Origin of the sequence: Nocardia sp. NPDC056952, from assembly GCF_042674185.1 — a bacterium.
Taxonomy (GTDB): domain Bacteria; phylum Actinomycetota; class Actinomycetes; order Mycobacteriales; family Mycobacteriaceae; genus Nocardia.
On the sequence record NZ_JBHURA010000001.1, the window covers coordinates 228,020 to 343,362 of the forward strand.

Genomic DNA, 115,343 nt, shown 5'->3' on the forward strand with positions numbered 1-115,343 from the left:
GGCGTCGTTCACCGAGGCCGGGTTGAACTCGCGATACGGCTTGCCGGTGTATTTGAGCGACATCTCGTCCGGCAGCGCCCGCTCGGGATCCGGTGTGGTGGTGGCGGTTCCGCGTACCTCGGCGTACAGGAACGGCCGCTCCGGCGGGTTCACCATCACGGTGATCCGCGGGTCACGCACCAGGTTCTTGGCCTGCTGTCGTGAGACGGTGGTGGAGAACAGCAGTTCGTCACCCTCGCGTTTGATCCAGACCACGGTCAGATGCGGATGCCCGTTGGGCCCGACGGTGGCGACGGTCGCGTAGACCTTCTCCTCGTCGAGGTACGACTTCAGTTCATCGGAAAGCACTGCGGTATCGGTCACGCTCTTGGACAACGCGCTGCCCGGCCGGGTCATTCCGGCCAGGATTCGAGGTGTGGACAGGCGTTGCCCGAGCGCGTCGATCAGTCGCGCAGCGCGGAAAACGCAGCCACCGGGCGCGGTGTCGGTGTGTCCACACGGCGGCGTGGTAGACGTTGCGGCCATGAGTCGCACGCTGGTGTGGGTACTGGAGCTCGGGCTGACCGTCCTCGGTGTGGTCTGGTTGTCGCTCTTCTCGTGGACAACCGGCGGGATCGGCCTGTTGCTGGTCTGGAATCTCCTGGCCGTCGCCTACGTCGCGACAGGCTGGCTGCTGTTGCGCCGCGACCTGCCCGACGACTCCATCGACTGGATCGGTCCACGCTGGTACACCACCACTTTCGCGGTGGTGGCCAGTGGCGCCGGGCTGGCGGCCGGGATGATCATGATCGGTGCCCGCGACAGCGAGGCCGACAACGCCGTCGCGGCGGCGACGGTGCTGATGTCGTGGTTGCTCCTGCACACCGCGTTCGCGCAGATCTACGCGCGGGCCCAGTTCGCCGACGGGGGACTGCGTTTCCCGGAGTGCCCGGTGCCGCAGCTGTCGGAGTTCGTGTACTTCTCGTTCACCATCGGCACCTCGTTCGCGGTATCGGATGTGAAGGTGGTGCAGCGGTCGATGCGCCGGCGCGTCACCGCCCACAGCGTGCTGAGCTTCTTCTTCAACGCCGCCGTCGTCGCCATCGCGATCGACTGGATCAAGGGGTAGCGACGGTGTGCGCGTCGGCGACGGTGAGGGCTTGGTCGAGGATGGCGAGCCCCTCCTTGGCCTCGGCCTCGGTGATCACACACGGCGGGACCACGTGCAAGCGGTTGAAATTGACGAACGGCAGCATCCCGCCGGTGCGGCAGGCGGCCACCAGTTCGGTCATCGCGGGGCTGGTGCCGCCGTAGGGGGCCAACGGCTCGCGGGTGGCCCGGTTCCGGACCAGCTCGACGGCCCAGAAGACACCGAGCCCGCGGACTTCGCCGATGCTCGGATGCCGTTGCGCCAGTTCACGAAGGCCGGGCCCGATGACCTTCGCGCCGATGGCGGCGGCATTCTCGACAATGCCTTCCTCGGCCATCGCGGTGATCGTCGCGACGGCAGCGGCGGTCGCCAGCGGATGACCGGAATAGGTGAGCCCGCCGGGATACGGGCGGTGGGCGAAGGTCGCCGCGACGGCCGCGTTGATCGCCACGCCACCGAGCGGGACATACCCGGAGTTCACGCCCTTGGCGAAGGTGATCAGATCGGGTACGACATCGAAATTGTCGATGGCGAACCACTTTCCGGTCCGGCCGAAGCCGGCCATCACCTCGTCGGCGATGAAGACGATGCCGTGCTTGTCGCACAGTGCGCGCACTCCACGCATGTACTCCGTGGTCGGCACCATGATGCCCGCGGTGCCCGGGACCGACTCCAGGACGATCGCGGCGATGGTGGCCGGACCCTCCATCTCGATGGTGCGTTCGAGATGGGCCAGCGCGCGTTCGGTTTCCTGCGCCTCGTCGGTGGCGTGGAACTCCGAGCGATACAGGAACGGGCCGAAGAAGTGCACGGTGCCGGTGTTGCCGTGGTCGTTGGGCCAGCGGCGCGGGTCGCCGGTGAGGTTCACCGCGGTCTCGGTGCCGCCGTGGTAGGAGCGGTAGCGCGAGAGCACCTTGTAGCGGCCGGTGTGCAGTCGTGCCATCCGGACGGCGTGCTCGACGGCGTCGGCGCCGCCGTTGGTGAAGAAGATCGTGTCGAGGTCACCGGGCGTGCGTTCGCTGATCAGGCGGGCCGCTTCCGAGCGGGCGTCGTTGGCGAACGACGGCGCGACAGTGCAGAGTTTCGCCGCCTGCTCCTGGATCGCGGCGACGACCTTCGGATGCTGGTGGCCGATATTGGTGTTCACCATCATCGAGGAGAAGTCGAGCAGGCGGTTGCCCTCGCCGTCCCACACGTAGCACCCCTCGGCGGCGGTGAGCACCATCGGCGTGAGAGTCGCTTGCGCGGACCAGGAATGGAAGACGTGGCGGCGGTCGAGCTCGTAGGCGCGAGCGGCCTCTTCGGAAAGCGTCATGGCGAAGTCTCCTGAAGTCACTTGTTCTGTGGGAAACCGAGTTCCAGCCCACCGTGGCTCGGGTCGAGCCAGCGGGTGGTGACCGCTTTGGTGCGGGTGAAGAAGTGCACGCCGTCGGTGCCGTGCGCGTGCGAGTCACCGAACAGGGAATTCTTCCAGCCGCCGAAGCTGAAATAGGCCATCGGCACCGGGATCGGGACGTTGATGCCGACCATACCCACCTCCACCTCGTGCTGGAACCGTCGTCCCGCGCCGCCGTCGTTGGTGAAGATGGCGGTGCCGTTGCCGTAGCGGTTCGCGTTGATCAGCGCCACCGCCTCCTCGTAGGTGCCGACCCGCACGACCGACAGCACCGGGCCGAAGATCTCGTCGGTGTAGACGCTCATGGTCGGGGTGACCTCGTCGAGAATCGTGGGGCCCAGCCAGAATCCGTCCGGTGCGCCGTCGACGGTGAGGTTGCGTCCGTCGAGCACCACCCGGGCACCGGACGTCTCGCCCGCGTCGATGTACTCGGCCACCCGGTCGCGGTGCGCCCGGGTGATCAGCGGGCCCATCTCGGCGCCGCCGGTGCCGTCACCGGTGACGATGTCCGCGGCTCGTGCACTGATCTTGGTGACCAGTTCGTCGGCCACCCCGCCGACGGCGACGACCACGCTGATCGCCATGCACCGCTCACCCGCCGACCCGAAACCGGCGTTCACGGCGGCATCGGCGGCCAGGTCCAGATCGGCGTCGGGCAGGACCACCATGTGGTTCTTCGCGCCGCCGAGCGCCTGCACCCGCTTGCCCGCCGCGGTGCCGCGCTGGTACACGTACTTGGCGATCGGGGTCGAGCCGACGAACGAGACGGCCTTGACGGCCGGGTTGTCCAGGAGCTCGTCTACCGCGACCTTGTCGCCCTGCACGACATTGAACACACCGTCGGGCAGGCCTGCCTCCTGCCACAGCCGCGCCAGCCACAGCGCCGCCGACGGGTCCTTCTCGCTCGGCTTGAGCACCACCGTGTTGCCCGCGCCGATCGCCAGCGGGAAGAACCACATCGGCACCATGGCGGGGAAGTTGAACGGCGCGATGATCGCGACCGGACCCAGCGGCTGCCGGATCGAGTAGATGTCGACGTCGGTCGAGGCGTTCTCGGTGAAGCCGCCCTTGAGCAGATGCGGGACACCACAGGCGAATTCGACGACTTCGAGCCCTCGGGTCACCTCGCCGAGCGCATCGGCGGCCACCTTGCCGTGTTCGGCGGTGATCACCGCGGCCAGTTCGGTCTTCCGCTCGGACAGGAGCTCGCGGAAGCGGAACAGCACCTGGGTGCGGCGGGTGAGTGAGGCATCACGCCAGGAGGCGAAGGCCACCGTCGCGGCGTCGATCGCGGCGCGGGTGTCGGCCACATTGGCCAGCGCGAGCTCCCCGGTGACGGCGCCGGTGGCGGGATTGGTCACCGGCGCGGTGGTCTCGCTGCTGCCGCTGACCGATTTGCCGTCGATCCAATGCCCGATGGACTGCATGAATGCCTCGTTTCGCCGGTGGTGTGGTGCTTCCACCCTGGTCCATCCGGAGCCTCCGGTGGGCCGACGATATGTACACAATCGTGGCATTCGTATTACGATTTGTCAGTGCTGTTGACGGTGGCCGATGTCCTCGCGACGCCGGTGATGCAGGCCGGGCAACCCGAGGTCATCTGTGCCGCGAACCTGGACCGGCCGGTGCGCTGGGTGCATGTCAGCGACCAGGCCGAGGTGGCCGACCTCCTGGTCGGCTCGGAGCTGATCCTGACCACCGGGCAGGCGCTCGCCGCGCCCGAGCAGGCGCGGATCGTCTACCTGAGATCGCTGTCGGCCGCCGGCGTCGCGGGACTGGTCGTGGAACTGGGCAGCTATGTGAGCGAGCTCGGGCCCGTGGTCGCCGCCACGGCCGCCGAACTCGGGTTGCCGGTGATCGTGCTGCACCGGGTGACCCGCTTCGTGGAGATCACCGAAGCCGTCCATCGGGCGATCGTCGCCGACCAGTACGCCGAACTCGAATTCGCGCGCACCGTGCACGAGACCTTCACCGAGCTGAGCGTGCGCCGCGCCGCGCTGGCCGAGATCGTGCAAACTGCCGCGAGCATGCTCGACGCGTCGGTGGTGCTGGAAGACCTGTCGCATCGGGTGCTGGCGGCCACCGCCCGCCACACCAGTTCGGCCGCGCTGCTCGATGATTGGGAATCGGTGTCGCGGATGCTGCCCGACGGGTCCGGTGTGGTCGGGGTCGGACCGCACACGCAGCGATGGGGCAGGCTGATCCTGCGCACCGAGCGGGCCCACACCGCACGGGTGGGCATGGTCCTCGAACGCGCCGCGCAGACCATCACCCTGCACCGGATGATCGACAAGGACCGTTTCGGCCTGCACCGGCAGGCCCAGACCGGCCTGATCGCCGATTTGGTGGAGGGCCGGGTGACCGACGAGCGCGACGCGCAGGCGCGCGCGGCCGCCCTCGGCCTGCACCGCCGGGCCCGTTATGTGCCGCTGGCGATCGAGATCGACACCGAGCCGGCGCCGGATCCGGTGGCGGCGCAACGACGGAGCGAGGCCATCGTCGAAGCGGTGACGCATGCGCTCGGCCTGGTCGACGCGTCGGCGCTCAGTGCGGCGGAACACCGGCGAACGCGCGGTGGCGCCGATGGGGAGCAGGTCACCGTGATCCTCGCGGTGACGCGGGGCGGCGACGTCGACGGCAGGCTGGCGACGGTGTGTTCGGCGGTGCTGGCCGAGGTCCGCCGGGTCGACGGCGTGCGTCGTGCGGTCGTCGGCGTCGGCGCCGACTCCGATTCCCTCCTCGACACCGCGGGCAGGCTCGCGCATGCCGCGGGCGTCGCCGAGGTGGCCCTGTCGATGACCGCGGCGACGAATCGAATGTTCTTCCGCAGCGCGGATATTCGCCTGCGAGGTCTGCTGTCGCTGATCCGCGACGAGCCCGGCGTGCAGAGTTTCGCCGAGGCCGAACTCGGGGCACTGCTGCGCTACGACATCCGCCACACCGCCGACCTCACCGGCACGCTGCGCCGCTTCCTCGACCTGGCGGGCAACAAGACCGAGCTCGCCAAGGCGCTCGCGATCAGCCGGCCCACCCTCTACGACCGCCTCGCCCGCATCGAACGCGTCCTCGCCGTCGACCTCGACGACGGTGAATCGCGCACCTCCCTGCACGCCGCGCTGCTCGTGCGCGACCTCACCGCGGGTGGCCAGAAGCTCTAGGCCGTAGGGGTCAGCGGGGGAGGACTCCGCTCGACTCGACGGCGGCGACGATCAGGTCCGCGACGCCCCGCTGGCCCGCGAGGGTGGGGTGATAGGGGAGCAGGGTCCGATCGGCGAGAATCGGATCGAACCAGCGGACGCCAGGGTCGGCGCACATCCCGAATTCGCGGGAGGCGGTGACGGTATCGATGTACACGGCGCCGTGGTCGGCGGCCGCCCGCGCGACGACGGTGTTGAGGCGTTCGAACTTGGACTGGATGTAGGCGGCGTCGGCGGGGAGCAGGCCGAGCATGGCCGGGCAGCTGGTGTTCGTGAGATAGGTGGGCCAGCCGTCGACGAAGACGGTCGCCTCGGGAGCGCGCCGGGTGATATCGGCCAGCGCAGCGGCGTAGGCGGGCGCGATCGCGTCTATCTTGGTGTCCCACTCCGGATCTGCCTCGGCGGCACAACCACCGCTGAGTGCTCCGGCGTGACAGTGGCCGAGGATGAACTCGGTCATGCCCGCGTCGTTGGCGCCCATGTGCAGGGTGACGATCTGGGTGGCGGGACCGAGTGCGTCGAACTGGGGGTCGATCCCGGCGCCTTGCGACCCGTACAGATCCGGGATCTTCGCCGAGCTGCAGGTCCGGTCGTCCAGCGCCAGCCCGAGTCTTCCGGCGACCAGCTTCGGCGCGTTGGAGGTGGATCGCACGCAGCGCAGCGGAGCCGTCAGGTCGAGATCGACCGCACCCGTGGTGGCTGCCCCGGAATCACCGAGCGCGACGTAGGTGGCGCCCGGGCGCACCTCGGCCTGCGCCACCGCGTGCGTCGACACCGAGACCATCAGCGCCACAGCGCCGGTGAGCAGCAAGCTCTTCATCGAACATCCTGATGGTTGTAGTTCAGTCTTTGCGGCCGGTGAGAGCAAGTGAGGTGCCGAGCCCGATCATCACCAGGCCACCGGTACCGCCGATGGCGGCGAGCCGACGGGGCGACCGCGCGAACCAGGACCGTGCCGACCCGGCCGCGAACGCCCAGAGCGAGTCGAAGATCAGGCCGAACACGGGGATGCAGAGCCCGAGGATCAACATCTGCTGAGGGACCGCACCGCGCGAGGTATCCACGAACTGTGGCAGCAGCGCCGCCAGGAAGACGATGGTCTTAGGGTTGGCGGCTCCGACGATCACGCCGTCGCGTAGCGCCGCCATCGGACTGTGCGCGGCCACGTCCTGCTCGGCGTGAAAGGCGGTCCGTAGCGCGTCACGATGGCGGATCGCCTGCACGCCGAGATAGACCAGATAGGCGGCGCCGACCAGTTTGATCGCGGTGAACACCGCCGCCGACGCCGCCACCACCGCGCCCAACCCGAACGCGACCGCCACGACTTGGCCGTACACCCCGACCGCATTGCCCACCACGGTCATCAGCGCCGATCGCCGCCCGACGGTGAGTGCCCGGCCGATCGTGAACAGGACGCTGGGTCCGGGCACGATCACCAGCAGAAACGCCAAACCCGCGAACGAGACCAGATGAGCCGAGGACACCATCGCCTCACGCTATCCGGCGGTGGGAGCGGTGACAACGGCCGCAGTGCGAGGGAACAACGATGCGGTGGCGGAGGTTGTGCTGCGCATGACGACACTCGGATTGATCGGTAGCGGACATATCGGATCCACCGTCGCGCGGCTGGCGGTGGACGCGGGCTATGACGTGGTGCTGAGCAACTCACGCGGACCGCAGACCCTGGCGGAGCTGGTCGCCGAGCTGGGTCCGCGGGCACGGGCGGCTACCCCGGCCGAGGCGGCCGAAGCAGGCGACTATGTGGTGGTCACGGTGCCGTTGAAGGCGTATCGGGACGTACCGGTCGCACCGCTCGCGGGCAAGGTCGTGTTCGACACCAACAACTACTATCCCGACCGCGATGGCGCCTTCCCCGAACTCGACGCCGACCAGACCACCACCAGCGAACTGCTGCAACGCCACCTGCCGGAATCGAAGGTGGTCAAGGCGTTCAACAACATCGCCTACGCCAACCTCGCCGAACTCGCCCGCCCGGCCGGTGCCACGGACCGGTCTGCCCTGCCCGTGTTCGGCGACGACCCCGCCGCCAAGAAGCTCGCCACCGACCTCATCGACGCCATCGGCTATGACGTGGTCGACGGTGGTTCCCTGGCCGAAAGCCGCCGCTCCCAACGGGATACCCCCGTTTACGTGCGCCCCTACGCCGCCGACGACAACTGGCCTCCCGCCTCGAAGCCCGCCGGCGCCGAGGAGGTGCGTGCGGCGCTCGCTGCCGCCGAGGTCTGAGCGCTGAGCGTCGTCCGGGTGGTATCGGGGGGTTGTGGGTGTCGGTACCGACGACGAAACTTGTTGTATGAGTGCGTTGTCACAGAACCTGATGGACCGGTGGATCGCATTGGCCGGGATCGAGGCCGAACAGATCGGTGCCGGAGTGGTGGGGCGCTACAGCGAACCGCACCGCCGCTACCACACCGGCACGCACCTGGCGGTGATGCTCGCGGCCATCGACGAATTGGCCGATGCCGCAGCCGATATCGACGCCGTGCGCTACGCGGCGTTCTTCCACGACGCGATCTACGCCGTCGCCCGGGCCGACAACGAGGAGCGCAGCGCCGACCTGGGTCGTGACATCCTCGAATCGCTCGGTGCCGCACCGGAATTGGTCGAGGAGGTGGTGCGGCTCGTGGTGCTGACCCGCGGGCACCGTCCGCAGCCGGGCGATGCGAACGGTGCGGTGCTCTGTGATGCCGACCTCGTTGTCCTCGGCGGTACTCCGGAGGAATACGCCGCCTACACCACCGCGATCCGCGCCGAATACGCCCACGTGCCCGATGATCTGTTCCGGGCCGGGCGCGCCTCGGTGCTCCGCAATCTGGCCGACCAGCCCCGCCTTTTCCGCACCGACCTCGCCCACGACCGGTACGAGGCGATCGCCCGCGCCAACCTCGCCGCGGAACTGGCCGAACTCACCGCGGAGATCGGCTGACGGACCAGCTGCCCCGTTCTCGTCGTCAGAGAGCGGTGAGCATTTCGGCGGCCAGCGGGCCCGCGGAGGCGGGGTTCTGGCCGGTGTAGAGATTGCGGTCCACCTCGATGTGCGGGGCCCACGGGTCGCCTTCGCGGTAGTCGGCACCGAGTGCGACCAGGCGATCCTGGAGCAGCCACTTCGCCTTGTCGGCGAAGCCCGCCTGGGTTTCCTCGGCATTGCTGAACGCGGTGAGGCGGTAGCCCGCGAAGGGGGAGCTGCCCGACTCCGCGGTGGCGAGGAGCGCGGCGGGGGCGTGGCAGACGATGCCGAGCGGTTTGCCGGAGGCAAGGGCGTGGTCGAGGAGAGCGCCCGAGACCGGGTCGACGGCGAGATCTTGCATCGGGCCGTGACCGCCGGGGTAGAAGACGGCGTCGTAGTCGGCGAGGTCGACCTTGTCGAGAGCGAGCGGATTCCGCAATGCGTCGGCGCCGGACAGGATGTCGGCGACCGCCGCCGCACCGTCGGCGCCACCGTTGACCTCGGGGGCCAGGCTGGCCTGGTCGACCGTCGCGACAACGCCGTCCGGGGTCGCCACCGTGACGGTGTTGCCCGCCGCGGTGAAGGCCGTATAGGGCGCCGTGAATTCCTCGGCCCAGTAGCCGGTGGGATGTTCGGTGCCGTCGGCCAGTGTCCAATGATCAGTGCCGGTGAGAACGAACAGGATGTGTGCCATGGGAACAACGCTAGGGTTGACGGAATCTCCTGACCAATAGGATCATCTATATGAGACATAGGTCAGCCGATGGGTCGATGGATCTGGTGCAGCTGCGGACCTTCCTCGCCGTGTTCCGCACCGGCTCGCTCACCGCGGGCGCTGCCCAGGTCGGGCTGTCCCAGCCGACCGTGACCACGCAGATCCAGGCGCTCGAACGGCACCTCGGCAGGCCGCTGTTCGAACGCCTGCCGCGCGGGGTGACGCCGACCGCCGCCGGTCACGAGCTCGCGGCGCGGGTCGGCGGTCCCCTCGAGGAGCTGGAGGCGGTCGTCAGCGGTGCGGCGACCGCTCGGGCTGCCCCGCCCGAGCCGCCGGTGCTGCTCGGCGGACCGGCGGAGATGCTCGCCGCCAAGATCGTGCCCGCGTTGTCGCCGTTGGTCGCCGACGGTGTGCGGCTCACGGTCAGCACCGGTATGACCGACGAGTTGCTCGCTCGATTGCATTCGGGGGCACTGGACCTGGTCTTCGCCACCACCCGCCCGCGCGGCCGGACCGTGCTGGCGGAACCGCTCGTCGACGAGGAATTCCTTCTCGTCGCAGCCCCGTCGATCGCCGACCGGATCGACGCCGACCGTCTGCGGGCCGAGGGGCCGATCGCGCTCGACGGCATCCCGCTCGTCAGCTACGCCGCCGATCTGCCGATCCTGCGTCGTTACTGGCGCCACGTCTTCGAGACCCGTCTGGAAGCCGAGCCCGCCCTGATCGTCGGCGATCTGCGCGCGGTACTGGCCGCTGTCACCTCGGGGGCGGGGATCAGCGTGCTTCCGCACTACCTGTGCGGTCGGGAACGGGCCGACGGAACGCTGGTCACGCTGCTCGATCCCGCCGACCCGCCGATCAACACCGGCTTCCTGGCCCGCCGGATCGGCGCACCGTCGCGACCACACGTCGACTTGGTTCGCGCCCGGTTGGTGGAGGCGGCCCGAGGTTGGCGGGCGGGGTGCGGCACATGACAGGCAAGCGAACGCTTGCACTTGACAGGCAAGTGCGCACTTGCCTATGGTTCGAGGGGAGTGAACGGAGCGTGCAGTGACCGATATCTTCACCGCCTTGGCGGATTCGACACGCCGCGCGCTTCTCGACGAACTGGCTGATCGCGACGGGCAAACCCTGTTCGAATTGTGCGCCCGGATCGTGAACAAGCACGGCATCAGCTCGTCACGTCAGGCGATCACCCAGCACCTGGGCGTACTCGAGGAAGCCGGTCTCGTCCATACCCGTCGGCAAGGCCGATACAAGTTCCATCACGCCGATTTCACGCCGCTACAGGCGATTTCGGTGCGTTGGCCCATCCCCCAGGAGGACACATGATCCGCATCGGAGTGACCAGCGTTTTCGTCGACGACCAGGCCAAGGCCGAGGCCTTCTACACCGACGTGCTCGGCTTCCAGGTCAAGGACAAGGTCTCGCTCGGCGAATTCGACTGGCTCACCCTCGTCTCGCCCGCCGATGTCGACGGTATCCAGTTGCTGCTCGAGCCCGACCAGCATCCGGCCGCCAAGGCCTACAAAACGGCACTGAGCGCCGAAGGTATCCCCGTCATCGTCTTCACCGTCGACAATCTCGACGCCGAATACCGCCGCCTGCTCGACCGCGATGTCTTCTTCACGCAGGCCCCCGCCCCGATGGGCGCGTTCAGCACCGCGGTGTTCGACGATACCTGCGGCAACCTCATCCAGCTGATGGCGCCCGTCACCGAGTGATGATCAGAAGTTCGGTGGGGGAGGCGACTTCGGCACGCAGGCCTGCCTTGGTGGCTACCCGGGCAACGGCGCGGATGTCGGTGGGGTCGGCGCGGGTGAGCACCAGCGCGCGGGCGAGCAGACCCTTGTGATGTTTGTTGAAGTGGCTGACCACCGTGCGTGAGCCGTCCGGGTGCTCGGTGAGCACATTGGCGGTGACGGCGTCGGGAACTCGGCCGAGTTGCTGGTAGGTACCCGACCGCAGGTCGATGACGAGCTCGCCCGCGGCCTCCGCGTAGAGAGCGTCGGGCAGCACGTCGCGCCAGAGGGCCGAAAGTGTCGGCAGCCCTGGCAGTTTGGTGCCGCCGGAGAGGCGGTAGGCGGGGATGGGGTCGGCCGCGCGAACCGCGCCGAACAGGGCCGATCCGATCCCCAGGCGGGCATATGCCTTGGCCCGCTGCACCGTGGTGAACGACTTCGCGTCCAGGGCGTCGTAGAGGACCCCGGTGTAGCGCTCCAGGGCGGGGCGGGTCGCCGACGTGCGCAGGCTCGCGTTGCGGGCGATCTCCGCGTCGGCGCCTTTACCCAGCCCGAGCACCGCGGCCGAGGCCGCGGGGTCGGCCGCCAGCTGGACGACCTCGGTGATCAACTTGTCGCGAACCGCGCTGAGCTGCGGCATCGCGAGATCGGCGAGGTCCAGCGGCGCGCCCGATCCGCCGTCGGACTTGGTTTCGGAGGGAGGCAGCAGCACCAGCACGATCGACAACGGTAATCGTCGCCGAAACCGGCACCGCGCCCCGCCCCGCCGCGGACCGGTCGTCCGTGGTCAGCGGCGGGGCCGGACCGCCCCGATCCGCTGTCCGCGTGGTTCAGCGCACGGCCTCGAGGAACTTGCGCGTCCGCTCGTTGGCCGGTGCTTCGAAGATCTGCTCCGGCGGGCCCTGCTCGACGATGCGACCGGAGTCGAACATCAGTACCCGATCCGACACCTCGCGCGCGAAACGCATCTCATGGGTGACGATCAGCATGGTGATGTCGGTGGTTTCGGCGATGGTGCGCAGCACGTCGAGGACGTCGCCGACCAGCTCCGGATCCAAGGCCGACGTCACCTCGTCGAGCAGCATGACCTTCGGATCCATCGCACAGCACCGCGCGATCGCGACCCGCTGTTGCTGCCCACCCGACAGCTGCGAGGGATGCGCGTCGGCCTTGTCCGACAGGCCGACGACGTCGAGCAGATGGCGAGCACGTTCGCGCGCTTCATCTTTCGACTTGCCGAGCACGTGGATCGGCGCCTCGGTGATGTTCTCCAGCACCGTCATGTTCGGGAACAGGTTGAACTGCTGGAACACCATGCCGATCTTGGTCCGCACCGCGCGCAGGTGTTTCTCCTTGGCGGGCACCAGCTTTCCGCCGCGCTCGGTGTGGGTGAGTGGTGCACCGTCGACCCAGATCACGCCGTCGCTGATCGTCTCCAGGGTCATCAGCAGCCGCAGAATGGTGGTCTTGCCCGACCCCGACGGCCCGATCAGGGTGACCTTCTCCCCGCGGCGCACGCTGAAATCGAGGTGATCGAGCACGGTGAGGTCGCCGAAGCGCTTGACCACCTGATCGAATCGGATCATCTCGTCAGTAGTAGGCAAGTCGCTTCTCCAGTCTTCTGATCAGCACAGACGTCGGGTAGCTGGCGACGAGGAAGAACACCCCGGCCATCGTGATCGACTCCAGGTACGCGAAATTGCGGGCCCCGAATTGCTGTGCGGCGGTCACCAATTCGACGACCGAGATGGCGAACAGGAACGGTGTGTCCTTGAACATCGAGACGGCGTTGGTGCCGAGCGCGGGCAGGCTCGCCCGGATCGCCTGCGGCAGGACCACCGCACCCCAGGTGCGGGCAGGCGGCAACGACAGTGCGCGCGCTGCCTCCCACTGTCCCTTCGGCACCGCCTCGATCCCGGCTCGATACACCTCGGCCAGGTAACTCGAATAGTGGATGCCCAGCACCACGATGCCGATCTGCAACGCCGAGAACTGCGTGAACAGGGTGTAGGCGAACAGCAGTTGCACGACCAGCGGGGTGAGCCGGACGAACTCGCTCACCGCGTGCACCGGCGCGGCGATCGGGCGCGGCATCGTGCGACGGATGATCGCGATCGCCAGCCCGAGCGCCGCGGCCAGCGCGAAGCCGAGCACCGTGGCCAGCAGCGTGATCTGGAATCCCTCCCACAGCACCGGCAGTGCCTCGCGGGCGCGCTCCCAACTCCATTCCGCACTCATGGCGCCACCTTCGTCTCGTCGGGCGCCAGGCTGAGGACCTCTTTGAGCGATGCCCCACGACCCAGCTTGGTCTTGGCGCGGGTTTCGAGCAGGTTCATGCCCAGGGTGAGCAGGTAGCCGAGGACGAAGTAGATGACCAGGCCGACACCGAAGGAGAACAGCGTGTCGCTGGTGGTCTTGCGCAGGTCACCGATCTCGTAGGTCAGGTCGTGCAGGGTGATGTAAGACGCTACGGCGGTGCCTTTGAGCAGGTGGACCAGCAGATTGGTCAGCGAGGGCAGCATCAGCGCCCACGCTTGCGGGAACAGCACCCTGCGCATCCGCTGCCACGGACTGAAGTTCAGCGCGACCGCCGCTTCGAACTGCGCGCGCGGCACCGCGTTGAGCGCGCCGCGCACCACCTCGGCGCCGTAGGCACCGTAGTTGAGGCCGAGCGCCAGGATGCCGCAGAACAGCGGGTCGAGTTTGTAGCCGAGCAACGGCAGTACATAGAACAGCCAGAAGATCTGCACCAGCAGGGAGGTACCGCGGAAGAATTCGATCATGACCCTGGCACTGCCGCGTGCCGCGAGATTGCGCACGCGGGCGGTGGTGCCGAGGGCGAGGGCGAGGACGAACGCGAGCAGCGCGCCGCCGATGGTCAGCTCCAGCGTGACCGCGATGCCCTGCCACAACGAGGGCAGGGCATCGCGGACCGCATCGAAATTGCTCATGCCTGGATCAGATTTCGCCCTTGCACAGCTTGGCCGTCGTGTACTTCGGATCGGGCAGCTCGCGCTCGGTGAACCCGAATTTCCCGACGATCGACAAGTACTTGTCCTTGTCGCCGGTGATCTTGGCCAGCTCGGCGTTGTAGGCGGCGAGCAGATCGGGATCGGTGGTGCGGAACACGGTGCCACCGGCGCCGACCTGCGGCTTGCCGTCGATGACGGCCACGAACGACGGTGTCACGTCGACCGCGGCGTTGGGGGTGTGACTCTTGAGCCAGTTCAGCGAGATCGCGGTGAGCGCGAATACGTCGGCGCGCCCGGAGGTGACCGCGTCCATGCCGTCCTGCGGGGTGCCGACCTGGGTGGCGTCGATGCCCAGCGAGCTGGCGTAATCGGATTCGATGGCGCCGGTCATCGCGGCCATCTTCGCGCCACTGGCCTTGATCGACTGCATATCCGTCAAATTCATCGGATTACCGGGTTTCACCATCAGTGCGGTGGTGTACATGAATTCCGGTTCGCTGAAAGATGCCTGTTCACAGCGTTTCGGCAAGATCGACATACCGGCGCTGACCGCGTCGAATCGATTGGCCTGCAGACCGGGGATCAGTGCGCCGAACTCGGTTTGCACACCGTCGACGGTCTTGATGCCGAGGTTGGCGAAGATCTCCTTGTGCAGGGCCACCGTGGCACCGGTGAGCTGGCCTCCCTCTTCGAACGAATAGGGCGCCTCACCGGCGAAACCCACGGTGATCGTGCCCTTGTCCTTCAGTGACTGCAGGAGCTGACCGCTCTCGGTGGTCTCGGTCTTGGTGCATCCGGCGAGGGCCGCGGCCACCAACGCGGCTCCGGTGAACACCGCTGTACAGCGCTTCGACATGGATTTCGTCTCAGCCATTGTGACCTCTCGCAAGGGTGGCGTCGCCGCCACCAATTTTCTGTTGTAAGTGCGTAATTGACGTATAGAGAAAATCTAGTCACGTAAGAATTGCCAGATGCGGTTACGTTATCAGGTTGTTATCTGATGATTGAAATAGATTTGTAATGGGTAACCTGATATGCGGTCTTTTGTCGGAACCGGTTTTCGGCGGCTGGCGGGCGCCCAGGTGGTATTCGGCTGTCGTCCTGCCCGGACCAGGGACTACCCTGTGCATCCGTGATCACCCGCCTCTCCCGCCTGTTCCTGCGCACCCTGCGAGACGATCCCGCCGACGCCGAGGTGCCCAGCCACAAACTGCTCGTTCGCGCCGGCTACGTCCGCCGGGTCGCCCCCGGTGTGTACTCGTGGCTGCCGCTCGGTCTGCGCACGCTGCGCAAGATCGAGGACGTGGTGCGCCAGGAGATGGACGCCACCGGCGCCCAGGAGATCTCGCTGCCGGCGCTGCTGCCGCGCGAGCCCTACGAGACCACCAACCGGTGGACCGAGTACGGGCCGGGCCTGTTCCGGCTCAAGGACCGCAAGGGCGGTGACTACCTGCTCGGGCCCACCCACGAGGAGCTGTTCGCGCTCACGGTCAAGGGTGAGTACAACTCCTACAAGGATCTGCCGGTCACGCTCTACCAGATCCAGACCAAGTACCGCGACGAGGAACGTCCCCGCGCGGGCATCCTGCGCGGCCGCGAGTTCGTGATGAAGGACTCCTACTCCTTCGACATCGACGACGACGGTCTCACCAACAGCTACGCCACCCACCGCAAGGCCTATCAGGCCATCTTCGAACGGCTCGATGTCGAGTACGTGATCGTGGCCGCCACCTCCGGCGCCATGGGCGGCAGCGCGTCCGAGGAGTTCCTCGCCGCCAGCCCCGTCGGTGAGGACACCTACGTGCGCTGCGTCGAGTCCGGCTACGCGGCGAACGTGGAAGCCGTGGTCACGCCCGCGCCCGCGCCGCTGCCCATCGAGGGTCAGGCCGCCGCGGTCGAATACGACACCCCGAACACCCCCACCATCGCGACGCTGGTCGACTGGGCCAACGAGGCGAAGGTCCTCGACCGCACGGTGACCGCCGCCGACACGTTGAAGAACGTGATGGTGAAGCTGCGCCACCCCGACGGCAAGACCGAGATCCTCGGCATCGGCGTCCCCGGTGACCGCGAGGTCGACGACAAGCGTCTGGGCGCCGCCGTCGAACCCGCCGAGGTGGAACTGCTCACCGAGGCCGACTTCGCCGCCAACCCGTTCCTGGTGAAGGGCTACATCGGCCCGAAGGGCCTGGCCGCCAACGGTGTTCGCTACCTCGTCGATCCCCGCGTCGTCGACGGCACCGCCTGGATCACCGGCGCCGACGCGGCGGGCAAGCACGTTGTCGGCCTGGTCGCCGGCCGCGACTTCACCCCCGACGGCACCATCGAGGCCGCCGAGGTCCGCGACGGCGATCCCTCGCCCGACGGCGCGGGCCCGCTGGTGTCCGCCCGTGGCATCGAGATCGGCCACATCTTCCAGCTCGGCCGCAAGTACACCGACGCCTTCGACGTCGACGTGCTCGGCGAGAACGGCAAGCCGGTCCGCCTCACCATGGGTTCCTACGGCATCGGCATCTCCCGCATGGTCGCGGTGATCGCCGAACAGCAGCACGACGAGAAGGGCCTGCGCTGGCCCGCCGAAGTCGCCCCGTTCGACGTGCACGTCGTCATCGCCAACAAGGACGCCGCCGCCCGTGACGGCGCCGAACACGTCGTCGCGGGCCTGGACGCCGAAGGCCTCGAGGTCCTCTTCGACGACCGCACCGCCTCGCCCGGCGTGAAGTTCAAGGACGCCGAACTGCTCGGCATGCCCTGGATCCTGGTCATCGGCCGCGGCTGGGCCGAAGGCAAGGTCGAACTGCGCAACCGCTTCACCGGCGAAGCCGAGGAGATCCCGGCCGAAGACGCCGTCAGCGCGGTCACCGCTAAAATCCGCGGCTGACTTCCGATCCAGCTAGGCGCCTCTGCTGCTACGGCGGCTAGCTGGATTGGGTGGACCCCCAAATCGCTGACCGTTGCGGAGTGACGATCGCCTGAATCCGATATCGGTCGGGGATGCGGAAATGCGTTGTGGCCGGTGGCGGAATCCGGTCGAGCTCCTCGGGATGGATCCGAAAGGTTTGTGACCACCCGACTTCCGTCGCCGCGTCGCTTAGGCGTCCTGCCTGGTTCGGGTCCGGGCAGGACTCATGCTCTCACCGAGCGAAGGTAGGCTGTCGGTGGGTTACATCGGGGGGCTGCCTTGCCAACGCGTGACAATTCCGAATTTGTCGTGTTCGCTGTCGTATCCGCTGCCGCGTTGCTCTCCGCCGGATATCTGGGTAAGAAGTTGCTCCCTGGCGCGCAGCTCGGTGATGTCGATCCCGCCTCGCTGGTCGGCGCGCTGGTCTCGTTGGCGGTCGCGGTCATCTCGGCGTGGTTCGGTCGGCGAGCTCTGGTGGTCACCGAGTTGGCCCAGGCGTGGAATGACGCCGATGCTGCGGGAGTTGCCGACCGACTTGCTCCTGAGGTGCGTGCGGTGGAAATCGCGGCCCGCGCGGCGCTGGTGGGCTTGGGCAAGCGAATCAACGTCACGTTTCGGGTGCAGCTCGCGCATAGCGCTGCCTTGCCTGGGTCAGTGGGAGCGCTCGCAACTGTGGGGGACTACTACCGTGGCGTCCGGCCTGGCCGGCTGATCATCAGTGGGGTCGGCGGTGCCGGGAAAACCGTGCTTGCACTAGAACTGATGCTCGACCTGTTGAAGTCACGTAGCGACGGCGAACCAGTCCCGGTGCGAGTCACAGCCGCGACCTGGCCGACTGGGTTCAGCGTCGAGGAATGGCTGGTTCGACACCTCGTCGATACCTATGCACTGCGGCACGCTGCAGCGCGATCGCTGCTCAATGCCGGGCTCGTGCTTCCGGTGGTGGATGGGCTGGACGAGATGGCCGACGACGCACCTGAACTGGACTCGCGTCCAGCCGCGCTCCTCCGGGCCCTCGATGAATTTCATGATTCCGAGGGACTCGCGCCGCTTGTCCTCACCTGCCGTACTGAGCAACTAGGCTCGCTTGCCGACATTGGTGTGCGGCTGCGTGATTCGGCGACGATTGAGATCGTCGGACTCTCGGCTGCCGAAGCGCAGTTGTATCTCCAAACAAGTGTCGACGACCCGGCACGCTGGCAGCCAGTGTTGGCAAAGCTGCTTTTCGAGCCAACCGGGCTCCTGTCGACTGCGCTGGGCACCCCGTGGCGCCTCTCTTTGGTGCGCCAGGTCTATGAGCGTGACACCCAGGGCGGGTATCAGCATGATCCACTTGAACTCGTCAATACCACATGGTCTGGACCCGACCACCTGCGTGATCATCTACTTTCTCTACTGATCCCCATCGCGACCGGCGATGCGGAGACCGCCCGGTATCATCCTGATCAGGTGCACCGTTGGCTTACCACTCTCGCTCGCGACTATCTGGGTCGTCATGGCGGGACTCAGGTAGGTGGTGTAGCAATCTCGGGGACCGATCTCGTCCCCCACCAGCTATGGCCCCTCGCCGGAGTGCGTTTCGTCCGGGGCGTCACGGTTGCGCTCGCGTGGCTTCTCCTGTCCGGCGCTCTGTGTGTCGAATTGCTGCGCGAAACGCCGAGACAGTCACCGACTTACATCGTCACGGTTGCTGGAGGTGCGGGCTTCTTGTTGGCACTGCTGATGTTGTTGGCAGCACTGACCAAGGCAGAGCCCAACAGATTTGTATGGACGTTTGCGACAAAGGTAGTGGGCAGGACGAAGCTCCGAAGGCTGAAGGTAGCGTCGCTGACCCTCTTTGCGGGAGTGTCCACGTTGGGATACATGTTGGTGGTTCTCGCGGATCGCAGCACAGCTGGGTGGCTACTCTGGGCAATTCCCCTGTGCAGCGTTGCGTTCGTGACAATCACGTTCGCCCGGGATGACGCGTCCATCAACGCGCGGAACCCGCGAGAGCTCCTCGGCGCGGACGCTCGTTTCATGGTGCTGCTCGCCATGGTGACGGGTGTGCTCATGGCTGTCCTGACCCAAGTTGCCCCCGCGCCACCTGTGTCGGTTGACGACTTCGGGCTGTTCATTGGTGCCGCGATCGGGGTGGTCATAGCCTGGACTATCGCCCCGGCATCGATCTACTACTTGGCTATGTTGCTGGGCACCCGGCGCTGGTCACGTCATCCGCTTCCTTGGGAGCTCGGGGACTTCCTCGAATGGAGCTGCGACCGCGGGCTGCTGCGGTCTGCTGGAGTCGCGTACCAGTTTCGGCACCGCGAGATTCAAGATTTTCTCGCCAGTCGGGGCAACCCGAACGTCGCGTGAAGGTCAGGCGAAGACACCGCGACAGCAGTATCCATTCAGGACTGTAGGAACCTACGCTTACGTAGGGGAAACATGCTGGTAGGCGGCCCGAGCCCGCGCCCGGCGCTGATAAGTTAACGGCATGACGAGTTCGCCCAGCCTGCTGTTCAACCCGGCCACCTACGACCCCCAGCATTTCGACGCGGAGACGCGGCGGCTGTTGAAGGCCACCATCGAGTGGTTCGAGTCCAAGGGCAAGGCGCAGCTGCTGGTCGAGGACCGCGACGCGGTATGGACGTCGGAGTTCCTCGAGTTCGTCGGCAAGGAAAAACTGTTCGCGACCTTCCTGACCCCGGCCGCCTACGCCGACGGCGACCCGAACAAGCGCTGGGACGCGGCCCGCAACGCGGCACTGGCGGAGATCTTCGGGTTCTACGGGCTGGCGTACTGGTACGCCGAGCAGGTCACCATCCTGGGTCTGGGCCCGATCTGGCAGAGCGACAACGAGATCGCCAAGCGCAAGGCCGCCGCCGACCTCGACGACGGTCAGGTGATGGCGTTCGCGCTGTCCGAGCGTGACCACGGCGCCGATATCTACAACACCGATCTGATCCTCACCCCGAGCGAGCCGGGCAGCGCCGACGCCGAGGCGGGCATCCTGTTCCGGGCGAGCGGCGAGAAGTACTACATCGGCAACGGCAACGTCGCCTCGATGGTGTCGGTGTTCTCGCGCCGCGCCGACGTCGAGGGTCCGGTGGGCTACATCTGGTTCGCCGCCGACAGCCGCCACGACGACTACCACCTGATCGAGAGCGTCATCCACGGTCAGATGTATGTCAGCCACTTCCGGCTGGAGAACTACCCGGTGACCGCCGCCGACCTGCTGCACGAGGGGCCGGAGGCCTTCTCGGCCGCGCTCAACACCGTCAACGTCGGCAAGTTCAATCTCTGCCACGGCGGCATCGGCATGGTCGAGCACTCGTTCTTCGAGGCCATCACCCACGCCAACAACCGCATCCTCTACGGCAACCCCGTCACCGACTTCGCCCATGTGCGTGGCAATTTCGTCGACGCCTACGCGCGGTTGATCGCGATGAAGCTGTTCAGCGACCGTGCCGTCGACTACTTCCGCAGCGCCTCGCTCGAGGACCGCCGGTACCTGCTGTTCAACCCGATGACCAAGTCCAAGGTCACCTCCGAGGCCGAGGTCGCGATGACCCTGCTGCTGGATGTGCTGGCGGCCAAGGGATTCGAGAAGGCCACCTACTTCGCGCAGGCCTCGCGCTACATCAACCACCTGCCGCGCCTCGAGGGCACCGTGCACGTGAACGTGGGCCAGATCCTGAAGTTCATGCCGAACTACCTGCTCAACCCGAAGGAATACCCGGCGATCGGCACCGATCTCGCCCCCGGCGACCAGCCGTTCTTCTGGCAGCAGGGTCCGGCGCGCGGCGCGGGCAAGGTGCAGTTCGCCGACTGGACTCCCGCCTACGAGCAGGCATCCGAGGTCCCGAACGTCGGCCGGTTCTACGAGCAGGCCCAGGCGCTGCGCAGCCTGCTGCTCACCGCGGCTCCCGATGCGGACCAGCAGAAGGACCTGGATTTCATGCTGACCATCGGCCACCTGTTCTCCACGGTGGTCTACGGGCAGCTGATTCTCGAGCAGGCCGAGCTCACGGGGCTCGACCGCGATGTGCTCGATCAGATCTTCGACTTCCAGATCCGCGACTTCAACGCCCAGGCGGCGGCGCTGCTCGGCAAGCCGTCGGTCACCGAAGCCCAGCGTGCCTGGGCGATCGGGGCCCTGCGCAGCCCGGTTGCCGACGCCGAGCGCTTCGGCCGGGTGTGGCAGCAGGTCGAGGCCTACGACGGCGCGTACGCGATGCGCCCGTAGTCGGGCCCTCGGTTCCGGGTAGATCGCCCGATCTGCCCGGAACCGCCGACTCGGTTCGCTACGCCCGTCCCGGGAAGGTGACGGTGACCGGGACCGAACCCAGAATCGTCTGCCAGCGAGCGCGGCGAACGGCGGCCTCGGTGAGAGCTTCCGTCGCGGTGGCGCGCACCACTTCGTCGGTCGCGTTCTCCACGACCGTGTACCACGCTGCCGCGCAATCGGTTTCGACGCTCACCGCGAGATGCGCCGCGGGGATCGGATCGTCGACCGGGGCGGGCGGGGTGTAGGCGGCACGGGGAGCGTCGGGTGCGGTGCCCTCCGCTTCGAGCAGTTCGACCGTGCTGTCCCGACGTGCTCGATGCGCGGCGCTGAACTCGGCGACCAGACGGGACCGGTCGGCATTGGCGTACGCGGCGATCAGGCCGTAGGAGTAGACGGCCGCGTACTCGGCATCGAGTGCGCTCTGCAAGGCCGTTCGCTGTTCGGTCATGTCAGCAGGACTCCTGCCTGGGTGGCGCAGGCCGCGCTGATCGACGCGAGAAGACCTGCGCGATAGCCGGATTCGGTGCGGGCCAGGGCGGCGGCGGACTGTTGCGAGCGGACCAGCTGATCACGCACTTGCGCGACGGTGGCCGGCTGCGCGGACGCGGTCTCGACCTCCGAGGCCGGGACCGGCGATCCGCCGGGGCCGGGCACGGTCACGGCGCCCGTGCGATGAACGGGCGTGGTGCCGTCGCCGTACACGCCGATCACCCGGTCGATTTCGGTGCGGAGCGCGTCGGCGTGCGCGGTGCGCTCGGTGGCGATCGTGCTCAGCGCGGCATTCGACTGGGGCGCCAGCGCGATCGCCGCGGTCGCGGCCGCGGCATCGGCGCGAGCCAGAACTTCTTGCGTGGCAAGAGGATCCGGCGCGTGCACGGTATCGTCCTCGGCGCAGGCGGCCAGCGTGGCCACCACGGGAAGGCCGATCGCGCTCGCGCCGACGAGTCGGAGCACGGTGCGGCGGCGCCAGGCAGGCCGGGTGTCGACCCGTACGGTCGCCGACGGCGAAAGCTGCTGTACCGGTGTGGGATGCGGCACTACCGCGGGGGGCGGCGACGCGGTCGCGCCGGTGGGAGCCGGCGTCGGCCCGGCGAGGTGCGCGGCGGCAGGCTCGACCCGTAACCGAGAGGGTTCGTGCCGGTCGGAACGCATGCCGGAAGGTCGCCCGGCTCTCGGCGGGACGGAATGGCGGTGGGGCACGTTGACCATGGTGCCAGATCTCACGCGGGTAGCTCGCACGCGTGCTGACAGGTCTCGGGCACGCCGAGTCGGACCGGTGCGTGGCGCTCAGCGCCTGGTCCTTTACACTCTCTGAGCGCGTTACGCTAGACCTTCGGCGTAGATATTTCCGATCGCGTCACAACTGAACCAGGAGCCGCCCATATGCCGATGCCCACCGAGGAAAGGGTGAGCCAGCTAGTCGCTGAGCTCGTCGCACGCCGGGGATTCGACCTCGAGGGCGTCGCGATCGCAGCCGCGGGCAACGGCGAGCTGGCTCCGGTTCGAGTGAAGGTCACCGTCGACAGCGACGGCCCCGCCGACCTGGACGCCATCGCCTCGCTCAGCCGCGAGATGTCCGAACTTCTCGATGCCGCAGGCGATTTCGGCGAAGCCGCCTATCTGCTCGAAGTGACGACTCCCGGCGTGGAGCGCCCGCTCACCACCGAACGGCATTGGCGGCGTGCACAGGGCCGCAAGGTCCGCGTGAAGCTGGCCGACGGCGCCGAGCGGATCGAGGGCAAGGCCCGTTTCGACGCGCGCGTGGGCCGGCTCGCCGACGACGCCACCATCGCGCTCGTCATCGGCGGCAAGGTGAAGCCACACCGCGTTCACGTTCCGGTCGCCGATATCGCCGAGGCTGTCGTCCAGGTCGAGTTCAACGCACCGGGCGCCGCCGAACTCGAGCTCGCGGGCGGTATCGCACCGGGCCGCCCGGTACCGGGCGAAGAACCCGCCGACCTCGCCGCACCAGGACAACACAGTGACACTCCCACCGAAGGGGTTGCGGAATGAATATTGAAATCGAAGCCTTGCGGGCGATCGTCGCCGACAAAGGTATCTCGATCGAGACCGTGATCTCGGCGATCGAGTCGGCACTGCTCACCGCCTACCGGCACACCGACGGCCACGAGGCCAACGCGCGCATCGACATCAACCAGAAGACCGGTGTGGTGCGGGTGATGGCGCGTGAGCTCGACGCCGACGGCAACCTCGTCTCCGAATGGGACGACACCCCGGAGGGTTTCGGCCGCATCGCCGCGACCACCGCCCGCCAGGTGGTGCTGCAGCGGCTGCGCGACGCCGAGAACGAGAAGTCCTTCGGCGACTTCGCCACCCATGAGGGTGAGATCGTCGGCGGTGTGGTCCAGCGCGACGCCAGGGCCAATGCCCGCGGCATCGTGGTGGTACGCATCGGCAGCGAGGCCAACGGCGCCGAGGGGCTGATCCCGCCCGCCGAGCAGGTACCGGGGGAGACCTACGAGCACGGCGACCGGATCAAGTGCTACGTCTACGGTGTCTCGCGTGGCCCGCGTGGTCCGCAGATCCAGCTCTCGCGCACCCACCCGAACCTGGTGCGGCGGCTGTTCTCGCTCGAGGTGCCCGAGATCGCCGACGGCTCCGTCGAGATCGTCGCGGTGGCGCGCGAGTCGGGACACCGCTCCAAGATCGCTGTCCAGTCCACCGTGCCGGGCGTGAACGCCAAGGGCGCGTGCATCGGCCCGATGGGTCAGCGCGTGCGCAACGTGATGAGTGAACTGGCGGGCGAGAAGATCGATATCATCGACTACGCCGAGGATCCGGCGACGTTCGTCGGCAATGCGCTCTCGCCGTCGAAGGTGGTTTCGGTCACCGTCGTCGATCCCGACGCCAGGGCGGCACGCGTGATCGTGCCCGACTTCCAGCTCTCCCTCGCCATCGGCAAGGAGGGCCAGAATGCCCGCCTGGCTGCCCGTCTGACGGGCTGGCGCATCGATATCCGCAGCGACGCGGCTCCGCAACCGGACGACTCCGCCCGGCCGGAAGCGCACCGTAGCTGATCCGAATACGTCGAATCCCGACCGGCGGATGACATGTTCGTAACTTCCGGAGGGGAGGGGTTCGTCGTTATGACCGGGTCACCGGTAGAGTGGGTACAGGACCGGCCCGCGCAATCCGTTCGCACCTGTATCGGATGCCGTCAGCGCGAGCCGTCTGCCGACCTGTTGCGGATCGTGGCGCAGCATCGGAACACCGATGTCGCGATTGTTCCCGATCCGCGGCGCAGACAGCCCGGACGGGGTGCATGGCTGCACCCCGTTTCAGTTTGTTTGCGTTCCGCAGAGCGGCGCCGAGCATTCGGCAGAGCCCTACGAGTGTCCGGAAATCTGGATATCTCAGCCCTGGAGCAGTACCTCGAGAACAGGCACGAGCACTCATGAGCACACCGTGAAGCACCAACGATGAACGTCCGTCGGAGATAACCCGAGGTCGTGCGGGCCCGCCTTACCTAGGCGGCGTCACTGCTCGGCCTCTCAGTGAGGAGAGCAGTGGCAGGCAAGGCCCGCGTGCACGAGTTGGCTAAAGAGCTCGGTGTCACAAGCAAGGAACTACTCGCGAAGCTCAAGGAGCAAGGCGAGTTCGTGAAGTCGGCGTCTTCGACGGTGGAAGCACCCGTCGCACGTCGTCTGCGCGAATCTCTGGCGTCGAAGTCCGCTCCGGCGGCCGATGCCAAGTCGGCGGCCCGTCCCGGCCCGTCGTCGGCAGCAGCAGCCCGTCCGGCTGCCAAGCCCACCCCCGGTGGCCCTCGCCCCGGTCCGCGTCCGGCTCCGGCCGCTCCCGCCCCGGCAGCCGCTGCCGCGCCGGCTGCGCCGAAGCCCGAACAGGCCGCTCCGGTCGAGGCCAAGCCCGCTACGCCGGCACCCGCGAGCCCCGCTCCGGCCGCCGCGCAGTCGGCTCCGGCCACCAAGCCCGCAGGCGCTCCCGCGCCCGGCCCGCGTCCGGCTCCCGCCGCGCCGCGTCCGGCACAGGCTCCCGCCGCAGGTCAGGCCCGTCCGGGTCAGGCGACTCCGGGTGCTGCCGCACCCGGCCCGCGTCCGGCCGGTCCCGGCCCGAAGCCGGGGCCCAAGGCTCCGCGCGTCGGCAACAACCCGTTCAGCTCGGCGCCCGATCGTGAGCGTCCGGCACCGCGTCCCGCCCCGCAGGGTGGCCCGCGTCCCACTCCGGGTCAGGGCGGTCCCCGTCCGGCTCCCGGTCAGGGTGGCCCGCGTCCCGCTCCCGGTCAGGGCGGTCCCCGCCCCGGTCAGGGTGGTCAGGGTCAGCGTCCGGCCGCCGCGCAGGGCGGCGCCCCGCGTCCCGGTGGTCCCCGTCCCAACCCGGGTTCGATGCCTCCGCGTCCGAACCCCGGTGCCATGCCCGCACGCTCCGCACGTCCCGGCCCCGCGGCCGGTGGCCGTCCGGGTCGTCCCGGCGGCGCTCCCGGCGGTGGCGGCGCAGGCCGTCCCGGTGGTGGCGGCGGCGGTGGCGGTTACCGCGGTGGCGGTGGCGGTGCCCCCGGCGCTCCCGGTGCCGGTGCCCCCGCGGCCGGTGGTTTCCGCGGTCGCCCCGGTGGCGGCGGCGGTCGTCCCGGTGGTCCCGGTGGCCGTGGTGGTGCCGCAGGCGCCTTCGGTCGTCCCGGTGGCGCGGTTCGCCGTGGCCGTAAGTCGAAGCGGGCGAAGCGCGCCGAGTACGAGAACATGCAGGCTCCCGCCGTCGGTGGCGTGCGTCTGCCCCGCGGCAACGGCGAGATCATCCGTCTCGCCCGCGGCGCATCGCTGTCGGACTTCGCCGAGAAGATCGACGCGAACCCCGCAGCTCTCGTGCAGGCACTGTTCAACCTCGGCGAGATGGTCACCGCCACTCAGTCGGTGAACGACGAGACCCTCGAGCTGCTCGGCGGCGAGATGAACTACGTCGTCCACGTGGTCAGCCCCGAGGACGAAGATCGCGAACTGCTGTCGTCGTTCGACCTCACCTACGGCGAAGACGCCGGCGGCGAGGACGACCTCGAGCACCGTCCGCCGGTCGTGACCGTCATGGGTCACGTCGACCACGGTAAGACCCGACTGCTCGACACGATCCGTAAGGCCAACGTCGCCGAGGGCGAGGCCGGTGGCATCACCCAGCACATCGGTGCCTACCAGGTGCTCACCAACCTCAACGACGAAGAGCGCCTGATCACCTTCATCGACACCCCGGGTCACGAGGCGTTCACCGCCATGCGTGCGCGTGGTGCGAAGGCCACCGATATCGCGATCCTCGTGGTCGCGGCCGACGACGGCGTCATGCCGCAGACGGTGGAAGCGATCAACCACGCGCAGGCCGCTGACGTGCCGATCGTTGTCGCGATCAACAAGATCGACAAAGAGGGTGCGAACCCGGACAAGATCAAGCAGCAGCTCACCGAGTACGGCCTGGTCACCGAGGAGTACGGCGGCGACACCATGTTCGTCAACATCTCGGCCAAGCAGGGCACCAACATCGACGCGCTGCTCGAAGCAGTGCTGCTGACCGCGGATGCCTCGCTCGACCTGCGGGCCAACCCGGACATGGACGCCCAGGGTGTCGCCATCGAGGCGCACCTCGACCGCGGCCGTGGCCCCGTGGCCACCGTGCTCATCCAGCGCGGCACCCTGCACGTCGGTGACTCGATCGTGGCGGGCGACGCCTACGGTCGCGTCCGTCGCATGGTCGACGAGCACGGCGCGGACGTCCACGCGGCGACTCCGTCGCGCCCGGTCCAGGTCATCGGTTTCACCTCCGTCCCCGGCGCTGGTGACAACCTGATCGTGGTCGAGGAAGACCGCATCGCCCGTCAGATCGCCGATCGCCGCAATGCGCGCAAGCGCAACGCACTGGCCGCTCGCAGCCGCAAGCGGATCAGCCTGGAAGATCTGGATGCCGCACTGAAGGAGACTTCGGAGCTCAACCTGATCCTCAAGGGCGACAACTCCGGTACCGTCGAGGCCCTCGAAGAGGCCCTGCTCGGGATCGAGATCGACGACGAGGTGCGTCTGCGCGTCATCGACCGCGGTGTCGGTGGCGTCACCGAGACCAACGTCAACCTGGCGTCGGCCTCGAACGCGATCATCATCGGCTTCAACGTCCGCGCGGAGGGCAAGGCCACTGAGCTGGCCAACCGCGAAGGCGTCGACATCCGGTACTACTCGGTGATCTACCAGGCGATCGACGAGATCGAGAAGGCCCTCAAGGGCATGCTCAAGCCGATCTACGAAGAGGTCGAGCTGGGCCGCGCCGAGATCCGCGCGATCTTCCGTTCGTCCAAGATCGGCAACATCGCCGGTTGCATGGTCACCTCGGGCTCGGTCAAGCGCAACGCCAAGGCGCGCCTGATCCGTGACGGTCGAGTGATCGCGGAGACGATGACCATCTCCTCGCTCAAGCGGGAGAAGGACGACGCTCCTGAGGTTCGCGAAGGTTTCGAGTGCGGTATGACCGTCACCTACAGCGACATCAAGGACGGCGACATCATCGAGGCTTACGAGCTTCGTGAAAAGCCGCGCGACTGATCAACGCAATACCGCTCGATCCACGCCGCATCCGATTCTTCGGGTGCGGCGTGGAGTCTTGCGGGAACCCATCTACCAGGAGGTGAGCACCGCTGTTCATCGGTGCGCTCGAATTCGATCTACTGCTCGGTGACGTGCATTCGCTCAAGGAGAAGCGGTCGGTGATCCGGCCGATCCTCGCCGAGCTGGGAAAGCGCTTCGGCGTGAATGCCGCCGAAGCCGGAGATCAGGACCTGCACCGCCGGGCACTGCTCGGCGTGGCCATGGTCAGTGCGGAAACGGGACACCTGAACGAGGTGCTCGACAAGTGTGAGCGGCACGTTGCCGCGCGTCCGGAGATAGAGTTGCTGGCAGTACGCCGCCGGATCTTCGGACCCGAAGACTAAGGGAGGTACCGCCATGGTTGATCAAGCCAGGGCACGCCGGCTCGCCAAGCGGATTTCCGCGATCGTGGCCACCGCGATCGAATACGAGATCAAGGATCCGCGGCTGCGGTTCGTCACCGTCACCGATGCCAAGGTGTCCGGGGATCTGCGCGAGGCGAACGTCTATTACACGGTGATGGGCGAGACCATCGACGCCGAACCCGACTACGCCGAGGCCGCCGCCGGGCTCGACGCGGCCAAGGGTGTGTTGCGGTCCAAGGTGGGTGCGGGTACCGGAGTGAAGTTCACCCCGATCCTGTCTTTCACTCTCGATAAGGTGCCCGAGGTGGCCCGCGAGATGGAAGAGTTGCTCGCGAGAGCTCGCGCCATCGACGACGAGGTGGCCAAGGTCGCCGCCAACGCCAAGCACGCGGGCGAGGCCGACCCGTACAAGGCCGATCGCGACGACGAAGACGAGTAGGCAGGCATGTCCGGTCAGCGCCCGCAGGCGGTAGCCCGAGTGACCACGCAGGGTGCGTCATCCTGCCCGGTGGCCACCGCCTTGTCGGGCCGACGACCGGTCCCCGTCGTGGACGCCGGATGACCAGCGTCCGCGACGGGACCGAACTGGGTACAGCCGTCGCCGCCTTGGCGGCGGCGCGCTCGGTGACGATCCTGTGCCACGTGCAGCCCGATGCCGACACCGTGGGGAGCGGGCTGGCGCTGGCGTTGGCGCTGCACCGGCGCGAGGTACCGGTGTGTGTGTCCTTCGCCGAGCCCGCTGAGCTGCCCGCTTCGTTGCGCACGCTGCCCGGTGTGCAGCTGGTGGTGCCGCCCGCGCAGGTGCCGGCCGAGGTGGACCTGCTGATCGTCGTCGACTGCGGCGCGCGCAGCCGTCTCGGCGCTCTCGCTGACCGATTACCCGGTGCGACAATGACATTGGTGATCGATCATCACCGGGCCAACGACGGCTTCGGCACCGTCGACCTGATCGACGAATCCGCGGCCTCGACCACCGAATTGGTGACCAGGCTCCTCGATGCGTGGGGCGTGGAGATCGACGCCCCCATCGCGCACTGCCTGTTCGCGGGCCTGGTCACCGATACCGGCTCGTTCCGCTGGGCCCGGTCCGGCAGCCACGCGATGGCCGAGCGCCTGCTCGCCACCGGCATCGACGGCACCGAGATCACCCGTGTCCTGCTCGACACCCACCCCTACGCCTGGCTCCCGATGTTGTCGAAGGTGCTGTCCACCGCTGTGGTCGTGCCCGCCGCCGCCGGTGTCGGCCTGGTCTACGCGCTCGTGCGCGCCGCCGATACCCACGACGTGGGCCCCGAAGAGGTCGAGAGCGTCATCGACGTCATCCGCACCACCGCCGAAGCGGGCATCGCCGCCGTCTTCAAGGAAGCCCGCGGCCAGAACGACCGCTGGACGGTCTCCCTACGATCGCGTGACTCCGCCCCCGGCCGCACCGACGGCATCGATGTCGCCGCGGTCGCCGGGGTTTTCGGCGGCGGCGGCCACCGCTTCGCCGCCGGCTACACCACCTACGGCAACGCCGAGGATGTCGTCCGCGCCCTGATCGCCGCCCTGGGCTGACCTAGGTCGCGGCGACGGACTTCTCGCGGCGCAGGCGCAGGGCCAGGGGGACGCCGAGGACGGTGGTGGTGGCGCAGAGGGTGAAGGCGAGGGCGGGCTGGTCTACGAGGAGGCCGGTCAGGCCCGCTACGACGAGACCGCCGAGATTGCCGGTCATCCAGATCAGGCCCGCGGCGGTGCCTTCCGCGGCGCCGGTGTGGCGTTCGGCCATGGCCAGCACGATCGGGAGGGCGGGGAGCAGGGTCAGGCCGATGAGGACGAAGGCCAGGAAGCCGGTGGCAAGGCCGGGGGCGAGGGCGACGAGCAGGCAGGCGGCGGCGCTGGCGGTGAGACCGACCATCACGGCGGGGAGTTCGATACCGCGGCGCAGGACCGCGACCGGGATCACCGCGCAGCCGACGACACCGGCGAGGACGTTCACCAGCAGCACGATGCTGGCCGCGTCAGCGCTCACGCCGGACGGTTCCAGCAGTGCTTGGCCATAGGTCGCCAGCGCGACGAACGTGCCGAAGGGGAAGAACACGGTGACGCAGAGCCGGCGCACATACCGGTCGCCGAGGGTCGCTCGGAGCGCGACGAGCGAGGTCGAAGTGCTCGCGGCAGGTCCGGTGCCCGCGCGCTTCAGTTCGACGGTCAGTGCGACCGCGGCCAGGGCGGCGAAGATCGTGCCGATCGCGGTGAGGGTGGTGAGCTGGCTTTGCGCGGGCAGCGCCGCGCCGAGTACGAACGCGGCGGCCATCCCGGCGAAGGTGCTCGCGGTGCCCACCGCGATACCGGTCGGCCGGTCCTTCTCGTCGAGATAGTGCCCCGCGATGCCGGTGATCGCGTTGAGCACCAGCGGTTGCGCGATGGCGACGACGGTCTGACCGATGAGCACGATCGCGAAACCGCCGTCGAGCAGGCGCAGGGCAGCACCGATCGCGGTGAGGACCGCGCCGGCGATCAGGCTGGGGCGGAACCAGCGATCGAGGGCGATTCCGGCGGGCACGGCGAGCACGACATAGAGCAGCGGGAACATGTTCGCCAGCCACCCGATCGCGGACTCGGACACACCGAAGTGCTCCGCCGCCACGGTCGTCACCGGCGCGTAGGTGAGCCACACCAGCTGGGTGGCAGCGCCGACCAGGGCGAACGCCGTGATCACCCGCCATCGCTGCACAAACACCATGGTCGATCCTGAGTTGTCCGGGCGAACCAGGCGTCCGCGGTATGTCATCGTTCCACCCGAGCTGGGCAGACGACCAGTATCGTCACTCATCCTGCCTGTCGTCCACACTTCGTACCGCGATTTCGTGCCGATGGGTAAGTGTGTCCGCGATCAGCGGTGTGGGTGGCGGCGTCGGTGCACGACGACCGCGACCATGATCATGCCCGGCGAACGGCGAGATCGCCGATGCACGTGATGGGCGATGTGTCGGTGGCGTGTGCCACCATCGGCGGGTCGGCGGCGCGTCCGATGAGTTCGTGGTGACCGTGGGAGGTCGGTGTGGGGTCCGCTGAACCGAGGGACGAAGCCATGACCGGCGATGAGGTCGACCAGGTCGGGCCGCGGCGAATTCTCGGCATCGCCGTGCCCACCCTGGGTGTGCTGGTCGCCGAGCCGCTGTATCTGCTCTTCGACATCGCGGTGGTCGGCAGGCTGGGGGCGCTGGCACTGGCCGGGCTGGCCGTCGGCGCGGTGATCCTCGGGTCGGTGAGCACCCAGCTGACGTTCCTGTCCTATGGCACGACCGCGCGTGCGGCCCGCAGACACGGTGCGGGGGATCGGACAGGTGCTGTCGAGGAGGGCGTGCAGGCCAGCTGGGTGGGTGTGGCGATCGGTCTGGTGATCGTCGCGGTGATCCAGTTGTTCGCGGTGCCACTGTGTTCGGTGCTCTCCGGCGGTGGGGAGATCGCCGACGAGGCGTTGATCTGGGTGCGGATCGCGCTGTTCGGCGTGCCGTTGATCCTGCTGTCGATGGCGGGCAACGGGTGGATGCGCGGCGTGCAGGATGTGCGACGACCACTGACCTACGTGGTGGTGGGCCTGGCGTTGTCGGCGGTGCTGTGTCCGGTTCTGGTGTACGGACTGCTCGGTGCCCCGCGCATGGAACTGGCCGGTTCGGCGGTGGCGAATCTCGTCGGCCAATCGGTCTCCGGCGTCCTGTTCGCCTATGCCCTGCTGCGCGAACATGTTTCGCTGCGACCGCGCGTCGCGGTGATGCGCGCTCAACTCGTCCTCGGGCGCGACCTCATCATCCGCAGTCTGTCGTTCCAGATCTGCTTCGTCTCCGCCGCCGCGGTGGCCGCTCGTTTCGGCGCCGCGTCCGTGGCCGCCCACCAGGTGGTCCTGCAACTCTGGAATTTCCTCGCCCTGACCTTGGACTCGCTCGCCATCGCCGCCCAGACCCTGGTCGGCGCGGCCCTCGGTGCCGGTAATGCCCACGGCGCCAAGGCGATCGCGCGCCGGGTGACGGTCTGGTCCGAGATCTTCGCGCTGCTCCTCGCCGCCGTCTTCGCCGCGGGCGTGACCGCGATCCCGCTGCTGTTCACCGACGACCCCCAGGTCCTCGAACGCACCCATGTCATCTGGTGGTTCTTCGTCGCCATGATCCCGGTGGCCGGTGCGGTGTTCGCCCTCGACGGTGTCCTGCTCGGCGCGGGCGACGCCGCCTTCCTGCGCACCGCGACCCTCGTCGCCGCGCTGACCGGCTTCCTGCCGCTGATCTGGCTGTCGCTGATCTTCGACTGGGGTGTGGCGGGAATCTGGACCGGTTTGGTCGTCTTCATGTTGGCTCGGCTGCTGGCCGTCATCGCCCGCGCACGATCCGGTCGCTGGGCCAAGGTGGGCGCCGAGATCCCGCACGGCGCCGCATAGTGCCGTGGAAACACAGTGTCGTGGAAACACAGTGTCGTGGAAACCTGTGTGACACAGCAGATTCGGCTCCGGTGACGGGTACGGAAATGCTTCTCGGCAGTCGATCGCCTACCGTCGCTGGTGCGGACAGTGGGATCGACGATGGAGGCACAATGGCCGTGCACGACGTGATTGCCCAGGGCGGCCGGGTGGCGGTGGCCGCGGCGCTGGTGCTGATCGGCGCGGTGGGCGTGGGGCCCGCGGCGCAGGCGGCGCCCGTCGCGCCGGGGCAGCTGATTGCCCATACCGCCCAGCCTGCCGGCTGGGGTGACTGGTCGCGGGCAGCCATCGTCGAATACCGCACGGAGGGCGCGACGCACGGCATCGCGAACGCGGCCGGGCTGTTGCTGCTCCCGGATACGCCCGCCCCGGAAGGTGGTTATCCGGTGGTGGCGTGGGATCACGGGACCAGTGGGCTCGGGCCCCGGTGCGGCCTCACCACCGACAAGGCGCGGCACGAACGCCCGCTGCTGCGAGCGTTCCTCGATCGTGGCTGGGCGGTGGTCGCCCCGGATTACCTCGGCCTGTCGCCCGGCTCCGACACCGTGCACCCGTACCTGCACACTCGCACCGAGGCCACGGCCACGATCGACCTGGTTCGTGCCGCGCGGGCCGCGGAGCCGAGTCTGGCGCGGACGTGGGCCGTGGTCGGCGGTTCGCAGGGGGGACATGCCGCACTGGGGACCGGCAACCTCGCCGACGACTACGCGCCCGAACTGGACTTCCGCGGCACCGTGGCGCTGGCGCCGGCATCCAACTACGAGCAGATTCTGACCCGGCTCGGTCCCGAGGTCCCGAACCTCCCCGTGGTGGACCGGCTAGTCGGCCCGTTCGCGGGCATGCTCGCCGGGCTGCGCGCCACCCGTCCCGACCTGGATGTCAACGGTCTGCTCAGCGCTCGTGGACGCGAAGTGGTCGACGCGATCGCCACCAGTTGTGTCGACGATTTCGACCGGGCCGTCGGCGGTGCGTCGATCGGCGCGCTGCTGGCGAAGCCCGTGGCCGCCGACGGCATCGGCGCGGCGCTGCGTGACTACATGGTGGTCCCCACGGTCGGTTATCGCCAACCGGTGCTGATCGCCCACGGCGCGGCCGACACGGTGGTTCCGCTGCCGCTGACCTTCGCGCTGCTCGCGCAGATGCGATCGGCGGGCACCCAGGTCGAGTTCGCGCAGTACCCGGGCGGACACGAACAGGTCGGCGTCGAATCGCAGGACCGGGTCCTGGCTTTCGTCGACGGCTTACTCGCCACCGCCTGACCCGGGAGCGGGACGGCTCAGCGGGGGTAGGGGCTGAGCATGTCGATCCAGCGGATGTCCAGGTCGCGGGTCAGGTAGTCCAGGCGGGAATTCCAGAAGTCCCGCATGTGCGGCAGGGCGAGGTGGCGGTCGAGGTCGGCTTTGCTGCGCCATACCTCGTAGAAGACGAAGACCGAGGGGTCGTCGCTGTCGACGTGGAAGTGGTATTCGAGGCAGCCTTCTTCGGCGCGGGTCGGTTCGACGAACGAGAGCAGCAGCTCGCGCAGGTCGTCGCGGCGTTCGGGTTTCGGGTGGGCGAACCCCACCAGCGCGTAGGTGCTCGACATGATGCTCCTTAGGTACGATGTTCTACGTACCTAAGGACGCTAGGCGGCAGCTAGGTATGATGCAAGCCGTACCTATGTGGAGGTGGTGGGTGGACCAGGAACTCGAGCTGGGAGCGGTACTCGGCGCGCTGGCCGATCCGCTGCGGCGTCGCGTGATCACCCTGCTCGCGCTGGATCCCGCCGATGGCGACCGCAGCTGCTCGTCGTTCGACCTACCGGTGACGAAGGCGACCCGCACCCACCACTTCCGGGTGCTGCGCGAGGCGGGGCTGGTCCGGCAGGTGAATTACGGCAATCGCAGCACCGTCGTCCTGCGGCGGGCCGACCTCGACGCGCGTTTTCCCGGCTTGCTCGATCTGCTGGTGGCCGAGGCAGCCGACGCGCAGGGGTGAACCCGCAGGCGCCGCGTGCCCGGGGTGTGCCACTGTGGACAGGTGATTCCGAAGTTGATGGCGGTCAGCGATGTGCACGTGGGGCATCAGGGCAACAAGCCTGTGGTGGAGCAGATCGTTCCCGATTCGCCCGAGGACTGGCTGATCGTCGCCGGTGACGTGGGGGAGAAGGCCGAGGAGGTGCGGTGGGCGCTGGAGTTGCTGCGCGGCCGCTTCGCCAAGGTGATCTGGGTACCGGGCAACCACGAGCTGTGGACCACGCCGAAGGACCCGGTGCAGATGCACGGCGCCGCCCGCTACGACTATCTCGTCGCGATGTGTCGTGACCTCGATGTCGTCACCCCCGAGGACCCGTTCCCGGTGTGGACGGGTCCGGGCGCCGAGAAGTACGGCGGCCGGGTCACCCTGGCGCCGATGTTCCTGCTCTACGACTACTCGTGGCGACCGGCGGGCACGAAGACCAAGGCGGAGGGTCTGGCGCTGGCGCGCGAACGCAATGTCGTGGCGACCGACGAGTTCCTGCTGACCCCCGACCCGTACCTCACCCGCGACGCCTGGTGCCACGCCCGTGTCCAGTACACCCAGCGCCGCCTCGACGCGCTGCCCACCGACACCCCGCTGGTGATGATCAACCACTTCCCCCTGGTCCGTCAGCCCACCGACATCCTGTTCTACCCGGAGTTCTCGCTGTGGTGCGGCACCGACCTGACCGCCGACTGGCACACCAGCTACAACGTGGTCTGCTCGGTCTACGGCCACCTCCACATCCCGCGCACCACCTACTACGACGGCGTCCGCTTCGAAGAGGTCTCCCTCGGCTATCCCCGTGAATGGAAACGTCGAGGCATGCCGGAACCGCTGCTGCGCCAGATCCTTCCCGACCCGGTCTACGCCGAAGGCGACCTGAACTCCTGGGGCGGCCACTTCAAGGTCACCCCGGAGATGGAAGCCGCGGCCGCCGAGATGCGCGAGAAGGCCGAGCGCAGGCGAGGCATCTGACAGCGAATTTGCACGAGAACCCCACGCCTGATTTCGTAAGAACATCGGCAACTCACCGGGCACGAGCACACCCGCCCACCCGGTACCGCCAGACGCCGGCGCTGACCCAACCAGCGCCGAGGTCTGGCCACAAGACGCGGAGAGGCGGACAAGTCAGTGCTGGAGAGGATTTTGCCGAGGAGTGTGGCTTCGGCGGAGTTGCTGGTGTTCCCGGAGGATCTCACGGCGCATCCCGCCGAGGAGCACCTGATCGCCAAGTCCGTGGAGAAGCGTCGCCGGGATTTCATCGGCGCCCGGCACTGTGCTCGCCTCGCCCTCGAACAGCTCGGTGAGCAGCCTGTCGCGATCGGCAAGGGCGAACGCGGCATGCCGCTGTTCCCGCGCGGCATCGTCGGCAGCCTCACCCATTGCGACGGTTACCGTGCCGCCGCGATGGCGCACTCGCTGCGTTTCCGCTCGGTCGGTATCGACGCCGAACCGCACGACACCCTGCCCGAGGGAGTGCTCGATTCGGTCAGCCTGCCCGCCGAACGCGAGTGGCTGTCGGATACGCCCGGTGAGGGCCTGCACCTGGATCGGCTGCTGTTCTGTGCCAAAGAGGCCACCTACAAAGCCTGGTTCCCGCTCACGCTGCGCTGGCTCGGTTTCGAGGACGCGCACATCACTTTCGAGATCGACTCCCGCACAGACGATGCGGGATCGGGCACTTTTCATACCAAGCTGCTCGTGCCCGGCCGGACGAACGACGGCGGCGCCGCGCTGACCGAGTTCGACGGCAACTGGCTGATCGCCGACGGGCTGATCCTGACCGCGATCGCACACGGCTGATGGCCGCGCGAGTGTCGCGGGTGGGCGAGCTGGGCGGTCTCGTGATCGTCGACAAGGACAGCGGCCTCACCAGCCACGACGTGGTGGCGCGCAGCCGAAAGCTGTTGCAGACCAAGAAGGTCGGCCACGCGGGCACACTCGACCCGATGGCCACCGGGGTGCTGGTGCTCGGGGTGGAGCGGGCCACGAAACTACTCGGCCAGCTGCTGCTCACCACCAAGGCCTACACCGCGACGATCCGCCTCGGTCAGGCCACGAACACCGACGACGCCGAGGGGGAGGTCACCGCGACCACACCCGCGCTGCACGTCACCGACGACGAGATCGCGGCCGGCGTCGCGGCCCTGACCGGTGACATCGAGCAGGTCCCCGCCACGGTGAGCGCCATCAAGGTCGACGGCGAACGGGCGTACGCGCGCGTGCGCGCCGGCGAGGAGGTGCGGCTGGCCGCCCGCCCGGTCACGGTGTCGCGCTTCGACATCCTGGCCCGACGCGATGTCGCCGACGGTGAATTCGTGGATCTCGACGTCGCGGTCGAATGCAGCTCCGGTACCTATATTCGCGCCCTGGCCCGCGACCTCGGCACGGCCCTCGGTGTGGGCGGACACCTGACAGCCTTGCGCCGCACCAGGGTCGGTCCCTTCACGCTCGAACACGCCCGCACTCTCGAACAACTCGCGACCGCGGCCGAAGCCGAACAGCCCCTGCTCAGCCTCGATATCGACGCCGCGGTCCGCACCGCCTTCCCGCTCCGTGACATCGACGAATCGCAGGCCACCGACCTGCGGACCGGCCGCTGGCTCGAGCCTGTCGGCATCAAGGGCGTCTACGCCGCGATCGACCCACGGGGCCGGGCCATCGCACTCCTGGAGGAGAGCGGCAAACGCGCCGGCTCGGTGATGGTGGTGCGCCCGAGGGGAATCGGCGACTGACGAGCTCGTTGTCGTTCGATGCCCGCCTCGTGGCCGGGTGAGGTCGGCACCCGCGCCGCCGAAACCGCCTGCGGGGCAGAGGTCAGCTGCTCACGGGCAATGCCTCGTGCCGGAATTCCGGTAGGCCGGATTCCTTCGTCAGGTGCTCGGCCAGCAGTGCCGCTTCCGCGGCGAGGCCGGGTGGGTTGGTGGCGATGAACATCGAATCCGCCGCCAGGTTGCCGAGGACGTGCCAGGTGCCGCCACGCAGCGCACGGGTGCGTGGTTCGGCGCGGAGACCACCGGTGGGCGCGACTTGCGCTGTGCCGCTGTCGAGCAGGTGTGTCATCAGCGTCTCGGTGTCCTGCGGGGTGACATGGGCGGGTGGGTTGACGGCGTTGATCACGATGTCGGCCGTCCAGGTGGATTCGCCGGTCAGCGTGAACCCGGTGTCGTCCGCCGCGATCGCGGTGAGTCCGGTGCGCAACCGCACCTGACCCGAATCCAGCAGGCGCAGCAGGATTTCCGCGTTGTGCGGGACCATCGGCGAGCTGAGGCTGCTGATCGTGCGGTAGTGATCGGTCCGCAACATCATCCGGTCGGCGTCGGTCAGGGCAGGCCACAGGATCGGGCCCATCGTGCGGATCGCCATCGTGAGCAGGCGTCGACCCAGCAGGCTGGAGTCGACATCGGCGAGCTGACGGCGCAGGCGAAGCACCGGGTCCTCGGAGCCGGTCGCCCGGATCTCGGCGGCGAACGCGTCGAAATCCTCACCCAGGTCGGCCAATTCGGCACGCAGGAGCGCGACCACCGCGGTGAACTCGACCGCCCCGCCCGCCGCGAGGTCCAGCGCGGCGGCCGGGGTGAGGTGGCGCGGCGACAGCGGTCGTGGACGTTGCTGGACGAACGGCAGGATCCCGCTGCGCGACAGCAGGGTGATCGGGCCTCGATGACCGTTCTCGGTCAACGCGGCCGTGATGTCGACGGCGGTCAGGCCGCTACCGATCACGGCTACCCGAGCCTCGGGATCCACCTCGGTGAGCGTGCGCGCCAGCGGATACGGCTCGTCGAAATAGCCGGGGGCACCGGTCAGTCCGTACTGGTCGCGGGGACGGCCGCTGCCGACGCAGAGCACCACGCGATCCACCGGATACGTGACACCGCCCTCGGTGCGCAGTACCACCGGCTGTTGCTGTGCGACGCCGGTGACCCGGTCGTTCACCACGTCGACCCGCCATCCGTCGTGGCGCAACCGGTCGATCGACGCCCGCGCCGACTGTTCCAGGTACTCGCCGTACATCGCGCGCGGCACGATCGGCTGCCCCAACCCGGGGTCGAGGAAGCGCACCGCGTCCGGTCGCTGGGCGAGCCAGTCCTGGAAATGCCCACGATCGCTCGCCCGCGCGGACATCAACGCGGGCGGGGCGTTCACTCGCACCGCGGGCACATCGCGCTGATAGGCCCGCCCACGCCACAGCGCCGCGGACCCCTCGAACACGGTGATCGTGCCGGGTGCCCCGTCGGCTCCCGCGAGCGCGTCGAGCAACCCGACCGCGGCCACTCCCGCGCCGATGATCCCGATTCGCATATCGACTCCTGTCGTCGGAGGGCGTTGCCGCGCACTCTCATTCGATGGCGGGCACGACGTCGTGCCCGCTCGGTGATCAGCGTGGTCGCGCCGGAGTCGCTGCGAAATCCCGCGTTTGCGGGATGGTCGGCGAGCACTGAACGCGACGACAATGGGCACATGACCACCCCGGCTTCGCCTTCCCTGTCCGCTCTGCTCAGCGGGATCGCCGCGGCGCCGGATGCGCACGAGTTGTTCGAGCGGACGTCCACCCGATTGCGCCGATCCGTAGGGTTCGATGCCGCGGTGTGGGTAGCCACCGATCCGGTCAACGGGCTGACCACCGCGCCGGTGCGGGTGGAGAACCTGCACGAGGGCGGCTGCGGAACCTACTGGGAGTCAGAGATTTTCGCTGAGCACGTCAACCTGTTCCGCGATCTGGCGGTGGCACAGGTGCCGGTGGCCGGTTTGCGCGCGGTCACGGGCGACCGGCCGACGCTGAGCCCGCTGTATCGAAGTTTTCTGCGACCCCGCGGATTCAGCGACGAATTGCGGGCTGTGCTGCGCGTCGACGGCCAGGGCTGGGGACAGGTGAGCTTGTTCCGGGACCGTGGCAGTCAGGCTTTCGACGCCGTCGATATCGCGGTGCTGCAAGCGTTGTCGGCCCCGATGGCACGGCGCTTGCGCGGCTTCGCGCGACCGGCGACCACGGTCTCGGACGGCGTCCACGCGCCCGGCCTGCTGCTGTTCGGCGCCGACGGCGCCCTGCTCTCGGTGAACGACGAAGCCCGTGAGCTGCTCGCGCAGATGCCGCCCGGCCCGTCCACGACCACCGACTCCGGCCTCGAATTACCGCTGCCCGTCTGGATTCTCAGCACGGCGGGGCGTGCGCGTCTCACCGGCGACAGCGCCCGCATCCGTATTCGCACGCTGACCGGCCGGTGGCTCGTCTGCCACGCCTCGTGTCTGCGTGATGTGAACGGCGACCCGACTACGACAGCACTGGTGATCGCACACGCGACGCCGTCGGAGGTGGCCGCACTCGTGGCCGCGGCCTATGAACTGACCCGCCGCGAACTCGAAGTCACCGAACTCGTCGCGGCGGGACTGTCCACCGCCGCCATCGCCCGGCACCTGCTGGTATCGGCCCACACGGTGCGCGACCACGTGAAGTCCGTCTTCGACAAGACCGGCGTCACCAGTCGCGGTGAACTCGTCGCGGCCCTGTTCACCGAATACCGGCAACCGGCCGCCGAATCGATCACACTGCGCGTGCTCGACGGCCAGGCGAGCTGAGAGTCGCCCACTCGTTGTGCGCCGCACCCACTCCCAGGAATCCGTAGAGTGGCGTGACCGGCCGGTAGTGGCCGCGGAAGAGGGATTCGTGAGATGAGTGCAGAGTCGGTCGACACGTTCACGCTGTGGGATCGCGACGGTGACGGGCTGGTGTCGGTGGATGACATCGCCGACGGAATCCGTTCGGCGGGAATCGACGTCGACCGGGCAGCCATCGAGCGGATGGTCGCCGCCGCGGACACCAACGGCGATTTCCTCGTCTCCCGTGCCGAATTCGATGCCGCCGTCGTCGCGGGGCGCATCGAGGTCACCGACGCCGACGCGGCGTTCCGGGTCTTCGACATCAACGGCGACGGCCGGATCTCGGTCACCGAGCTCGAATCGCTGATTCGCCACGTCGGCGCGGGCCACATCGACGAACCGGCCGCCGACCTGCTCGCGGCCGCCGACCAAGACGGCGACGGATACCTCTCGCTCGCCGAATTCCGCGTGCTCCTGGACTTCCTGTCGCGCTGACAGTGCCGGATCATTCGGCGGCTTCGGCTGTCAGTGACACTGGACGTGTCGCTAACGTCCTGTCCGATACCGGCGATAGCGAGGAGGAATAGCTTTCGCGGCGGAGGGGCAGACCATGACTGCGATCGGGAAGACCTGGATCGGCGTTCTCGCCGGCGTGACGGTGTTGCTCACGGCGTGTGGGAGTGGTGATCAGCAGGTGCCGGGATCGACCTCGGCGCGCTCGACGACCACGGTCACCGCGTCGATACCGATCGCCACTCCCAGTGCTGCTCCCGCCGTGATCCCCGGCGGGCCCGCGCCTACGGACAGAGAGAGCGGCCCATCGAAGTCTGTGGGCGCGCCCACCGCTCCGGCGATGACCGCCACGCCGCCCGCAGCCGCGACCGGCACTGTCGTCCTGCGCACCGTGACTCTGTCCGGCGTCCCTGTTCCCGGTGTGCCGGTGCATCTTTCGCTGCAGCAGCCGTGTGATCCGGCGAACAACGACATCCCCCTCGGTGAGACGGCCGAAACAGTGCGCCGCGACGGTGTCACCGACGAACAGGGCCGGGCGGCGTTCACCACCGAGATCGGTTGCTATTACTTCGGGATGACCGCGCCGTCGGGAACGAACCCGGTCCACGAAGGCATGCACACGCTGTTCCTGGTCGCCCCGGGCGGCACGGCCACCGGCGAACTGCGCTTCCAGGACACCGCGCCCGAACCCGCCTCCGCCTGCGCCGAATCCACCATCGAAGCCGAACTCGGCGTCGATCCGGGACCCGCCGCGACCATCCCCGACTGCGACGGACAGTGGGGTGTCATCCGCTGGGATACCCCCGGCGACAACCAGCGCCTCATCACCCGCGCGTCGGGAACCTGGACCACCTATGTCCGGTTCCCGCACGACACGTGCTGGACCGCCGCCACGGCCGACGGCGTACCGGCCCGCCTCCGCACCTATTTCAACTGCTGATCCGGCGCGCCCCGACAGCTCAGGCGGTGAGCCAGATCGCTTCGGCGGCAAGGGTTCCCAGCTCGGTGGGATTCTCGGACGAGGCGATGCGGACGGCGATGGTGCCGGCGAAATCGCGGCGTTCGGCGACTTCGATGGTGGTGTCGAGAGCGATGCCGACGGAGTCGAAATAGCGCAGCATCGCGGGGTCGGAGTCGGAGATGCGGGCCACCCGGCCGGATTCGCCCGCGGCGAAGTCGCTGAGCTGACGGGCGGGGGGAGTGGGGACGGCACCGTCGGTGGAGGGGATGGGGTCGCCGTGCGGGTCGCGGTCAGGGTGGCCGAGTTTCGCGTCGATGCGCGACATCAGCAGGTCGGAGACGGCGTGTTCGAGTACCTCGGCCTCGTCGTGCACTTCGTCCCAGCCGTAGCCGAGCTCGTTCACCAGGAAGGTCTCGATCAGCCGATGACGGCGCACCATCGCGACCGCGGCGCGACGGCCGTGTTCGGTCAGGGTGATCGCGCCGTAGCGGGCGTGTTCGACCAGGCCCTGATCGGTGAGCTTGCGTACCGCCTCCGACACCGTCGAGGCCGACACGCCGATCCGCTCGGCCAGTAACTTGGTCGACACCTTCTCCTGTGACCACTCCTGGGCGGTCCAGATGACCTTCAGATAATCCTGTGCCACCGCCGACAGTTCGGGGGCGATCGTGGGGCTGAGTTCGGCCTGCTCGGCGGGTTGCGTCAGCGCGCTGCGGGTCGCGACATCTCGTTTAGCTGGCACATCACCAATGTTAGGCATCCCTGGCCCGAATGACACATCGGCGAACCGGCACGCCGCGCACCGGCGATCCGCCGCACACCGGAATTCTGTTCGGGCACCGCTTTGCGTAGGCTTCGCTCTGTGCAGAGATGGCGAAGTCTCGACGACGTGCCCGCGGACTGGGGGCGTTGCGTTCTCACGATCGGCGTGTTCGACGGGGTACATCGGGGGCACGCGCAGCTGATCAGCCGCGCGGTCGCCGCGGCGGGTAAGCGTGGCGTGCGCGCGGTTCTGATGACCTTCGATCCGCATCCGATGGAAGTGGTGCGACCCGGTTCGCATCCCGCACAGCTGACCACGCTGACCCGCCGCGCGGAACTCGCCGAGGAGCTCGGGATCGACGTGTTCTGCGTGATGCCGTTCACCCAGGAATTCATGAAGCTCACCCCGTCCGAATACGTGCACGACCTGCTGGTCGAACGTCTGCACGTCACCGAGGTCGTGGTCGGCGACAATTTCACCTTCGGTAAGAAGGCCGCGGGCACCGTCGACACGATGCGCGAACTCGGCGAGCGGTTCGGCTTCGAGGTCGACGGGGTGACCCTGCTCGGCGAACACGCTGTCACTTTCTCCTCCACCTACATCCGGGCCTGTGTCGACGCGGGCGACATGGCTGCGGCCGCCGAGGCGCTGGGGCGCCCACATCGCGTCGAGGGCGTCGTCGTGCACGGCGACGGGCGCGGGCGCGGGCTGGGTTTCCCGACCGCCAATGTCGCCCCGCCGATGCACGCCGCGATCCCGGCCGACGGGGTGTACGCGGGGTGGTTCACCGTGCTCGGGGCAGGCCCGGCCATCGGTAACGCCGCACCCGGCGAGCGCGCGATGGCCGCGATCTCGGTCGGCACCAACCCCACGTTCTCGGGCCGCTCACGGACCGTCGAAGCGTTCGTCCTCGACGGCGAGGCCGATCTCTACGGCCAGCACGTCGGTGTCGATTTCGTCGAACAACTACGCGGAATGCGCAAGTTCGACTCCATCGACGATCTGGTCGAGGCCATGGGTCGCGACGTCGAGACCGCGCGCAAGATTCTCACCGCAGCGCAAGCCTGAACCCCGATTTATCTCGCCACCACGTGTCGAGTAAAGTGGCTCCTCGGGTTTGCTGCGGTCCGCGGTGGCGCCCATCCCGGGTAACCGGACCTTCGAGCGCGGAACTGAAAAATAGGAGTCGAGCCACATGGCGCTGACCACTGAGCAGAAGTCGGCAATTCTCGCCGAATACGGCCTGCACCCCACCGACACCGGCTCGCCGGAGGCGCAGATCGCGCTGCTGTCGAAGCGGATCTCGGACCTGACCGAGCACCTGAAGCAGCACAAGCACGATCACCACACCCGTCACGGCCTGCTGGCCCTGATCGGTCGTCGTCGCCGCCTGTCGAAGTACCTGCAGGCCAACGACATCAACCGCTACCGTTCGCTCATCGAGCGTCTGGGTCTGCGTCGCTGATCTGAATCAGACACGCCTCCTCGTCGAGGCGGTCGACACCTGGCCAACGGGAAGAAGTACACTTCTTCTCGTTGGCTATTCGTGTATTCGGGGACCATCGGGTTCCCGGCTGCATTACAACATGTGACAGCCGTGTGCATCCGTCCGCGTGGCGTCGGTCTTCGGTAGTGGCCTTTCGGCAGGCGTTGTTCTCGCCGCCGTCGGGCTTCGATCGATGATCGCCTCCGCGTTGCCCCTTTTGTGGAATGTTCCAGCCGAGGGGATACGGCCGGGTGCTGCGCGTGGCAGCCAGGAGGGTTTCCACGTGTCCGTGTCCGGTACGGCTGACGACAGCTGGGTTCGCGCCCACCAGGGGAAATGTACGCCTGGAAACGGCAGCGCGACCAGCGAGACGAGAGGTCGAGAGAAGAAAATATGACGCAGACAACTGAACGCCCTTCGACTGCGGTCGAGGTCGAGCCCGGAGTTTTCGAATCGGTCGCGCTGATCGACAACGGCAGCTTCGGCACCCGCACCATCCGCTTCGAGACCGGCCGTCTGGCCAAGCAGGCCGCGGGTTCCGTCGCCGCCTACCTGGACGACGAGACCATGCTGCTGTCGGCGACCACCGCCGGCAAGTACCCCAAGGACCAGTTCGACTTCTTCCCGCTGACGGTCGATGTCGAAGAGCGCATGTACGCCGCGGGTCGCATCCCCGGCTCGTTCTTCCGTCGCGAGGGCCGCCCCTCCACCGACGCGATCCTGACCTGCCGCCTGATCGACCGGCCGCTGCGCCCGACCTTCATCGACGGTCTGCGCAACGAGATCCAGGTCGTCGTCACGGTCCTGAGCCTCAACCCGGCCGACCTCTACGACGTGGTGGCCATCAACGCCGCCTCGGCGTCGACTCAGCTCTCGGGCATTCCGTTCTCCGGCCCGATCGGTGGCGTCCGCGTCGCCCTCATCGGTGGCCAGTGGGTCGCGTTCCCGACGGTCGAGCAGCTCGAAGGCGCCGTGTTCGACATGGTCGTCGCGGGCCGCGTCACCGACACCGGCGACGTCGCCATCATGATGGTCGAGGCCGAGGCCACCGACAAGGTCATCGCGCTGATCGAAGACGGTGCGCAGGCCCCGACCGAGGCTGTGGTGGCCGAGGGTCTGGAAGCCGCCAAGCCGTTCATCGCGCGCCTGGTCCGCGCCCAGGCCGACCTGGCCGCGCTGGCTGCCAAGCCGACCCAGGAGTTCCCGCTCTTCCCGCCGTACGGTCCCGACGTGTTCGAGGCTGTCGAAGGCACCTCGAAGGTCGAGCTGAACCAGGCGCTGAGCATCGCCGACAAGCAGGCCCGCGAAGCCAAGATCGACGAGATCAAGGCCGAGGTGCTCTCCCGTCTGGGTGAGGACTTCACCGGTCGCGAGAAGGAACTGGGTGCCGCGTTCCGCTCGGTCACCAAGAAGCTGGTGCGTCAGCGCATCCTCACCGACGGTTTCCGCATCGACGGCCGTGGCCTGGCGGACATCCGTCAGCTGTCGGCCGAGGTCGACGTGATCCCGCGCGCCCACGGTTCGGCGATCTTCGAGCGTGGCGAGACCCAGATCATGGGTGTCACCACCCTCGACATGGTGAAGATGGCGCAGCAGGTCGACTCGCTCGGCCCGGAGACCTCCAAGCGCTACATGCACCACTACAACTTCCCGCCGTTCTCCACCGGCGAGACCGGTCGCGTCGGTTCGCCGAAGCGTCGCGAGATCGGCCACGGCGCGCTCGCCGAGCGTGCGCTGATGCCGGTGCTGCCCTCGCAGGAGGAGTTCCCCTACGCCATCCGTCAGGTGTCCGAGGCTCTGTCCTCGAACGGCTCGACCTCGATGGGTTCGGTCTGTGCCTCGACGCTGTCGCTGCTCAACGCCGGTGTGCCGCTGAAGGCGCCGGTCGCGGGTATCGCCATGGGCCTGGTCTCCGACACCATCACCAACGACAAGGGTGAGGACGAGGTCCGCTACGTCGCGCTCACCGATATCCTCGGCGCCGAGGATGCCTTCGGCGACATGGACTTCAAGGTCGCGGGCACCCGTGACTTCGTCACCGCCCTGCAGCTCGACACCAAGCTCGACGGTATCCCCTCGCAGGTGCTGGCCGGTGCGCTGAACCAGGCGCACGACGCCCGCACCACGATCCTGGACGTGATGGCCGAGGCCATCACCGACCCCGACGAGATGAGCCCCTACGCCCCGCGCGTGACGGCCATCAAGATCCCGGTCGACAAGATCGGCGAGGTCATCGGGCCCAAGGGCAAGATGATCAACCAGATCACCGAGGAAACCGGCGCCAACATCTCCATCGAAGATGACGGCACCGTGTTCGTCGGTGCGACCGATGGGCCGTCGGCCCAGGCCGCGATCGACATGATCAACGCCATCGCCAACCCGCAGCTGCCCAAGGTCGGCGAGCGCTTCCTGGGTACGGTCGTCAAGACCACCGCCTTCGGTGCGTTCGTGTCGCTCCTGCCGGGCCGCGACGGCCTGGTGCACATCTCCAAGCTGGGCAACGGCAAGCGCGTCGCCAAGGTCGAAGACGTGGTCAACGTCGGCGACAAGCTGCGCGTGGAGATCGCCGATATCGACAACCGCGGCAAGATCTCGCTCGTCCCGGTCGAGGACGAGGCCGCTGCCGCTGAGCCGGCCGCCGTCGAGGAGAACACCGACGCCGAGTAGTCGTCGCTGCTGCTGACTGCCGAAACCCCCGCCGTTGTACGGCGGGGGTTTTGTCGTTTCCGGCCTCGGACAGGTCCGTGACCTGTATCACGAAGATGCAACGGTGATGCAACGTTGCGTCACCTAGTGTGGCTGGACACAGTAAGAATCTGTGCCGACAGCCGTGCTGCCGCCCACTCGGAGCGCAGTGCCGACCGCTGTCGGCTCGGCGTACGCGGTCGGATCGCTGGACCGTTTCTCAGCGCCGGAAAGTGTGTCGCCCCGCCGTGATTTTGACTGAATCTGGTCCGGTTTATTATTGAAACGAATACGCTTCTCCTCGTGTTCGGACGCGTGTTTCAGGTGTCGGGGTTGACGATGGAGGTCGGGAGATAACCGAGTCATTGCTGGTTGCGTGGCGGCGAGCCGGATTGCCGCGATCGTGTCATAGCCGATCGCACTGAATCCGGTGTGCGCGGGCGGATTTCGGGCAGGGTGCCCGAGGTTGGCCGCCCCCGCGCCGATCCACCCCACCCCGGTTCGAGCCGGGGAGTTCCGAGAGTTTGTGCGGCCGCGTGGCGTTACCCGCGGCCGGTAATGGAAGGCAGTGTGCGATGACCAACCCCACTCCGGCGCGCGCGGAAACAGAACAGCTGGCAGCGCTGGTGGCGACGGTCGCGGCGATGGATCCGGCACGGATCGCGGTCGAGTTCGACGGCACCGCGGTGTCCTATGCCGATCTCGACGCCCAGCTCACGCTGATGGCCGAGCTCACCGGTGGGGCGCTGGACGCGGACACGCTCGTGCAGGTGGTGCTCGCCGAGCTGTTCCCCGGCGTGGTCGATGCCGCCGAGGGAACGTTCGGTGTGCTGCTGGATTCGCTGGCGAGCGATGCGATGGCGGCGCTGGGGATGGAGGTGGCGGCCGCGGCGACGCTGGTCGATCGGTTCGCCGCGCAGGTGGCGCGGACGCCGGATGCTGTCGCGGTGCAGTGCGGTGACGTCACGCTGACCTATGCGGCATTCGATGCCAGAGTGCGGGTGCTGGCGGCGCGGTTGGTCGAGGCGGGCGTCGGGCCGGAGACGCTGGTCGGGTTGGCGCTGCGGCGCAGTGTCGAGCTGATCGTCGCGGTGCACGCGATCGTGCGGGCCGGCGGCGCGTACGTGCCGCTGGACCCCGACCATCCGGTGGACCGGTTGCACTATGTGCTCGAGGTGGCGCGGCCGGTGGTGGTCGTGACACGGGCAGGCGACGAGCCGGATCTGAACGGCGCGGCGGTGCTGCGCACCGATGACATCGACTGGGACGCGGCGCCCGGCGAGGTGGTGTCCGGGGTGCGGGCAGCCAACACGGCCTACGTCATCTTCACGTCCGGCTCCACGGGCAGGCCGAAGGGTGTGGCGGTCACCCACGGGGCGATCGTGGCGAACCTGGATTGGCGGCAGCGCCGCTACCCCATGACCGAGGCCGATGTGGTGGTGCAGAAGACGCCTTACACCTTCGATGTGTCGGTGTGGGAGTTGTTCTGGCCCTTGCAGATCGGCGCCCGGCTGGTGGTCGCCGAACCGGGGCGCCACGGTGATCCGGCGTACCTGGCGGCGCTGATCGCGCAGCATCGGGTCACCGTGACGCACTTCGTGCCGTCGATGCTGGCCGCGTTCGTCGGTGACGTGGGCCCCGAGGTCGATCTGTCGTCGTTGCGGATGGTGTTCGCCTCCGGTGAGGCGCTGCCCGCTGCCACGGCCGCCAGGCTGCGCGCGTTGTCGGCGACGGCGCTGCACAACCTGTACGGGCCCACCGAGGCGGCCGTCGACGTCACCGCGCACGAGGTGACCGCTCTCGATGAGGTGTCGGTGCCGATCGGCGGTCCCGCCGACGACACCGGGCTGCTCGTGCTCGACGAGAACCTCGACCAAGTACCCGTCGGGGTGGTCGGCGAGCTGTATCTGGCGGGTGTCCAGCTGGCGCGTGGGTACGTGGCGCGGCCGGGGCTCACCGCCGATCGGTTCGTCGCCAATCCGTACGGCGTGCCCGGTGAGCGCATGTATCGCACCGGTGACCTGGTGCGGGAGTCGCGCGGTGAGCTGGAATACCTGGGGCGCACCGACTTCCAGGTGAAGCTGCGTGGTCTGCGGATCGAGCTGGGGGAGATCGAAGCCGTGCTGGCCGCGCACCCTCGCGTCGGCAACGCCGCGGTGGTGCTGCATCGCCATGCCGCCGGTGAGGCGCTGGTCGGTTATGTGGTGAGCGTCGACGGTGCGGTGCTCGACGAGGCCGAACTCGTCGAGCACGCCAAGTCGTCGATGCCCGAGTACATGGTGCCGTCGCTGCTGGTGCAGCTGGACGCGATGCCGATCAATGCCAGCGGCAAGCTGGATCGGAAAGCGTTGCCGGAGCCGGACTTCCGGGTGTCGGCCGCCGAATTCCGGGAGCCGCGCACGGCGACCGAGCGCACCGTCGCCGCGTTGTTCGCCGAGCTGCTCGATGTGGACGTGGTCGGCTTGGACGACGACTTCTTCCGCCTCGGGGGCAACTCACTGATCGCCACCCGCGCCATCGGCCGGTTGCAGGCGAACTTCGGTGTGCGGGTGGATGTTCGCGACTTCTTCGACAGCCCGACGGTGGCCGTACTGGCGAAGCTGGTCGAGGGTGGGGTGGTCGATGATCGGCCCGCGCTCGTCGCGGGTCCGCGTCCCGATGTGTTGCCGCTCTCGCCCGCGCAGCAGCGGATGTGGTTCCTCAACCGGTTCGATCCGGAGACCGGGGCGTACAACATCCCGATCGCGGTGCGGTTGACGGGGGCGCTGGACCGGGATGCGTTGCGGGCGGCAGTGGGTGATCTGATCGCGCGGCACGAGGTGCTGCGCACGGTATACCCCGAGGTCGACGGGGTGGGGACGCAGCGGGTTCTTCCTGTCGCCGAGGCGCTCGAAGTGCTTGCGGCCGAAGTGTCTTCGAGCAACCACGCCGACGGCGTCGCGCCGGGGTCTTCGACGCTGCTCGATACCCTCAGCATCGGCGCCGAGGACCTTCCGGACGTGTTGGCGGCCGTTGTTCTGCGCGGATTCGATGTCACGGCCGCGCCACCGGTGCGCGCGAGCCTGTTCGAGGTCGACGGTGATCACGTGTTGGTGCTGGTGGTGCATCACATCGCCTCCGACGGCTGGTCGGCCGGTCCGCTGGTGCGTGACACGATGACCGCCTACTACGCGCGTGCCGAAGGTGTGGCGCCGCAGTGGAATCCGCTGCCGGTGCAGTACGCCGACTACACCCTGTGGCAGCGTGCTGTCCTCGGCGCGGAGGACGACGCCGACTCGCAGGCCGGGCGCGAGATCGCGTTCTGGCGTGACTCGCTGGCCGGACTGCCGGACGAGTCGGGCCTGCCGACCGATCGCCCTCGCCCCGCCACCGCGTCGATGCGGGGGCGCCGGGTCTCGTTCGAGCTCGATGCCGACGTGGTCGCGGCGCTGAACGCGGTTGCCGCGGAACAGGGTGCGACCCTGTTCATGGTGCTGCACGCGGCATTGTCGGTGCTGATCGCACGCCTGTCGGGCAATGCCGATGTGGCGATCGGCACGCCGGTCGCCGGGCGCGGTGCGGCCGAACTCGACGACGTCATCGGCATGTTCGTCAATACCGCCGTGCTGCGCACCCAGGTGCGTGGCGGCGAGCCGTTCGCCGACCTGCTCGGTCGCGTCCGCACCGGGGATCTGGCCGCCTTCGACCACACCACCCTGCCGTTCGAGCGGCTCGTCGAGGTGCTCGCGCCGACCCGTTCCGCCGGTCGTCACCCGCTGTTCCAGGTGGCACTGTCGTTGCAGAACCTGCCGCCGACCACCTTCGAGCTGCCCGGTCTGCGCGCTGCCGCCGTCGACCTGCCCTATGACATCGAGAAGTTCGATCTCTCCCTGACCCTGCGTGATTCCGCGGACATGGGTCTGTCCGGCGAATTCTCCTACGCCACAGATCTGTTCGACGAGCAGACCGTCACGCGCACGGTGGCCCGCTTCACCGGCCTGCTCGCCGCGATCGCCGCCGCCCCGCAGACTCCCGTCGCCGACCTGCCGCTGCTGATCGACACCGAACTCGCCGAGCTGACCGCCCGCACCGGCGGCCCGTCGACTCCCGCTCCGCTGTTGCCGCAGGTGCTCGCCCGCGCCGCCGCCGACCCCACCGCGATCGCCATCCGAGACGGCGCCCGCACCCTCACCTATGGCGAGCTCGACGCCGCCTCCACCTACCTGGCCGCCCGTCTGGCCGATCTCGGCGTCGGCACGGGTGACCTTGTCGCCGTGAGTATTCCGCGTTCGGCCGAGTCGATCACCGCGATCTGGGCCGTCGTGAAGTCCGGCGCGGGTTTCCTCCCGGTCGACCCGAACTACCCCGCCGACCGCATCGCCCACATGCTCTCCGATTCCGGCGCGGCGGCGGGTATCACGATCGAGGCGGTGCGGTCGGATCTGCCGGCTACCGTGAACTGGCTCGTGCTCGACGGCACAGAACCCACGCCAGACGATGCGGCGCGGGCAGACCTGGGCGCATACGCACGTCCCGGTGACAGGACGATCAGCGCTGTCGAAGCCGAGACCGGTTGCGGCGGCGTCGTGACCTCTCCAGATGCCCCCGTGGCCGATTCCCGGCCAGGCGGCGCAGCTGGTGGCCGTGTGGTGAATGGCGGCGCGGGTGGTCGAGCGGTGGATCCGTTGGATCCCGCGTACGTGATCTACACCTCGGGTACCACCGGGCTGCCCAAGGGCGTGGTGATCGCGCACGGTGCGGTCGCGGCGTATCTGCCCGTGCAGGCCGGGCGGTACCTGGCCAGCGCCGATGCGCGCGTGCTGCACGTGGCGTCGCCCTCGTTCGACATCTCCGTGGCCGAGCTGCTGCTGACCGTGACCGAGGGGGCGACGATGGTCATCGCGCCCGCCGGGGTGTTCGGTGGGGCGGAGCTGGGCGAGTTGCTGCGGGCCGAGCGGGTGACCCATGTGGTCATCACGCCGTCGGCGCTGGCGACGGTGCACCCGGAGGGGCTCGACGAGCTGCGGATGGTGGTGGTCGGTGGCGAGGCGTGCCCGCCGGAACTGGTGGCGCGGTGGACCGCCGCGATTCCGGGCCTGATCTTCCGCAACGGTTACGGCCCGACCGAGACGACCATCGTCACCAATATCAGCGAACCACTCAGTGCGACAACGGCGATCACGCTCGGCGCGCCGGTGGAGGGCACGACCGAACTGGTGCTCGACGAGCGGCTACGGCCGGTGCCCGCCGGGGTAGTCGGCGAGCTGTACATCGCTGGTGCGCAGCTGGCGCGCGGCTACCATCGCAGGCCCGCGCTGACCGCGGGACGGTTCGTCACCAATCCCTTCGGCGCGCCCGGCGAGCGGATGTACCGCACCGGTGACACCGTGCGCTGGGTGCGGCGCGAAGGATCGTTCGATCTGGAGTACTTGGGCCGCAACGACTTCCAGGTGAAGGTGCGCGGCTTCCGGATCGAACTCGGCGAGATCGACGCGGTCCTGGCCCGCCATCGGACGGTCGACTTCGCCGCCACCGTCGGTCACCGGACCGACGCGGGCGCCACCCTGCTGGTCTCCTATGTCGTGCCCGTCGCCGGTGCCACGGTCGACGCCGCGACCCTCATCGCGCACACCGCCGCACACCTGCCCTCGCACATGGTGCCCGCCGCGGTCGTCACTCTCGATGCCGTGCCGCTGACCCCCGTCGGCAAGCTCGATCGGGCCGCGCTGCCCGCACCGGTCTTCGACACCGCCGCTTACCGGGCACCGGAGACGGTGGCCGAGCAGGTGGTGGCCGCCGCGTTCGCCGAGGTCCTCGGACTGGACCGGGTCGGCCGCGACGACGACTTCTTCGATCTGGGCGGCAACTCGCTCCTGGCGACCCGGTTGATGGCGCGCATCGGCACCGACCTCGACAGGCGCATTCCCATCCGCCAGCTCTTCGACACCACGACGGTACTGACGCTGGCCGCGGCCGCCGACCGTCTGCGTGGCACCGGCTCCGGCCCCGCGCTGGTGGCGGGACCCCGGCCCGAAACCGTCCCGCTCTCGCCTGCCCAGCAGCGCATGTGGTTCCTCAACCGCTTCGATCCCGGCTCGGCCACCGACAACATCCCGCTGGCCGTCCGGCTCACCGGTGCGCTCGACATCGCCGCACTCCAGGCCGCGATCGTCGACGTGCTGGACCGGCACGAGGTCCTGCGCACCCGATACCCGGAACTGGACGGCAACGCCATCGCCGAGATCCTTCCGGCGACCGGTCTCGTGCCCGAGGTCCACCCGCGGATCGTGGATGCGGCCGACCTGTCCGACGCCGTGCGGACCTTCGCCTCCACCGGCTTCGACCTCACCGTCGATGCTCCGATCCGCGCGACACTGCTGCGTGTCGCCGCGGACACCGCGCTGGAGCATCGCGCATCGGGTGAGCGTGACGGGGCCTACGGGCATGCCGGAGCGGCGGACTCGACGGGGTCCGCCGGTGCTGAGTACGTACTGGTCATCGTGTTGCATCACATCGCCGCCGATGGTTTCTCGTTCGGGCCGTTGATCCGGGACGTGCTCACCGCCTACAGCGCGCGGGCCCTCGGTGCGGCCCCGGGTTGGGTGCCGTTGCCGGTGCAGTACGCCGACTACGCCGTGTGGCAGCACGCGGTGCTCGGTGATGCGGCCGATCCGGAATCGGTGGCGGCGAAGCAGCTCTCGTTCTGGCGTGACGCGCTGGCGGGAGTGCCCGAGCAGCTGGAACTGCCCACCGACCGGACCCGTCCGGCGCTCGCCTCCCGGCGCGGTGCGATGCACGGCATCGAGATCGATGCCGCGACCCATCGGGCACTGGCGGAATTCGCCCGTGCGCAGGGCATCACGGTGTTCATGGCCGTACACGCGGTGTTCGCGGTGCTGCTGGCGCGGTTGTCGGCGACCACCGACATCGCGATCGGCACGCCGGTGTCGGGACGCGGTGCGCGTGCGCTCGATGATCTCGTCGGCATGTTCGTCAACACCCTCGTCCTGCGCACGGAGGTGGCACCCGCGACCCCGTTCACCGAACTGGTCGCCCAGGTCCGCGACAAGGACCTCGCCGCCTTCGGCCACGCCGACGTGCCGTTCGAGCGCTTGGTCGAGCTCCTCGACCCGGTCCGCTCCACTGCCCGCAACCCCCTGTTCCAGGTGATGCTGTCCGTCAACGAGGACACCCCGAGCGAACTCGCCCTCCCCGGCCTCACCGTCGCCGGTGTCGACCTGCCCACCGGCATCGCCAAGTTCGACCTCGAGCTCACTCTCACCGAGCACCGCGACGACAGCGGCACTCCCACCGGCATCTCCGGTGCCTTCCTCTACGCCACCGACCTGTTCGACGCCACCACCATCGCCGCGTTCGCTACCCGGTTGGATCGCATCCTCACGGCCGTCCTCGCCGACCCGGCCCGCCCTGTCGGCGACCTCGACTTCCTCGACGCCGCCGAGCGGACCCGAATCCTGACCACGTGGAACGACACCGCCACCGAGAGCGACCACGCCGCGACTCTCGCCTCGCTGCTCGCCGACCGTGCCGCCGCGACGCCCCACGCGATCGCCGTCGTCGTCGACACCGACCCCACCGCGGCCGATGACGCGCCGGCCGAGAACGGCGCTCGGGTAGTTACCGATGGCGCGCCCCTCGGAATCGGGGCGTCCTCGAGCGCGATTTCCCGGCTCGAACACGCGGCAGCCGATGCCATCGCCGCACACCGCGCCGGGGGTGTGGTGCCCGAGGTGTCGCCGCGTGCTGCTGATTCCACGACCGCAGTGGAGCTTTCGTACGTGGAGTTCGGCGTGCGAGTCGCGCGACTGGCACGTCATCTGATCGGGCTGGGAGCGGGCCCTGGCTCGCTGGTCGCGGTCGCGATGCGCCGTGGTGTGGAGCAGTTGGTCGCGGTGCACGCCGTGCTCGTGGCCGGGGCGGCCTATGTGCCGGTGGACCCGGATCATCCAGCCGAGCGGACCGCGTATGTGCTGGCGCAGACGGCACCGGTCTGTGTGCTGACGCTTGCCGGAATCGGTGTGGCTGTAGGCGAGTCGGTGGTGGAGGTCGACGTGCTCGACCTGTCGGAGCTGTCCGGCGAGCCGATCACCGATAGGGAGCGGGTGGCGCCGCTGCGTCCCGAGCACCTCGCGTATGTGCTGTTCACGTCGGGTTCCACCGGCAAGCCGAAAGGTGTGGCCGTGCCGCACAAGGCCGCGGTGAACCAGCTGCTGTGGTTGCAGCGGGAGTACCCGCTCGGTGCCGACGACGTGGTGCTGCAGAAGACGCCGTTCACCTTCGACGCATCGGTGTGGGAACTGCTGTGGCCGTTGCACGCCGGGGCGCGCTTGGTGCTCGCCACCGCTGACGGGCATCGCGATCCGGCCTACCTGGCGGCAGCCACCGTGCGGCATCGGGTGAGCGTCGTCCAGTACGTACCGTCGGTGCTCGCCGCGGTCGTGGCGGAACCGGCTGCCGCGCAGTCTGATTCGCTGCGACTGGTCTTCGCGGGCGGTGAAGCGCTGACGACCGACCTGGCGCGGCGGGTGCGCGCGATGACCGGCGCGACGGTGGTCAACCTGTACGGCCCGACCGAAACCGCCATCCAGGTCACCACGCACGAGGCCGGTGACGAACTCGGCGCCACGGTGCCGATCGGCGCACCGGTCGCCGATACCCGTGTGTACGTGCTGGATTCGCGCCTGCGTCCCGTTCCCGCGGGTGTTCCGGGCGAGCTGTACGTGGCGGGCGCGCAGCTCGCCGACGGCTATCACGGCCGTACCGAGCTCACCGCCGAACGTTTCGTCGCCGACCCCTTCGGCGCGGGCGAGCGCCTGTACCGCACCGGCGATCTGGTCACCTGGCGCACCGGCGCCGACGGTCCGGCGCTGCATTACCTCGGCCGCACCGACTTGCAGGTGAAACTGCGCGGTCTGCGCATCGAACCGGCCGAAATCGAAGCCGCGATCGCCTCGGTTCCCGGCGTCAGCCGCGTCGCCGTCCTGGTTCGCTCGGACGAAGGCCGGACCGATCAGCTCGTCGCCTACGTCGTCCGTGCTGCCGAGACACCCGAGGTCGTCGTCGGCGACTTCGGCCCCATCGCCGGCGGCGCCGATTCCACGGGAGGCGACGCGGTCCGTGCTGTCGACGTCGCGCCGGCTGTTCCGCGACCCGACTCGTCGGCGGCGCCCACCACCGCCGACTTCGACGCAGCGATCGCGGCGACCCTGCCCTCCTACATGGTCCCGGGTGCCTACGTCTTCCTCGACGAGTTGCCCGTGAATGCTTCCGGCAAGCTCGATCGCCGGGCACTCCCCGCGCCGGAGTCGCGGCAGCTCGACTACCGCGAGCCCGCCACCGCCACCGAGCGGATCGTCGCCGCGACGTTCGCCGGGGTGCTCGACCTCGACCGGGTCGGTGCGGGCGACGACTTCTTCGCCCTCGGGGGCAACTCGCTGCTGGCGACCCAGGTGGCGGCCCGGCTCGGTGCCGCGCTGGATGCGCGGGTACCGGTGCGCGAGCTGTTCGAGGCGAGCACCGTCGACGGACTCGCCGTGCGGCTGGACGCGCTGCGCGGCACCGGCAGCAGGCGTGGACCGGTGGCGGGCCAACGGCCGCAGCGGATCCCGCTCTCGCCCGCCCAGCAGCGGATGTGGTTCCTGCACCGCTTCGATCCGGACTCCGCCGCGTACCACATCCCGGTCGCGATCCGGCTCAGCGGCGAGCTGGATACGACCGCGCTGCGCGGCGCCCTGGGCGATCTGATCGCCCGGCACGAGACATTGCGCACCACCTATCCCGAATTCGACGGGCAGGCGACACAACTCGTCGGTCCGGCGTTCGTGCCCGAGCTCGCCGTCGTCGACGTGGCTGCGGATGACGTGCCCGCGACGGTGGTGTCGGTCCTCGCCGGCGGTTTCGACATCACCCGCGAGGTGCCGGTGCGCGCCGCACTGCTGCGGGTAGCGGCGACCGAACACGTGCTGGTGCTCGTTGTGCATCACATCGCGGCCGACGGCTGGTCGATGGGGCCGCTGACCCGGGATCTGGTGGCCGCCTACGCCGCCCGTGCGGCGGGTGCGCAGCCCCGGCTGCCCGCGCTGGCTGTGCACTACGCCGACTACGCGCTGTGGCAGACCGAGGGGCTCGGCAGTGCCGACGACCCGGACGCGCCGCTGGCCCGCCAGCTCGACTACTGGACGCGCCGGCTCGCGGGATTGCCCGATGTCCTGACGCTGCCCGCCGACCGGCGCAGGCCGCTGATCGCCTCCAACCGGGGCGCCACCTTCACCACCGCCCTCGGCGCCGACTTGCATCGCGGGATCGAGGAGCTGGCTCGTGCGCACCGCGCCACTCCGTTCATGGTGCTGCACGCGGGCCTCTCGGTGCTGCTCGCGCGGCTCTCGGCCGGTGCCGACGTCGTCGTCGGCACACCCGTGGCCGGGCGCGGGCATCGCGAACTCGACGACATCGTCGGCATGTTCGTCAACACGCTCGTGCTCCGTGCGCAGGTGCGCGCGGGCGCGCGTTTCAGCGACTTCCTCGACGAGGTCCGTGCCGGCGATCTCGATGCCTTCGACAATGCCGACGTGCCGTTCGAGAGCCTCGTCGACGCATTGAATCCGGCGCGCTCACAGGGGTATTCACCGCTGTACCAGGTCTCCCTGGCGTTGCAGAACCAGCGCAGGACCGCCTTCGAATTGCCGGGCCTGACGCTGTCGGGGCTGACCCTGCCGGATGCGCCGATCGAAGTGGATCTGGACTTCACCTTCGTCGACCGTTTCGCGCCCGACGGTGCGCCCGACGGTCTCGACCTCGAACTGCGCTACGCCACCGATCTGTTCGACGCCGACACCGTCGCGACCATGGTCGGGATGCTCGATCGGGTGCTGCGGGACGCGGTCAGCGCCCCCGGCACCGCGGTCGGCGACCTCGCCTTGCTCGCCGACCCCGCCGCGGCCACACTGCCGGCGCTGCACCACGGAGACGTGGTGCCGCTCGACCGCGCACTCGCGGACCTGGGCCTGCGCGCCCCGCTCGCCGCCCACCTGCTCGATGCCGCGGCCGCGCGAGCGCCACACGCCGTGGCGGCGATCTTCGAAGGTGCCGAGATCACCTACGGCGCGCTCGCTGCCAGGGCGAACCGGGTGGCGCGCAGGTTGATCGACTGCGGTGTCGGGCCGGAAACACCGGTGGCCGTCGCTGTTCCGCGCAGCATCGAACTGCTGGTGGTGCTGCACGGTGTACTCGCCGCCGGTGGCGTGTACGTGCCGATCGATGCGGGCCAGCCCGCCGAACGCATCGGGCAGGTGCTGGCGACCGCGACCCCGCGACTCGTCGTCGTCGCGGCGGCCGGTGACCTCGACCATGTGGACAGCGGCATCCGATCCGCCACGGCCTCGGTGCATTTCGCCGCCGCGTCGCGATCCGGGGTCCCGGTCCTCACCGTCGGCCAGCTCGAGGACGTAGCGCAGGACACTGTGGCAGCCGGCCCGGTCACCGACCTCGAACGCCTGGCGCCGCTGCATCCCGAGCACCCGGCGTACGTGCTGTTCACGTCCGGCTCCACCGGTACGCCGAAGGGCGTGCTGATCTCGCACCGCGCCGTGGTCAACGAGATCTGCTGGCTGCGTGGCGAATACGACATGACATCAGCTGATCGCTTCCTGCAGCGCGCGCCCCTCACCTTCGACGTCTCGCTCTGGGAACTGCTGGCCCCCGCGCTGCTCGGCGCCCCGCTGGTGCTGCTGCGCCCGGGCGGTCACCTCGACCTGCAATATCAGGCGACAGTGGTGCGCGAGCAGGGCGTCACCATCATGGAGATCGTGCCGTCGGTGCTGGCCGCGATGCTCGCCGAAGGGCTCGGCGACGCGCTGAGCGGGCTGCGCATGCTGCACGTGGGTGGCGAGGAACTGCCCGCGCCACTGGCGGCCACCGTCCTCGCCACGATCCCCGGCGAACTGCACAACACCTACGGCCCCACCGAAGTGGCGATCACCAGCACGTTCCAGCGGATCACCGCGCCGGTCGAGCAGACCGAGCTGCCCATCGGCAGGCCGACCTGGAACGTGCGCGCCTACGTCCTCGACGAGCGCCTGCACCCGGTGCCCGGCGGTGTCGCGGGCGAGCTGTATCTCGCGGGTGACCAGCTGGCCCGCGGCTACCTCGGCAGGCCGGACCTGACCGCCGACCGCTTCGTCGCCGACCCGTTCGGGGCCGACGGAACCCGCATGTACCGCACGGGTGACCTCGTCCGCCGCGATCGCGACGGTGCGCTGGTCTACTTGGGCCGCAACGATTTCCAGGTGAAGATCCGTGGACTGCGGATCGAGCTGGGCGAGGTCGAGGCCGCGCTCGGCGACGCACCCGGCGTCACCCACGCGACCGTGCTGCCCGCCACCGACGATGCCGGTCGGCAGTGTCTGGTCGGGTATGTGGCGGGGGAGGTGGACAGCGTGGCGGTGCGTGCCCACGTCGCGGGCCGGGTGCCCGCGTACATGGTGCCCTCGCACCTGGTCGTGCTCGACACCGTGCCGCTCAACTCGGCGGGCAAACTGGATCGGGCCGCGCTGCCCGCCGCCGACCTGTCCGTCACCACCGAATACGTGGCGCCGCGACCGGGTGCGCAGACCGCGCTCGCCGGTGTGATCGGCGAATTGCTCGGGCTGGCGCGCATCGGCGCCAACGACGACTTCTTCGCTGTCGGCGGTAACTCGCTGCTCGCCATGCGTCTGGTCGCCCGGGCCAATGCGGCCCTCGGCAGTGCGCTGGACGTGCGCGATGTGTTCGACGCCCCGACCGTCGCCGGACTCGCCGAGCGTGCGGGCGTCGGCCACGAGCAGTCGCCGCCGCTGACCGTGGTGCGACCGCGCCCGGACCGAATCCCGTTGTCGCTGGCTCAGACTCGCCTGTGGTTGCTGAACCGGATCGATCCCGAATCGGCCGTCTACACGCTGCCGATCGCGTTGCGTCTGACCGGCGACCTCGACACCGGCGCCCTGTGGGCGGCGCTGGCCGATGTCCTCGACCGACACGAATCACTGCGCACCATTTTTCCCGAGGACGCCGACGGCCCGACCCAGGTGGTCCTTCCCACCGACGCGGTGCTGCCCGCTGCCGTCGTGCGCGAGGTGGCCGAGGGTGAGCTGGTTGCTGCGGTGCGCTCGATCATCGGCCAGGGTTACGACCTGACCACTCAGTCGCCTCTGCGCGCCGCGCTGCTGCGCCGCGAAACGCGGGTCGAAACTGTGGACCGCCGACCCGTGGCCGGCGATGCCACGCCGCGTCTCGCGGCCGTGAATTCCGTGGGTTCGCGGGAGCCAGAGCACGTGCTGGTGCTCGCCGTGCATCACATCGCCGCCGATGGTGTGTCGACGACGCCGCTGGCGCGGGACCTCGTCGCCGCCTATGCCGCGCGCGCCGCGGGGATCGCTCCGGTATGGGAGCCGTTGCCGGTGCAGTATCCGGACTTCACCCTGTGGCAGCGTGCCGTGCTCGGCGACGCGGCCGACCCGCAGTCGCGGCTGGCGCGACAGTCGGCGCACTGGCGTGACGAATTGGCCGGGATCGCACCGGTTCTCGAACTGGCGACGGATCGGCCTCGGCCCACCGTCCGCACGGGTGCGGGTGGAGCCGTCGGGTTCGAGGTGCCCACCGATGTCGTGGCGGGGATCGAGGCGCTGGCCCGCCGCCACGGGGTGTCCACCTTCATGGTGGTGCACGCGGCGTTCGCGGTGCTGCTGTCCCGTCAGGGCGGCGGCGCGGATGTGCTCGTCGGCACGCCGGTCGCCGGGCGGGCCGATGCCGCGCTCGACGACCTGGTCGGCATGTTCGTCAACACCCTCGTGTTGCGGACCGCGGTCGATTCCGGTGCCGGGTTCGGTGAACTACTGGCCGAGGTGCGGGCCGCTGATCTGCGCGCCTTCGCACACGCCGACCTGCCGTTCGAGCAACTCGTCGACGAGCTGAATCCGGTGCGCTCCACGGCGTATTCGCCGATCGTGCAGGTGATGCTCGCGTTCGAGCATCGCGAGGACACCATCATCGAGCTGCCCGGGCTGCGGATCGACGAGTTCGCTCTGGACGCGGCGACCACCCAGTTCGATCTGTCGCTGGCGATCAACGAGATCATCGGCGCCACAGGCGAACCCGGCATGCGCGGGTGGTTGCGCTACGCCACCGATCTGTTCGACGCCGACACGGTGGCGTCGTTCGGTGCGCGGTTCGTGCGGGTGCTGAGCGCGGTCGTCGCCGACGACAGCATCGCGGTCGGCGAGATCGATCTGCTGGATGCCGCCGAGTCCGCCCAGCTCGCGGCGTGGAACGACACCGCCGCCCCGCTCGACGCCGGCGCGACGCTGGTCTCGATGTTCGCCGCGCAGGCCGCGCGGACCCCCGACGCGATCGCCCTGGAGTTCGAGGGGCAGCGGATCACCTATGGCGAGTTCGCGATTCGTGTCGCCCGCCTGGCGCGTTGGCTGATCGCCGAGCAGGTCGGTCCCGGCGCGGTCGTCGGTGTCGGGCTGCGGCGCGGCATCGATCTCCTGGTTGCCCTCTACGCGGTCCAGGCTGCTGGCGCCGCCTATCTGCCGCTGGATCCGGACCACCCGGCCGACCGGATCGCCGACGTCCTGGCGACCGCGGCCCCGGTGTGTGTGCTGGCCGCCGCCGATTTCCCCGAAACCGGCGCTCGCACCGCCGCGCACGTCGAGCCCGACAGCCGGTCGGTCGAATCCGCTACGCAGGCGTCCGAATCCGGCACCGAGACCGGCATTCGTCTTGTCGAGCCCGGCACGCTCGACCTGTCCGGGTTCGCTGTCGACCCGGTGACCGATGCCGACCGGATCCGGCCATTGCGTGCAGCGGACCTGGCGTATGTGCTGTTCACGTCCGGCTCGACCGGGAAGCCCAAGGGTGTCGCGGTTACCCATACCGCGATCGTGAATCGCCTGGTGTGGATGCAGGATGCCTACCGGCTCGACGCGGCCGACACCGTGCTGCAGAAGACGCCGATCACCTTCGATGTCTCGGTGTGGGAACTGTTCTGGCCCTTGCAGATCGGTGCCGCCTTGGTGATCGCGCGGCCCGACGGGCACCGTGACCCCGCCTACCTGGCCGAGGTCATCACCCGCACCGGTGTCGGCGTCGCGCACTTCGTGCCGTCGATGCTGGCGGCGTTCCTCGCCGAACCGCGTGCCGCCGACTGTGTTTCGCTGCGGCAGGTGTTCGCCTCCGGTGAGGCGCTGCCCGCGGCCGACGCCCAGCGCCTGCGCGCGCTGGTTCCCGGTGTCGCCGTGCACAATCTGTACGGACCCACCGAGGCCGCGGTCGACGTGAGCTTCCACGAGGTCACCGACACCGACACGGTTACGGTGCCGATCGGTGCCCCGGTCGCCAACACCGCCCTGCACGTGCTCGATACCCGTTTGCGGCCCGTTCCCGTCGGCACACCGGGTGAGCTGTATCTAGCCGGCGTCCAACTGGCCCGCGGCTACCTCGCCCGACCGGACCTGTCCGCCGACCGCTTCGTCGCCAACCCCCTCGGCGCCCCCGGCGACCGCATGTACCGCACCGGCGACCTCGTGGTCCGCACTCGCTCGGGTGAACTGGAATACCTGGGCCGCACCGACTTCCAGGTGAAACTGCGCGGCCTGCGCATCGAACTCGGTGAAATCGAGGCAGTTCTCACCGGTCTCGACATCATCGAACGGGCGGTGGTCACCGTCCGTGACGACGGCACCGGCGACTACCTCACCGCCTACCTGCTCGGTGTCCCGGGGCTGGATCTCGACGTGGTGAAAACCGCGCTTCAGCAGGCACTTCCGGCCTACATGGTGCCGAGCGCGTTCGTCGTGCTCCCTGAGTTCCCGGTCAATTCCTCGGGCAAGCTCGATCGGCGGGCGCTGCCCGCGCCCGAGCTGGTCGCTCGTGAATTCCGTGCTCCGGCCACGCCGTCGGAGCAGTTGGTGGCCGGGGTCGTCGCCGAGGTGCTCGGTGTCGAACTGGTCGGTGCCGAGGACGATTTCTTCGATCTGGGCGGCAACTCGCTGATCGCGACCCGGGTCGCGGCGCGGCTCGGGGCGGCGTTGAACCGGCAGGTGCCCGTGGCGCGGATCTTCGAGACGCCGGTGGTGGCCGCGTTGGCGGCCGCGCTCGACGCCGAGCGCGGCGCGGCGCGACTGGCGCTGGTGGCGGGGGAGCGGCCCGCTTCGATCCCGCTGTCGCCCGCCCAGCAGCGCATGTGGTTCCTCAACCGGTTCGATCCGGATTCGGCCGGCTACAACGTGCCGATCGCGGTGCGACTCGGTGGCGCGCTCGATCTCGACGCGCTCGCCGCCGCGGTGGACGATCTCATCGGCCGGCACGAAGTACTGCGCACCTATTACCCCGAGACCGCCGAAGGTCCGGTACAGCAGATCCTGTCCGCCGCCGAAGCCGGTGTGGCTCTGCGGGTTCAGTACCTCGCGCCCGCGGAGGTCGTGGCTGCCGTGACGGCGCTGGCCGCCACCGCCTTCGATGTCACGGCGGGTGTGCCGTGGCGGGTGGTGCTGTATCGGATCAGCGCCGACGAGGCTGTGCTCGCCATGGTCGTGCACCACATCAGCGCCGACGGTTCGTCGATGCCGCCTCTGGTGCGCGACCTGATGACCGCCTACCTCGCACGACGCGACGGTGCGGCACCGCGGTGGACGCCGCTGCCGGTGCAGTACGCCGACTACGCGCTGTGGCAGCGCGCGCTGCTCGGCGACGAAGCCGATCCCGACTCGGTGGCCGCCCGCCAGCTCGACTTCTGGCGCGGCGAACTCGCCGACCTCCCCGATGAGCTCGCGTTGCCGCTGGACCGCCCGCGCCCGGCGGTGCGGACCCTCGCCGGTGGGACCGTGCCGGTGACCCTGGACGCGGGCACCCACGCCCGGCTCGGCGCGCTGGCCAGGGAGTCCGGAGCAACGCTGTTCATGGTCGTGCACACCGCGTTCGCGGCGCTGCTCGGTCGCCTCTCGGGCAGTGCGGACATCACCGTCGGCACCCCGGTCGCCGGGCGCGGCGAGGCCGCACTCGAGGACCTGATCGGCATGTTCGTGAACACGCTGGTCTTCCGGACCCGCCTGCGGGCGGGAGAGTCGTTCCAGCAGTTGCTGATTCGCCAGCGCGCGACCGACCTCGCCGTCTACGCCCATGCCGAGGTGCCGTTCGAACGTCTCGTCGAGGTGCTCGATCCGACCCGCTCCACCGCCCGGCATCCGCTGTTCCAGGTCGGCTTCTCGTTCCAGAACTTCGAGCGTGCCGAGCTGGCCCTGCCCGGGATCACCGTGTCGGGGCTGGACACCGAGAACGAGCTGTCGCAGTTCGATCTGCACCTCATCGTCAGCGACGAGTACGCGGGCGACGGCGCGGCCGCGGGCGTCACCGGCGTCCTCACCTACGCCCACGACGTGTTCGACACCGAGACCGCGGTGGCGATCGCCGGACGGCTCGAACGCCTGCTCACCGCTGTCGCCGCCTCGCCGCGCACACCGCTGGATTCCGTCGAGGTGCTCGAACCGGTCGAGCGCACCCGCATCCTCACCGAGTGGAATGCCACCACCCACGAGATCGACAGCGCCGCCACGCTACTCACCCCGTTCCGTGCGCGGGTTCGGGCGACCCCCGACGCGACAGCTCTCGTGTTCGAGGACACGGCCCTGACCTACGCCGAACTCGATATTCAGATCAACCGCCTGGCCCGGTACCTGATCGAGGAAGGTGTCGGCCCCGACACACTGGTGGGGCTCGCCATCCGGCGCTCCACCGAACTCGTCGTCGCCCTGTACGCGGTCCTGTCCGCGGGCGGCGCCTATGTGCCGATCGACCCGGACCACCCGGCCGAACGGATCGCCCAGATCCTCGACACCGCGCGGCCACACCTCGTCCTCACCACCGTCGCAGCCGAATTCGACAGGCAGGCACCGGCTGTCCGGCCGACCAGGGTTGTAGCGCTCGATGACGTCGACACCGCCCGCTACCCTGGTCATCCGGTCGCCGAGTCCGAACTTCTCGCCCCTGTGCGGGATTCGAACCTCGCCTACGTGCTGTTCACCTCCGGCTCGACGGGCAAGCCCAAGGGCGTGGCGATGAGTCGTGCCGGAGTTCGCAATCAGATCGCCTGGCTGATCGAGCAGTACCAGATCGACAGCGACGATGTGTACCTGCAGAAGTCCGTGGCCGGGTTCGACTTGTCGGTCTGGGGCTTCTTCGCACCGCTCGCGGCGGGCGCGACCCTGGTGCTCGCTACCCCGGACGGTCACCGCGACCCGCAGTACCTCGCCGAACTGGTGGCCGCGTGGCGGATCACCGTCGTCGACTTCGTGCCGTCGATGCTTGCGATGTTCGCCGCGCACGCCGACGCCCAGCAGCTGACGAGTCTGCGGCTCGTCCTCGCGATCGGTGAAGCGCTCACCCCGGAGACGGTCGGCACGCTGCGTGCGAAATCGCCCGCGGCGGTGCACAACCTGTACGGGCCGACCGAGGCTGCCGTGTCGGTGACGGCGTGGCCCGCCGACGGTGCGACCGGGCAGACGGTGCCCATCGGTGTGCCCGCATGGAATTCGCGCGTGTACGTGCTCGACGAACGACTGCGCCCGGTCGCCCCGGGGGTCGCCGGTGAGCTGTATCTGGCGGGGGAACAGCTCGCTCGCGGGTACCTCGGCCGCGCCGACCTCACGGCGGACAGATTCGTCGCCGACCCGTTCGTCGGTGCGGACACTCGCGTCGGCGCGGACTCGGGTCTCGCCGCGCATGCCGTCGGTGACGGCCGCGACCACGGTCCCCGGGGCGCGCGCATGTATCGCACCGGAGACCTGGTGAAGTGGACTCGCGACGGTGTGCTGGTCTATCTGGCGCGCATCGACTTCCAGGTGAAGTTCCGTGGTCAGCGCATCGAGCTCGGGGAGATCGAAACCGCGCTCGGTGGTCTGGCCGGGGTCGGTCAGGCCGCGGCGGTGGTCTCGGCGAGTGCGACCGGTGACCAGCTCGTCGGCTATGTCGTGCCGACGCCGGGCGTCGCACTGGATCCGGCCGCCCTGCGGTCGGGCGTCGGCGCGGTGCTGCCGTCCTACATGGTGCCGTCGGTGATCGTGGTGCTCGACGCGTTCCCGCTCAACACCTCCGGCAAGCTCGACCGCAAGGCGCTGCCCGCACCGGAATTCGTGGCCAGGCCGTTCCGGGCGCCGGTCAGCACGGCGCAGCGGGCGGTGGCCGAGGTGTTCGGTGACGTGCTCGGGCGCGAGCGGGTCGGGCTCGACGACGACTTCTTCGAACTCGGCGGCAATTCCCTCATCGCGACCAGGGTCGCCGCCCGCCTCGGCGCGGTATTGTCGACGCGGGTGCCCGTGCGGACCCTGTTCGAAGCGACCACCGTGGCCGACTTGGCCGCCGCGCTCGCGACCACGGCCGGCAGCGGTGCGGGGATCGCGTTGACATCCGGCGAACGACCGGCCCGGATACCGCTGTCTGCCGCCCAGCAGCGCATGTGGCTGCTCAACCGCCTCGACCCCGAGTCCGCCGCGTACAACATCCCGATCGCGGTGCGGCTCACCGGCGATGTCGATGCGGGCGCGCTGGCCGCCGCGGTCACCGATGTGCTCGACCGGCACGAGGTGCTGCGCACGGCCTACCCTGCCGTCGACGGGATCGGGCACCAGGCGGTGTGGGAGTTCGTGCCGACGCCGGTGGTGGAGACCGTGGACCCCATCGCGGTACCGGCGATCGTCGCGGCCGAGATCGGGCGCGGATTCGATGTCACCGTCGCGCCGCCGGTGCGGGTGCGGGTATTGCGCTGTGCGGCGGACGAAGTCGTGTTGGTCGTGGTGATCCATCACATCAGCGCCGACGGGTTCTCCGCCGGGCCGCTCCTGCGTGACACCACCGCCGCCTACCTCGCCCGTCGCGCGGGCAGCGATCCCGGATGGGCGCCGCTGCCGGTGCAGTACGCCGATTACACGCTGTGGCAGCGTGCGGTGCTGGGCAGCGAAGACGATGCCGAGTCGGTCGCCGCACGGCAGCTGCGATTCTGGCGCACCGAGCTGGCCGGGCTGCCCGGGCCGCTCGAACTGCCCACCGACCGGCCGCGGCCCGCTGTCGCGTCGCATCGTGGCGCGAGCGTCGACACTGTGGTGCCGCAGCCGGTGTGGCAGCGGGTGGCGCGGTTGGCGCGTCGCGCCGACGTGAGCGAGTTCATGGTTGCCCACGCCGCGCTGGCCGCGTTGCTCGCGCGACTCGGTGGCGCCGGCGACATCGCGATCGGCACCCCGGTGGCGGGTCGCGGTGAGCAGGCCCTCGACGATCTCGTCGGCATGTTCGTCAACACGCTGGTGCTGCGTACCGGTGTCGACCCCGCCGCCTCGTTCAGCTCGCTGCTGCGCGAGACCCGGCGGGTGGATCTGGATGCCTTCGAGAACGCCCAGGTGCCGTTCGAACGGCTCGTCGACGTCCTCGACCCGACCCGCTCGACCGCGCACAGCCCGCTGTTCCAGGTGATGCTGGCCTTCCAGAACCTGGCCGCGAGCCCGGTCGAGGTGGTCCTGCCCGGCCTCACCGTGACCGGACTGGACGCCGACGCCGCCATCGCCAAGTTCGACCTGGACCTGGTCCTCGCCGACACCGCCGACGGTGGTTGCGCGGTGAGCCTGACCTACGCCACCGACCTGTTCGACGCCGAGACGGCCGCACGCATCGCCGACGGCTATGTGCGAATCCTCGACGCGGTCACGGCGAACCCGGATGGGGCGGTCGGCGATATCGACCTGCTCACCGACGGCGACCGCCGGATGCTCGAGAACTGGTGCGACACCGCGCATCCGGCCGTCGATGCGTGGCGGGTCGCGGCGACCTCGGATGCGCGGTCGCTGTCGGGCGATGTCGCTCACGCCGGCGCGATCGGCGTTCTGCCGACAGCGTTCGATCGCCGAGCCGCGGCGACACCGGACACTGTCGCGCTCATCGACGGTGACATCGTTGTCACCTACGCCGAATTCGCGGCTCGGGTGAACCGGCTCGCGCGCCATCTGATCGAACACGGTGTCGGGCCGGATCACGCGGTGGCGGTCGGAGTTCGGCGCTCGGCCGAGTTGCTGGTCGGCGTGTACGCGGTGCTGGCGGCGGGTGGCACCTACGTGCCGATCGATCCGGATCATCCGGCGGAGCGGATCACCCGCGTCCTGCGGATCGCCCAGCCGGTCTGCGTGCTGACCACCAGCGGGGATGCCACGGACCTCCCGCTGCGCGGGCACGAGGTGATCACGCTGGACACCGTCGATCTCGCGGATTTCCCGGCGGAGCCGATCGCCGATGCCGAGCGGGTGTCGCCGTTGCTCCCCGAGCACACCGCGTACGTGATCTTCACGTCCGGCTCGACCGGTCTGCCCAAGGGCGTCGGTGTTCCGCATCGCGCGGTCGTCCACCAGCTCGATTGGCTGGCACAGCAGTTCGGGTTCGCCGCCGGTGACACCGTGCTGCACAAGACGCCGATCACCTTCGACGCCTCGATCTGGGAGCTGTTGCTGCCGCAGCGGGTGGGCGCCCGCACTGTCATCGCCCGGCCCGGTGGGCACGGGGACCCGGCCTACCTGGCCGCACTGATCGCCGAACAGCACATCGACACAGTGCAATTCGCCCCGACACTGCTCGCGGCCTATGTGGCGCATGTGCAGGAGGCGGCCGCCGCGGGCAACAATCTCGCGGGTGCGACGCTGCGGCGGGTGTTCGCGGGTGGCGAGGCCTTGCCCGCCGCGCTGGCACAGCAGGTGCGTGCGCTGACCGGCGCGCAGGTGGTGAACCTCTACGGGCCGACCGAGACCACGGTGCAGGTGAGTGCGCACCGGGTGACCGATGACGATGTCGTCACGGTGCCGATCGGTGCGCCGGTGTGGAATTCGGGGCTCTACGTGCTCGACGCCAGGATGCGCCCGGTGCCGCCGGGGGTGACCGGCGAGCTGTATGTCGGTGGCGCGCAACTCGCACACGGGTACATCGGGGCCGCCGAACTCACCGCTGAGCGGTTCGTCCCGGACCCGTTCGGTGTGTCCGGTGCTCGGATGTATCGCACCGGCGATCTCGTTCGCCTGCGGGGAAACGGCACTCCGGCACTGGAATACGTCGGGCGTGCCGACCTGCAGGTGAAGCTCAACGGCCAGCGCATCGAACTCGGTGAGGTAGAAGCCGCGCTGCAGCGGCAGCCGGGGGTGGCGCAGGCCGCGGCCGCCGTGGTGTCCGGGGTCGGCGCAGATCGGCTTGTCGCCTACGTGGTGGCGTCGCGAAACCAGGAGTCCGACGGTGCCACTGCCGTCGGCGCCGGCCCCGGTGCCCGAGTGGGCGCGGCGGCCGATTCCGCGATGGCACAGGGTAGCTCGGTATTCGACACCGCGGTGCTACGGACGGCGCTGGCCACGGAACTACCCGGCTACCTGGTGCCCTCCGTGGTACTCGAGCTGGACGCGTTGCCGGTCAACACCTCCGGCAAACTCGACCGCGGCGCACTGCCGCGCCCGGAACTGCGCCAAGCGACCTATCGGGCGCCGATCACCGGGACCGAGCAGCTCGTCGCGGGCGCGTTCGCCCGGGTACTCGGACTCGACCGCATCGGCATGGACGACAACTTCTTCGACCTCGGCGGCAACTCCCTCACCGCGGTCCAGCTGTCGTCTCGACTGAGCGAAGCACTGGGCAGCCCGGTGCCGGTGGCGTGGTTCTTCACCGACCCCACGCCCGCGGTCGTCGTGGAACGGCTACGCGCCGACGATGATTCGGGCGATGACGCGTTCGCGGTCCTGCTCCCGCTGCGCGCGGGCGGCAGCGGCGCGCCGCTGTTCTGCATCCACCCCGTCGGCGGTGTGTCCTGGTCGTTCGCCGGCCTGACCCGCCATCTCGACCCGCAGCGCCCGATCTACGGGTTGCAGTCGCCCGCGCTCACCGCCGGCGAACCGCTGCCCGCGACGATCGAGGACTGGGCGCGCCGCTACATCGCCGCCATCCGCGAGGTGCAGCCGGAAGGGCCGTACCACCTGCTCGGCTGGTCGCTGGGCGGGCTGCTGGCCCACGCCGTCGCCACCGGCCTGCAAGCCGACGGCGAACAGGTGGCACAGCTGGCCATGATGGACAGCTGGCTCGGCGACGGACCGGAACAGACTCCGATGCCCACCGTCGGCGACCTGCTCGGCGGGCTCGCCGGTGACGATCTCGCGTTCGACACCGACGGTCTCGCCGCCGCGGCCGCGGGTATCGGCGGACCACTGGCGGCACTCGATCGCGACCGCATCGCCCGCATCATCGACGCTGCCACGGCCTCGATGCGGATGGTCGACGAATACCGGCCACGTCGCTTCGGCGGCGACCTCGTCTACTTCGCCGCCACCGTCGACGATCCGAGCGGTTCGCGCGGCGCGGCGAGTTGGGCCACCGCCGTCGACGGCACGGTCCACCGGCACGGCATTCCCGCCACGCACTGGGCGATGGCGGGTGAGGCGGCGCTGGCCCGGATCGCGGACGTTCTCGACGGGAGCGGATCCGATACGCGCGGGTTCGCCGGCGAGGACCCGGCGACGAGGGCCGATGCGCGGGCGGGGGCGATGGGCGCATAGAATCGCGGAGCCGGCCGTCGTGCCTGCTGCCTGCACAATGAGGCATTACGCGCACGTCGCCAGCTCCCGTTCGAGAGGTTGAGGAACCATGCCAGCACAGCCGTCCGGTGGGATCGGGTGACGAAGCCGAAGTTGACCGAGTCGAATACCGAATCCGCTGACGATGTCTCCACCGGGGGAGTGCGCCGCACCGTGCTTCCCGGTGGCCTTCGCGTGGTCACCGAACACGTGCCCGGCGTGCGCTCCGCCTCCATCGGGGTGTGGGTAGGCGTCGGTTCGCGCGACGAGGGCCCCACCGTGGCCGGCGCCGCGCACTTCCTCGAACACCTGCTGTTCAAGGCGACGCCCACGCGCACCGCCCTCGACATCGCGCAGTCCATGGACGCGGTCGGCGGTGAGCTCAACGCGTTCACCGCCAAGGAACAGACCTGCTACTACGCCCACGTCATCGACGAGGACCTGCCGCTCGCGGTGGACCTCGTCTCGGATGTGGTGCTCAACGGTCTGTGCCGCGCGATCGACGTCGACGTGGAGCGCCAGGTGGTCCTGGAAGAGATCGCGATGCGCGACGACGACCCCGAAGACCTGGTCGCCGACTCCTTCCTCACCGCCATGTTCGGCGACCACCCGATCGGGCGCCCGGTGATCGGCAGCGTCGAATCCATCGAGAACATGCAGGCAACCCAGCTGCGCGGCTTCCATCAGCGCCGCTACCGGCCCGAGCGCATGGTCGTCGCGGTGGCGGGCAACGTGGAGCACGAACGCGTCGTGGAACTGGTGCACCGCGCGTTCGGGCCACACCTGGACACCGCCGCCGAGCCCGCGCCGCGCCGCGAAGGGAGGTTCCGCGCGCAGGGCGCACCCGGCCTGATCAGGATCAACCGCGACAGCGAACAGACCCACCTCGCCTTCGGCGTGCGGGCGTTCGGCAGGCACGAAGGTCAACAGCGCTGGCCGCTGTCGATCCTCAACACCATCGTCGGCGGCGGTCTGAGTTCGCGCCTGTTCCAGCGCATCCGGGAAGAACGTGGCCTGGCCTACTCGGTGTACTCGAGCGTCGACACCTTCGCCGACACCGGCGCGTTCTCGGTCTCGCTCGGCTGCCAGCCCGAAAACCTCGGCCAGGTCGCGATATTGGCACGCGGCGTGCTCGACGAAGTCGCTGCCAACGGTGTCACCGATGCCGAATGCGCCAGGGCCAAGGGCTCTTTGCGCGGCGGACTGGTCTTGGGCCTCGAGGACTCGGCCTCGCGGATGAACCGCATCGGCCGCAGCGAACTCAGCTACGGCAACCACCGCAGCGTCTCGGCGACGCTGGCGCGCATCGACGCCGTCACCACTGACGAGGTCAGCGAGATCGCCCGAACCCTGCTCGCCCGTCCTTACGGTGCCGCGGTGTCGGGCCCGTACCAGCGCACCCGCGATCTGCCCGCCTCGGTGCGAAAGCTCGTCGAACGCTGAGCGATTCGGCTCCCGCTGTCCGGGCGATCAGCGCAAGGACCGCTCGTCGCGGTGGGTGGCATCCGCGTCCACGCGGTTGGCGGCGTCGACGATCGAGGGGAGCAGGCCGGGCAGGGCGTGCTCCACGGCGTCGGTGCGCAGTGTCTGGAAGGTCTGACCGTCGATGGTGAGCCGTTCGATCAGGCCCGCTTCGCGCAGGATCTTGAAGTGGTGGGTCGCGGTGGATTTGTTGATCGCGTCGTAGAGCGCCGCACAGCGGACGGGGGCGGCCGCGTTGCTCAGCCGACGGACCATCTCCAGGCGGACGGGGTCGTGGAGGGCGCCGAGGACGGTGGGGAGCGCGGCCACGGGTATGGTCGGCGCCGGGGTCAGATCTTTAGCCTGTGTCATGAGTTACCTCACTCGGGGGTTTGATAGTCATCATACTCGGCGTAGCCTGATCATCGTTCGATGGTTATCAAACTCTGCTGATGGGGGCTGCTGTGGCAGCGACAACGATGGCGCCGGTCGAGGCCGGGCAGCGCTGGGCGTACGGGCTAGTCCTGGCCGCGAGCGCGGTGGCGCTCGGGGTTTCCGGGGCGCCCGCTCCGCTCTACGGGATCTATGAGACCGAGTGGCATCTGTCCCCGCTGACCACGACCATGGTCTTCGCCGTCTATGCCTTCGCGGCGCTCGGCGCGGTGCTGGTCTCCGGCCGGATCTCCGATGTGGTCGGCCGCAAGCCGGTGATGATCGGCGCCTTCGCCACCATGATCCTCGGGCTGGTCGTCTTCCTGCTCGCCGATTCGGTGCCGATGTTGTTGCTGGCCAGGGCATTGCACGGGGCAGCCGTCGGCGCCACCGTCGTCGCGGGCGCGGCGGCGCTGCTGGATCTGCGGCCCGAGCGTGGTGCGCGATCCGGGCAGCTCAGTGGCGTGGCGTTCAACGTCGGCATCGCGGTGGCGGTCCTCGGCACCGCGGTCCTGGCGCAGTACGCGCCCTCGCCGCTGCGCACGCCGTACGTCGTGATCGCCGCGGTGTGCCTCGCCGCGGGGGCGGGCATCCTCGCGCTGCGTGAACCACACACCGCTCGCGTGAAGGCGCGCATCACCATCGCGAAACCGTCTGTCCCGCACGAGATCAGGGCCGACTTCTGGTTCTCCGCGATCGGCGTGATGGCCGCCTGGTCGGTGCTGGGCGTGCTGCTGTCGCTGTACCCGTCGCTGGCCGCGGCGGAGACCGGCATGCACAACCTGGTGTTCGGCGGCGTCGTCGTCGCGAGCACCGCGCTGTCCGCGGCCCTGGCGCAGCTGTTCGCCACCCGCATCCCGGCCCGGCGCGCCGCGGTGATCGGCGACCTCGGCATGGCCGCGTCGCTGCTGGCCACCATCCCGGCGCTGGCCACGAAACAGCCCGCCGTCGTGATCGTGGCGGGCCTGGTGCTCGGCGCCACGTTCGGGCTCGGATTCGGCGGCTCGCTGCGGCACCTCGCCGAAGTGGTTCCGCACGATCGCCGCGGCGAAACCATGTCGGCCTACTACCTGCTGGCCTATTCGGCGATGGCGCTGCCGACCCTCGCGGCGGGCTGGGCGGCGACGACCTGGGGGATCGCGACGGTGTTCCCGTGGTTCATCGTGATCGTCTCGGTGGCGTGTGTCTGCGCCGCGCTGCTCGGACTGCGCGGGACCAGGGCCGCCACGCGAACGGCGTAGAACGCAGGCCGGTCCCGAGGGAATCGGGACCGGCCTGGGCACTCACTCGGGCCAACCGCCGTACGGAACGGTGATCAGTTCCAGGAAGTGGCCGTTGGGGTCGAGGAAATAGACACCGCGACCACCGTCGTTGTGATTGATCTCGTTGACCCCGTGTTGCTGCGGGTCGGCCCAATGGTCCAGCTTGTAGCGCTGGATCTTGGCGTAGGCCGCGTCGAACTCGGCCTCGGAGACCAGGAACGCGTAGTGCTGCGGCTGGATCTCGGAAACGAAGGGCGGGACCTTGGCGAAATCGAAGGCCGCACCGTGATCGAGGGCGATCGGAATGAACGGCCCCCACTCTTTTCCTACGTCCAACCCGAGGATGTCCGCCCAGAACTCGGCGGTCTCCCGATTATCGCGGCATCCGACAATGGTGTGATTGAACTGCACTGACAGGGGATTTCTCCTTGTTCGTGATGGCGCCGACCCTGGGCACGGTACGAGGCGGCCGACAGGAGCACCATCACCGAGATCGAGGTTAGCGACAGATCCCGGAACCTGTAAAGGGCACTCGCGGTAGCGTCGCGAGCATGAAGATTCGTGGAGCCGTTCTGGAACGGATCGCCGATCCGGCGCCGTTCGCCGATTCGCAGCCCATCACGGTGTGTGACCTGGAATTGGCCGAACCGGGTCGGGGCGAACTGCTGGTGCGCATCGAAGCGGCCGGCCTGTGCCATTCGGATCTGTCTGTGGTGGACGGCAATCGGGTGCGTCCGGTGCCCATGCTGCTCGGCCACGAAGCCGCCGGCATCGTCGAATCGGTGGGCGCCGGCGTCACCGATGTGGCCCCTGGGCAGCGGGTCGTGATGACGTTCCTGCCGCGCTGCGGCGACTGCGCGGGCTGTGCGAGCAACGGACGCACGCCGTGCGGGCCGGGCAGTGTGGCCAACAACGCGGGCGAACTGCTCGGCGGCGGGCGACGGCTGACCCGCGACGGCGAGGTGGTGCAGCACCATCTCGGCGTCTCCGGCTTCGCCACGCACGCGGTGGTGGACCGGCGCTCGGTCGTCCCGGTCGACGACGACGTGCCGCCCGAAGTGGCGGCGGTGCTCGGCTGCGCGGTGCTCACCGGCGGCGGCGCTTTGCTCAACGCCGCGAAACCCGGTGCGGGCGACCGGATCATGGTGGTCGGGCTCGGTGGCGTCGGGATGGCGGCGGTGCTCGTCGCGGTATCGCTCGGTCTCGGTGAGGTGATCGCCGTCGACACGGTTCCCGAAAAGCTCTCGCTGGCCCGCGAATTCGGTGCGACCGTGGCCTGCACGCCGGGCGAGGTCGCCGAGCAGGGCGTGCAGGCCGACGTGGTGATCGAAGCGGCGGGCAACGTCCGCGCGTTCGAAACCGCCGTCGCCGCAACAGTACCCGGTGGCGTCACCGTGACGGTGGGCCTGCCGGCCCCGACCGCCACCGCCACCATCTCGCCACTGGCGCTGGTGGCACAGGGCCGCACCATCATCGGCAGCTACCTCGGCTCGGCTGTTCCCGACCGTGACATCCCCGAATACGTGCGGCGGTGGCGCGAGGGCAAGCTGCCGCTGGAACGGCTCGTCTCGGCTCGCATCGGACTCGACCAGGTGAACCAGGCGATGGACGATCTCGCGGCGGGCGCGGCGCTACGACAGGTGATCGTCTTCGACTGACGCCTCGGCCTGCCCGATGGTGTGAGGTCGGCGCCGAGGTCCCACGGGCTGCTCGATAGGCTTCGACGAGCAAGCTGAGTCGAGGACGAGGAGATGCGGTGACCATTCGGGTCGGAGTGCTCGGAGCACGCGGCAAGGTCGGGCAGGCGATCTGCGCGGCGGTGGAGGCGGCGCCCGATCTGGAGCTGGTGGCGCAGGTCGACAAGGGTGACGCGCTCGAGACGTTCACCGAGGCGGACACCCAGGTGGTCGTCGATTTCACCCACCCCGATGTGGTGATGGGCAACCTGAAGTTCCTGATCGAGAACGGCATCCACGCCGTCGTCGGCACCACCGGCTTCGACGAGGGGCGCCTCGCCGACGTGCGCGGGCAGCTGGCGCAGCGGCCCGAGGTGGGCGTGCTGATCGCGCCGAACTTCGCCATCGGCGCTGTGCTGTCGATGCGTTTCGCCGAGCAGGCGGCGCGGTTCTTCGACTCGGTCGAGGTCATCGAGCTGCACCACCCGAACAAGGCCGACGCCCCCTCGGGCACCGCCTACCGCACCGCCGCGGTGATCGCCGCGGCTCGCGCCGAGGCCGGGGTGGGGATCAGCCCCGACGCCACCACCACCGAACTCGAGGGTGCCCGCGGCGCCGATGTCGACGGTGTGCGCGTGCATTCGGTGCGTCTGGCCGGGCTCGTCGCCCACCAGGAGGTGCTGTTCGGCACCCAGGGCGAGACCCTGACCATCCGCCACGACTCCATCGACCGGTCCTCGTTCGCACCGGGCGTGCTGCTCGGGGTGCGCGAGATCGCCGGACGGCCGGGTCTGACCGTCGGGCTCGACCCGTTCCTGGATCTGTGAGCGACTCCGGCGCGCAGCGACCCGATCGGCAGGTCCTGAAAACCGTTGCGGTCGTGGTGTTTCTGGTCATCGCGCTGCTGTTCTACTTCGTGCGGCTCGGCGGGCTCGCCATCGCCTACATCGCCGACGGCGGGTTCGCGGGTATCGCGATCGGCATCGGCATGCTGCTGCTGCCCGTCGTCGGTCTCTGGATCCTGTGGGCGACCTTGAGCGCGGCGTTCGCGCATCAACGGCTGGCCCGGCGTATCCACGAGGAAGGCCTGGAGGTCGACACCTCGCAACTGCCGCGCCGACCCTCGGGCCGGATCGAACGCGACGCGGCCGACGCCCTGTTCGCACAGATCAAGACCGAATGGGAAGCCGACCCGGACAACTGGCGCTCTTCCTACCGGCTGGCCCGCGCCTACGACTACGCAGGCGACCGGGGCCGCGCCCGCGACACCATGCGCCGCGCGGTGGCACTGGAAAAACTGGAACGCGACCCAGGAGAGTAGCGAGCCCATGGCCCGGTTGCTGATCATCCACCACACCCCCTCGCCGCACACCCAGGCGATGTTCGAAGCGGTCCTCGCCGGGGCGAGCGACCCGGAGATCGAGGGGGTCGAGGTGGTGCGCCGGGCCGCGCTGGCGGTGACCGCCGTCGACGTGCTCGACGCCGACGGCTACCTGCTCGGCACCCCGGCCAACCTCGGCTACATGAGCGGTGCCCTCAAACACGCCTTCGACACCATCTACTACCCGTGCCTCGACTCGACCGGCGGACGGCCCTACGGGCTCTACCTGCACGGCAACGAAGGCACCGAAGGCGCCGAGAGCAGCGTGGAGCGGATCACCACCGGTCTGGGCTGGCAGCGCGCCGCCGATACGGTCGTGGTCTCGGGACCGCCGAGCAAGGCCGATCTCGAGAAATGCTGGGAACTGGGCGCGACCATCGCCGCTGGTCTGATGGAATAGCTGATCGCGACAGCGGACCCGCCCCGAATTTTGGTGGGCTGACACGCGGGCTCGGGATGCGGTAGAACTCGACCGACGTGTTGCGGGCTGGCCGCGGTGGGTGTTCGAGGATGGGGAGTGGTCGGGTGAGCGAGTTGGCGCAGACGCGCACGGTGCGGCGGGTCGGACTGGTGGAGGACCACGAGTCCGTGGCGATCGGGCTGGCGGCCATGCTCGGCCCCGAACCTGACCTGGAACTGGTGGCGGTGGCGGAGTCCGTCGCCGGGCTGCTGGCCGAGACCACCGATCTCGATCTCGTCGTCCTCGATCTGCGCCTGCCCGACGGCTCGACGCCCGAGGACAATGTCACCGCGCTGCGTGAACGCGACATCGAGGTGCTGGTGTTCACCGGCGCCGACAACGCCTTCCTGGTCCGCTCCGCCGCCAAAGCGGGCGTGCTCGGGGTGCTGCGCAAGTCCGAGAGTGTGGCGACCGTGGTCGAGGCGGTGCGCCGGGCCGCGTCGGGGGAGCAGGTGGTGACCACCGACTGGGCCGCCGCCATCGACGGCGATCCGAAGCTCTCCGACGTCGGGCTCAGCCCGCGTCAGGAGGAAGTGCTGATGCTGTACGCCTCGGGTGAGAAGGCCTCGCGGGTGGCCCGGCTGACCGGTCTGTCGGAACAGACCGTCAACGACTACCTCGGCCGCATCCGGCAGAAGTACGCCGACGCGGGCCGACCCGCGCCCACCAAGACCGATCTGTACAAACGGGCCGTCGAGGACGGATGGCTGCCCGTGCCGGAAAGGCAGCAGCGCACGTGACCGATCTCGCGGTCGCGACGGCGCCCGCACCGGTCGGCGACGTCGAATTCTCGCGCGCGGCGACCGACCAGATCCTGCGCAGGCTCGGGCTGGTGATCGGGACCGGCGCCACGATGGTGATGGTGCTGGAACTGCCCGCGGTGCTGGTGCAGCCGATCAATCAGTCGGTGTGGCCGGAACTGCATCTGATGTCGGCGTATCTGATGTTCGGTGTGCTGGCGATCGTGTCGGCGCGCGGCCCCGCCGCGGCGATCCGGCGCACCGCCGCCGCAGCCGCCGTGTGCTATCTCGCGGCCACCGTGGCGACGCCGCTGGTGTACTCGGTGGTGCACATCGGTTCGTTCGCTTCGTGGCCCTATCGAGGGCTCGCTGTCGGCGTGCTGGCCGCGGGTCTGGCGTGGCCGCGACGTGGTGCGGCCGCGTTCGCGGCCCTGCTCGCGGTGGTTACCAGTGTGTCGAATGCCCTTGTGGTGCCGGACAGTTCGATGTGGGCGTTGTTCGGCGACATCACCAGGGCGCTCGGCGTAGCCGCGCTGTTCCTGTGGTGCGTGGTGTACGCGCGTGCCGCCGCCGAACGTGTCGACCGGGAAGCGGTCCGGCAGCGCAGCCGGGCGGCGGCGGTCGCGGCGACCTCGGCCAGGGAACGCGAGGGCGCGCGTTTCGCGGCGCTCATCCACGACGCGGTGCTGTCGACGCTGCTGGAGGCCTCGCGGGCGCAGCAGTCCTCGCCGGTGCTGCGCAACCAGGCCGCGCGCACCCTCGAACAGCTCGAGCTGTCGCGGACCGCGCCCGAAATCGACCACCTCGACGCCGCCGCGGCGATCGAATTCCTGCGCGAGGCGGTGTGCGAGGTGGAATCGGAGATCCCGGTGCAGGTGTCCTCGCGGCGCGCGGCCGATCTGTGCCTGCCGATCGAGGCCGCGCAGGTGCTCGGGGCCGCGCTCTCGGAGGCGGTGCGCAACAGCGTGCGTCATGCCGACGTCCCCGGTCGGACGGTGCGGCGCGGTGTGTCGGTCACCATCGCGACCGGCGGCATCCGGGTGGTGCTGTCCGATGACGGCGCCGGGTTCGACCCAGCGCGGGTGTCGGCCGATCGGATGGGGATCGCGGGCAGCATCCTGGGCCGGATGCGCGCGCTCGCCGGTGGCGCGGCGTTCGTGGAATCGGCGCCGGGCGCGGGAACCGTGGTGACGCTGGTGTGGGGTAGCTGATGGTCGATCGGGATCTGCCGTTCGCGATGCGCGATCTGTTCGGCCTCAGCGACGGCACGGCGTGGCTGTTCGTGGTGATCTTCGAAGCCACCATCGTGATGTACCTGCGGGTGAATTTCGATATCGCCCCGCCGGCGGCCGCGGCCGCCGCGCTGGTGCTGATGGCAGTGGCCGCGCTGGTGGTGCTGGTGTTCCCCGTGGACCCGCTGCCGTGGCCCGCCACGATCTTCGTGGCGTGTGCCGGACCTGCGGCGATGGCGCTCACCGTGCCGTGGCTCGAGAGTTCGTCGGGATTCGCCCACCAGCTGTGGACCGCCTATCCGACGTCGTATCTGCTGGCGATGCTGGTGCTGCGCGGGCGGATCGTGTCGGCCTGGCTCGGCGTAGCGGCCGCCGCGACGGTGCTGGTGACGATGGGAGTGTTCACCAGTTGGCACCCCGAAACCGTGGTGCGCGCGCTGACGCCGGTCGCCACCGTCGGCGCGGTGACGGTGTTCATGTCGATCGTGCGGCCCACCCAGCGTTCGCTGCGGGAACTGCGCAGCGAGGCCAATCGACGCGCGGCGACCGAGGCCGCGCTGGCCGCGGCCAACGCCGAGCGTGATCGTCAGCTGGGAGCCCTCGACCGGGTGGCCGGGCCCCTGCTCGCCCGCATCGCGGCCGGAATCGAGCTCACCGACACCGAACGCGAACAGTGCAGGCTGCTCGAAGCCGAACTGCGCGACGGTCTCCGGGCGCCGCAGCTGGTCACCGATCGGCTCAGCGCCGCCGCTCGGGGGGCGCGATCGCGCGGCGTCGAGGTCACCCTGCTCGACGACGGCGGCTTCCTCGGGGTACCGGAATGGGTGCGCCACCACGTGATCGAGGCCGCGGTCGACGAACTCGACATGGCGGGAGCGGGCTCGGTGACCGTGCGCGTGCTGCCGGTCGGCAGACGCTGGGTGGCGACCGTGCTGGCCGCCGCGCCGGGCGGGGATCGGCGGACCGAGATCGACACCGCGGGCGAGGTCCGGGTCTCCACCTGAGCGCCGAAAACCTGTCGGACCCCTGTGTCAGGCTGAGCAGATGCAGCGGATGAATGCGGCGCAGGCCCGTCGAACGGCGCTGGCCGCGCAGGGCTTCGGCAAGCGAAGGCCGACCAACCCGAAGCGTCGGGCCGTGCTCGATGTCGTCGCCAGAACCCGTCTGCTGCAAATAGATTCGGTCTCCGCTGTGGTCCGCGCGCACTACGCGCCGGTGTTCAGCCGGATCGGCCCCTACGATCGCAGCCTGCTCGACGGCGCCGCCTGGAGCGACAGCGCCAAGGCGCGACGGGGGCTGGTGGAGTACTGGGCGCACGAGGCGGCACTGATCCCGGTCGCCGACTGGCCGCTGATGCGCTGGCGGATGCGGGAGTACCGGCACGGGCGCTGGTCGGGGATGCGCAAGATCGTCGAACGAAATCCCACGCTGGGCAAGGACATTCTCGATGTCGTGACCGAGGTGGGCGCGGCGAGCGCGGGAGAGATCGAACGTCATCTGGAACTGGACAAGCCGCGGCCGAAGGGGACCTGGTGGAACCTGAGCGATACGAAGATGATCTGCGAGCAGCTCTTCGCCGCCGGTGAGCTGTCCACCGCCCGCCGGGTCGGGTTCACCCGGCACTACGACCTCACCGAACGGGTCGTCCCGGCCGATGTACGCGACCGGGAGATCGCCGAGGACGATGCCGTGCGCGAGCTGATCCGCCGGTCCAGCCGGGCCCTGGGGATCGGCACCGAGGCCGACCTGCGCGACTACTACCGCCTGGCCCGGCGCCAGAGCGCTCCGGCGATCGCCGACCTGGTCGACGCGGGCGAACTACTACCCGTTGATGTCGACGGCTGGGACGCGCCCGCCTACCTGCACCCGGAGGCCGCCACCCCGCGCCGGATCACCGGGACCGCGCTGCTGTGCCCGTTCGATCCGCTGATCTTCTTCCGCCCACGCACCCAGCGGGTCTTCGACTTCCACTACCGCATCGAGATCTACACCCCCGAACCCAAACGGGTGCACGGCTATTACGTCTTCCCCCTGCTCGTCGACGGCAAGCTCGTCGGCCGGGTGGATCTGCGCGCCGAACGCGCCACCGGCCGACTGCTCGCCCCCGGCGCGTTCGCCGAACCCGGCTACGCGACCGTCGAGACCGCCGAGGCCTTGCGTGGGGCCCTGCGGGAAATGGCCGACTGGCTCGAACTCGACGAAGTCGTTATCGGCGAACGCGGCGACCTGGCTCCACTGCTGTGATCTCGGACGCCGTCTACCAGCCCTTGCCGCCGTATCCGCGCATCTGATCCTTCAACGCGCCACTGACGGCACCGGAGAGCCAGGAGTTGAGCGACTGCCCGTTCTGCTGGGCCGCTTCCTCCGCGCGGGACTTGAGCTGTTCGACCAAGCGCAGGGTCACCCGGCTGATGTCGCCGGTCATTTCCTCGAAAGTCTGGGGTTCCTCCGCGCCCGACGGCGTGTTCTTGCGCACGTCGGCCTTCGCCTCCGTACCTTCCAGGCGGACGTGCACGGTGCGGTCACCGAGTTCGGTACTGATCTCGGCGGCCAGTTCCGACAGCGCCGACAGCAGCACCAGGCGGCTCGAACTCTCCACCGCGGCGGCGAGGGCGGCGGCGGTGGCCTGCGTTTTCTCGTCGCCGAGCGCGGCGGCGGCGATCAGTTCCTCGCGCAAACGCGCGGTATGAGCATTCAGATCCATGACATCATTGTGACGTCATATGTGACATCACGCAAGGTGAAAAACACCCACCGGCAGCCGCTTCGGGCGCTAGGGTGTCGAGGCGCATCCGGCGACCGGGTAGCCTTTCTGACCATGACGAACGGTGAATCGACGCCAACGGAGCTGCGCGCGTCCGGCACGGTAGGTGTCGCGATGGTGACCCCCTTCAGCGCTGCGGGCAAGCTCGACGTCGATGCCGGTGTCGCACTGGCGGCACACCTGGTCGACCGTGGGGTCGACCTGCTGATCATCTCGGGTACCACCGGCGAATCGCCGACCACGACCGAAACCGAGAAGCACGATCTGCTGCGGGCGGTCGTCGACGGCGTCGGCGACCGGGCCACCGTGGTCGCGGGCGCGGGTACCTACGACACCGCGCACTCGATCGAACTGGCGCGTGCCGCGGAGAACGCGGGCGCGCACGGTCTGCTCGTGGTGACCCCGTATTACTCGCGGCCCACACAGGAGGGTCTGATCGCGCATTTCACCGCGGTCGCCGACGCCACCGCGCTGCCGATCACGCTCTACGACATTCCACCGAGGTCGGTGGTGCCTATCGCCATCGACACGATCCGGCGCCTTGCCGAGCATCCCAACATCGTCGCGGTGAAGGATGCCAAGGGCGATCTCGTCTCCGGAGCCGATCTCATCGCGACCACCGATCTGGATTTCTACTCCGGTGACGACGGACTGAATCTCCCCTGGCTCTCGGTCGGTGCGGTCGGATTCATCAGCGTCATCGGACACCTCGTGCCGGAGCGACTGCGCGAGATCCACCACGCCTACACCACCGGTGACGTGGCCAGGGCGCGAGAGATCAACGCGACACTACTGCCGCTGTACGCGGCCATGACCCGCCTGGGAGGTGTGGCGATGTGTAAGGGAGGACTCCGATTGCTCGGCATCGACGTAGGTGAGCCCCGATTGCCCCAGCTGATGCCGACGCAGGCACAGCTAGAGGAGCTGGCGCTGGACCTGCAGGCCGCGGGGGTGTCGGCATGACCGAACCCGTAGCCCGTAAGCCCCGACGCCGGTCGGCATCGCGTGCCGCCGGTGCGCCAGAGCCGACGCCGGTGGAGACCGCGCAAGCCGCGGTGCAGAAAGTGGTAGCGCCCGAGCAAGCCCCCGTGGCGCAGGAACCGGCGATCGCCGAACCGATCGCGGAGGTCACCGCGGAGGCGAACCTGGCCGGTAACGCCGAAGTGGGCACCGACCTGCTCGGCGTCGCCGAAGAGCGGGTGACCGCGAAGAAGACGGCGCCGCGACGCGCGAGGACCAAGCCGGCTACCGAAGCCAAGGGCAAGCAGGCCGAGGCCAAGAGCAAGCCCGCCGCCGAGCAGTCCCGCGGCGGTGGCCGTGGCAGGCAGGGCGGTGGACGCGGTCGAGGTTCGGCGCCGGTCGCCGAGCCGCGCGAGAAGGCTGCCCACGACAAGCTGGGCCCGCCGCCGAAGCTGGTGAAGAACGGCCTTCGCCTGTTCGCCCTGGGCGGTATCGGCGAAATCGGCCGCAACATGACGGTGTTCGAATACGGCGGCAAGCTGCTGATCGTCGACTGCGGTGTGCTGTTCCCCGAGGACCAGCAGCCCGGTGTCGACCTGATCCTGCCGGACTTCGGGCCCATCGAGGACCGGATGGCCGACGTCGAGGCCATCGTGCTCACCCACGGCCACGAGGACCACATCGGTGCCGTGCCGTTCCTGCTGCGCCTGCGCCAGGACATCCCGGTGATCGGCGCCAAGTTCACCCTCGCGCTGGTCGCGGCCAAGGCTCGCGAGCACCGGTTGCAGCCCAAGCTGCGCGAGGTCGCCGAGGGCGAGACCACGGTGCACGGCCCGTTCGAGCTCGAGTACTTCGCGGTCAACCACTCGATTCCCGACGCGCTGGCCGTGGCCATCCGCACCGGTGCCGGCGTCGTCCTGCACACCGGCGACATCAAGCTCGACCAGCTGCCCCTCGACGGCCGCCTCACCGACCTGGCCGGTTTCTCCCGCCTCGGCGACGAAGGTGTCGACCTGTTCCTGGTCGACTCCACCAACGCCGAGGTTCCCGGCTTCGTCACCCCCGAGCGCGAGATCGGTGGCGTGCTCGACAATGTGATCGGCAAGGCCACCAACCGCGTCATCGTGGCGTCGTTCGCCAGCCACGTGCACCGCATCCAGCAGGTCGTCGACGTCGCGCAGAAGTACAACCGCAAGGTCTGCTTCGTCGGCCGCTCGATGGTCCGCAACATGGAGATCGCGCAGGACCTCGGCTACCTCACGGTGCCCGACAACGTCGTGGTCACCCTCGATCAGGCCGCGAACCTGCCCGGTAATCGCCTGGTGCTGATCTCCACCGGCTCCCAGGGCGAGCCGCTCTCGGCGCTGTCACGGATGGCACGAGGCGAGCACCGGCAGATCAACATCCGCGCCGACGACCTGGTGGTGCTGGCGTCCTCGCTGATCCCCGGCAACGAGAACTCGGTGTTCGCCGTGGTCAACGGCCTGGCCAGGCTCGGCGCGACCGTGATCACCCAGCAGAACGCGAAGGTGCACGTCTCCGGGCACGCTTCCGCCGGTGAGCTGCTGTATCTGTACAACGCGGTGCGCCCGACCAACGCCATGCCCGTGCACGGCGAATGGCGGCACCTGCGCGCCAACGCCGCGCTGGCCGTGGCGACCGGTGTGCCCGAGGAACGGGTCATGCTGGCGGAGGACGGCGTGGTGGTCGACCTGGTCGACGGCATCGCCTCCATCGTCGGCCGTGTGCCGGTCGGACACGTCTACGTCGACGGCCTCTCGGTCGGTGATGTCGGCGAATCGACCCTGTCGGACCGCCTGGTCCTGGGCGAGGGTGGGTTCATCTCGATCACCATCGTCATCGACTCCACCACCGGCAAGGCGGTGAGCACGCCCGAGCTCAACGGGCGCGGCTTCTCCGACGACCGGACCGCGCTCGACGGCGCGAACGAACTGGTCGAGGCGGAGCTGCTGCGCCTGGCCGGTGAGGGCATCACCGACACCCACCGCATCGCCCAGGGCGTGCGCCGGGTGGTCGGCCGCTGGGTCGCCGACGTCTACCGTCGTCGTCCGATGATCGTGCCGACGGTCGTCGCCGTCTGATCGAGAGATCAACAGATCAACTGAAAACCGCTGGGCGACAATGTCGCCCAGCGGTTTTCTTGATATTCGGACCGATTCGGACCGGGTCTCAGGCCTGGCAGGCCGCGGAGTCGAGTTGCGCCGACTTCACGATGTTGCACGCGAACACGTGCGACACCTTCCAGGAATCGTCCTCGGCGACGAAGTCGACGAAGGCGTCCTTGACCGGGGCGCCGTCGATGGTGACATCGGCGTTCGCCTTGAGCTTGCCGTCGGCGGGGTCGCCGACGGTGGTGATGGCGACTTTGACGTTGTTCTGCTTGGCCGCCTCGACGAACTTGTCGACCAGCATCGGATCCTGGTCGGCGTCCTCGATATAGGTCTTCTTCTCGTCACCGGTGAGCTGACCCGCGAGGGCCTTGTTCAACCGGGCGTTCAGCTCGGCGGCGGTCGGCTTGGGCAGGTTGGGCACCGTGGTGGCCGCGGGCTCGCCGCCCTCTTCCTTGCCCGACTTGGCGTCGCCCGTTTCGAAGGCGCCGCCCTTGGCGGTGGTGGTTGCCGCGCCGGTGCTGGTCGAGTCGGCGTCGGAACTGCACGCGCTGAGGCCGAGCGCCGCGACGATCGCGACGAGAACGGCAGCGTATTTCACTGGACGGTTGTTCACTACAACTCCCATGATCATGGTCGAAACGGTCGGGCTAGAGCTGGTAGCCGCTGGTGCAGTTCCAGTGCTTGATGTAGGCGTTGCCCGGATTGTTGTTCAGCGCTTCGCGTTTCGCGCCGCCGATCGTCGACGCGGAGCCGTAGCTCCACCACCCGCGCGAGATCGCGATGGCTCCACACCCGTTGCGGTAGGACACCTTCACGTCGCACCCGCCACCGCCACCGCCACGCAGGCAGGCCGACATGGCACCGGCCTCGGCATCGGCGTAGCTGCCGTAGTCGGTGGCGTATCCGTAAACCCCCGGTTTGACCGACACCGCGATGGCGCCGTAGTTGCCCGACTGCGCCTGGGCCGGTGCGATGTGCCCCGCGAACACTGCGGCTGCGGTGGCACCCAGCACGGCCGCGCTGGTGAGCATTCTCTTCACTTGTAGCGTCCCCTTCATCTGCACGGGTCGACGACCCGATAGAGCGCAGTCAACGTACCGAGGGTTACGGCGCCCGCGCTAGCCTCACGAGCCCGCGCACGCCCGAATCAGTGGCGATCGACAAGGATTCCGTAAGTTCGGGCCCGCGAAACGCGGTCCCCGGCGAGATTTCCCCACGCTGACCGGGGCGCTGCGACCTGCGCATCCACCCTGGATCACCGCGGCGAGCACGGTGGGACCAGTGTTGCGGATGGTCTCGGAGGTGTTCGAGCGGCTAGCCTGATGGTCATGGCAGGTAAGTCCCGCAGCACCACGACCTCTCGTGCGCGGGCGGGATCGACCAGGGGGCAGACGCCGGCGGCGCGGTCTCGTTCGGCGACCCCGCGAGCGACGGCGGCTCCGCGTGGGCGCACCACGCCCGTACGCAGGCCGGTCAAACGCGCCTCCAACACCGCACCGCTGGCGGTGATCAGCCGCGGGATCGGGAGCGGTTGGACCATGCTGGCGCGCGGCGTCGGCGCCACCACCCGCACGCTGAGCCGGGCGGGCGACCTGGACCACGGGCACCGGCGCGACGGCATCGGCCTGGCGCTCATCGCGTTGAGCGCGATCATCGCCGCCGCGATGTGGCTGTCGGCGGGCGGGCCGGTCGGCCGTTTCCTCGAAGACATCGTCCGGGCGATCGCCGGTTCCGCGGCCGCGCTGGCGCCGATTCTGCTGGTCGCGCTCGCGGTGGTGCTGATGCGCACCGAACCACATCCGGAGATCCGGCCACGGCTGGTCCTCGGTGGGCTACTCGTCGTGCTTCCCGCTCTGGGGATCTGGCACCTGGCGGCCGGTTCCCCCACCGACGCGGACGGCCGCGCCACCGCGGCAGGCGCGCTCGGCTATGCGATCGGCGGACCGCTCGGCCAGGGCCTCACGCCGTGGCTCGCGCTGCCGATCCTGTTGCTGGCCATGATGTTCGGCGTCTTGCTGCTCACCGGAACCACGGTGCGCGAGGTGCCTGCCAAGCTGCGCGAATACTTCGGCCTCGGCGAATACGCCGATGACAGCGACCCCTACGACCCGGCCAACTACGACGCCGACGGATTCCCGGTGCACCGCAACCGAACCCGTCGCCGTGGCCGCAACCCCGACGACAACTACCCGCCCGACGAGTTCGGCGGCTCCGACGCGGTCACCGAATCACTGGGCGAACCGCCGCTGCGCGATGCCAAGCCGATCGAGGAACCGCCCGCGCCCGCACCGAAACCGGCGCGCAAGCGGCCAGTGGTCAAGCCGGTCGACCAGACCCCGCCGCCGCCACCGGAACCGGAGTTCGTCACCGATCGGGTCGTCGACGGCGACTACACGCTGCCCCCGCTGACACTGCTGCTCGACGGCGACCCGCCCAAGAAGCGTTCCGCGGCCAACGAATCGATGATCGAGGCGATCACCGAAGTCCTGGTGCAGTTCAAGATCGACGCCGCGGTCACCGGGTTCGTGCGTGGCCCCACCGTCACTCGCTACGAGGTGGAGCTCGGTCCCGGCGTCAAGGTCGAGAAGATCACCGCGCTGGCCCGCAACCTCGCCTACGCCGTCGCCACCGAGAACGTCCGCCTGCTCGCGCCCATCCCCGGTAAGTCGGCCGTGGGCATCGAAGTGCCCAATGCCGACCGCGAATTGGTGCGCCTGGCCGACGTCCTGAAATCGCCGCACACCCGCAACGATCACCATCCGCTGGTGATCGGTCTCGGCAAGAACATCGAGGGCGAGTTCGTCTCGGCGAACCTGGCCAAGATGCCGCACTTGCTGGTGGCCGGTTCCACCGGTTCCGGTAAGTCGAGTTTCGTGAACTCGATGCTGATCTCGCTGCTGCACCGGGCCACCCCCGAGGAGGTCAGGATGATCCTGATCGACCCGAAGATGGTGGAGCTCACGCCGTACGAGGGCATTCCGCACCTGATCACGCCCATCATCACCCAGCCGAAGAAGGCCGCCGCCGCGCTGGCCTGGCTGGTCGAGGAGATGGAGCAGCGCTACCAGGACATGCAGGCCAACAAGGTCCGCCACATCGACGACTTCAACAAGAACGTGCGATCGGGCAAGATCACCGCGCCACTGGGCAGCGAACGTGTCTACCGGCCCTACCCGTACATCCTGGCCATCGTCGACGAGCTCGCCGACCTGATGATGACCGCCCCGCGCGACGTGGAGGACGCGATCGTACGGATCACCCAGAAGGCGCGCGCCGCCGGTATCCACCTGGTGCTGGCCACCCAGCGCCCCTCGGTGGACGTGGTGACCGGTCTGATCAAGACCAATGTGCCCTCGCGGCTGGCGTTCGCCACCTCCTCGCTCACCGACTCGCGCGTCATCCTGGACCAGCCGGGCGCGGAGAAACTGATCGGCATGGGCGACGGCCTGTTCCTGCCGATGGGTCAGGGCAAGCCGACCCGGTTGCAGGGCGCGTTCATCTCCGACGAGGAGATCCAGGCCGTCGTCGAGTTCAGCAAGACCCAGGCCGAACCCGAGTACCAGGAGGGCGTCACCGCGGCCAAGGCCGGCGAGGTCAAGGACGTCGACCCCGATATCGGCGACGACATGGACGTGCTGCTGCAAGCGGTGGAGCTGGTGGTCACCTCACAGTTCGGTTCGACCTCCATGCTGCAGCGCAAGCTGCGCGTCGGCTTCGCCAAGGCGGGCCGGTTGATGGACCTGATGGAAACGCGCGGCGTGGTCGGGCCCAGCGAGGGCTCCAAGGCGCGCGACGTACTCATCAAGCCCGACGAATTGGACGGGTTGCTGTGGTCGATCCGTGGCGGCGATCCCGGTGCGTCCGAGGACGAGTGACGCCGTTCCCGGTTTGCTCTGACCGTGCCGGAAGCAGGCGGCGACGAACGAGGAGGGACCTGGCACGGCTCATGGTCGGAAACGGCCCGGGGTCGGGCGAAAATCGCCTGTCAGGCGATGAAGCGGGCGCGCGCGAGGCGGGTACCCGGCTTCACGGCACCGGGGCTGTGCCGGTGCATCGCGGTGGGGCGCTGGTTCTGCGCGGTGGATTCGTACACGGCTGGCTCCTCTCGGTGCTGTGGTCGGGGTATGCGGTGACGGTAGCAGCGGTCGCGAACGGGCGAAAGCGCTTTTCCGTGTGCGCGGCGGGTGCGTCGGCCGCCGATGTGTGTGAAATCATGACGGGCAATCGTTCCGCAAAGCCGACTGAAACGGACAATTCGGGCATGATGGGCGACATGAACTTCATCGATCGGACCACCACATGCAGGTGACCACGCTCGAGTGGGTGATCACCGGACTGGTGATCCTCGGCCTGTTCGTCTTCGACTTCTTCGCCCACGTGCGCACCCCGCACGAGCCCACCTTCAAGGAATCCGGCATCTGGTCGGCCGTCTACATCAGCTTGGCGCTGCTGTTCGGCCTGTTCGTCGCCTGGAAATGGGGCGGCACGTTCTCGGGGGAGTACTACGCGGGCTTCGTGACCGAGAAAGCGCTCTCGGTCGACAACCTGTTCATCTTCCTCATCATCATGAGTACCTTCGCCGTGCCGCGGATCTACCAGCAGAAGGTGCTGCTGATCGGCATCGTGCTGGCGCTGGCGATGCGCGGTGTGTTCATCGCGGTCGGCGCGGCCGCGATCAGCGCGTACAGCTGGGTGTTCTACCTGTTCGGCGCGTTCCTGATCTACACCGCGATCAACCTGCTGCGCGAGAGCGGGCACGAGGTCGAACAGGAGCAGAAGCGCGACAGCTACATCGTCTCGCTGGCCAAACGGATCCTGCCCACCACCGACGAGTACGACGGCGACAAGCTCGTCACCCGGATCAACGGTAAACGCGTGGTGACGCCGCTACTGCTCGCACTGCTGGCGATCGGTTTCGCCGACCTGCTGTTCGCGCTGGACTCGATTCCGGCGATCTACGGTCTCACCGAGGAGCCGTACCTGGTGTTCACCGCCAACGCCTTCGCGTTGATGGGTCTGCGTCAGCTGTACTTCCTCATCGGCGGGCTGCTCGACCGCCTGGTGTACCTGTCCTACGGCCTGGCCGCGATTCTGGCGTTCATCGGCGTGAAGCTGGTGCTGCACGCGCTGCACGAGAACACGCTGTCGTTCATCAACGGCGGTGAGCACGTGAGCGTCCCGGAGATCTCCACGGCGGTCTCGCTGAGCGTGATCATCGGCATTCTGATCATCGCGACAGTGGCGAGCCTGCTGCGTACCCGCCGCACCAACGCCTGACACAAGCCGACGAACGGCGCTGCCCGGAACCGCAGGGTTCCGGGCAGTGCTGTATCCGGGTGTCGGCTACTCGGCGAAGGCGCCCATCACGGGCAGCCACTCGACCGCACGGACGGCGTCGATCAGCCCCAGTTTCGCGAACGGATCGTTGGTCAGCAGTTCGGTCAGCGAGGGCGCGTCCTCGGCGCGGAACAGCAGCAGCGCGCCCGAACCGTCGGGGTAGGGCCCGCTGCTGAGCACCGTGCCCGCGTCGACGAGCGCGTTCAGCCAGCCGCGATGCTCGGGTCGGTTGGTCGCGCGGTCGGCCGCCGTCGCATCGGAGTAGGTGTAGTGGACAGCGAAGATCGGCACAGTCGATCACTTTCTCGCGAGGGATTCTCTACAGGGTCAGCAGCATGCGGGTATTGCCGAGGGTGTTCGGCTTGACGAAGCTGAGGTCGAGGAATTCGGCGACACCGGTGTCGTAGGAGCGGCACATCTCCGCGTACACCTCGGCGGTGACGGGCGTGCCGTCGATCTCGACGAACCCGTGCCTGCCGAAGAAGTCCACCTCGAAAGTGAGCACGAACACACGCTGCAACTGCAGTTCGCGGGCGACGGTGACCAGATGCTCGACCACCGCGCCGCCGACTCCGCGGCCCTTGACGACGGGATCGACTGCGACAGTGCGTACTTCGCCCAGATCGGCCCACAGGACGTGCAACGCGCCACAGCCGACGACCTGCCCGTCGAGCTCGGCGACCCAGAACTCCTGCACCGATTCGTACAGGGTGACCAGGTTCTTCTCGAGCAGGATGCGGCCCGCGTACTCGTCGACGAGGCGCTTGATCTCGGGGACATCGGAGGTTCGCGCTCGTCGGACGACCACGCCGGAAACAGGCGCCACAGTGGGCGCGGCAGGATGCGCGTCGCTGGTCGAACCGCTCAAGGGTCCCCGTGAGGTCATGGGTGCACAGTAGTCGGCCGGGTTACCGATAGTCTGAACATGTGCCGCACATCCTGTCGTTCCGCTCCTCGCATCGCGCCGGGCTCGACGACCGGATCGCGCGGCACCGATCGTGCGAGCAAACAGCTCGCGAAACCGTTGGATTTCGGCGCAGTGCCGGTGAGTGCCGAGAGGGCAGCGCATGAACGGTCAGCGCATGGAGGCGGTAGCTCGAGTGGTCACGCGAGGCGTCCGGTCATGCCACGAGGACAGGGCATGAGCGTGCGACCCGAAGAGATCGATCGTGGGTCGAGTGCGGTGACGCCGATGCACGGGGTGGTGGAGACCCAGGTTCCGCTGCTCAATATCGCCAACGTGCTGACCATCGCGCGCATCGTGCTGGTGCCGCTGTTCGTGCTGGCGCTGTTCGCCGAGGGCGGGCACGACACCCGCTGGCGGGTCATCGCCGCGGCGGTCTTCGGCCTGGCCGCGATCACCGACCGCTTCGACGGGCAACTGGCCCGCAAATACGGGTTGGTCACCGATTTCGGCAAGCTCGCCGACCCCATCGCGGACAAGGCGCTGATCGGCGCCGCGCTGATCGGGCTCTCGGTGCTCGGTGACTTGCCGTGGTGGATCACCCTGGTCATCTGCGGCCGCGAAATCGGCATCACGCTGCTGCGGCTGGTGGTCGTGCGGCGCGGGGTGATCCCGGCCGGACGCGGCGGCAAGCTCAAAACGCTGGTGCAGTCGGTGGCGATCGCGCTGCTGGTGCTGCCGCTGTCGGGTGTCTTCGCCACCGCGGGCATGTGGCTGATGTACCTGGCCGTGGCGCTGACGGTGGTCACCGGTGTGGACTATGTGGGGCAGGCGGCCAGGGTGTGGCTGGCGGGTGGACGGTCGCGCTCGTGAGTGATCCGCTCGTCGACGGTGCGCCGGTCGCCGAACTGGTCGAGGCCCTGAACACGGCGGGTCAGACCGTCGCCACGGCCGAATCGCTCACCGCGGGTCTGCTCGCTGCGACGGTGGCGGGAGTTCCCGGTGCGAGCGCGGTGCTGCGGGGCGGCTTGATCGTCTACGCCACCGACCTCAAGAGCCGTCTGGCCCGCGTCGACGACGAGCTGCTCCGCACCGATGGACCGGTCGCCGCCTCGACCGCCGAACAGCTCGCTGTGGGGGCGCGCGAGCAGTGTGGCGCGGACTGGGGTCTGGGATTGACCGGGGTCGCCGGACCCGATTCCCAGGACGGGCATCCCGTCGGCACGGTATACCTCGGGTTGGCCGGTCCACATCACAGCGAAGTGGTCCGGTTGAAACTGCACGGTGACCGGTGGACGATCAGACTCGGTGCGGTGCACAGTGCGGTGCGGGAGTTGCTGCGCTGTGTCAGTGTGAAGTAGCCCGGTTCGGGAACCACCGGTCCATGCTCGACGTTGTGCCAGAAAGAGGTGAGCACCGCTACGGCGGTGACACGAGGTGGAGGAGAACGAGATGACGCTGCTGCGGGAGGCAATCGGGGACAGTCTGCGGCGTGCGCGTCTCGCCCAGCATCGAACGCTGCGCGAGGTGTCGACCTCGGCGCGCGTGAGCCTCGGCTATCTGTCGGAAGTGGAGCGCGGCCGCAAGGAAGCCTCCAGTGAACTGCTCGCCAGCATCTGCGAGGCGCTCGACGTGCCGCTCTCGCGCGTGCTCTGGGACGTGAGCACCCTGATGGCGGGCGCGGACGGCTCCGCGCCGCGCGAACCCGCGCTGACCGGCCCCGCCGCCGAGCGCGAGCCCGCCGAAGCCGAGCCTGCCACCCTGCCCGAACCCGCTGCGGGCGAGGCTTCCGCCTCCGCGAGCGCGGCGGCCGAGCAGGGCGCGCGCATCGGCATCGCCGAAGACACCCGCATCGTCATCCCGGCCCCGAGGGCCGAGATGCTGGTACTGGTGAAGGGAATGTGACGCGGCGAACCCTGCGCCCGGCGCGCGAGACGCTGCACACCGCTGGTGAGAACGGATAGATTCTCATCAGGCGTCGAACGGTCCGGCCACTGCCGGTCCGGGTGCCGCATGGTGAAGGATAAGCACGTATCTGGTGCGTGACGGTCGCGTACCACCAGTCGCACGAGCGACGCACAGATGGAGGCGGGATCAATCGATGGCTAATCCGTTCGTGAAGGCCTGGAAGTACATGATGGCCCTCTTCGACTCCAAGATCGAAGAGCATGCGGATCCGAAGGTCCAGATTCAGCAGGCTATCGAGGAGGCGCAGCGTCAGCATCAGGCGCTGTCGCAGCAGGCGGCGTCGGTGATCGGTAACCAGCGTCAGCTGGAGATGAAGCTGAACCGCCAGCTCGACGAGGTCGAGAAGCTCAACGCCAACGCCCGTCAGGCCGTCACCCTGGCCGATCAGGCACAGGCGGCGGGCGACACCGAGAAGGCGATCCAGTACACCAACGCCGCCGAGGCGTTCGCCGCCCAGCTGGTCACCGCCGAGCAGTCGGTGGAAGACCTCAAGGTGTTGCACGATCAGTCCCTGCAGGCCGCCGCACAGGCCAAGAAGGCGGTCGAGCAGAACGCGATGATGTTGCAGCAGAAGGTCGCCGAGCGCACCAAGCTGCTCAGCCAGCTCGAGCAGGCCAAGATGCAGGAGCAGGTCTCGGCCTCGCTGCAGCAGATGGATTCCACCCTGTCCGCGCCGGGCTCCACGCCCAGCCTGGACGCCGTGCGCGACAAGATCGAGCGCCGCTACGCCAACGCGCTCGGCTCGGCCGAGCTGGCGCAGAACACGGTGCAGGGTCGCATGATGGAGGTGCAGCAGGCCAGCGTCCAGATGGCCGGGCACAGCAAGCTCGAGCAGATCCGCGCCTCCATGCGCGGTGACGCGTTGCCCACCGGCAACAACAACTCGGCGATCAACCCGGCCGCACCGGCACCGAACATCGACAAGGGCCAGGCGGCTCAGCAGTAGTACGTGATCCGGCGACGGCGCGGAAACCGGCGGCAACGCCCGTGGCCGCGCCATCAACGGTGTGGCGTGACGACCGGCATACGGGGGAAGGACACCGATGAGCGGGAAAATGCGGCGCGACCGTGCCGAGATCGTGGATCCGGCGGCGATCGCGCAGGCCGCGACGGCAGGTTCGGTGCCCGCGACCCTGCGTGGGGTCGGTGAACAGGCACTGGTCGCGGTGCGACGCTGGGCCGATCCGCGTGAACGTGAGCTGCGCCGTCGGCGCCGGGTGCGCAGGCGCAGTTTTCAGCTCGGCACCGCCTCCGGTATCACCACGGTCGGCGCGGTCGGCTTGGCCGTGATCTCCGCGCCCGCCTGGGCGGTCGTGGTGATCGGTGGTGGCGCCATCGCCTTCGTCACCGGTACCGCTCTCAGCGCGCGCCGCTACCTGGAGTTGCGCAACAAGCCTTTGCCCCAGGCGGCTTTCGTCGCCCGCAAGTCGCCCGGCCTGCGATCGGCCGCGCGCGCCCCCATCCAGCGCCTGATCCGTGCCGAACGGGCGCTCTACGACCTCGGCGCCCAGATCGCGCGCACCCGCCGTCTCCCCGAAGACGAACTGCGCGACCTGCTCGAGACGGCCCGCTCCGGCGCGGCCGCCCTGCACGCGCTCGCCACCGACGTAGTCGCCATGGAACAGGCCGCCGACACCGTCGGCCGCGCCAACCCCGACACCGTCGCGGCACTGAAAACCACCGTCGCCGGCGTGCTCACCCGCCTGGAGACCGGCGTGGTCGAGTACGAACAGCTCGTCGCCGCCGCGGCCCGCATCCTCGCGGTTCCCGAGGATTCGGTCCTGGCGTACCAGTTCAACGGCATCGTCGCCGATCTTCGTGAAGCCGCCGACCGCCTCGACGGCTGGGCCCAAGCCCTCACCGAGATGGCCGACCAGGGCCCCGACTTGTTCGCCGGCGGAACGGATTCCGTCCGCTAGCCCCTCTCGGACCACCGCGACTTTTGATCGGCACGCCGGTCCGGGACGCGGCGTGCCGACCGGAGGGTCAGGCTGGGGCGATGGCCTTGCGCAGGGCCGCGAGTTCGGTGGCGCGGGGATCGGTGACGGTGACGGACTCGGGGTTGTTGAAGATCCGGACGTTCTTCTCGTCGGTCGTGAACGGGGCCCAGCCGGTGGTGCCGTCGATGGCGAAAGCGACCCAGGCGGCGTGGATTTCGTCGGCCAGTGCCTGGGGCGGGGTGGGCCCGGTGAGGGTATGCGCGTCGTCGATAGTGTCGAAGACGAACGGAACTTCCAGGACGTGGCAGGCGCCGAGGCCGGGAAGGCCGGTGGGCCAAGCGAATTCGTACACGTGGGCGGGGGCGGTGGCGGCGCAGGCCTCGGCGAAGTCGTAGGTGCCGGAGCGGAAGCTCATGTCGGTGAGGACGGCGTTGAAGATCTCGGCGGGGGTGGCATCCGGGCGCTCTGTCGAATAGACCTGGGCGACAGCGGGATCGATGCCGTAGCGGGTGAGGACGAACGGCAGGGTGTCGGCGGTGATGGCGGCGGCGAGCCCGGCCGGGACGGTGAAGAAGCGGAACTCGTCGGCGGTGGTGCCCGCGATGAGGGGGACCGCGCGATCCGGATGGGCGCGCAGCACCTCCGTCGGCGGGCCCTCGACGATGTCGTTGTCGATCACCGGGAACAGGCTCATGATGCCGCCGCCCAGCTGGATCACCGAGGCGCCCCAACGCTGCGGGTCGGGGTCGGTCATCACAGCCAGCGCGACGGCATTCTGCGCGGTGCGCAACTCGTCCGGGCCCAGCTTTCCGAAATCCTGCGCGGTAGGCGATATTTCGAGCTCGGCGGCCAGCGCGGCGGACACCTTGCGCGCGTCCTCGGGATCGGCGGCGACCGCACCGTTGCCGCTCTGCATGATCGCCCGGCGGAACAGCCCGGCCGTGTGCGGTGCGGCGATCAGCGCCGCGACACTCATTCCGCCGGCGGACTCACCGAAGATCGTCACATTGTCCGGGTCGCCACCGAAGGCGGCGATGTTCTCGCGCACCCAGCGCAAGGCGAAGATCTGGTCGTGCAGACCGCGATTCGACGGTGCGCCTTCGATCTCGGCGAAACCCGACACACCGAGCCGGTAGTTGATCCCCACCATCACCACGCCGTCGCGCGCGAACGCCGACCCGTCGTAGATTGCCCGGGCGTTCGACCCGCGGACGAACGCGCCACCGTGAATCCACACCAGCACCGGTAGACCCGATGCGGCGGAGTCGGGCGTCCACACGTTCGCGTTGAGGTACTCGTCGCCAGGGATGCCGTCACTGCCGATGAGGGCGTGGATCGGTGCGGGATACGGCGTCTGTGCGCAGGTGGCGCCCATGTCGGTCGCGTCTCGCACGCCTTCCCAGGCCGGCGCGGCCTCCGGGAGCTGGAAACGTTTCGGCCCGACCGGCGCCGCCGCGTACGGCACCCCGAGAAAGCGGGTGATCCCGGCCTCGGTGTGGCCGCGGATCGCGCCGCTCGTGGTCGTGACGATGGGTTCCATGACAAGTCCTCCTACGCGCGGTGAGCCCCGATTATGGGCGCTTGTCCGGTTCGCCGTCAGTCGTTTGCCTACGGAACGAGCGGTCCGGCCAGTACTCGTTCGCCCGCCGCGCGGTCGCCGTCCCAGGTGAACTCCGTGTCGTCGCCGGATTTGCGCCCCCACAGGGCCAGGAGCAGGTCCGACGCGGTACCCGCCAGCTCCGCCACCGGCTCGCCCGGACCGTAGGTCCAGGTGCCGCCGGTATCGGTGGCCCGCAGCCGCAGCGCCACCTCGGGTTCGACCGCCAGGCCGCGGTGGATCATCCGGGGCGCGAACAGTGTGAAGACCTCGTCGATGCCGTCGACGGCGAGATCGGGGTCGAACGGGTCGGCCTTGCCGAGCGCGTTCTGACCGTCCCACAGGTGCATGAGGGTCTCGTGGGCGCGGCGCCGCCGCCAGAAACCCACCGTGCGCGGCATGGACCGGGTGAAGGTCCAGGCCTCCTGGTTCTCGTCCGCGGACAGCGCCGACACCATGGCGTCGGCGGTCGACTCGTACCACTCGCGCAGGGCCGTGGGATCTCTCGGCGCGGGCTCGCCCTCGAAATCGCCGCGCAGCTCGGCCACCGCGGTGACCACCCACAAATTGCCGCGCCCCACGTGGTCGACGAGGTCGTAGAACGCCCAGTCGCCGCAGGACGGCACCGGCGCGGCCAGATCGGTGTCGGGAGTGATGAGCTCACCGAAGGCGGTGAGCTTCGCACAGAGCAACGCCAAGTAGTCCATGCCGATCACGGTAGCCCGGCACTCGACGCGCTGCCGGTCGGCTGTACCGCGAGACGAGGCGGGCGGCGTCATCGGGCACTTCGGATGTGCTGTTCGCCCGTCAGGTCGTGGGCGCGGACATGCGCAAGGTGATCCGGTCACCGCGCATTCGGACGAATTCCAGGCAGGCCGGTGAACCGTCGCTGAGCCGCGTCGTGCGCTGCAGGACGAGTAGGGCGCTGCCCGGCGTCACGCCGAGCAGCGCCGCGCAGTGTTCGTCGGCGTTGACCGCGTCGAGGTTGATCGAGACGGTGGTGAGGCGGTCGTCGGCCGCGCGCTCGATCAGCGCGAAGAGGTCTTCGGTTTCCAGATCGGCCTGCAGGAGCGCGGTGCCGATGTCGAGTGGCAGGTAGGTGAGATCCAGGGAGATCGGTTCCCCGTCGACCCGACGCAGGCGTTCGATGTAGCAGACGTGCGCGCCCGGCCCGAGTCCCAGTGCGGTCGCGACCGCGGTCGGCGGACGCACCTGGCCGGCGGTGCGGACTTCGTTGACGACGGTCCCGTGCCCGCGCAGCGAGGCGGCCAGACCCCGGGTGGCGGCGATGGTGTGTTCGAGCTTGGGCCGCCGCACCACCGTGCCGACGCCGGGCAGCCGGTCGACCAGTCCTTCGCGCCGCAGGATCTCCAGCGCCTCGCGAATGCTGTTGCGCGACACACTGAATTCGCGCTGCAAGACGGCCTCGGCGGGCAACTTGGCCGCGACGGCACCCTGGGCGATCTGCTGACGCAGCACGTCGGCGACCTGCCTGGCCCGATCCGAACGCGACCGCCGCCCGGGGTGCGCGCGGATCGGGTCGGGCCGGTGTGTCACGCGCCGAGCATAACCAGCGTCATCCCGGCTGCCGCAGATACCGGCCGACGGCGGCGGCGAGCGCTTCGGCGGCGAACTCCATCGTGGTGATGCCGATGCTCTCGTCGTAGACCGCCCAGCCGTCGTCGCCCGGTCCGAAGGTCACCGCGGGGATGCCCGCATGCCGGAATCGGATGGTGTCGCAGTAGGCGGGTTTGGTGTAGGTGCGGGCTGGTCCACCGCCTGCGTCGTGGTAGCCGGCCCTGAGCGCGGCGACGATCGGTTCGTCGGCATCGAGGGGCTCGGTGCCGGGGACGAAGGTCGGTCCCGGCGCGTAGGTGACGTGGACATCGGTGCCCGCCGTCGGATGGTCGCGGGCGATGTCGGCGATCCGTTGCAGCAGCTCGGCGCGGTTCACCTCGGGTCCGAGCCCGACGACGGCGATCCGGGCCGACGCGGTGAGCGGGGTGAACTGCGCCATTCCCGCCTCGCCCGCATCGAGCCCGACCACACTGTGTCCCCAGCCCTCGGGGAGTGCGCTCAGGCCGCCGAGCACCGTGAGCAGGGCGTGGGCGGCGTTGATTCCGGTATCGGGTCGCCAGATGTGGCTGGAGCGGCCGCGGACCTCGATGTCGATCAGCGCGTGCCCGGTGTGCTGGGTGGCGATCGCGACGCCGGTTCCCGACTCGTCGGTCCAGGCGGTGGGCTCCACGGTGATGCTCGCGTCCGCGCGCAGCCCGTGTTGCTCGAGCAGATACAGCGCGCCTTCGACGCCGTTGCGTTCCTCGTCGACGGTCAGCGCCACCACCAGGGTGCCCGTCTCGGGCGGTTCGGCGCAGACCCGGGCGACCGCGCTGAGCAGGGTGGCGAGGTTGCCCCGGGTGTCGGAGGTTCCGCGCGCGTACACCCGGCCGTTCGCTACCACTGCGCGGAAGGGGTTGTCGCACTTGGTCCATCGGCTCGGCGGACCGGAGGGGTAGGTGTCGAGGTGATCGTTGAGCAGCAGGGTGGGCCCCGGTCCGAATACCTTGGTGGCGAGCAGATTGGCGCGCGTCGGAGTTCGTCCCACGAGCCGGGTCTCGAAGCCCAGTTCGGTGAGCAGCGGTGCGATCTCCTGCGCGGCCCTGGTCTCCTCGGGTGGTCGGGCAGGCCCGTCGAGACTGTTCTCGCACCAGGGCTGTCCGGCGGGGACCAGCAGTTCGACGAGTTCGGTAAGGCTCAGGGCGGCCAGGCGGGGGGTGTGCACGATGGTCACGTCAGCGACTCCAGATGGTGGATGAGGGTGGACCGCACCGCGTTTCCGGTCAGTCCACGGGACACGGCGACGGTGAGGAAGACCCGCACCTGGTGCGGGGTGATGCGATCGGCGAGCACGATGCCCGCCTCGACGAGTTGTCCACCGCCGCCGCGATAGCCGTAGACCGCGGCGGTGCGGCTGTCGGCGGCACGGGTGGCGACCACGACGAGGGTGCCCGCGGCGGCCAGTTCGATCGCTGTGGAGGCGAGTGCGGGCGGCAGATTCCCGGCCCCGTTGCCCGCGATCACCACCGCGTCGGCGTCCACCGCGACCGCCCGGAGCGCGCGGTCGCCGGCGCCCAGCGCCGCCCCTACCAGCGGGACCCGGGCGATGCGAGCGCCCGGCGGCCCCAGCACCGTCGCCGGCGCGGGCGCCGGGTGCTCGGCCGTGACGACGGCACCCTCGTTCGTGGCCGACGCCGACCGCGCGATGGGGCCTTTCACCTGACCGAGGGCAGGTCGGCCGGGGGTGGCGAACGCGTCGAGACCGATGCCTGCCACCTTCTGGACGCCGCGTCCGAGCCAGATCGCCCCGGCGAACGCGACCACCGGTTCGGTCGACACCGGTGTGTCGACGGCGGCGAGGGCGGCCCGCAGATTCGCGACGGCATCGGAACCGGGTTCGCCGCCGGGTTCCATCGAGCCGGTCACCACCACGGGCACCGTCCACGGCCCGGTGTAGGTGAGCCAGGCGGCGACCTCCTCGATGGAATCGGTACCGGTGGTGACGATCAGCCCGGTGCTGCCCCGGTACTGCGCGGCCGTCATGGCGGTGTACAGGTCACGCAGGTGTTCGAAGTCGACTTCGGAGCCGCCGACCCGAGCCACCTCCACGGCGTCGAGGACCGGATCGCCGCCGAGTAGTCCGGCGACGCCGACGGCATCGAGGGTGGGCACGGCGAGACCGTCGACCAGCCGCATGCTGATGGTGCCGCCGAGAGTGAACAGCGTGGGGGCGCTCATGACCGCGGCAGGGCGCTCGCGTCGAGCAGGCGCGGGTAGTCGGCGGCGGGGACGGCCGGATCGAGATAGTTCTTCGAGCGTGCCCACCGGGCGAGCGTGTCGAGCTCGCCTGCCAGCTCCGGGCGCAGTTGCAGCGTGAAATCGAACTCGCGCAACACCTTCTCCACCAGGGCGGGTGCGAGTTTCGTCGCGTCGGCGACCGCCGCGACGGCAGCCGCATCGTGCTCGGCGAGCGCGGTGCCCGCCTCGGCGATGGCGTCGAAGAACTTGCGGAACGTCGCGGCCTTCTGCTGGGCGACGCCCGCCTGTGCCAGGTACAGGCTGTGCTGGCGGTACGGGTCGGCGGTCACGTCCAGCTCCACCGCGTCGCCGCCGAGCACTTCGATGGCCTGGGTCTGGTAGGGCTGGAAGATCGAGACGGCGTCCACATCGCCCTTGCTGATCGCGGTGGTGATCGTCGCGGGCGCCACCTGGACCAGTTCGGCCTCGACTCCGGCGCCTGCCAGCGCCTTCGCCGCGAAATAGGCGGCACTGGTGCCCAGCGGTGTGCCGATCTTCTTGCCGGCCAGCTGGTTCAGGTTCTCGATGCCGCGCCGGGCGACGATCCGCGACCCCGTCCAGCGTGACCCGTCGGCCACCACCCGCAGATCGCCGGACTTGGCCAGCGCGCTCGCGGTCGGAACATCGGCGGCGGTGGTGATGTCGACCTGACCGCCCTGCAACGCCTGCAAGGCCTGTACACCGGTCGAGAAGTTCACCACTCGCACGGTGACCCCGTGCCGGGTGAAGATGCCGCCCTGCTGAGCGACCGGGATCTGCGCCCACGACGGGTCGACGACGAAACCGACGGTGAGTGTGTCGGTTCCGGTGGCGGCATCGCCGGCGCACCCGGCCAGTGACAGGGCGGCGGTGGCGGCGACGAGCAGGGCCGCGCAGGCTCTGCGCAGTGATCCGGACATGGGTGACCTCCGAGAGTGGTTCGGTACGAAAAGAAGTGGTTCAGTGCGAGAGGAGAGCGTCCGCGTCGACCCGCAATTCGGCGTGCAGACGGCGACGCAGTGCGCTGTATCCCGGCAACTCGGCGAGCCGGTCGGCGGGCCGCGGACGGGGCAGCGGGTTGTCGAACCGGGCCCGGATGGTGCCCGCGCCGAGGACGACGAAATGGTCGGCCAGCCGGATCGCCTCGTCCACGTCGTGCGTCACGAACAGCACCGTGCGGCCCGAACTCGCCCACAGCTCGGTCACCAGATCCTGCATGTGCAAGCGAGTTTGGGCGTCCAGCGCGGCGAAGGGTTCGTCCATCAGCATCACCTCCGGGTCGCCGGCGAGCATTCGTGCGACACCGACTCGCTGGCGCATACCGCCGGACAGTTCGTGCGGTCGACGGGTGGCGACGTCGGCGGGCAGGTGCACCGCGGCGAGCAGTTCCGCGATCCGTGTGGGCCGTGCCCGCCGCGGCATACCCGCGGCGCCGAGGACGAAGTCCAGGTTGGCGCGCACACTGCTCCAGGGGAACAGCACGTCACGCTGGAACACGACGCCGCGTCGTGGCGTCGGTCCGGTGATCGGTACCCCGTTCTCGGTGACGACTCCGGAGTCGGGTCGGCGCAGGCCGGCGAAGCAGTCGAGCAGGGTCGATTTGCCGCAGCCGGACGGCCCGACGAGCACGGTGCACGAGCCGGCCGCGACGGTGAGCGAGAGATCGTCGAGGACAGGGGTGTCGCGGCGGGCGAATCCGACGGTGACGCCGCTCGCGGTCAGGGTGATGCTCATCGTTCTTCCTTGTCCCAGCCGATGAACGGGGCCGCTGCCCGCGCCACCACCTGATCGCACAGCACCCCGAGAACTCCCAGCACCAGCAGGCAGAACAGCATGCGATCGACTTGCGAGAACAGTTGCGCCTGGGCGATGCGATAACCCAGTCCCTCGGTGGTCCCCGCCATTTCCGCGACCACGATCAACACGAATGCGGTGGCGGTACCGACCCGCAATCCGGTGACGATATCGGGAAATGCCTCGGGTAGCACCACCCGAATCAGCGTGCGCCAACGGGAAGCGCCCGCGCAGCGCGCGACTTTCAGGAAATCGGCGGGTGTCGCCGAAAGTCCGGAATGGGTATTGATCCACACAGGGACGAACACACCGAGCGCGATCACGAACTGTTTACTACCTTCGCCGAGCCCGAACCACAGAATGGCCAGGGGGACCAGCGCGACCGTCGGCACCGGCGCGAACAATCGCAGCACCGGCTGCACGACCAGACGGCCCACCCTGGTGGTGGCGGTGAGTGCGCCCACCGGGATCGCGACCAGCACACCCACCGCGAAACCCCGGACCACCCGGTCGAGGCTGGCCAGTGAATCCGCGCGCAGGGTTCCGTCGCGCCACATCGCGGCGCCGGCCGAGACGATCTCGTCGAGGCCGGGAAACAATACCGCCGGGAAAATTCCCCATCTTTCGATCGCGGTCCAGATCAGCGCCACGGCGAGAATGCCGATTCCCGCGGTGAGCGTCCGAGCCAAGGGGACGGAAATCACGGTGAGTGCGTGGCGCCGCGGTGATTCCGCCGTTGATATCCCCGCGGCGGGTATTTCGAGGGTTTCCGTTGTCACGGGCTGTCCCACCTTTCCTGCGTCAGGAATGTTATAGAGCGGCGGTATTACGCCGAGGTGTCCGTGAACAGGTCCGGCGTGCTACGCCACCTGCGCACCCGGGAACCGGCCGATGGCGGGCACGCGAGGGCACGGATACGCCACCGGATTCACCGTGATCCGAAACGTCGTTGCGCTGCGCCCGCGATCTCGGGGTGAACCCTGATCTACACCCGGATATCGGTGCTGACCTGGTGATCTATTGCTCGCCGGGTGGGAGGATCGAAGGTGTCGGATCGCTGGACGGCGGTCGCAGAGGTGAAGGAGTCGTCATGGTCTTGAAAGTCATCGGCATCGTCGTGGTCGCGGTGATCGCGTTCTGGATTCTCGGCGCGCTGATCGAGGCGCTGATGCCCATCCTGGTGATCGGGGCGATCGGCACCGGCGTGTACCTGCTGTACAAGGCGATGTCGGGGAGCGACAAGACCCCGATCAGTTAGTCGCCTGTGGTTAGCATGGCGGGGTGGAACAGGTACCCGAGGACTGGCAACGCGGACTGGTGATCGTCGCGCACCCCGACGACATCGAATACGGCGCCGCGGCGGCGGTCGCGCGATGGACGGGGCAGGGCAAGGACATTCGCTACCTGCTCGTCACACGCGGCGAGGCGGGGATCGCCGGGATGCCACCCGCGCAGGCCGCGCCGTTGCGGGAGATCGAGGAGATCTCGGGCGCCCGTGAGGTCGGCGTGCACACCGTCGAGTTCCTCGACCATCCCGACGGCCGCATCGAGGAAGGTCTGCCGCTGCGAAGGGAACTCGCCGCCGCGCTGCGCAGGCATCGCCCGGAGATGGTGGTGCTGTTCAACTTCGGCGACACCTGGGCGCCCGGCGTGGTCAACAGTGCCGATCACCGGGCTGTCGGCCGATCGGCGATGGACGCGATCTCCGACGCGGGCAACGAGTGGATCTTCCCCGAAATCGCTGATCTGCCACCGTGGTCGGCGCGGTGGGCTGCCGTGGTCGGTCCGGTGGCCACCCATGCTGTCGACGTGAGCGCTCAGCTGGAGCAGGCGCGCGCGTCGTTGTCGGCGCATCGGCGCTATCTGCAGGTGCTGAGCCCGGTGCCGGTGGAGGAGCAGGTGCGCGAGATCGTCAGCTTCGCCACGGGTCCCAAGGAAGGGTTCCCCGCCGAACACGCCGTCGGGTTCGAACTGTTCACCTTCGGCGGCTGATCAGCGAACACATCTCGATGATGTTGCGGTGCAGGAGCGATGGGTGGCGTCGGCATCAGAGCCGTCGGGCCGCGACGCGCTCGACCGGTGGCCGCCAGTCCTGAAGCGGGGCGACTCGGAGGCCGACCACCTTGCCCGCGTCATCAGCCCTGCGCAGCGCCAGGGCCGCGGTGAAGTCGGGGTCCGCGCGGAACGCCTCGGTCTCGGCGGGTGTCATCGGCCCGCCCTGCGCGATGAGCGTGCGCCGACTCGATGCCGACAAACCGGCGGCGTGGGTGGAATCCGTTGCCACCAGAAAGCGTTTCGCGCTCACGTGTAGTTCGATCAGGCGCGCTACCCGGGGGCCGAGCAGCGCGCGCACCGCGTCGGCTCCGTGCCTGCCGTGGCCCGCGTCGTCACCGGGGAGCAGTACGTGGCCGATGTCGTGCAGCAGACCCGCGACCTGGAGCTCTTCGTCATCGGGGAAGTCGCGGCGGAGCAACTGCGCGCACTGGCGATCGTGATCGAGGATGTCGACCGGATCGCCGGTCCGGTCCGCGGTATCCCAGGCGTCGGCGCACCGCTCGAGCAGCGCGAACAGGTCGTCGACAGTGTCGATACCGGGGTGTCGCACGTGCTCGCTCCTGGTGGTGTCGCTGGGACGGATCGGTCTCGCGGCGGTCAAGATAGCGCAGAAATCGTCGATCGGTCGTCCGAGGTGGGCGGGGCCTGGAGGTATGGCAGGGTGGGCGGATGCGAATAGCTGTGGTGGCCGGGCCCGATCCAGGGCATGCGTTTCCCGCGATCGCGTTGTGTCTGCGATTGCTGGCCGCGGGCGACGAACCCGTGTTGTTCACCGGGCCGAGATGGCTGGATCAGGCACGCTCGGCGGGGATCAGCGTGCGCAAGCTCAAGGGTCTCGCGCCGCGCCCCACCGACGACGACACCGACGCGGGCGCCCGGATCCACGAGCGCGCCGCCCATATCGCCACCGAGAACCTGCCCGAACTCAGCGCGATGCTGCCCGACCTGATCGTCTCCGACGTCCTCACCGCCGGCGGCGGGATGGCGGCCGAGCGGCTGGGTCTGCCGTGGGTCGAGTTGTCACCGCACCCGCTCTACCTGCCGTCGAAAGCCTTGCCGCCCATCGGTAGTGGCCTGGCACCGGGGGAGGGTGTGCGTGGCCGGATGCGCGACGGTGTCCTGCGCACGATGACCGCGCGCGCGGTCCGCGCCGGACATCGTCAGCGTTCGGCGGCCCGCGAAACCATCGGCCTGCCCGCCGAGGACCCCGGCCCCGCCGCCCGCCTGGTCGCCACCCTGCCCGCGCTGGAGATGGACCGCCCGGACTGGCCCGCCGACACCCACGTCGTCGGGCCGCTGCTGTGGGAACCGACCGATGCCGTACTTCCACTGCCTCCCGGCGATGCGCCGTTGGTGATGGTGGCGCCGTCGACCGCGCACACCGGCGTCGCCGACATGGCCGGCGTCGTCTTGTCCGGTCTGGCCGGACTCGGTGTGCGCGCTGCGATCTCGACCCTGGACACCCCACCGGCGGACCTGCCGGAGTGGGCCACCGCCGGCCTCGGCCGTCAGGACGAACTGCTCACGCACGCCGCGGTCGTCGTCGGCGGTGGTGGCCACGGCCTGCTCGCCAAATCCCTGTCCGCGGGCGTGCCGGTGGTGACCGTCCCCGGCGGTGGTGACCAGTGGGAGCTCGCCAATCGCGCGGTGCGGCAGGGCAGTTCGGTGCTGGTGCGTCCGCTCACGCCCGAGGCGGTCGGCGCCGCGGTGCGGCAGGTGCTCGACGGTCCCGCCTATGCCGAAGCGGCTCGTCACGCCGCCCTCGGTCTGGCCGAGGTCGAGGACCCGGTCCAGATCTGCCACGACGCAGCGAAGCGGTAGCGGCCCGTCGGGCGTCGGCCGGGTAGGCCGGTGGCCCATCGTGGCCCGAGCGGGGCCCTGTCGGCGTTCGCCGAGCGCGAGTATCTTGGGCAACGTGCGATTGACCGAATTCCAGGAGCTGATGCACACCGAGTTCGGCGTGGCGCGCGCCGACGCCATGCTGACCGATCACGTGATACCCCAGCTGGGGCGCACGGGCGCGGTGGCGATCGACAACGGCGTCGACCCACGCGACGTGTGGCGGGCGCTGTGTGCGGACTTCGACGTACCTCCGAACCGGTGGTGACCAGGCCATGGCCGTGACAGCGCAGAACTCGGACACGCGACCGTATCGGTTCGACGAGCGGCTGCGGATGATCCCGGTAGACGCCGAGACGCTCGCGGCCAGGGTCGCCCTCGCCGACCCGCACGATTTTCCCGGCCTGCGCAGGCTCGGCATCGCGCTGATGCTGCTGGGGCGCTACGACGAAGCCCTCGACCGGCTCGATCAAGCCCTCGAACTGGCCGACACCGAGCGGCGCCGGATCACCGTCTGGATCAACCTGGCCGATGTCTACCGGTATCACGGCGAGCCGGGGCACGCCGAGATCCTCTACCGCCGGGCGCTGCACGCCAGCCGCGCGCTCGACCCCGAACTCGTCTCCTTCGCCGCCCATCACCTGGGCAAGTCACTGGCCGAACAGCACCGTCCGCTGGAGGCGCGCGAGCTGCTCAACGAGGCCATGCGGCTAAGGGTGGCCGACGGCGATTCCGAACTCATCGAGTCCACCCGCGCGGCCCTCGACCATCTCGACGAGCTGGCCGTGCCGCTGCCGCCGGTGATCGAGGAGCTGCTCGGGCCGGTGCCGGAGTGGTCCGACGATCACGAGGGCTGCGACGGGAACCTGGTGCGGTCGGGTGGGTACTGGATCAAGCGTGGTCCGCGGGCGGTGGCCGAGCACGCCCGGCTGACCTGGTTGCGCGACAACGGGATCGCGGTGCCGGACGTGGTCGCGTTCGCCGAGGACGTTCTCGTTCTCGCGGATGCGGGTGGTTCGCTCGCCGGACAGACCGATCCGGCCGAAGTCGGTGCCCAGATGGGCCGCGCCCTGCGGTCGTTGCACGACCTCCCGGTGCCGAGCTGCCCCTTCGAGGGTGGTCTGGATCTCAGCCTCGCCCGTGCCCACCGCCATGTGGTCGAGGGGTTCGTCGACCCCACGGATTTCGACGACGATCATCGCGACCTCGCACCTGCCGCGATACTCGAGCGTCTGCGGGAGCGGCGGCCGGCCACCGAGGATCTGGTCGTCACGCACGGCGATTTCACGCCGGGCAATGTGCTCACCGGCGGCCTGCTCATCGATGTCGCGACGCTGGGCGCCGGCGACCGCTATCGCGATCTGGCGCTGGCCGAGCGCGACCTGGCCGGGGACTTCGGCGTCGCGGCGGTCACGGCGTTCTACGCCGCCTACGGCCTGACCGAACCCGAACCCGATCGTGCCAAGCTCGACTACTACCGGCTGCTCGACGAGCTGTTCTGACGAGGCGCTGCTCAGCTGGTCTTGGCGTAGTGGCGCGCGGCCTTGGTGCGGTTGCCGCAGGTCGCCATCGAATGCCAGCGGCGGGTGCCGTTCTTGGACGTGTCGTAGAAGAACAACACACAGTCGGGGTGCGCGCATTGGCGGATCCGCTGCGGTGCCTGCGCGATCAGGTGCAGCAGATTGTCGGCGGCGAGCCAACCGGGTAGCCACGCCGGGTCGTCGACCTCGGGGATGTCTCGTGGCCCCTCGTCGGTCAGTTCACGGCGGATCCGCCCGTGGTCGAGGACCTTGTTCAGTGCGGTGTGGTCGGCGCGAGTGACGGCGTCGTGGACGGCTGCGCGTGCGGTGTGCAGCGCGGTGAGGGAGTGGTCGTCGGCGGGTACGCGATCGGCGAGCCCGATGAGCTCCAGCCAGGTGCGCAGCCCGTCGAGATCGGCGAGCAGATCGCCGGGTTCGGCGCCGGCCCACCGGGTGTTGAGCAGGTCGAGAGCAGGGGGTTCGCCGGTGTGCGGACGGGGATCGCGCATGCCCGAGGTTATCAACACGCCCCTCCTAACTGTCTAAAAGTCTTTCAAGGGTTGACGAAGCGGTGAGCTCATTCTATGTTCTAACTGTTCAACAACCGATAGGCAGTTAATCATTCCGGGAGGAAACCATGACCACCGTCGCCGCACCTGTGCTCACCACCGGTCATATCGGACTCAACGTCGCCGATCTCGACCGTTCCGTCGACTTCTACCGCCGTGGCCTCGGCTTCGAACAGCTCGGCACCGGCGCCGACGGCGAGCAGCGCTGGGCCTTCCTCGGTCGGGGCGGTGTGCTGGTGCTCACGCTGTGGCAGCAGAGCACCGGCGCATTCTCCACCAGCACACCGGGCCTGCATCACCTGTCGTTCCAGGTCGACGATGTCGACACGGTGCGTGTCGTGGAGTCGGCGCTGCGCGAAGTCGATGCCGAGTTCTTCCACCACGGGGTGGTCGCTCACGGTGAGGGCGCGTCCTCCGGTGGCATCTTCTTCGCCGATCCCGACGGCATCCGGCTCGAGGTGTACGCGCCGCTGGATGCCGACACCGCTCCCGCGCCGGCCGGGCCTGCCCCGACGTGCGGATTCTTCTGACCCCCGGGCAATTCACGTCGTAGACAGGAAGGGCGAGGATGTTTCACTCCGGAGAGCTGGCCGTGCAGCGACGCATGGGGCAGTCCGACGCGGCTGCTCGCGTCGGCCGTTCGATCCGAACCGGGATTCCGGCGGTCGCCGCGTCCTTCCTGGCCGAGCAGTCGATGGTGGTGCTCGGCGCCGCCGATCCGGCGGGGCGGCTGTGGGCGAGCCCGCTCACCGGTCCCGCCGGGTTCGTGCACGCGATCGATGACGTGACCATCGACATCGACACGCTGCCCGAGACGGCTGATCCGCTCTCGGCGGCACTGGCGGGCGACGTCGAGGTCGGGCTGATCGCCCTGCAGCCGCAGCGCCGCAGGCGAATGCGCGTCAACGGCACGTCGGCGGTACGCGACGGCGGAATGCGGATCACCACCGAGCAGGTCTACGCGAACTGCCCGAAGTACATCTCGCGCAGGCAGATCCGGGAGGTGTCCGCCGCCGGAGAGCCCGGCCCGGTGTGGCGCGGCACGGCGCTCACGCCCGCCGCGGTCGAGATGGTGGGCGCCGCCGACACCTTCTTCGTCGCCACCGCCGATGGTGACGGGCACGCCGACGCCTCGCACCGCGGCGGCAATCCCGGTTTCCTGCAGGTGCTGTCGCCGGCGCGGCTGCGCTGGCTGGACTATCGCGGCAACTCGATGTTCATGACGCTGGGCAACCTCGCCGTACAACCGCGCTGCGGGCTGCTCGTCGCCGATTGGTCGACCGGCGCGCTGCTCCAGCTCACCGGCCGCGCCGAATTGATCTGGGACAGCGCGGCATTCACAATCGGTGCGCAGTGCGCCGTCGACTTCACCGTCGAGGAGGCGATCGAACGGCCCGGTGCGCTCGCTGTGCGCTGGGGGCCGCCCGAGCTCTCCCCGAACAACCCCTGATCACACCGAAAGGCCTTCCATGCGTCCACCATTGCCACCCTTCGACCTCGACTCCGCGCGCGCGAAGGTGCTCGCCGCCGAAAATGCCTGGAACACCCGGGATCCCGAACGCGTCGCCGCCGCGTACACCGAGGATTCGAGCTGGCGTAACCGCGACGAGTTCTTCACCGGCCGTGCCGCGATCGTCGACTTCCTCACCCGCAAGTGGTCGGCCGAGAACGGCTACGCGCTGCGCAAGGATCTGTGGGCTTTCCACGACAACCACATCGCCGTGCGCTTCCAGTACGAGTGGCACGACGAGTCGGGGCAGTGGTGGCGCAGCTACGGCAACGAGCAGTGGGAGTTCGCGGCGGACGGGCGGATGGCGCGGCGTGAGGCCAGCATCAACGACGTGCGCATCGAACAGTCGCAGCGGCGGATCTTCGGGCCACGCGCCGAGGGCGACGACTCGGTGCTACCGCAGCACTGAGGACCGGTTTCGCTCCCGGATTGCTGGTCGGAGCGGCTGCTTCGCGTGTTGGTGGGCGCGTCGCTTGACTCGAATGGGTGTTCGACTAACCTGGGCGCCAGAACTTGTCGGTGCCGGCCTCTACTGTGGGCGCCAACCAGAGAGACACTCACCTCGAGAAGGGGCACACATCATGGCACCGCAGGCCTACGATCGCGACAAAGCGCTGGAACTGGCACTGGCGCAGGTGGAGAAGAGCTTCGGTAAGGGCGCGGTCATGCGCCTGGGCGAGGAGACCCGCCAGCCGATCGCGGTCATCCCGACCGGCTCCATCGCGCTCGACGTCGCGCTCGGGATCGGCGGGTTGCCGCGCGGTCGCGTCGTGGAGATCTACGGCCCGGAATCCTCGGGTAAGACCACCGTCGCGCTGCACGCCGTCGCCAACGCCCAGGCCGCGGGCGGTGTCGCCGCCTTCATCGACGCCGAGCACGCCCTCGACCCCGACTACGCCCGCAAGCTGGGCGTCGACACCGACGCGCTGCTGGTCTCCCAGCCGGATACCGGTGAGCAGGCCCTGGAGATCGCCGACATGCTGGTGCGCTCCGGCGCCATCGACATCCTCGTCATCGACTCCGTCGCCGCCCTGGTGCCGCGCGCGGAAATCGAAGGCGAGATGGGCGACAGCCACGTCGGCCTGCAGGCCCGCCTCATGAGCCAGGCGCTGCGCAAGATGACCGGTGCGCTCAGCAACTCCGGCACCACCGCCATCTTCATCAACCAGCTGCGCGAGAAGATCGGCGTCATGTTCGGCTCCCCGGAGACCACCACGGGTGGTAAGGCGCTGAAGTTCTACGCCTCGGTCCGCCTGGACGTGCGCCGCATCGAGACCCTCAAGGACGGCAGCGACGCGGTCGGCAACCGCACCCGCGTGAAGGTGGTCAAGAACAAGGTCGCCCCGCCGTTCAAGCAGGCCGAGTTCGACATCCTCTACGGCCACGGCATCTCCAAGGAGGGCTCGCTCATCGACATGGGTGTCGAGCACGGCTTCATCCGCAAGTCCGGCTCCTGGTACACCTACGAGGGCGACCAGCTGGGTCAGGGCAAGGAGAACGCCCGCAAGTTCCTGCTGGAGAACACCGACGTGCGCGACGAGGTCGAGAAGAAGATCAAGGAGAAGCTGGGCATCGGCGCCGTCCTGACCGCCGAAGCCGACGCGCCCGCCGACTTCTGAGCCGATGACCACGCCGAGCCCCGGCGGCCACCGCGATTCGGCCGACCCGGTCGAACAGATGCGCAGGCAGCTGGCTCGCCTCGGAATCGAGGTCGAGCCGGAGCCGGTCACAGCGCCCGCGGTAGGGCGCGGCAGGGGCACGGCCGATGGACTCGTCCGGTCGGCTCGTGACACACGGGCCGACCTGGACGCGGAGAGGATTCGGTCGGGTGCGGGCGATCCGCAGCGCGCGCACCCGACCGGATTCACCGATGGTGACAAACCACCGCATTTCGCTGCGCGGGTTGGTGATGATCATGAAGAGTGGGGGAGTGCGGGTCGGCGACGACCCCGCGGCGCACGACGCGAACGCAAGTCCGCGCGGCGCGACGAAGTCTCCCTGTCGACCGTCGTCGGTGGTGACGACGGACGGCAGGCGGATCCGGTGGCGGCCGGATCCCAGCCGGGAGAGCCCGACAGGCGGGCCGGCGCACGCCGGCTCGCCCCGGGCGACCGTCCCGATGCGACCCTGGAACAGGCCAAGGACGTGTGCCTGCGATTGCTCTCGGTGCGTGCTCGCAGCCGCGCCGAACTGGAGAAACGACTCGGCGAGAAGGGGTTCCGCGTCGAGGTGACCGAGGCCGCACTCGAACGGTTCACCGAAATCGGCCTGATCAACGACGCCTCGTTCGCTGAACAGTGGGTCCACGAACGGCACACCTACTCCGGCCGGGGTAAGAAGGCTCTCCAACGTGAGCTGCGCGAGAAGGGCGTCGCCCCGGGCGACGCGGAAGAGGCGTTGTCGATGGTCACCGACGACGCCGAAAACGCTCGCGCCGCCGACCTGGTCCGCCGAAAACTGCGCACTCTTCCCCGGGAGATAGAACGCGACAAGGCGGTCCGCCGCCTCGTCGGCATGCTCGCCCGCCGCGGCTACGACCAATCCACCGCCTTCGCCGTCGTCACCGCCGAGTTGGACGAAGCAGGGTTCGAACGCACCGCGCCCCGGCCCACCCGTGCTGCCGGCGCGGGCGAGCAGGCGCCGCCTGCCGACGCGGCAGGTGGCTCGTGGCAGACACGCCGTTCGCTGCCGCGCGGTGCTGGTCTTTCGGGTGCCGACGAAACCGTCGATGAGACGGACGAAGCGGACAGCGCCCGCCCTTCGCGCCCGACTCCCGGCGACGAACAGGCCGCGATCGACCTGGTTCGGCGCAAACTCCGTTCCATGCCCGCCGATCTGGACCGCACCAAGGCGACGCGACGCCTGGTCGACATGCTCGCCCGCCGCGGCTACAGCGCGTCGACGGCCTTCACGGTGGTGAAAGCGGAACTGTCGCAGGCGGATCAGTGAGGTCCGCATGGACGCGGCACTACGCGCCGACCCGTTCCAAAAGTATCGCGGGGGCTCGGAGTAGGCCGTGGTGCGACAAGGTTTTCGACTGCGGAGACAAGCGCCGAACTGCCGCGAGGGCTGTACGCGGCGCGTAAGATGATCACGCTTGGCGAAACCTGGTTCAGCGCAGGCTGATTCGCCGCATCGGTGACGATGCGGATGTGGGGACGGGATGTTTCACCCGGTTCGGGGTGGGAAATCCGGGGAGCAGGGCCGTAGGCGGCCGCCGAACGACGGGGAGGTGGACTCTGGACGCGTTGTGGTCGTTCGTGGTGAACCGGCGGGAGCAATTGCTGGTCGATTCCTATCTGCATGTGTCGGCGGTGGTGCAGTCGCTGGTGCTGGCGACCGTGATCGCCGTGGCACTCGGGATACTCGTGTATCGAAGTCCGCTCGGGTCAGCTGCCGCTACCGCGATGGCGGGGGCGATTCTGACGGTGCCCTCGTTCGCGTTGCTCGGGTTGCTGATTCCGTTTCTCGGGCTCGGTGTCGGGCCGACGATCGTGGCCCTGGTGCTCTACGCGCTGTTGCCGATCCTGCGGAACACGGTGCTCGGGTTGTCGTCGGTGGATCCGGCGGTGACCGATGCCGCGCGCGGTGTCGGGATGAACCGGTTGCGCCTGCTGACCAAGATCGAACTGCCGCTGGCCTGGCCGTCCATTCTCACCGGAATGCGGGTCAGCACCCAGATGATCATGGGCATCCTGGCGCTGGCGGCCTACGCGAAGGGGCCCGGCCTCGGCAACGTGATCTTCTCCGGACTCTCCCGCCTCGGCAGCCCGAACGCGGTGCCGCAGGCACTCACCGGCACCGTCCTCATCGTCGTGCTCGCACTCGCACTCGACGGCGTCCTGGTTCTGCTCGGACGGCTCACTATTCCGAGGGGAATTCGTGACTGACATCGAAACCACCAAGGCGACAAGCGCTTCCGCGGTCTCCGGGGTCGAGATCGTCCTCGACCGGGTCACCAAACGCTATCCCGAACAGCCCGAACCCGCGGTCGAGGAGGTCTCCATGACCATCCCGGCCGGGGAGATCGTGGTGCTGGTCGGCCCGTCCGGCTGCGGCAAGACCACCACCATGCGGATGATCAACCGGCTGATCGAACCCACCTCGGGCACCGTCACCATCGGTGGCCGCGATGCGGGCGCGATCGACGCCGACGAATTGCGCCGCGGCATCGGCTATTCGATCCAGCAGGCCGGGCTGTTCCCGCACATGACCGTCGCCAAGAACATCGCCACGGTGCCCGGCCTGCTCGGCTGGGACCGCCGCCGCACCGCCGAGCGCACCGACGAGATGCTCACCCTCGTCGGCCTCGACCCCGACACCTACCGCAACCGCTACCCCCGCCAGCTCTCCGGTGGACAGCAGCAGCGCGTCGGCGTGGCCAGAGCGCTGGCGGCCGACCCGCCCGTGCTGCTCATGGACGAACCCTTCGGCGCGGTCGATCCGATCACCCGGGGGCTGCTGCAGGACGAATTGCTTCGTCTGCAAAGCGAACTCGGCAAGACCATCGTCTTCGTCACCCACGACTTCGGGGAAGCGGTGAAGCTGGGCGATCGCATCGCCGTCCTCGGCGACCGATCCCGCATCCTGCAATACGACACCCCCGCCGCGATCCTGGCGGCCCCCGCCGACGAGACGGTCGCCGGGTTCGTCGGCGCGACCGCCACCATCGACCGCCTCGGCCTCACCGTCCTCGCCGACCTCGACCTGGACCAGGGCATCACCGCCACCGACGACACCACCCCCGCGGTCTTCACCGCTGCCCTGCGTGACGCGGACCGCACCTGGGGCATCGTCCTCGACGCCCAGCGCCGCCCGCTCCGGCGCGTGACGACCGGCGAACTCGCCCACGCGGATTCGCCGCGCGACCTCGGCACCCCGATCGGCACCACCCTCCCCGCCGACGCCACTCTGCAAGACGCGCTGGCCGCGCTGCTCACCGAACGCACCGCCTCCGCCGTCGTCGTCGACAACACCGGGACCTACGCCGGAACAGTCACCGTCGATACCCTTATCAACCACCTCGCCGCCACCGAATCGGCGCCGGCATGACGACCGCATCGCACCGATGGCCGGCCTCCTACGAACCTGCGGTGCCCGCGGGCTGTGCCGCGCATGATCGTGGTCCACACAGGGTGTGGCTGGTTCTCGCTGGTTCGGTGTCGGCGAGCCGAACCAACCCGATCCCGGGAGTCCGTGGTGTCGGAGCACAGTGGTCAGCGCTACGGTCACTGGTCGAATCGGACCGGGTGAGGAGATCGATATCGTGACGAATTCTGTCGCCACCCATTCACGTTCGATCGTCGACGTCCCCGCCGCGACCGCTGCCCCAGCTACCCAGCGGCGCGCGGAATACCTCCGCCTGCTGGCTCAGCCGGTGCTCGTGCTGATCCTCACCGTGGGGGTGCTGGTCTGGGCGTTCCGGCGCGATCTCACCGTCACCCAGCAGGCCAGCATCAGCGTGAGCAATGTCGCCCAGGTGACCTGGCAGCACATCTTGATCACGGCGGCGGTCGTGCTCATCGTCGTGGTGCTGGCCGTGCCGCTCGGGACAGTGCTCACCAGGTCCCGATTCCGCCGTCTGGCACCAATTTTCGTCGGCGTCGCCAATATCGGCGCATCGGCTCCGGCGATCGGGCTGATCGTGCTGTGCTACCTGGTCAC

General features: G+C 69.0%; 96 protein-coding genes and 2 pseudogenes (2 of these 98 running past the window's edge). 64 read left to right on the top strand and 34 right to left on the bottom strand.

The genetic code is table 11. The annotated features are described in order from the left end of the window. On the bottom strand, positions 1 to 525 hold the 5' portion of the coding sequence (locus ACFTS5_RS01065; protein ID WP_378626487.1) for a PPOX class F420-dependent oxidoreductase. It extends 51 nt beyond the left edge of the window; the window shows 525 of its 576 coding nt (coding positions 1-525); its start codon is at positions 523 to 525; its stop codon lies off the left edge, out of view. Between ACFTS5_RS01065 and ACFTS5_RS01070 the strand changes: the two genes are divergently transcribed. After that, entirely contained in the window at positions 524 to 1,108 is a 585-nt protein-coding gene (locus tag ACFTS5_RS01070) for a DUF1345 domain-containing protein (protein ID WP_378626489.1), read from the top strand. The genes ACFTS5_RS01065 and ACFTS5_RS01070 overlap by 2 nt on opposite strands. Here ACFTS5_RS01070 and ACFTS5_RS01075 read toward each other — a convergent pair. Next, positions 1,098 to 2,444 carry an aspartate aminotransferase family protein gene (locus ACFTS5_RS01075; protein WP_378626490.1) on the bottom strand — a complete coding sequence of 449 codons (1,347 nt, stop codon included), beginning with the start codon at positions 2,442 to 2,444 and terminating at the stop codon, positions 1,098 to 1,100. The genes ACFTS5_RS01070 and ACFTS5_RS01075 overlap by 11 nt on opposite strands. Before the next feature lie 17 nt (positions 2,445 to 2,461). Beyond that, positions 2,462 to 3,952 carry a CoA-acylating methylmalonate-semialdehyde dehydrogenase gene (locus ACFTS5_RS01080; protein ID WP_378626491.1) on the bottom strand — a complete coding sequence of 497 codons (1,491 nt, stop codon included), beginning with the start codon at positions 3,950 to 3,952 and terminating at the stop codon, positions 2,462 to 2,464. 108 nt (positions 3,953 to 4,060) lie between these two features. Between ACFTS5_RS01080 and ACFTS5_RS01085 the strand changes: the two genes are divergently transcribed. Further along, positions 4,061 to 5,683 carry a PucR family transcriptional regulator gene (locus ACFTS5_RS01085; RefSeq protein ID WP_378626493.1) on the top strand — a complete coding sequence of 541 codons (1,623 nt, stop codon included), beginning with the start codon at positions 4,061 to 4,063 and terminating at the stop codon, positions 5,681 to 5,683. Between the two features lie 10 nt (positions 5,684 to 5,693). Here ACFTS5_RS01085 and ACFTS5_RS01090 read toward each other — a convergent pair whose 3' ends face one another. After that, the gene (locus ACFTS5_RS01090; RefSeq protein WP_378626495.1) at positions 5,694 to 6,542 is read right to left on the bottom strand and encodes an SGNH/GDSL hydrolase family protein; all 849 of its coding nucleotides are present in this window, start codon (positions 6,540 to 6,542) and stop codon (positions 5,694 to 5,696) included. Positions 6,543 to 6,564: 22 nt separating this feature from the next. Then, on the bottom strand, positions 6,565 to 7,209 hold the full coding sequence (locus ACFTS5_RS01095) for a LysE family translocator (RefSeq protein ID WP_378626496.1): 645 nt from the start codon (positions 7,207 to 7,209) through the stop codon (positions 6,565 to 6,567). A gap of 76 nt (positions 7,210 to 7,285) precedes the next feature. On the opposite strand from ACFTS5_RS01095, the gene ACFTS5_RS01100 reads away from it, so the two are divergent. Next, on the top strand, positions 7,286 to 7,969 hold the full coding sequence (locus ACFTS5_RS01100; RefSeq protein WP_378628252.1) for an NADPH-dependent F420 reductase: 684 nt from the start codon (positions 7,286 to 7,288) through the stop codon (positions 7,967 to 7,969). A gap of 67 nt (positions 7,970 to 8,036) precedes the next feature. Further along, on the top strand, positions 8,037 to 8,669 hold the full coding sequence (locus ACFTS5_RS01105; protein ID WP_378626497.1) for a metal-dependent phosphohydrolase: 633 nt from the start codon (positions 8,037 to 8,039) through the stop codon (positions 8,667 to 8,669). A gap of 25 nt (positions 8,670 to 8,694) precedes the next feature. Here the strand turns inward: ACFTS5_RS01105 and ACFTS5_RS01110 are convergent, their stop codons facing one another. Next, positions 8,695 to 9,384, bottom strand: a complete 690-nt coding sequence (locus ACFTS5_RS01110) for a type 1 glutamine amidotransferase domain-containing protein (protein ID WP_378626499.1) — start codon at positions 9,382 to 9,384, stop codon at positions 8,695 to 8,697. Positions 9,385 to 9,434: 50 nt separating this feature from the next. On the opposite strand from ACFTS5_RS01110, the gene ACFTS5_RS01115 reads away from it, so the two are divergent. The 3 genes from ACFTS5_RS01115 (at position 9,435) to ACFTS5_RS01125 (ending at position 11,129) form a co-directional block, all read left to right on the top strand. Then, entirely contained in the window at positions 9,435 to 10,379 is a 945-nt protein-coding gene (locus ACFTS5_RS01115; RefSeq protein WP_378626500.1) for a LysR family transcriptional regulator, read from the top strand. Between the two features lie 76 nt (positions 10,380 to 10,455). Then, positions 10,456 to 10,737: an ArsR/SmtB family transcription factor gene (locus ACFTS5_RS01120; RefSeq protein ID WP_378626502.1), complete on the top strand. Its 282-nt coding sequence runs from the start codon at positions 10,456 to 10,458 to the stop codon at positions 10,735 to 10,737. Next, on the top strand, positions 10,737 to 11,129 hold the full coding sequence (locus ACFTS5_RS01125) for a VOC family protein (RefSeq protein WP_378628254.1): 393 nt from the start codon (positions 10,737 to 10,739) through the stop codon (positions 11,127 to 11,129). Before ACFTS5_RS01120 ends, ACFTS5_RS01125 begins: the two co-directional genes overlap by 1 nt. Here the strand turns inward: ACFTS5_RS01125 and yaaA are convergent. The 5 genes from yaaA to ehuB form a co-directional block, all read right to left on the bottom strand. Next, on the bottom strand, positions 11,119 to 11,865 hold the full coding sequence (gene yaaA / locus ACFTS5_RS01130; RefSeq protein ID WP_378626504.1) for a peroxide stress protein YaaA: 747 nt from the start codon (positions 11,863 to 11,865) through the stop codon (positions 11,119 to 11,121). The genes ACFTS5_RS01125 and yaaA overlap by 11 nt on opposite strands. Before the next feature lie 112 nt (positions 11,866 to 11,977). Beyond that, positions 11,978 to 12,733, bottom strand: a complete 756-nt coding sequence (gene ehuA / locus ACFTS5_RS01135; protein WP_378626505.1) for an ectoine/hydroxyectoine ABC transporter ATP-binding protein EhuA — start codon at positions 12,731 to 12,733, stop codon at positions 11,978 to 11,980. Positions 12,734 to 12,737: 4 nt separating this feature from the next. Beyond that, positions 12,738 to 13,385, bottom strand: coding sequence for an ectoine/hydroxyectoine ABC transporter permease subunit EhuD (gene ehuD, locus ACFTS5_RS01140; protein ID WP_378626507.1), 648 nt, complete (start codon positions 13,383 to 13,385; stop codon positions 12,738 to 12,740). Beyond that, positions 13,382 to 14,098 carry an ectoine/hydroxyectoine ABC transporter permease subunit EhuC gene (ehuC, locus tag ACFTS5_RS01145; RefSeq protein WP_378626508.1) on the bottom strand — a complete coding sequence of 239 codons (717 nt, stop codon included), beginning with the start codon at positions 14,096 to 14,098 and terminating at the stop codon, positions 13,382 to 13,384. The genes ehuD and ehuC overlap by 4 nt, the downstream gene beginning before the upstream one ends. 7 nt (positions 14,099 to 14,105) lie before the next feature. Beyond that, positions 14,106 to 14,975, bottom strand: coding sequence for an ectoine/hydroxyectoine ABC transporter substrate-binding protein EhuB (ehuB, locus tag ACFTS5_RS01150; protein ID WP_378628257.1), 870 nt, complete (start codon positions 14,973 to 14,975; stop codon positions 14,106 to 14,108). Positions 14,976 to 15,251: 276 nt separating this feature from the next. Between ehuB and ACFTS5_RS01155 the strand changes: the two genes are divergently transcribed. The 3 genes from ACFTS5_RS01155 (at position 15,252) to ACFTS5_RS01165 (ending at position 21,249) form a co-directional block, all read left to right on the top strand. After that, positions 15,252 to 17,000, top strand: coding sequence for a proline--tRNA ligase (locus ACFTS5_RS01155; RefSeq protein WP_378626509.1), 1,749 nt, complete (start codon positions 15,252 to 15,254; stop codon positions 16,998 to 17,000). Positions 17,001 to 17,330: 330 nt separating this feature from the next. Beyond that, on the top strand, positions 17,331 to 19,376 hold the full coding sequence (locus tag ACFTS5_RS01160) for an NACHT domain-containing protein (protein WP_378626510.1): 2,046 nt from the start codon (positions 17,331 to 17,333) through the stop codon (positions 19,374 to 19,376). Positions 19,377 to 19,497: 121 nt separating this feature from the next. Continuing rightward, the gene (locus ACFTS5_RS01165) at positions 19,498 to 21,249 is read left to right on the top strand and encodes an acyl-CoA dehydrogenase family protein (protein WP_378626512.1); all 1,752 of its coding nucleotides are present in this window, start codon (positions 19,498 to 19,500) and stop codon (positions 21,247 to 21,249) included. Between the two features lie 58 nt (positions 21,250 to 21,307). On the opposite strand, the gene ACFTS5_RS01170 is transcribed toward ACFTS5_RS01165, so the two are convergent. Next, on the bottom strand, positions 21,308 to 21,739 hold the full coding sequence (locus ACFTS5_RS01170; protein WP_378626513.1) for a ferritin-like domain-containing protein: 432 nt from the start codon (positions 21,737 to 21,739) through the stop codon (positions 21,308 to 21,310). Continuing rightward, positions 21,736 to 22,443, bottom strand: coding sequence for a hypothetical protein (locus ACFTS5_RS01175; RefSeq protein ID WP_378626514.1), 708 nt, complete (start codon positions 22,441 to 22,443; stop codon positions 21,736 to 21,738). The genes ACFTS5_RS01170 and ACFTS5_RS01175 overlap by 4 nt, the downstream gene beginning before the upstream one ends. A gap of 231 nt (positions 22,444 to 22,674) precedes the next feature. Here ACFTS5_RS01175 and rimP point away from each other — a divergent pair, with 231 nt between their 5' ends. The 7 genes from rimP to ACFTS5_RS01210 all read left to right on the top strand — a co-directional run bounded on the left by rimP (position 22,675) and on the right by ACFTS5_RS01210 (position 29,800). Beyond that, positions 22,675 to 23,304 carry a ribosome maturation factor RimP gene (rimP, locus tag ACFTS5_RS01180; protein ID WP_378626515.1) on the top strand — a complete coding sequence of 210 codons (630 nt, stop codon included), beginning with the start codon at positions 22,675 to 22,677 and terminating at the stop codon, positions 23,302 to 23,304. After that, complete coding sequence (nusA, locus tag ACFTS5_RS01185) at positions 23,301 to 24,329, top strand: transcription termination factor NusA (RefSeq protein WP_378626517.1); 1,029 nt, start codon at positions 23,301 to 23,303, stop codon at positions 24,327 to 24,329. The genes rimP and nusA overlap by 4 nt, the downstream gene beginning before the upstream one ends. 69 nt (positions 24,330 to 24,398) lie before the next feature. Next, entirely contained in the window at positions 24,399 to 24,710 is a 312-nt protein-coding gene (locus ACFTS5_RS01190) for a YlxR family protein (RefSeq protein WP_101468594.1), read from the top strand. A gap of 108 nt (positions 24,711 to 24,818) precedes the next feature. Further along, the gene (gene infB / locus ACFTS5_RS01195) at positions 24,819 to 27,836 is read left to right on the top strand and encodes a translation initiation factor IF-2 (RefSeq protein WP_378626518.1); all 3,018 of its coding nucleotides are present in this window, start codon (positions 24,819 to 24,821) and stop codon (positions 27,834 to 27,836) included. Between the two features lie 92 nt (positions 27,837 to 27,928). Beyond that, on the top strand, positions 27,929 to 28,222 hold the full coding sequence (locus ACFTS5_RS01200) for a DUF503 domain-containing protein (RefSeq protein ID WP_378628258.1): 294 nt from the start codon (positions 27,929 to 27,931) through the stop codon (positions 28,220 to 28,222). 13 nt (positions 28,223 to 28,235) lie between these two features. Beyond that, positions 28,236 to 28,682: a 30S ribosome-binding factor RbfA gene (gene rbfA, locus ACFTS5_RS01205; protein WP_378626520.1), complete on the top strand. Its 447-nt coding sequence runs from the start codon at positions 28,236 to 28,238 to the stop codon at positions 28,680 to 28,682. 119 nt (positions 28,683 to 28,801) lie between these two features. After that, positions 28,802 to 29,800, top strand: coding sequence for a bifunctional oligoribonuclease/PAP phosphatase NrnA (locus ACFTS5_RS01210; RefSeq protein WP_378626521.1), 999 nt, complete (start codon positions 28,802 to 28,804; stop codon positions 29,798 to 29,800). Position 29,801: 1 nt separating this feature from the next. Here the strand turns inward: ACFTS5_RS01210 and ACFTS5_RS01215 are convergent, their stop codons facing one another. Beyond that, positions 29,802 to 30,968 carry an MFS transporter gene (locus ACFTS5_RS01215; protein WP_378626522.1) on the bottom strand — a complete coding sequence of 389 codons (1,167 nt, stop codon included), beginning with the start codon at positions 30,966 to 30,968 and terminating at the stop codon, positions 29,802 to 29,804. A gap of 348 nt (positions 30,969 to 31,316) precedes the next feature. Here ACFTS5_RS01215 and ACFTS5_RS01220 point away from each other — a divergent pair, with 348 nt between their 5' ends. Continuing rightward, positions 31,317 to 32,657: an MATE family efflux transporter gene (locus ACFTS5_RS01220; protein WP_378626523.1), complete on the top strand. Its 1,341-nt coding sequence runs from the start codon at positions 31,317 to 31,319 to the stop codon at positions 32,655 to 32,657. Between the two features lie 152 nt (positions 32,658 to 32,809). Further along, positions 32,810 to 33,955: a lipase family protein gene (locus tag ACFTS5_RS01225; RefSeq protein ID WP_378626524.1), complete on the top strand. Its 1,146-nt coding sequence runs from the start codon at positions 32,810 to 32,812 to the stop codon at positions 33,953 to 33,955. Between the two features lie 17 nt (positions 33,956 to 33,972). On the opposite strand, the gene ACFTS5_RS01230 is transcribed toward ACFTS5_RS01225, so the two are convergent. Further along, positions 33,973 to 34,281 carry a putative quinol monooxygenase gene (locus ACFTS5_RS01230; protein ID WP_378626526.1) on the bottom strand — a complete coding sequence of 103 codons (309 nt, stop codon included), beginning with the start codon at positions 34,279 to 34,281 and terminating at the stop codon, positions 33,973 to 33,975. A gap of 89 nt (positions 34,282 to 34,370) precedes the next feature. On the opposite strand from ACFTS5_RS01230, the gene ACFTS5_RS01235 reads away from it, so the two are divergent. From ACFTS5_RS01235 to truB, 4 genes are all read left to right on the top strand, one after another. After that, on the top strand, positions 34,371 to 34,673 hold the full coding sequence (locus tag ACFTS5_RS01235) for an ArsR/SmtB family transcription factor (protein WP_378626527.1): 303 nt from the start codon (positions 34,371 to 34,373) through the stop codon (positions 34,671 to 34,673). A 42-nt stretch (positions 34,674 to 34,715) separates the two neighbouring features. Further along, a complete protein-coding gene (locus tag ACFTS5_RS01240) occupies positions 34,716 to 35,672 on the top strand; it encodes a metallophosphoesterase (protein ID WP_358062466.1) in 957 nt (318 codons plus the stop codon). Between the two features lie 156 nt (positions 35,673 to 35,828). Then, a complete protein-coding gene (npt, locus tag ACFTS5_RS01245; RefSeq protein ID WP_378626529.1) occupies positions 35,829 to 36,500 on the top strand; it encodes a 4'-phosphopantetheinyl transferase Npt in 672 nt (223 codons plus the stop codon). After that, on the top strand, positions 36,500 to 37,432 hold the full coding sequence (gene truB / locus ACFTS5_RS01250) for a tRNA pseudouridine(55) synthase TruB (protein ID WP_378626531.1): 933 nt from the start codon (positions 36,500 to 36,502) through the stop codon (positions 37,430 to 37,432). Before npt ends, truB begins: the two co-directional genes overlap by 1 nt. 82 nt (positions 37,433 to 37,514) lie before the next feature. On the opposite strand, the gene ACFTS5_RS01255 is transcribed toward truB, so the two are convergent. Further along, positions 37,515 to 38,999 carry an FAD/NAD(P)-binding protein gene (locus ACFTS5_RS01255; RefSeq protein ID WP_378626532.1) on the bottom strand — a complete coding sequence of 495 codons (1,485 nt, stop codon included), beginning with the start codon at positions 38,997 to 38,999 and terminating at the stop codon, positions 37,515 to 37,517. A gap of 159 nt (positions 39,000 to 39,158) precedes the next feature. Between ACFTS5_RS01255 and ACFTS5_RS01260 the strand changes: the two genes are divergently transcribed. The 3 genes from ACFTS5_RS01260 to ACFTS5_RS01270 all read left to right on the top strand — a co-directional run bounded on the left by ACFTS5_RS01260 (position 39,159) and on the right by ACFTS5_RS01270 (position 41,748). Next, positions 39,159 to 40,274, top strand: coding sequence for a LuxR C-terminal-related transcriptional regulator (locus ACFTS5_RS01260; protein WP_378626533.1), 1,116 nt, complete (start codon positions 39,159 to 39,161; stop codon positions 40,272 to 40,274). 93 nt (positions 40,275 to 40,367) lie between these two features. After that, complete coding sequence (locus ACFTS5_RS01265) at positions 40,368 to 40,790, top strand: EF-hand domain-containing protein (RefSeq protein WP_378626535.1); 423 nt, start codon at positions 40,368 to 40,370, stop codon at positions 40,788 to 40,790. A gap of 115 nt (positions 40,791 to 40,905) precedes the next feature. Beyond that, positions 40,906 to 41,748 carry a hypothetical protein gene (locus ACFTS5_RS01270; protein ID WP_378626536.1) on the top strand — a complete coding sequence of 281 codons (843 nt, stop codon included), beginning with the start codon at positions 40,906 to 40,908 and terminating at the stop codon, positions 41,746 to 41,748. A gap of 19 nt (positions 41,749 to 41,767) precedes the next feature. Here ACFTS5_RS01270 and ACFTS5_RS01275 read toward each other — a convergent pair whose 3' ends face one another. Beyond that, entirely contained in the window at positions 41,768 to 42,529 is a 762-nt protein-coding gene (locus ACFTS5_RS01275) for a metal-dependent transcriptional regulator (RefSeq protein WP_378626537.1), read from the bottom strand. Positions 42,530 to 42,631: 102 nt separating this feature from the next. Between ACFTS5_RS01275 and ACFTS5_RS01280 the strand changes: the two genes are divergently transcribed. The 5 genes from ACFTS5_RS01280 (at position 42,632) to ACFTS5_RS01300 (ending at position 71,755) form a co-directional block, all read left to right on the top strand. Further along, entirely contained in the window at positions 42,632 to 43,600 is a 969-nt protein-coding gene (locus ACFTS5_RS01280) for a bifunctional riboflavin kinase/FAD synthetase (protein ID WP_378626539.1), read from the top strand. A gap of 127 nt (positions 43,601 to 43,727) precedes the next feature. Then, on the top strand, positions 43,728 to 43,997 hold the full coding sequence (gene rpsO / locus ACFTS5_RS01285; RefSeq protein ID WP_056811493.1) for a 30S ribosomal protein S15: 270 nt from the start codon (positions 43,728 to 43,730) through the stop codon (positions 43,995 to 43,997). A 414-nt stretch (positions 43,998 to 44,411) separates the two neighbouring features. Next, complete coding sequence (locus ACFTS5_RS01290) at positions 44,412 to 46,685, top strand: polyribonucleotide nucleotidyltransferase (protein WP_378626541.1); 2,274 nt, start codon at positions 44,412 to 44,414, stop codon at positions 46,683 to 46,685. Between the two features lie 593 nt (positions 46,686 to 47,278). Beyond that, positions 47,279 to 70,294, top strand: coding sequence for a non-ribosomal peptide synthase/polyketide synthase (locus tag ACFTS5_RS01295; RefSeq protein ID WP_378626543.1), 23,016 nt, complete (start codon positions 47,279 to 47,281; stop codon positions 70,292 to 70,294). Between the two features lie 117 nt (positions 70,295 to 70,411). Next, the gene (locus ACFTS5_RS01300) at positions 70,412 to 71,755 is read left to right on the top strand and encodes a M16 family metallopeptidase (protein WP_378626544.1); all 1,344 of its coding nucleotides are present in this window, start codon (positions 70,412 to 70,414) and stop codon (positions 71,753 to 71,755) included. Between the two features lie 27 nt (positions 71,756 to 71,782). On the opposite strand, the gene ACFTS5_RS01305 is transcribed toward ACFTS5_RS01300, so the two are convergent. Next, positions 71,783 to 72,145: an ArsR/SmtB family transcription factor gene (locus ACFTS5_RS01305; protein WP_378626545.1), complete on the bottom strand. Its 363-nt coding sequence runs from the start codon at positions 72,143 to 72,145 to the stop codon at positions 71,783 to 71,785. 107 nt (positions 72,146 to 72,252) lie between these two features. Here ACFTS5_RS01305 and ACFTS5_RS01310 point away from each other — a divergent pair, with 107 nt between their 5' ends. Further along, complete coding sequence (locus ACFTS5_RS01310) at positions 72,253 to 73,446, top strand: MFS transporter (protein WP_378628261.1); 1,194 nt, start codon at positions 72,253 to 72,255, stop codon at positions 73,444 to 73,446. A gap of 42 nt (positions 73,447 to 73,488) precedes the next feature. On the opposite strand, the gene ACFTS5_RS01315 is transcribed toward ACFTS5_RS01310, so the two are convergent. Beyond that, entirely contained in the window at positions 73,489 to 73,884 is a 396-nt protein-coding gene (locus tag ACFTS5_RS01315) for a VOC family protein (RefSeq protein WP_364411883.1), read from the bottom strand. Between the two features lie 134 nt (positions 73,885 to 74,018). Here ACFTS5_RS01315 and ACFTS5_RS01320 point away from each other — a divergent pair, with 134 nt between their 5' ends. From ACFTS5_RS01320 to ACFTS5_RS01355, 8 genes are all read left to right on the top strand, one after another. Beyond that, a complete protein-coding gene (locus ACFTS5_RS01320) occupies positions 74,019 to 75,125 on the top strand; it encodes an alcohol dehydrogenase catalytic domain-containing protein (protein WP_378626547.1) in 1,107 nt (368 codons plus the stop codon). A 98-nt stretch (positions 75,126 to 75,223) separates the two neighbouring features. Further along, positions 75,224 to 75,970: a 4-hydroxy-tetrahydrodipicolinate reductase gene (dapB, locus tag ACFTS5_RS01325; RefSeq protein ID WP_378626548.1), complete on the top strand. Its 747-nt coding sequence runs from the start codon at positions 75,224 to 75,226 to the stop codon at positions 75,968 to 75,970. After that, on the top strand, positions 75,967 to 76,464 hold the full coding sequence (locus tag ACFTS5_RS01330; protein ID WP_378626550.1) for a hypothetical protein: 498 nt from the start codon (positions 75,967 to 75,969) through the stop codon (positions 76,462 to 76,464). The genes dapB and ACFTS5_RS01330 overlap by 4 nt, the downstream gene beginning before the upstream one ends. Positions 76,465 to 76,471: 7 nt before the next feature. Beyond that, positions 76,472 to 76,924, top strand: coding sequence for a flavodoxin family protein (locus ACFTS5_RS01335; protein WP_378626551.1), 453 nt, complete (start codon positions 76,472 to 76,474; stop codon positions 76,922 to 76,924). A gap of 110 nt (positions 76,925 to 77,034) precedes the next feature. Further along, on the top strand, positions 77,035 to 77,724 hold the full coding sequence (locus tag ACFTS5_RS01340) for a response regulator (protein ID WP_378626553.1): 690 nt from the start codon (positions 77,035 to 77,037) through the stop codon (positions 77,722 to 77,724). Further along, the gene (locus ACFTS5_RS01345) at positions 77,721 to 78,935 is read left to right on the top strand and encodes a sensor histidine kinase (protein WP_378626554.1); all 1,215 of its coding nucleotides are present in this window, start codon (positions 77,721 to 77,723) and stop codon (positions 78,933 to 78,935) included. Before ACFTS5_RS01340 ends, ACFTS5_RS01345 begins: the two co-directional genes overlap by 4 nt. Next, on the top strand, positions 78,935 to 79,960 hold the full coding sequence (locus ACFTS5_RS01350; protein WP_378626555.1) for a hypothetical protein: 1,026 nt from the start codon (positions 78,935 to 78,937) through the stop codon (positions 79,958 to 79,960). The genes ACFTS5_RS01345 and ACFTS5_RS01350 overlap by 1 nt, the downstream gene beginning before the upstream one ends. A gap of 40 nt (positions 79,961 to 80,000) precedes the next feature. Next, positions 80,001 to 81,200: a winged helix-turn-helix domain-containing protein gene (locus ACFTS5_RS01355; RefSeq protein ID WP_378626556.1), complete on the top strand. Its 1,200-nt coding sequence runs from the start codon at positions 80,001 to 80,003 to the stop codon at positions 81,198 to 81,200. A gap of 13 nt (positions 81,201 to 81,213) precedes the next feature. On the opposite strand, the gene ACFTS5_RS01360 is transcribed toward ACFTS5_RS01355, so the two are convergent. Further along, entirely contained in the window at positions 81,214 to 81,660 is a 447-nt protein-coding gene (locus ACFTS5_RS01360; protein WP_378626558.1) for a hypothetical protein, read from the bottom strand. Positions 81,661 to 81,774: 114 nt separating this feature from the next. On the opposite strand from ACFTS5_RS01360, the gene dapA reads away from it, so the two are divergent. Both dapA and ACFTS5_RS01370 read left to right on the top strand, forming a co-directional pair. Next, positions 81,775 to 82,683: a 4-hydroxy-tetrahydrodipicolinate synthase gene (gene dapA, locus ACFTS5_RS01365; RefSeq protein WP_358062402.1), complete on the top strand. Its 909-nt coding sequence runs from the start codon at positions 81,775 to 81,777 to the stop codon at positions 82,681 to 82,683. Next, positions 82,680 to 84,782 (top strand): RNase J family beta-CASP ribonuclease, encoded by a 2,103-nt coding sequence (locus ACFTS5_RS01370; protein ID WP_378626560.1) that lies wholly within the window; start codon positions 82,680 to 82,682, stop codon positions 84,780 to 84,782. The genes dapA and ACFTS5_RS01370 overlap by 4 nt, the downstream gene beginning before the upstream one ends. Before the next feature lie 88 nt (positions 84,783 to 84,870). Here ACFTS5_RS01370 and ACFTS5_RS01375 read toward each other — a convergent pair whose 3' ends face one another. Both ACFTS5_RS01375 and ACFTS5_RS01380 read right to left on the bottom strand, forming a co-directional pair. Next, a complete protein-coding gene (locus tag ACFTS5_RS01375; protein ID WP_378626561.1) occupies positions 84,871 to 85,425 on the bottom strand; it encodes a hypothetical protein in 555 nt (184 codons plus the stop codon). Between the two features lie 34 nt (positions 85,426 to 85,459). After that, positions 85,460 to 85,843 (bottom strand): DUF4189 domain-containing protein, encoded by a 384-nt coding sequence (locus ACFTS5_RS01380; RefSeq protein WP_378628262.1) that lies wholly within the window; start codon positions 85,841 to 85,843, stop codon positions 85,460 to 85,462. A 297-nt stretch (positions 85,844 to 86,140) separates the two neighbouring features. Here ACFTS5_RS01380 and ACFTS5_RS01385 point away from each other — a divergent pair, with 297 nt between their 5' ends. The 3 genes from ACFTS5_RS01385 to ACFTS5_RS01395 all read left to right on the top strand — a co-directional run bounded on the left by ACFTS5_RS01385 (position 86,141) and on the right by ACFTS5_RS01395 (position 90,089). Further along, the gene (locus ACFTS5_RS01385) at positions 86,141 to 88,687 is read left to right on the top strand and encodes a DNA translocase FtsK (RefSeq protein ID WP_378626562.1); all 2,547 of its coding nucleotides are present in this window, start codon (positions 86,141 to 86,143) and stop codon (positions 88,685 to 88,687) included. Between the two features lie 254 nt (positions 88,688 to 88,941). After that, positions 88,942 to 89,121 carry a hypothetical protein gene (locus ACFTS5_RS01390; protein WP_378626564.1) on the top strand — a complete coding sequence of 60 codons (180 nt, stop codon included), beginning with the start codon at positions 88,942 to 88,944 and terminating at the stop codon, positions 89,119 to 89,121. After that, entirely contained in the window at positions 89,112 to 90,089 is a 978-nt protein-coding gene (locus tag ACFTS5_RS01395) for a TerC family protein (protein WP_378626566.1), read from the top strand. The genes ACFTS5_RS01390 and ACFTS5_RS01395 overlap by 10 nt, the downstream gene beginning before the upstream one ends. A gap of 66 nt (positions 90,090 to 90,155) precedes the next feature. Here the strand turns inward: ACFTS5_RS01395 and ACFTS5_RS01400 are convergent, their stop codons facing one another. Both ACFTS5_RS01400 and ACFTS5_RS01405 read right to left on the bottom strand, forming a co-directional pair. Further along, a complete protein-coding gene (locus ACFTS5_RS01400) occupies positions 90,156 to 90,440 on the bottom strand; it encodes a YciI family protein (RefSeq protein WP_378626567.1) in 285 nt (94 codons plus the stop codon). Positions 90,441 to 90,468: 28 nt separating this feature from the next. Beyond that, entirely contained in the window at positions 90,469 to 91,035 is a 567-nt protein-coding gene (locus ACFTS5_RS01405) for an amino-acid N-acetyltransferase (protein WP_378626568.1), read from the bottom strand. Positions 91,036 to 91,290: 255 nt separating this feature from the next. On the opposite strand from ACFTS5_RS01405, the gene pgsA reads away from it, so the two are divergent. The 5 genes from pgsA (at position 91,291) to ACFTS5_RS01430 (ending at position 94,940) form a co-directional block, all read left to right on the top strand. Beyond that, positions 91,291 to 91,926 (top strand): CDP-diacylglycerol--glycerol-3-phosphate 3-phosphatidyltransferase, encoded by a 636-nt coding sequence (gene pgsA / locus ACFTS5_RS01410; RefSeq protein WP_378626570.1) that lies wholly within the window; start codon positions 91,291 to 91,293, stop codon positions 91,924 to 91,926. Continuing rightward, a complete protein-coding gene (locus ACFTS5_RS01415; protein ID WP_378626571.1) occupies positions 91,923 to 92,414 on the top strand; it encodes a CinA family protein in 492 nt (163 codons plus the stop codon). The genes pgsA and ACFTS5_RS01415 overlap by 4 nt, the downstream gene beginning before the upstream one ends. A gap of 91 nt (positions 92,415 to 92,505) precedes the next feature. After that, on the top strand, positions 92,506 to 92,958 hold the full coding sequence (locus ACFTS5_RS01420; protein WP_378626573.1) for a helix-turn-helix domain-containing protein: 453 nt from the start codon (positions 92,506 to 92,508) through the stop codon (positions 92,956 to 92,958). Between the two features lie 196 nt (positions 92,959 to 93,154). Further along, a complete protein-coding gene (pspA, locus tag ACFTS5_RS01425) occupies positions 93,155 to 93,967 on the top strand; it encodes a phage shock protein PspA (RefSeq protein WP_378626574.1) in 813 nt (270 codons plus the stop codon). Between the two features lie 97 nt (positions 93,968 to 94,064). Beyond that, the gene (locus tag ACFTS5_RS01430; protein WP_378626576.1) at positions 94,065 to 94,940 is read left to right on the top strand and encodes a hypothetical protein; all 876 of its coding nucleotides are present in this window, start codon (positions 94,065 to 94,067) and stop codon (positions 94,938 to 94,940) included. Positions 94,941 to 95,007: 67 nt separating this feature from the next. Here ACFTS5_RS01430 and ACFTS5_RS01435 read toward each other — a convergent pair whose 3' ends face one another. The 8 genes from ACFTS5_RS01435 to ACFTS5_RS01470 form a co-directional block, all read right to left on the bottom strand. Beyond that, the gene (locus tag ACFTS5_RS01435; RefSeq protein WP_378626578.1) at positions 95,008 to 96,501 is read right to left on the bottom strand and encodes a carboxylesterase/lipase family protein; all 1,494 of its coding nucleotides are present in this window, start codon (positions 96,499 to 96,501) and stop codon (positions 95,008 to 95,010) included. A gap of 68 nt (positions 96,502 to 96,569) precedes the next feature. Then, complete coding sequence (locus tag ACFTS5_RS01440) at positions 96,570 to 97,265, bottom strand: maleylpyruvate isomerase family mycothiol-dependent enzyme (protein ID WP_378626580.1); 696 nt, start codon at positions 97,263 to 97,265, stop codon at positions 96,570 to 96,572. 100 nt (positions 97,266 to 97,365) lie between these two features. After that, entirely contained in the window at positions 97,366 to 98,115 is a 750-nt protein-coding gene (locus tag ACFTS5_RS01445) for a GntR family transcriptional regulator (RefSeq protein ID WP_378626581.1), read from the bottom strand. A gap of 19 nt (positions 98,116 to 98,134) precedes the next feature. Then, complete coding sequence (locus ACFTS5_RS01450) at positions 98,135 to 99,349, bottom strand: M20 family metallopeptidase (protein ID WP_378626582.1); 1,215 nt, start codon at positions 99,347 to 99,349, stop codon at positions 98,135 to 98,137. Next, a complete protein-coding gene (locus tag ACFTS5_RS01455) occupies positions 99,346 to 100,353 on the bottom strand; it encodes an asparaginase (protein WP_378626584.1) in 1,008 nt (335 codons plus the stop codon). The genes ACFTS5_RS01450 and ACFTS5_RS01455 overlap by 4 nt, the downstream gene beginning before the upstream one ends. Further along, positions 100,350 to 101,312, bottom strand: coding sequence for an ABC transporter substrate-binding protein (locus ACFTS5_RS01460; RefSeq protein ID WP_378626585.1), 963 nt, complete (start codon positions 101,310 to 101,312; stop codon positions 100,350 to 100,352). Before ACFTS5_RS01460 ends, ACFTS5_RS01455 begins: the two co-directional genes overlap by 4 nt. Positions 101,313 to 101,352: 40 nt before the next feature. Continuing rightward, positions 101,353 to 102,126: an ABC transporter ATP-binding protein gene (locus ACFTS5_RS01465; protein ID WP_378626587.1), complete on the bottom strand. Its 774-nt coding sequence runs from the start codon at positions 102,124 to 102,126 to the stop codon at positions 101,353 to 101,355. After that, positions 102,123 to 102,965 (bottom strand): ABC transporter permease, encoded by an 843-nt coding sequence (locus ACFTS5_RS01470; RefSeq protein ID WP_378626589.1) that lies wholly within the window; start codon positions 102,963 to 102,965, stop codon positions 102,123 to 102,125. The genes ACFTS5_RS01465 and ACFTS5_RS01470 overlap by 4 nt, the downstream gene beginning before the upstream one ends. A gap of 311 nt (positions 102,966 to 103,276) precedes the next feature. Between ACFTS5_RS01470 and ACFTS5_RS01475 the strand changes: the two genes are divergently transcribed. Together ACFTS5_RS01475 and ACFTS5_RS01480 are read left to right on the top strand one after the other, a co-directional pair. After that, the gene (locus tag ACFTS5_RS01475) at positions 103,277 to 103,444 is read left to right on the top strand and encodes a hypothetical protein (RefSeq protein WP_378626590.1); all 168 of its coding nucleotides are present in this window, start codon (positions 103,277 to 103,279) and stop codon (positions 103,442 to 103,444) included. Between the two features lie 23 nt (positions 103,445 to 103,467). After that, positions 103,468 to 104,178 (top strand): PIG-L deacetylase family protein, encoded by a 711-nt coding sequence (locus ACFTS5_RS01480; protein ID WP_378626591.1) that lies wholly within the window; start codon positions 103,468 to 103,470, stop codon positions 104,176 to 104,178. 55 nt (positions 104,179 to 104,233) lie between these two features. Here the strand turns inward: ACFTS5_RS01480 and ACFTS5_RS01485 are convergent, their stop codons facing one another. Next, on the bottom strand, positions 104,234 to 104,791 hold the full coding sequence (locus ACFTS5_RS01485) for an HD domain-containing protein (protein ID WP_378626592.1): 558 nt from the start codon (positions 104,789 to 104,791) through the stop codon (positions 104,234 to 104,236). A gap of 119 nt (positions 104,792 to 104,910) precedes the next feature. Here ACFTS5_RS01485 and ACFTS5_RS01490 point away from each other — a divergent pair, with 119 nt between their 5' ends. From ACFTS5_RS01490 to ACFTS5_RS01500, 3 genes are all read left to right on the top strand, one after another. Beyond that, entirely contained in the window at positions 104,911 to 106,062 is a 1,152-nt protein-coding gene (locus tag ACFTS5_RS01490; protein ID WP_378626593.1) for a glycosyltransferase, read from the top strand. Positions 106,063 to 106,156: 94 nt separating this feature from the next. Continuing rightward, entirely contained in the window at positions 106,157 to 106,348 is a 192-nt protein-coding gene (locus ACFTS5_RS01495; protein WP_062988054.1) for a DUF3046 domain-containing protein, read from the top strand. Positions 106,349 to 106,355: 7 nt separating this feature from the next. Then, positions 106,356 to 107,582, top strand: a complete 1,227-nt coding sequence (locus ACFTS5_RS01500) for a phosphotransferase (RefSeq protein ID WP_378626594.1) — start codon at positions 106,356 to 106,358, stop codon at positions 107,580 to 107,582. An 11-nt stretch (positions 107,583 to 107,593) separates the two neighbouring features. Here ACFTS5_RS01500 and ACFTS5_RS01505 read toward each other — a convergent pair whose 3' ends face one another. Then, complete coding sequence (locus ACFTS5_RS01505; RefSeq protein WP_378628264.1) at positions 107,594 to 108,109, bottom strand: CGNR zinc finger domain-containing protein; 516 nt, start codon at positions 108,107 to 108,109, stop codon at positions 107,594 to 107,596. A gap of 128 nt (positions 108,110 to 108,237) precedes the next feature. Here ACFTS5_RS01505 and ACFTS5_RS01510 point away from each other — a divergent pair, with 128 nt between their 5' ends. The 9 genes and pseudogenes from ACFTS5_RS01510 to ACFTS5_RS01550 form a co-directional block, all read left to right on the top strand. Next, complete coding sequence (locus ACFTS5_RS01510) at positions 108,238 to 108,699, top strand: VOC family protein (protein ID WP_378626595.1); 462 nt, start codon at positions 108,238 to 108,240, stop codon at positions 108,697 to 108,699. A 38-nt stretch (positions 108,700 to 108,737) separates the two neighbouring features. Next, the gene (locus ACFTS5_RS01515) at positions 108,738 to 109,619 is read left to right on the top strand and encodes a pyridoxamine 5'-phosphate oxidase family protein (protein WP_378626596.1); all 882 of its coding nucleotides are present in this window, start codon (positions 108,738 to 108,740) and stop codon (positions 109,617 to 109,619) included. 19 nt (positions 109,620 to 109,638) lie between these two features. Next, on the top strand, positions 109,639 to 110,088 hold the full coding sequence (locus tag ACFTS5_RS01520) for a nuclear transport factor 2 family protein (RefSeq protein ID WP_378626598.1): 450 nt from the start codon (positions 109,639 to 109,641) through the stop codon (positions 110,086 to 110,088). Between the two features lie 172 nt (positions 110,089 to 110,260). Further along, on the top strand, positions 110,261 to 111,298 hold the full coding sequence (recA, locus tag ACFTS5_RS01525) for a recombinase RecA (RefSeq protein ID WP_378626599.1): 1,038 nt from the start codon (positions 110,261 to 110,263) through the stop codon (positions 111,296 to 111,298). 424 nt (positions 111,299 to 111,722) lie between these two features. Further along, a pseudogene (locus ACFTS5_RS01530) lies at positions 111,723 to 112,253 on the top strand (regulatory protein RecX); the annotation flags it as partial. 216 nt (positions 112,254 to 112,469) lie between these two features. Further along, positions 112,470 to 112,628: pseudogene (locus ACFTS5_RS01535) on the top strand (recombination regulator RecX); the annotation flags it as partial. Between the two features lie 290 nt (positions 112,629 to 112,918). Next, positions 112,919 to 113,569 (top strand): ABC transporter permease, encoded by a 651-nt coding sequence (locus tag ACFTS5_RS01540; RefSeq protein ID WP_378628265.1) that lies wholly within the window; start codon positions 112,919 to 112,921, stop codon positions 113,567 to 113,569. Beyond that, positions 113,562 to 114,731 carry an ABC transporter ATP-binding protein gene (locus ACFTS5_RS01545; RefSeq protein WP_378626601.1) on the top strand — a complete coding sequence of 390 codons (1,170 nt, stop codon included), beginning with the start codon at positions 113,562 to 113,564 and terminating at the stop codon, positions 114,729 to 114,731. Before ACFTS5_RS01540 ends, ACFTS5_RS01545 begins: the two co-directional genes overlap by 8 nt. A 247-nt stretch (positions 114,732 to 114,978) precedes the next feature. Continuing rightward, on the top strand, positions 114,979 to 115,343 hold the 5' portion of the coding sequence (locus ACFTS5_RS01550; protein ID WP_378628267.1) for an ABC transporter permease. The gene runs 409 nt beyond the window's last position; 365 of the gene's 774 nt are visible here — the first part of the coding sequence; its start codon is at positions 114,979 to 114,981; the stop codon falls past the right edge of the window.

What these genes read in the sequence shown, in the direction of transcription:
- rpsO (WP_056811493.1), top strand. Translation starts at nt 43,728, where the DNA reads ATGGCGCTGACCACTGAGCAGAAGTCGGCAATTCTCGCCGAATACGGC.
- ACFTS5_RS01220 (WP_378626523.1), top strand. Translation starts at nt 31,317, where the DNA reads ATGACCGGCGATGAGGTCGACCAGGTCGGGCCGCGGCGAATTCTCGGC.
- ACFTS5_RS01440 (WP_378626580.1), bottom strand. Translation starts at nt 97,265, where the DNA reads ATGGACTACTTGGCGTTGCTCTGTGCGAAGCTCACCGCCTTCGGTGAG.
- ACFTS5_RS01320 (WP_378626547.1), top strand. Translation starts at nt 74,019, where the DNA reads ATGAAGATTCGTGGAGCCGTTCTGGAACGGATCGCCGATCCGGCGCCG.
- ACFTS5_RS01165 (WP_378626512.1), top strand. Translation starts at nt 19,498, where the DNA reads ATGACGAGTTCGCCCAGCCTGCTGTTCAACCCGGCCACCTACGACCCC.
- recA (WP_378626599.1), top strand. Translation starts at nt 110,261, where the DNA reads ATGGCACCGCAGGCCTACGATCGCGACAAAGCGCTGGAACTGGCACTG.
- ACFTS5_RS01355 (WP_378626556.1), top strand. Translation starts at nt 80,001, where the DNA reads ATGCAGCGGATGAATGCGGCGCAGGCCCGTCGAACGGCGCTGGCCGCG.
- ACFTS5_RS01230 (WP_378626526.1), bottom strand. Translation starts at nt 34,281, where the DNA reads ATGTCGAGCACCTACGCGCTGGTGGGGTTCGCCCACCCGAAACCCGAA.
- pspA (WP_378626574.1), top strand. Translation starts at nt 93,155, where the DNA reads ATGGCTAATCCGTTCGTGAAGGCCTGGAAGTACATGATGGCCCTCTTC.
- ACFTS5_RS01460 (WP_378626585.1), bottom strand. Translation starts at nt 101,312, where the DNA reads ATGTCCGGATCACTGCGCAGAGCCTGCGCGGCCCTGCTCGTCGCCGCC.
- ACFTS5_RS01500 (WP_378626594.1), top strand. Translation starts at nt 106,356, where the DNA reads ATGGCCGTGACAGCGCAGAACTCGGACACGCGACCGTATCGGTTCGAC.
- ACFTS5_RS01405 (WP_378626568.1), bottom strand. Translation starts at nt 91,035, where the DNA reads ATGACCTCACGGGGACCCTTGAGCGGTTCGACCAGCGACGCGCATCCT.
- ACFTS5_RS01270 (WP_378626536.1), top strand. Translation starts at nt 40,906, where the DNA reads ATGACTGCGATCGGGAAGACCTGGATCGGCGTTCTCGCCGGCGTGACG.
- ehuA (WP_378626505.1), bottom strand. Translation starts at nt 12,733, where the DNA reads ATGATCCGATTCGATCAGGTGGTCAAGCGCTTCGGCGACCTCACCGTG.
- ACFTS5_RS01340 (WP_378626553.1), top strand. Translation starts at nt 77,035, where the DNA reads ATGGGGAGTGGTCGGGTGAGCGAGTTGGCGCAGACGCGCACGGTGCGG.
- ACFTS5_RS01260 (WP_378626533.1), top strand. Translation starts at nt 39,159, where the DNA reads ATGACCACCCCGGCTTCGCCTTCCCTGTCCGCTCTGCTCAGCGGGATC.
- ACFTS5_RS01465 (WP_378626587.1), bottom strand. Translation starts at nt 102,126, where the DNA reads ATGAGCATCACCCTGACCGCGAGCGGCGTCACCGTCGGATTCGCCCGC.
- ACFTS5_RS01265 (WP_378626535.1), top strand. Translation starts at nt 40,368, where the DNA reads ATGAGTGCAGAGTCGGTCGACACGTTCACGCTGTGGGATCGCGACGGT.
- ACFTS5_RS01110 (WP_378626499.1), bottom strand. Translation starts at nt 9,384, where the DNA reads ATGGCACACATCCTGTTCGTTCTCACCGGCACTGATCATTGGACACTG.
- ACFTS5_RS01380 (WP_378628262.1), bottom strand. Translation starts at nt 85,843, where the DNA reads ATGCTCACCAGCGCGGCCGTGCTGGGTGCCACCGCAGCCGCAGTGTTC.
- ACFTS5_RS01295 (WP_378626543.1), top strand. Translation starts at nt 47,279, where the DNA reads ATGACCAACCCCACTCCGGCGCGCGCGGAAACAGAACAGCTGGCAGCG.
- ACFTS5_RS01080 (WP_378626491.1), bottom strand. Translation starts at nt 3,952, where the DNA reads ATGCAGTCCATCGGGCATTGGATCGACGGCAAATCGGTCAGCGGCAGC.
- ACFTS5_RS01190 (WP_101468594.1), top strand. Translation starts at nt 24,399, where the DNA reads ATGACCGGGTCACCGGTAGAGTGGGTACAGGACCGGCCCGCGCAATCC.
- rbfA (WP_378626520.1), top strand. Translation starts at nt 28,236, where the DNA reads ATGGTTGATCAAGCCAGGGCACGCCGGCTCGCCAAGCGGATTTCCGCG.
- ACFTS5_RS01385 (WP_378626562.1), top strand. Translation starts at nt 86,141, where the DNA reads ATGGCAGGTAAGTCCCGCAGCACCACGACCTCTCGTGCGCGGGCGGGA.
- ACFTS5_RS01175 (WP_378626514.1), bottom strand. Translation starts at nt 22,443, where the DNA reads ATGCGTTCCGACCGGCACGAACCCTCTCGGTTACGGGTCGAGCCTGCC.
- nusA (WP_378626517.1), top strand. Translation starts at nt 23,301, where the DNA reads ATGAATATTGAAATCGAAGCCTTGCGGGCGATCGTCGCCGACAAAGGT.
- ACFTS5_RS01455 (WP_378626584.1), bottom strand. Translation starts at nt 100,353, where the DNA reads ATGAGCGCCCCCACGCTGTTCACTCTCGGCGGCACCATCAGCATGCGG.
- ACFTS5_RS01275 (WP_378626537.1), bottom strand. Translation starts at nt 42,529, where the DNA reads ATGCCTAACATTGGTGATGTGCCAGCTAAACGAGATGTCGCGACCCGC.
- ehuC (WP_378626508.1), bottom strand. Translation starts at nt 14,098, where the DNA reads ATGAGCAATTTCGATGCGGTCCGCGATGCCCTGCCCTCGTTGTGGCAG.
- ACFTS5_RS01290 (WP_378626541.1), top strand. Translation starts at nt 44,412, where the DNA reads ATGACGCAGACAACTGAACGCCCTTCGACTGCGGTCGAGGTCGAGCCC.
- ACFTS5_RS01505 (WP_378628264.1), bottom strand. Translation starts at nt 108,109, where the DNA reads ATGCGCGATCCCCGTCCGCACACCGGCGAACCCCCTGCTCTCGACCTG.
- ACFTS5_RS01435 (WP_378626578.1), bottom strand. Translation starts at nt 96,501, where the DNA reads ATGGAACCCATCGTCACGACCACGAGCGGCGCGATCCGCGGCCACACC.
- ACFTS5_RS01090 (WP_378626495.1), bottom strand. Translation starts at nt 6,542, where the DNA reads ATGAAGAGCTTGCTGCTCACCGGCGCTGTGGCGCTGATGGTCTCGGTG.
- ACFTS5_RS01255 (WP_378626532.1), bottom strand. Translation starts at nt 38,999, where the DNA reads ATGCGAATCGGGATCATCGGCGCGGGAGTGGCCGCGGTCGGGTTGCTC.
- ACFTS5_RS01510 (WP_378626595.1), top strand. Translation starts at nt 108,238, where the DNA reads ATGACCACCGTCGCCGCACCTGTGCTCACCACCGGTCATATCGGACTC.
- ACFTS5_RS01490 (WP_378626593.1), top strand. Translation starts at nt 104,911, where the DNA reads ATGCGAATAGCTGTGGTGGCCGGGCCCGATCCAGGGCATGCGTTTCCC.
- dapA (WP_358062402.1), top strand. Translation starts at nt 81,775, where the DNA reads ATGACGAACGGTGAATCGACGCCAACGGAGCTGCGCGCGTCCGGCACG.
- ACFTS5_RS01070 (WP_378626489.1), top strand. Translation starts at nt 524, where the DNA reads ATGAGTCGCACGCTGGTGTGGGTACTGGAGCTCGGGCTGACCGTCCTC.
- ACFTS5_RS01225 (WP_378626524.1), top strand. Translation starts at nt 32,810, where the DNA reads ATGGCCGTGCACGACGTGATTGCCCAGGGCGGCCGGGTGGCGGTGGCC.
- pgsA (WP_378626570.1), top strand. Translation starts at nt 91,291, where the DNA reads ATGAGCGTGCGACCCGAAGAGATCGATCGTGGGTCGAGTGCGGTGACG.
- truB (WP_378626531.1), top strand. Translation starts at nt 36,500, where the DNA reads ATGGCCGCGCGAGTGTCGCGGGTGGGCGAGCTGGGCGGTCTCGTGATC.
- ehuD (WP_378626507.1), bottom strand. Translation starts at nt 13,385, where the DNA reads ATGAGTGCGGAATGGAGTTGGGAGCGCGCCCGCGAGGCACTGCCGGTG.
- ACFTS5_RS01360 (WP_378626558.1), bottom strand. Translation starts at nt 81,660, where the DNA reads ATGGATCTGAATGCTCATACCGCGCGTTTGCGCGAGGAACTGATCGCC.
- ACFTS5_RS01305 (WP_378626545.1), bottom strand. Translation starts at nt 72,145, where the DNA reads ATGACACAGGCTAAAGATCTGACCCCGGCGCCGACCATACCCGTGGCC.
- ACFTS5_RS01475 (WP_378626590.1), top strand. Translation starts at nt 103,277, where the DNA reads ATGGTCTTGAAAGTCATCGGCATCGTCGTGGTCGCGGTGATCGCGTTC.
- ACFTS5_RS01515 (WP_378626596.1), top strand. Translation starts at nt 108,738, where the DNA reads ATGTTTCACTCCGGAGAGCTGGCCGTGCAGCGACGCATGGGGCAGTCC.
- ACFTS5_RS01370 (WP_378626560.1), top strand. Translation starts at nt 82,680, where the DNA reads ATGACCGAACCCGTAGCCCGTAAGCCCCGACGCCGGTCGGCATCGCGT.
- ACFTS5_RS01420 (WP_378626573.1), top strand. Translation starts at nt 92,506, where the DNA reads ATGACGCTGCTGCGGGAGGCAATCGGGGACAGTCTGCGGCGTGCGCGT.
- ACFTS5_RS01350 (WP_378626555.1), top strand. Translation starts at nt 78,935, where the DNA reads ATGGTCGATCGGGATCTGCCGTTCGCGATGCGCGATCTGTTCGGCCTC.
- ehuB (WP_378628257.1), bottom strand. Translation starts at nt 14,975, where the DNA reads ATGTCGAAGCGCTGTACAGCGGTGTTCACCGGAGCCGCGTTGGTGGCC.
- ACFTS5_RS01105 (WP_378626497.1), top strand. Translation starts at nt 8,037, where the DNA reads ATGAGTGCGTTGTCACAGAACCTGATGGACCGGTGGATCGCATTGGCC.
- ACFTS5_RS01310 (WP_378628261.1), top strand. Translation starts at nt 72,253, where the DNA reads ATGGCGCCGGTCGAGGCCGGGCAGCGCTGGGCGTACGGGCTAGTCCTG.
- ACFTS5_RS01395 (WP_378626566.1), top strand. Translation starts at nt 89,112, where the DNA reads ATGCAGGTGACCACGCTCGAGTGGGTGATCACCGGACTGGTGATCCTC.
- ACFTS5_RS01075 (WP_378626490.1), bottom strand. Translation starts at nt 2,444, where the DNA reads ATGACGCTTTCCGAAGAGGCCGCTCGCGCCTACGAGCTCGACCGCCGC.
- rimP (WP_378626515.1), top strand. Translation starts at nt 22,675, where the DNA reads ATGCCGATGCCCACCGAGGAAAGGGTGAGCCAGCTAGTCGCTGAGCTC.
- ACFTS5_RS01430 (WP_378626576.1), top strand. Translation starts at nt 94,065, where the DNA reads ATGAGCGGGAAAATGCGGCGCGACCGTGCCGAGATCGTGGATCCGGCG.
- ACFTS5_RS01170 (WP_378626513.1), bottom strand. Translation starts at nt 21,739, where the DNA reads ATGACCGAACAGCGAACGGCCTTGCAGAGCGCACTCGATGCCGAGTAC.
- ACFTS5_RS01335 (WP_378626551.1), top strand. Translation starts at nt 76,472, where the DNA reads ATGGCCCGGTTGCTGATCATCCACCACACCCCCTCGCCGCACACCCAG.
- ACFTS5_RS01215 (WP_378626522.1), bottom strand. Translation starts at nt 30,968, where the DNA reads ATGGTGTTTGTGCAGCGATGGCGGGTGATCACGGCGTTCGCCCTGGTC.
- ACFTS5_RS01520 (WP_378626598.1), top strand. Translation starts at nt 109,639, where the DNA reads ATGCGTCCACCATTGCCACCCTTCGACCTCGACTCCGCGCGCGCGAAG.
- ACFTS5_RS01115 (WP_378626500.1), top strand. Translation starts at nt 9,435, where the DNA reads ATGAGACATAGGTCAGCCGATGGGTCGATGGATCTGGTGCAGCTGCGG.
- ACFTS5_RS01095 (WP_378626496.1), bottom strand. Translation starts at nt 7,209, where the DNA reads ATGGTGTCCTCGGCTCATCTGGTCTCGTTCGCGGGTTTGGCGTTTCTG.
- ACFTS5_RS01210 (WP_378626521.1), top strand. Translation starts at nt 28,802, where the DNA reads ATGACCAGCGTCCGCGACGGGACCGAACTGGGTACAGCCGTCGCCGCC.